The following is a 115,343-nucleotide window of genomic DNA, read 5'->3' on the forward strand; positions in this document are numbered from 1 at the left end:
CCCCCGCCCGCATCACGTTCTGGGCGAACAGCTCCACCGCTTTCTCTTCTTTGTGTCGATCGAAAGTCAGGCCGTTGATGATGGCGTCGTTCTGGTAGGTTTCAACGAAGTCTAGTGCAATCCGGAAATAGGTGGCCTTGATGGTGCGGAATTTTTCGCTTGAGAAGATTTCACCGTTGGTCGCCAGCTTCCGGAAAAGGGCCTTGGAGATGTCCATGCTCATTTTCGACAAGCCCCGGCTGGCATCCTCCGGTGACAGATCCTGATGCTTGTGATCGTAAACGTCGGCGATGTCCACCTGACACAGACGGTTGGTGGCGTAATTGCGCTTCATCTCCGACAGCACACCGATTTCCAGCCCCCAGTCACTGGGAATTCGCAGGTCGTTGATCACATCGGTGCGGAAGGAAAACTCCCCGGCCAGCGGGTACCGGTAGCTGTCCAGATAATCCAGAAAGTCATTGGCGCCACACACTTTCTTCAGGGCGCGGATCAGGGGTGTGACCAGCAAGCGGCTGACACGGCCATTCATTCGTTTATCGGCCACACGGGCGTAATAGCCCTTGCAGAACATGTAGTTGAAACCGGGGTTGGCCACCGGGTAGATCAATCTTGCCACCAGGTCCCGCGAGTAGGTCAGGATGTCGCAATCGTGCAGCGCCACCGACTTGCTCAGACCCGCAGCCAGCACATAGCCGAAGCAATACCAGACGTTCCGGCCCTTACCCATTTCCGTGGGTGCCAGGTTTTGCTCCCGCAGCGTCAGGTCAATGGACCGCAGGCGGGGGCCATCATTCCACAGTACCTTGACGTCGCTCTGCGGCAGCTCCGAGAAATATTCCAGGGCGTGGCGATACTGCTCCTCATTCGCCCGGTCGAGCCCGATCACAACCTGCTCCAGGTAGGGAACCTTGGTGAGCTCGTGCACAATGTTCTTGAGGGCAGGCCCTTCGAGTTCCGAATACAGCGAGGGAAGCACCAGCGACATGGGCCTTTCCTTGCGGAACTTCATCAGGTCACTTTCAAGGTCTTCCACCGGCCGATCGACCAGGTTATGCAGTGTTGTAATTATTCCGTTCTGGTAGAAATCGCCCACGGTGGCTCTCCTGTATCAATACCCGTACTCAAAGAGAAGATTCAGTACGCATTCATTCCAGCCCTCCGGGCCGGGCTTGATCGAGCGCATGGCGTGCCTGGATGATGGCAGCTGCACCTCGTCACTATGGACGCCCCGAATCACCACCGGGATATCGGCGGATTCCAGCATGTGCTGGTCGTTCGGGCTGTCGCCGAGGGCAATCGCCACCATCGGCTGATCGCCATACTGCTCCCGGTATTTTTCCAGCAAAAAGCGGGCCCCATCCGCTTTGTCGAAGATGCCCATGGCATGAAAGAAGCGACCGCCCTGCACCAGTCGCAGATTCTCGGCCCTCAGCGCAGTGCGGAACTCCTCCAGTTCGGCGTCGGTTCCATCCCATAACAGCGGCTCGGTTCCCAGCCGATCCTTGGCCCGTTCGGCAGACGCCACATCCAGCCCGGCAATGTCTCCGAGCGCCTCGGCGGACAGGTCATTAAAGCCCCGAAATTGGGCGCCGTCCTCTCGAAGAGTCCCCAGCACCTCCAGTACCCGCGCCCGGGATGCCCCAAAATTCACCACGTCCTCTTCCGGGTTCCCGAAGGTGTCTGCCGGGATAACCACAGCCGCGCCGTTTTCCACGATGAAGGGCGCCTGGTTACCCAGCTCCGCCCTCACCGCCCGGATCTCCGGCGCGGTCTTACTGGAATTGAGAACCAGAGGAATCTCTGCTGCCTCAAGCCGTTCAAGCGCTGACCTGGCGGCGTCCCAGCGGTAGTTATCGTGATTCAGCAACGTACCGTCGAGATCCGAAATCACTACGAGTCTGGGCTTGTTCATCAGGTCCTCCCTCACTTGTTCTTGAAATGGGGCAGGCTGAGGCTGTGATCCTCAGCCACATCAATCAGCACGTCTGCCCGTTCCGGCATCTCAGTGAGACAGAAACGGGTCACGCGCTCGTAGTGCATAATGAAGCGCTGCACCTCGTCATCGCTCATAATGTGCAGTGCCTGTGCGCTATGGGATTGACCGCCTTCTTTTGGTGCATTTTTCAGTTTTGCAGCCAGCTTGTGTTCCTGCAAAGTGCGCCATTCCAGAACACTTTCCATCGACGGCGCCTTTAGCATCACCAGCGCATCCAGCTGTGCGAAAAAGCGGTAGTAGGGGCCTTTCAGGCAGTCATTCACATACCTCCGCCAGATGCCCTCGGGGTCCTCGTGGGCCTCCAGTGCATTGATGGGATCGGCCAATGCCCCCTCCGGCTCTGGCCTGGCCCCGAGGCACCAGCCTTCCAGCAGAATCACGCTGGCCACACCCGCATGCCCCGGCCACTGGCTGGCCGGCAACCGATCATCAATGGACTTGTCAAAGCTGGGGATGGGCGTAACGCTGCCGGCATCGGCCAGCCGAAGCTGATCAATCACCGTCTGCCCCAGCGCCACATCGTGGGTGCCAGGCACGCCGCGGGTGATAAACAAAGGGTGTATTCGCTGTGAGAGCTCCTGGCGCTCGGCCCGGGTGAGGTAGATATCGTCCAGCGAGAAGCTGGCAGCGGGGCAATGACGGTGCCGGGTGAGAATTTCCCGCAGGAACAGCGTCAGTGTGGACTTTCCGGTACCCTGAGCACCATGAATGCCAATCACCACCGGGGACTGAGCCCTGGCTTGCAAGGCCACAACATAATCCACCAGCGGCATGATGGTCTGTTCAACGGTGGACTCGTAATCTTTAGGGAGCGCCTCCTGCTCGATCAGGCCGGCGACGGTTTGATTCAATGTAGGTTCTGACACGTGATTTTCACCAGATGAGTGGTCCCTATAAAACAGTAGCAGCAGATTTCGTACCAAAGGGAGTTCAGGCACTTTATGAGCAATGACGATTTCCGAGTAGAACATCGCTATCTGGGGCTACCGGAGCGTTTCTATACCCGCGTTCAGCCTACACCACTGATAAACACCAGGCTCGTGTGTTTCAACCATGCGTTGGCTGAAGACATGGGCTTTCGGACTGACCAGCCCGACGAGTGGGCAAAGGTGGGCGCCGGCGCCGAGCTGTTGGAAGGCATGGATCCGGTGGCCATGAAGTACACCGGTCACCAGTTCGGAGCCTACAACCCGGATCTGGGGGACGGACGGGGCCTGCTGCTCTGGGAAACGGTGGGGCCGGATGGCCGCCGCTGGGACTGGCACCTGAAAGGTGCCGGCCAGACGCCTTACTCCCGGTTCGGCGATGGCCGAGCGGTTCTGCGCTCAACCATCCGGGAGTATTTGTGCAGCGAAGCCATGGCAGGCCTCGGCATTCCCACCACCCGCGCGCTCTTCATGACCAGCTCCACCGAGCCGGTCCAGCGGGAAACCATCGAAACCGCCGCCACTCTCATGCGCGTCACCGCCAGCCATATCCGTTTCGGCCATTTCGAGTTTGCTTCTTATCACATGGGCAAGGCGGCGGTAAAAACACTGCTGGACCACGTCATTGACCTGCACTTTCCGGAATTTAACGAGCTTCCGGAAGAAGAGCGCTACCAGAGCTGGTTCGAATCCGTGGCTAAACGTACCGCCCGACTCATCGCCGACTGGCAGGCCGTGGGCTTCTGCCATGGCGTGATGAACAGCGACAACATGTCCATCCTTGGCGAAACCTTCGACTACGGCCCCTACGCCTTCCTGGACGACTTCAACGCTGGCTACATCTGTAACCGTACCGATCAGGGCGGGCGCTACGCCTACAACCGCCAACCCCAGATCGGCCATACCAACTGTCAGTATCTGGCCAACGCCCTGCTGCCACTCATGGATGAAGATGCACTGCGCCGGAGCCTTCGTCACTACGAAACCACCTACAACGAGCGTTTTGTGCAGAACATGCGTGACAAGCTCGGGCTGGCAGAGGCGCAGGACGGCGACCTGAAACTGGTGATGGATACGTTCAACCTGCTGCACCGGCACAGCGTCGACTACACCGCGTTCTTCCGGGCCCTGTCTCACCTCCACAGCCGCGGCCCATCGCCGGTACGGGACCTGTTCGTGGACCGGGAGGCAGCGGACGACTGGCTGGTAAGCTATAAAGAGCGGCTTGAGCAGGAAGAAAGAGCCGGCAAAGCACGGGAAAAAGCGATGCTTGCGGCCAATCCGAAATTCATTCTGAGGAACTACCTGGCGCAGCAGGTGATTGACGCAGCCAAAACCGGGGACTATTCCCCCATGCAGGATCTGCTCACCGTTCTGGCGAAGCCTTTCGATGAGTGGCCGGACTTCGAGCACTTCGCAGCCCTGCCACCGGATTCGGGTAAGGGCCTGGCACTCAGCTGCTCGTCCTGATTCAGCCACAGAAAAGGGGAAGCCGAAGCTTCCCCTTTTCCGAACATCACGCGATCACTCAGACGGCTTTGGCCGCGATGATCTTCTCGTGCCACTCGGCCGGGCCAGTCTGGTGTACGGAAGACCCACGGGAGTCCACCGCAACCGTCACCGGCATGTCTTCCACTTCAAACTCGTAAATGGCTTCCATACCCAGTTCCGGGAAGGCCACCACCTCGGCATCCTTGATCGCCTTGGACACCAGGTAAGCTGCGCCACCAACGGCCATCAGGTACACCGCACCAAACTCCCGGATAGCATCAATCGCCACCTGGCCACGCTCGGCCTTGCCGATCATGCCGGTCAGGCCGGTTTTCTCCAGCATGGTGTGGGTAAACTTGTCCATACGGGTTGCGGTGGTCGGGCCAGCCGGGCCAACCACTTCTTCACGCACCGGATCCACCGGGCCCACGTAATAGATGAAGCGGCCTTTCAGATCGACCGGCAGCTCTTCGCCTTTTTCGATCATGTCGACCATCTTCTTATGGGCGGCGTCCCGGCCAGTAAGCATCTTGCCGGACAGCAAAACGGTTTCACCCGGCTGCCACTCTCTCGCCTCTTCCGGAGTCACCGTATCCAGGTTCACCCGGCGCACGTTCTCGCCCACTTCCCAGGTAATTTCCGGCCAGTCGTCCAGGCTCGGCGGCGTCTGCAGCGAGGGGCCTGAGCCATCGAGGGTAAAGTGCGCGTGACGGGTGGCTGCGCAGTTCGGGATGATCGCCACCGGCTTGTTGGCCGCGTGGGTCGGGTAATCCTTCACCTTCACATCCAGAACAGTGGTCAGACCGCCCAGCCCCTGGGCACCGATACCCAGATCGTTCACCTTGTCGAACAGCTCAAGACGCAGCTCTTCGGCACGGCTGGAAGCACCACGCTCCTGCAGCTCATGAATATCGATCGGATCCAGTAAGGCTTCCTTCGCCAGTTCCATCGCCTTTTCAGCGGTACCGCCAATGCCGATACCCAGCATACCCGGCGGACACCAGCCGGCCCCCATCTGCGGGACCATCTTCAGAACCCAGTCAACAACGGAATCGGACGGGTTCAGCATGGCGAACTTGGACTTGGCTTCGGAGCCGCCGCCCTTGGCTGCCACGTGTACTTCAACTTTGTCACCCGGAACCATCTTGTAATGGATGATGGCAGGGGTGTTGTCTTTGGTGTTCTGGCGCTTACCGTCCGGATCTGCAAGTACTGATGCGCGCAGAACGTTGTCCGGGTGGGTGTAGGCGCGGCGAACGCCTTCGTTAATCACGTCATCCAGTGGCTTGTCAAAGTCCCACTGAACCTGCATGCCAATGTTGACAAACACCGTCACGATGCCGGTGTCCTGGCAGATCGGGCGATGCCCCTGGGCGCACATGCGGGAGTTGATCAGAATCTGGGCCATGGCGTCCTTGGCCGCCTGTGACTCTTCCTTTTTATACGCTTCGTAAACACCCTGGATAAAATCCTTCGGGTGATAGTAGGAAATGAACTGCAACGCGTCCGCGACGCTTTCAATCAGGTCGTCCTGGCGGATTACGGTGGTCATAGGCGCCTCATCAAGCTTGAATTCGATCTGAGCTTCACTAGTTCGAAAAATTAAGAGGCGAGAGTTTACCAGAAATTCCCCTGAACAAGGGAACCGCACAGTCACCCTTACCGGACATGGGAATTAGAGGAAGAATCACACTTTCGGCTGATCAACACTTTGTACTTGTCTCGCTATAGTCGACGATACAGAAATTGGATTTAGCGCTGGCTACATTCTTAACTTCCGACAACCAATTTGATCAGAACAGGCCGCTGGCAAAGGGCTTACCGGATAAGACCGGCCCCGCGAGCAGCCGACAATAACGACACAACAACAGGAAAAGGTTCCACACATGTTTAAGAAAACACTAATAAGCGTTGCCGTGGCATCTTCCCTTGGACTCACCGGCTGCTTTGATAGCGCTGACTCAGGGGCGAATGCGAATCCGGATTATCAGATAAACAACCCGGACATCGATGGTAAGACCTGGCCGGAGTTCAACCCAGTTACCGGCGAGCTCCCAGTCCCGAACGACCTGATTTTTGATTCCGAGCAGGGTGACGGAACCTTCGGCGTGGCCGACACCGCTCCCCCTGTCACAACTGCACTGAATGAACTGAGCGGTGCTTCAACCGTTGCACCGGCCGTTGTGCAGTTTAATGGCATGATTGATACCGACTCGGTAGATGCTCGTGCGTTTATTATCGTTGACGGAGCACCTGTTCCAAACCCGAACCAAAACGTATTCCTGATCGAACTGGACTACGCAAGTGGTGATCCGTTGCGCGGACTGAGCAACAGCGAGCCACCAACCATTCCTTTGGCTATCACAGCCCAGATGGCTGGTAGCGACGTTCCTGAAATTGCTGGTCCTGCAGGACTTGAACTGTTCAACCTTGCAACAACCCCTGCATACAAAGCAGAAGTTGTGGAACTGGACGGACAGTCTGCAATTCGCATCCTTCCCAATAAGCCGCTGGACCCACAAAAGCGTTACGTGGTTGTGGTAACCAACGAAGTTAAAGACATCAACGGCGACCCGATTTCTCAGTCTCCGTCCTACGCAAACATCACGGACGAAGGTCAGCCTCTGGGCACCTCCTCATTGGCGCCGGTCCGTGCCATTATGAACGGGCTGTGGGAAACGATCGCGACAAGCTACTTTGCGCTGAACAACTCGGTACGCGTGGCACAGGGCGGTGAAGCTCTGTCAGCTGACAACATTGCGCTGTCCTACAGTTTCACCACCTCCAACGACGAGAAGGTGCTGCAGTACATTGCTGAGCCTGCTGCATGGTTTGCAGACCAGCTGACTGCATCGGTCAAGGTAACAACTGCAAAGAAAACAGTTGGTGCTGCCAAGTTTGCCGCAAACCCTGAAGATGAGTCGCTGACAGTTAAAGCCGGCTACGACTTCAACGAAGATGGCGAGATCACTGCAGCTGACTTTGATGTAAATGGTGACACTGCATTCGACGCAAGTGACTTCGACTGGACCGGTGACGGAGAGTTCGACTACTTTGACGTTGCTGAAGCAACTGAGTTTGCGTTAGCGGCATTCCCGTTAGTCAACGCCGAAATAGACTCCAGTGGCACTTGCCCTACGGATTCAGGTGGTGAGGCCTTTATCAACTGTATTGCGATAGGCGCTGCATCGCAGCTCAATGACGCTCTGCCTACCCCAACGCCCGTTGGAGAATTTGCGCGCAGTGCGAATGACTTCAGCTTTGACGGTCAGACACCTCAGGCGGTTGCACTTATTTCCGCAGTTACTGCCCCGGTGATCGAGAGCGTTGCTGCAAACGCAGGTATTTCTCCTGCACCAACCGTTCTGGCTTTGCAAGGCACAGTTTCTCTGCCCTACTACCTCGGCACTTCCGGCAGCGACATTCTGACCAATTCTTGGCAGGCAGATAATGCTCTTGCAGCAGGTATCAACGCCGTATTGGGAGTCCAAATCCCACAAGCTGATCCTACGAACTCAACTGCCGTCAACTACATTTTCCCATTCCCGAAGAAACAAGCTGACGTTGATGTTCCGGTACTGTTCATCTACCCCCAGAGTACAACCACTCGCGGCGTTGTCATGTTCCAGCATGGCATTGGCACAGACCGAAGTGCTGCTCTGACCTTCGGAACTGCATTGGCGACACTGGGCTACACAGTCGTAGCTATTGATCATCCGCTGCACGGTATTGCTGCTTTTACAGCGGAAGAACAGGTTGGATTAGGCGTACGATTGCTTGAGGGGGCCGGACTTGATACAGCGACTGCCGAAAGCCTTGCGCCCGCTCTAGCCGAAGGTAAGGCAGCATTCGACGCGGCTCTTGCCGGCACGCCGCTTGACGGATTGTTTGATGAGCCGACTCGCCTATCTCTCGTTAACACCGTAGCCAACGCTGGAAGCACCATTCCCGGCCTCCCTCCCCTGGAAGGCGAGCGTCACTTTGGTGTCTATGCGCCTGCACCGGGTCAAATTTCTGCAATTGATTACGAGGCTGGCATAGGCGATTCTGGCAGTCTGTTCCTGAACTTGCAGAACTTCCTCAACACCCGTGACAACTTCCGGCAAAGTGTAGTGGATCAGATGAACCTGCGGGTCAGCCTGAGCAACCTTGACCTGAGCGGTGCCGGTGGCGCTAACCTGACCGGAGCTCCTGTTAACTTTGTTGGTCACTCTCTGGGCACAATCACTGGGGCACCTTTCGTTGCCAGCATGAATGCCAACCAGCTGCCGGTTGCACTTGCAAATGAAACAGGGCCTCTTTTTGGGGCGACCTTCAACGATATTTCGGCAGCGAACATGCTCACACCAGGGGGCGGCCTCATTCGTTTGTATGAAAACTCACCGGTATTTGCTCCAAGGGTACTGGCCGGCCTAGCGGCCAATGGCCTCACTCAGGGCGATGCCAACCTGGAGTCATACTTTAATGTGGCACAGGCAGCACTCGACTCGTTCGATCCAGTCAACTTTGCCGACAACCTGAATGAAACCCTGAGCGCAAACCCCTCCTTCCTCTACCTGCTGTCTGAAGTTGAAGGTGACACCTTCATTCCGAACGCTGCAGACGAAGACCTGTGGGGAATTGCGCCGTTGTCTGGGACTTTCAACACCGAAGGTCCTAACGGAACAACCATCCCAGTAACCGTGGATAGTTTCTCTGCACCCCTTGCAGGCTCTCGTCCGCTCAGCCGGACCTTTGACGAAGGCGTGGATAGCACCTTCTTCTTCACCTACCTCCAGGCAGAGCATGCTCCAGAGGATGGCGAGGGTTCACTGAGCCACCTGACGCCAATTACGGCTGCTCCAGCGTCCGCCTTTGGAGATATGGTGTTCCGAACTGACACTCTGTTCAATCCAGCACCGTAAAACACGGGCAACTGAGTGACAAAAGCCCCCGCCTTGGCGGGGGCTTTTTATTTCTTCCCCCTCGTCGCATCCGCTTCTTTTACGACCTGTAGAGTTTAGAAAGCCTAAAATGCCGCGAGACAGCACCAAAGCTGGGCAAACAACGATTCTCTCCAAGCCCAATCTCTTCGCCGCGCCAGACGCAAGAAGAAACGGGCAATGTTCTCCTCACTCATTCAAATCAAGGTAAGACAGCTGATCGCAATTAGAATCGGGGGGAATACCGAGAGTAGAGAGGGCTGGGTAAAGAAGCTAAAAAGGACGAAGCTCAACAAAAAAGGGCCCCGAAGGGCCCTAACATATCAACTGCAAGACGGAGACGGATTACTGAACTTCAGCACTAACCTGGAGCTCACTAATCACATTTGCTTCAATCTCAGACTGATCGAGATACAACTTCCGGTAGTCTTTGCGCGAATAGCGCTCAGATTGATCCGTGAAAAACTCAGATAGGCTATCCGTCGACTGGGAGTAGCTCACCAGACCATAGGCTTCAGGACCGTTATCCGTGAATTCCAGTCCAAAATGCCAACTGGTGCCACGAGCGATCAACCAACCTTCAATACCATCGCTTCCATCAGAAAGACGCGCCGTGTTTTCCAAAACTGTCGGGGCGATTCTGGGGAATACCGTATCTTCCATAACCGGAGACGTCACCACACCAATCGCGTTGAAAGCTCCATCAATGTTGCCATCGCCACCATGCCACGGAATGGGCTCACTCTGGAACAAGGGCGTTCCGCCAGGAGGCACATCACCGGATGGCCGATAATATTGAACACTTCCAAGCTCGGCTTCAGGCGCAATCCCCTGCCCGTCAAGGGCCTTTACACCCGCTGCCAACGCCCTCAGCATGGGATCCACGGCCGTTCCTCGGTCACCCTCCGAAGGACCTGTCGGCGTGTTAACCGGGTCAGCTGGGTCAAACTCTACGGTCAGGTCAGAATCGATAAAGTCGGCCTGATAGTTAGCAATGAATACCCTGAAAATGTGAGCACCCACACTATCGAGGTCATAAAGACTGTCCCAGGTCTGCAGCTGAGCGCACCACGGCGTAAGATCAACACCATCGACCACCGGATCTGTCGCTGTGATCAATGAACACCGCTCACGCAGTTCGGGAAGGAACTCTTCGGCATACCAAGCACGGTTATTCCAGATCACGTTGATCAGATCCACGGCACCAAATTTTCCGTCATCACCCGCCGGCGGCACTGCATCACCCAATCCCTGCTCCAAAGGATTTTGCAACATCTTAATACCGAGCCTGGTTCGGGGGTTCAACGGCGCATTCTCAGCTCCGAACAGGGGCGAATACCCGGTCAGGAATTCCGCAGGGTTGGTCGCCCAGTAACTGGAATTCGAGTTCTGAACCCAGTCAGTCCTCAGCAGCTTGGGCCGCTGATCATAAGTAACGAGCCCCCCACACTCCGTTTCAACCCAGTCATCTCTTGAGGTATTACCATCCAGCAGGGTCAAACCTGCGCTAAACAAGGCATCGTATTCCGGGCTCAGCTTGCGCTTAAACTCTATTAAACTCAGCGCTTCAGGAGACAGATTGGGAACAGAACTACTGTCAATATAAAAGGCATTGCCGTCAGCATCTGCATATGTTGAGTTGGTCCAGAGTGTTGAACCACAATTCCTGAAGACATCCTGAAACTCTTCCAGGTTAGTTGCCCTGCTCATTGCCAGCCAGGTATCCAGAAGTCCGCTCGTGTTAGCGTTTGCATCTCGGTATGTGTAGGCCGTGTTCGCCTCTCCCCACCTGGGCAACCCATCTATGTCCTCGTCAGGGTCAGCCGTGATGGCATTCCCCGAGAGCATGGGGCCGTATTCCGAGAAATAAAAGGTTCTTTCAACAACATCAGGCTCAGGACCGGTTGACATCACTTCAATCTGGAAGGTTTCCTGAGTGATCGGCACCTCTTCGCCATCCTTGATGTACGTGAGAGGATCCCCGTCCTTCAGGGTCAACTCATAAACGGTAAATCTTCGGCTGGTGGTTACGGTATGGGACCAGGCAAGATTCTCGTTGAAGTTGATCAGTGGAATTGCTGTGCCCAACAAACCAGCGCCGTTAATATTCAGATAGCCAGGCACGGTCATCTGGACCTGATAAAGACGCCTATGGCCAGTGTAGGGGAAATGGGGATTCGCCAGCAGCGCTCCGCGCCCCTGCTCTGTCATTTCACTGCCAATCCCCCACGCATTACTGGCCAGCCCCATATCTGCGAAGTTTGTGCGGGACGCCGCCAGCGCTCGAGCATCTGTAGCGATATCACGCAGGTAGTTCTCGTCGGTTTTGGCCATCAAGGGCTCGTTAAAAAGCGGATACTCTGGATCCGTCCCCTCACCTGGGACAGCGACAAAGACCGCCCCCGTGGCAAACAGCGCACCGCTGGCATATTGACCAACAATTCGGTAATGCGCCAGCAAGTCTGTCGGCTGAATTTCAGTTACCCAAGGCTGATTGCGACATTCCTGTGGAAAGTCAGCCGGATCGGTCTCTGCGATATACTTGTTGTAACCGGCAGTGAAGCCCTCAACCAGTGCTCGCGATTCGTCGCTGAGCGAGTCGAATTCCGCTTCTGCACCACTGAGAATCTTCTGAGCCTTGAAGCTGAAATCGTTGATGATATTGATGTTGTTAGGCCCTGGCCCGAAATACTTCGCTCGCTCACTACGGGCCTTCACAATGGCTTCCGCCAGCATGCACACGTTATCTTGCGCCTGAGCGTAGCCATTGCCGAACGCGGCTGACTGTAGGTTATCTGCAGTGATGTGGGGCACACCATCTGTGGTTCGGCGAATGTTAGCTTCGAGCTTCCCATCGCCTGGGAACAAAATGGCATCTTCAATGGCGTCCGGATTAGCGGTTATTTCGCCGTCTGAACACGCGGATAGAAAGGCAGCGCCAGACAGTACCAGCGCGTAGCCGAGCGTCCGCTGGCCCGCTGCGAGCACACGGGTTTTCATAGTGTCGTCCTTATTGTTGTTTACTTTGTAAAATCGCCGACGGCGACACTATGTAACCTAGCAGATGCTTGGGTAAGACACTACTTAAAAGGCCTTACCTTCCTTCAAAATTAAGCCTAAAGAAACCGAATGGGCTGACCCAACTGGCGCTGGAGCGTTCCATCCCCACGATCCACCTCAACCACCATATTCCTCGCCTTCAACTGGGGGTGCTCCGCTGCTTCCGAGATGCTAAGCACCGGCTCCACACAGGCGTCCTGATCCCTAAAGATGTCTTGCCATTGGGACAGAGTCTTCTGCGCAATTTTTTCTGCCAGAGCGGCTTTCAGGGCCTGCTGATGCTCGGCGTTTTGGCTCAACGCAAAGTTTTTCATCTCACTTAAGCCAAGCGTGTCCAGCAACCGGGCGGAAAACTGGGGCTCCAGGCTGCCTATGGAGAGCCAACGGCCATCGCTGGTCTGGTAGTAGTCGTAGAAAGAGCCACCGTTGAGCAGTGCTCCCTCCCGGACCTGTTCCTGCCCTCCGGCCAAACAGGCAGCTCCCGCCATGGCGTTCATAGCAAAGGCCGCATCGGTCATGCTGATATCCACAAAGCTGCCCTGACCGGTTTTCTGTCGCCGGATAACCGCAGCAAGAATGCCCATGACAGCGTGGTGCGAACCACCCGCCACATCCGCCACCTGAATGCCCAAAGGCGGAGGGCCGCTGTCGGCTCGGCCGCAATGACTGGCCACGCCGGAAAGCGCCAGATAGTTGATGTCATGGCCGGCCCTGTCCCGGTAGGGGCCGGTCTGGCCATAGCCCGTAATGGCGCAGTAGATCAGTCCTGGATTGAGCTCCCTGAGCACCTCGTATCCGATCCCCAGGCGATCCATCACCCCGGGCCGAAATTGTTCGACCACAATGTCGTAGTCCTGCACCAGCTCCTTGACGCAGGCCACCGCGTCGGGCTCCTTCAGGTTCAGCTGAATCGTCTGCTTGCCCCGGCTGAGGTATGAAAAACTGGTCGCGAATTTCCCATCAAATGGCGGCATAACCTTGGCCAGATCCACCCTGTCCGGCGCCTCTACCCGCAGCACCTCCGCGCCCATATCCGCCAGCATCATGGTGGCGTATGGGCCAGGTAACAGGGTACTGAAATCCAGCACTTTCAGTGAGCTTAACGGGCCAGCCATCGGTGTCTCCTTGTCTTTCAGGCTTGTATCTCTGTTGAATATTTCATGCTGCCCGCTTTCCCCTTTCGGGCCAACGACCAGAGCGTTCAACTCGGGTGGCCGAATCTTCCAATCCCCAGCCCGAATGGTCATTGCATTGTTTTTTCAGGGCCTTATGATGGGTTTCGTTTTCATACTTTGGCGCGTGGTATGTCCAACCTTACGGTATCAAAGCATTTCGTTCAGGCGGCTCTGGTCGGAGCGCAGTCGCGAGGTTTTGATACGAACCAGCTACTTCGGGATGCCGGTATTTCGCCCGACCTGCTCAAAATCGATATGGCGCGGGTGAGCAGCGACCAGTTCAGCAAACTGATGCGAGTGATCTGGAACCAGCTGGACGACGAGTGTATGGGCATGGGCCCCCGTAAAGCCCGGGTGGGCACGTTCGCTACCATGTGTGCCCTGGTGATCGACTGCCCCACCCTGGAAGCTGTCTACCACCGGGCGTACCAGTTCTCCCGCCTGTTCGAGCCGATGATCGCGATGGAACTCACCGTTGAGGGCGATCAGGCAAAACTCATGACGCGCATTGAGGGGGAGCTCGATGATCCCCACTATTTCCTTCGTGAAAGCCTGCTGGTGATATGGCACCGTCTTGGCAGCTGGCTGATCGGCCAGCCGGTTGAACTCACCCGTGCAGAGTTCAGCTACCCGAAACCGGAGCACGCCGACGAATACCGCCACATCTTTCATTGCCCCCTCAGGTTCGATTCGGAACACACCGCCCTCACCTTCGACACCCGTTTTTTGTCTGCTCCGGTCATTCGCGACAAATCGGAAATGAAGCAGTTTCTGAAAACATCCCCGGCGGACTTGCTGTCCCGGCCGGATGAAAGCAACACGTTCACCGGTCGCATCCGGGCATTGATCGGCCGGGATTTTTCCAGCCCCATGCCGGACTTTGAATGGATAGCCGCAGAGCTTCATACCAGCCCCCAGACATTGAGACGCCGACTGAAACAGGAAAATACCTCGTTTCAGGAGATCAAGGATTTGCTGAGGCGGGATATGGCGATTTACTATCTGGGCCGGCAGGAACTGCCGATTAACGAGATTGCCGGCATGGTGGGGTTCACCGAGCCATCAACCTTTCATCGGGCTTTCAAGAAATGGACCGGCGTCACCCCCGGTGCGTACCGGGAAGGTGAACGCGGCAATCTACCTGACTGACCGGCCGTCAGGAACCCGTTGGTGTTTGCAGGGTGCGGATCAGCTGGCCCAGGGTGCGGGCGATTTCGCGGGCCTGATCCCGGTCCGCAGACAGCTGGAGCAAGCGGGAACGATCGCGCGGATCGTAAACCCAGCAGGCACCGGCCATGGACTCACAGCCCCACTCAATCTGCGGGTTCACCCCGAACACGGGCAGTGACTCGGCTTTGCGAACCACCTGATCATCGCTGCTCCGGCGAATCTCCTGGATACTGACCGCGTCGGTACTGGCCCCCACCCGGTATTCCACATCGGCGGGCTGATCCAATTTCACAATGGTCTGATCTTCGCGCCAGCCGGCTACTTCCAGAAGGCTGTTCAAGTGCATGACGAGGGCTTCACGATCCGTATCCACGAGGTAAAGATCACGCAGAGAGTTGAGTGTCTGGCCGCCAGCTGGCTCGATAACGGCCACCTTGGCTCCGTCAGCTGCACCGGGAGCCCTTGGCGGGGTCTCTTTACGGGCTTTTTCCACGTCGGTGATCAGCTTCAGGGCTTCCTGATAGTGATCCCCCTCTGAGCCAGCGTTATCAACGTAGGTCTCAAGCGCGGATTGGGCTTCATTCAGGTGTGTAGCCTGGTACATCACCAGGCCACGAAAGTAAAAGTAGTCGGCAGGCTTGTTGCCTTCGAGCTGTTGCAGGCGGTTCAGGTACTCACCGGCCTCGCCCCAGTTCTCGGACGCGACCGCCTCCTCGGTTGCCAGCATCAGGCGGCGCACCTCATGCTCGGGCGCCAGCGCAAACGCCTGCCCTGCCATTAAAGCGGACACCAGAACCAGGCCCCGAAGCGGGTGACGATGTTTTCGATTCCCTACAGCCATGACATTCACTCCTGCTGATTATCTGCGCTGATTGCCTGCGCTTCTTGTTGTTCTTCCTCGGCGGAGTCTGCCTCCGGCTCACTGTCGCCGATATCCACATCGGAGCGCTCAGTGACCGACTTTGGCAACTCCTTTTTGACCCTGACCCCCAACTCGACAAACCGGTTGGCTTGCGAAATCAGATTCCCCTTGCCCCGGGTCAGAGTGTTCATTGCCGAATCGTAGGTACCCTGAGCCGTCTGTAACTGACTGCCAAGTTTTTCCATCGCTTCCACAAACACCCTTAGTTTGTCATAGACTGCGCCGGCCCGATCTGCAATAAGTCGAGCATTCTGGCTTTGCCGCTCATAGCGCCAGATGTTTTCGATGGTTCTGAGCGTGGCCAGCAATGTGGTCGGTGTTACCACGATAATCTTTCGCTCAAAGGCTTCCGCGAATAAGTTCTCGTCCTGCTGAAACGCAGCCACGAACGCCGGCTCGATGGGCATGAACAGCAACACGAAATCCGGTGAGCGAAGTCCGTTGAGCTGGCTGTAGTCCTTCTCGCTGAGGGTTCGGATGTGATTGCGCACGGCATCGACATGCTCCTTCAACGCGAGAGCGCGAATATCCTCCTCGGTTTCGTTCACCCACTTCTGGTACGCCAGCAGGGATACCTTGGAATCAATGATCAGGTTTCGATCATCCGGCAGATGGACCACCACATCCGGTCGAAGTAACTGATTGTCACCATCCCGGTAGCTGCCCTGGGTTTCGTATTCCTCGCCCTTGCGCAGACCGGATTTCTCCAGCACCCGCTCCAGAATCAACTCACCCCAGTTGCCCTGGATCTTCTTGTCGCCCTTGAGGGCTTTGGTGAGATTGGACGCTTCTTCGGTGATCTGCCGATTCAGTTCCTGCAGGGATTTGATTTCGCTTCTGAGGGCCTGCCGATCCCGGGTTTCAGTGGTGTATACATCCTCTACCCGCTTGCGGAAGTCCTGCAACTGGTCCCGGAATGGATTCAGCAGGGTATCCAGACTGGTCCGTGTCTGCTGGCTGAACCGCTCACTCTTCTGCTCGAAGATCTTGTTCGCCAGATTCTCGAATTCCTGCTTCAGGGCATCACGGTTGCGCTCAAGCAATTCAAGTTTCTCCGTCGTGGCACGGCGTTCCTTGTCGAGCGTAACCTCCTGCTCACGCAGTGCGACCCGGGCATCGTGCAATTCCTGCCCCAGCTGGTCAGTCCTCGCCTTCTGGCTGCCGTAATCGTTCTCCAGCTCCTCTGAGCGGCGTTTACGACTTTCCAGATCGGATTCCAGGCTGGCAATGCGGGTTTCAAGAGTGGTCGAACGCTGCCGCCATTGCTCAATGTCTCGCTCAAACCGGCTTATCCGTTCGTGCTGCTCATTCAGGGTCTGTTGGAGGTGCTCTGCGTGCTGCTGATCCAGCGCCCGCTGATGATGAGCATCCTGTAGTTCAACCTCGGCCTGCTTGAGCAGAGCGCGCTGCTCCGCCAGCTCAGTGGCCAGGTTTCGCCCGAGCGCCTTCGTCCGGAACAGCAGCACTGCCAGAACAATTACCAGAAACGCGGCAAGCAAGCTGAGCCCTGCCATCCACTGTGGGTTTGAGACAATCCATCCGGCGACCGCTTCTGGCACTTCATTTACTCCTGAAATCGGGAACTTTTGGCCTGTAAATCAGACCCTTTGATTAAACTATCAGTCTACCGCATCCGCTCCCCAGATTTCGCGCCCCGCGACCATAAACCGTTGCAGATCACGGCCCAGATCTCGACTAGGTGGCAAAACAACCAATCCACCGGATCCGGCCATGGACGCAGTACGTAAGATCGTCTAAAACGTTATTACGTCGTTCCCATCCGGTGACAGGCGCAGGTAGGCGGTCATCGGGCGACTGTGAACAATCAATAATGGACTGCGGAAAATGTTCAAAGAGCTTTGGAGAAAACTGGGAAACGACATCGCCAACCCTGAATGCGGCACCCCTGACTTTGAAAACTCCTGCAGCTTCGGCGATGGCGGTCAGTGTTCAGACGGTTTTAATATCTGGCCGCATATCACCCATACCGGTGAATTTCATCTTGAACGCCTGACCGCGTTGCTCAGAACCCGCTATGGCAAAACCTACGCCCCCGAGCGCAGGCAAGGCAGCAATCAGGCCATACGGGAACTCATTGGCTATGCGGCACGCATACAGGACCAGGATGTCCAGCGTGAACTCCTTCTCTTTTACCTGAACTGCTCCCCAGCTGTGCAGGAGTTTCTGCGCAGTGAAACAATGCTTGGAAAGGGCCCTCTTTTCCCACGCTAGCCGGTCTGGCCTTCCGATTACTTTGGCAAAATTTATTCCATTTAACCTTCCGTAAAGTAACGTCACACGTTGCTTGTTGTATACTTCAGCTCCACATACCTTCAGTTACACTCATTCTGATCGCCGCGCAGTTTTTGCCTTCGGCGTGACCGGCTGCCATCTCAGGGGTATTTGATGAGCTTACGACCGATGCGGGCTAACCTCCCGTTCCGTCAGGTTTTGCTGGCCTTGGGCATGGTTATCATGCTCGCAGGCTGCTCTTTTAACCGGTATCTGATGGTGCCGAAACAGGATATGAATGAGCTGAGCAGCTCCATTCAGACTCAGCGGGTCACTCTGGTGACCATGGAAAACAATGCCAGTATCCGACACGAAAAAACCGTTGAGCAGCATGAAGAGTCTACCCGCGCCATTCTCGAAGCCATCCAGACCCAGGTAGAGAAGCCACGGTGCCCACCGCTCAGACCAGAGAAAATCTGCCCGGCCACAGATGCATCCAGACAGCTGTCTGAGCGCCTTCAAGGCAAACTCATTGTTGGTGAACTTGAAAAAATTTATATCGCGGAGCCAAGGCAGGTGTACACCGCACGCATCGATAGCGGCGCGGAAACCTCGTCCCTTGATGCCCGCAACATCACCCGCTTCGAGCGGGACGGCAATAACTGGGTACGTTTTGATGTTCCCATCCCCGGCACCGACGAACTGGTCACCCTGGAAAAAGAAGTGGCGAGACGGGTGAAAGTCTTCCAGGCGAGTGCCGCGGATGCCGAGCGCCTTCTGGTGGTGGAACTGCAGTTCGCCATTGGCGATCACCAACAAGTGGCTGAGTTTACCTTGACGGACCGGGCAGACCTGACCTACGAAGTATTGATAGGCCGCAATATCCTTCGCGACGTCATGTTGATCGATATAGGCAGGGAGTTTGCCACCGAATTACCGGAATCTATTCTCAACAACAGGAACGACTCGTGACCTCTCGATCACGCCTGCCGTTTTTTATTGGCGTTTTTCTTCTTATCGCAGCCGGAATCGTACTGGCCGTATGGCGGCACCTTGAACTCGGCATCCCCTGGCTTGCCGGGGAACAGCGACCGGTATGGATGATCGAGGCCCGCATCGATTTCGATGGCAATGATGAACCCGTCGTTGCCAGCCTGCACGTTCCAGACCAGCCGCCAGGATTTCGCATACTGAGCGAGCAGGCGGCGTCACCCGGCTATGGTTTTTCCATTCTGGAAAAATCCGGTAGTCGACGAGCCGAATGGACCAAGCGGCTTGTCACGGGCCCGCAAACGCTGTACTTCAAGGCTCAGTTTATCCCAGACGATACCGCCCAAAGCCCAAGCCCAAAGCGGGAGCCGAAAGCGCGCCGCGTATTCTGGGAAGAGCCGGAGGCCACCGCCGTGCAGGAAATTCTGGCGCAGGCAGAAGAGCGTTCCAGCACACCGGAAAGCATGACTCGGGAACTGATCCGCCTGATGCAGCCGGACACCAGAACCCAGAACACCACACTCCTGGTAACGGATGAGGATTACCTCGACCTGCTGGTCGACATGCTCAACCATTCAGGCATTCCGGCAAGAACCGCAGACGGCCTCAAGCTCAGGGATGCCCGGCGCCGGCAATCGCTGATGCCGTTCCTGCAAATATACGACGGCGATCGATGGCTCACCTTTGACCCGGAAACCGCCGCTCAGGGAATTCCGGATAACCTTCTGCTCTGGCGCCAGGGCTCCGCTTCCCTTCTCGACGTCGTTGGCGGTGACAACTCGGAAGTCAGCTTTTCCATGCTCCGGCAAACCGTTCCGGCCCTGCAGCTAATGACCATGGAACTCAAGACCAACGGTCTCGGGCTCATCAGCTTCTACGAGCTGCCGATTGAAGAACAAAGCATGTTCCGCATGCTGCTGCTGTTGCCCCTTGGTGCGCTGATTGTTGCCTTCATGCGAATTGTGATCGGAATTCGAACCTCAGGCACCTTCATGCCCGTACTGATTGCGGTGGCCTTTGTGCAAACCACTCTGATTCCCGGACTGATCGCCTTTTTGTCGGTGGTCAGCATTGGCCTGGTGCTGCGGGGCTACCTCTCCAGCCTGAACCTGCTGCTTGTTTCGCGAATCTCTGCCCTCATTATACTGGTGATCTTTATTACCGCAGGGCTCAGCATCATTGGCTATCAAATGGGCTTCAATACCGGGATGACCGTGACCTTCTTCCCAATGGTGATCATTGCCTGGACCATTGAGCGCATGTCAATCCTTTGGGAAGAGGAAGGTGCCCGGGAGGTCATTGTCCAGGGTGCCGGGAGCTTGTTTGTCGCTATCTGCGCATACCTGGCCATGAGCGCTCCCCTGGCGGGCCACCTGACGTTCAACTTCCCGGAACTGCACCTGACCATTCTCGGACTCATTCTCCTGATGGGACAGTACACCGGTTACAAGCTCAGCGAGCTCTTGCGCTTCACCCCGATGAAGGCCTACGACTGACATGGGCTGGATATCCCCAAGGCGCCTGAACAGGCTTGGCATGCTCAATATGAACCGGCGCAATGTGGACTTCATTGCCCGATACAACGAGCGCTCGGCCTATCCGCTCGTCGACAACAAGCTGAAAACCAAATTGGCGGTGGCCGAATACGGCGTCAAAACCCCGAAGCTGCTGCAGGTGGTTCAGCAACAACATGAAATCTCCCATTTCCGCGAGATGGCAGAGGACCTGGGTGGCTTTGCGATTAAACCGGCCAAGGGCTCGGGTGGTAAAGGCATTACGGTCATTACCGGCCGTGACCAGGACAACTACGTCAAAGCCTCGGGCGCCCGGATTGGCAGCACCGAGCTTCAGCGCCACCTGACCAACATTCTGGCCGGCCTGTATTCTTTGGCCGGCACGCCCGATGTGGCCATCGTGGAAAGCCTCGTGGAATCCTCGCCCGCACTGGCCAAGTATTCCTACCAGGGTGTACCGGATATACGGATTGTTGTGTTCCGGGGGTACCCTGTAATGGCGATGCTGCGACTGGCCACAAAGGCGTCTGACGGCAAGGCCAATCTTCATCAGGGCGCTATCGGGGTTGGCCTGGACATCGGTACGGGCAGGAGCCTGAACGCGGTTCAGTTTAACCGACCCGTGACCCTGCACCCGGATACCGGCCTGGCCATTGAGAACATACGGATCGAGGCATGGGATCAGATGCTGGAAATGGCATCCCGCTGTTATGAAGCCACCGGGCTCGGTTACATGGGCGTAGACCTGGTGGTGGATGCCAACGAAGGACCTTTGCTTCTGGAGCTTAACGCTCGCCCCGGCCTGGCCATCCAGATGGCCAATGGACGCGGCCTGCTCCCCAGACTCAGAACCATCGAGGACCTTAAGCGCCCTCACTTCACCCCACAGGATCGGGCCGAGTACGCCATGGAAAGCTTCACCACTTCCTGATCAGGCAACAAAAAAGCCGGGACGAATCCCGGCTTTTTCTCTACAGCTCACCTTCTTTAAAGTTCGCCTTTGGCTATCAGCAGCTTACGCTCGTGAGCAAGCCCCTTCAAAAGCCCCCAGGTCATCACCAGCAGGATCGCCGTGAACGGCAGGCCTGCACTGATTGCCGTTGCCTGAATGGCTCCAAGAGCGTCTTCGCCACCACCGAAGATCAGGGCAGCGGCAATCGCGCCTTCCATAACAACCCAGAATACCCGCTGAGAAGTCGGCGCGTCGGTTTTGCCGCCGGCTGTAATGCTGTCAATCACCAAAGAGCCTGAATCCGACGAGGTTACGAAGAACACCAGCACCAGAATAATACCGACAAAGGAGATGATGCCCGTAAGCGGCAGGTTCTCGAACATCTGGAACATCGCCAGTGATACGTCGGTTAACCCGTTTTCTGCCAGCGCACCAACACCATCACGGATTTGCTCCAGAGCCGAGCCACCAAACCCGCTCATCCACAAAACGGTAATTAGCGTTGGGATAATCAGCACTGCCGTGACAAATTCACGCACGGTCCGGCCACGGGAGACCCGGGCGATAAACATTCCGACGAACGGTGACCAGGAAATCCACCATGCCCAGTAAAAGACAGTCCAGCCCTGGAACCAGGCTTCGTCTTCGCGGCCAAACGGGTTACTCAACGGAACGACATTCGCCACGTAGCTTGCAGAGGTGACGAACAGGGTTTCCAGAATCACCATTGTCTGACCCGCGAAGACAATGAAAAACAGAAGCAGGGCCGCCAGACCCATGTTGATGTTACTGAGCACCTTTACACCGCCGTCCAGGCCTCGCAAAACGGAGATCAGGGCAAGCGCGGTGACGCCAACGATAATAGCCATCTGGACATTCACGCCGGCTGAGACATCAAACAGATAATTCAGCCCGGATGCAGCCTGTTGGGCGCCAAACCCGAGAGACGTTGCCAAGCCGAAGATGGTGGCGACCACCGCAAGCACATCGATAATGTGCCCGGGCCAACCCCACACCCTGTCTTTCAGAAGCGGGAAAAACGCAGAGCGAATGGTCAATGGCATGTTCTTGTTATACGCAAAGAACGCCAGGGACAGCGCCACCACCGCATAGATCGCCCAAGGGTGCAGACCCCAGTGATACATGGTCGCGCCCATGGCCATATCAGCCGCTTCAGGCGTGTTCGCCTCCACGTTAAACGGGGTCTCATACCAGCCCGTGTAATAGGCCACTGGTTCCGCGACCGCCCAGAACATCAGGCCAATGCCCATGCCCGCTGCGAACAGCATGGCGAACCAGGACATCGTTGAAAACTCTGGTTTGGCGTCCATTCCACCGATTCGGATTTTTCCCACAGGCATGAAAATCAATGCCAGGCAGACCACCACAAAAATGTTGGCGCTGAGGAGGAAAAACCAGTCAAAGGTAGCAATGATGTCCCACTTGGCACCATCCAGCATGGATTTTGACTCAGCGGGGAACATCATCGTTCCTACCACGAAAAGAATCACCAGAATTGCCGTAATCGGAAACACCGGTGCATGAATGTCGAGACCGAGGGGATGGATGTTATCCTGGCCCGCGACGTAATCCGTTTGATATTCGTCTTTGACTACTTCGCCCACGTTCGAAGTCTCCTTGGTTGGATAAGTCCTGTTTTGTTTCGGCATTCAAACGTTACAAGCGCGTCATGATATTGCTTTGACATCTAAATATCAAAACGGCGCACATCGTCAAAACCTTGATATCAGCATAGACCATGGACACATTCTAGAAAGTCCGGATCTCACAATGACTTCCAGTCGTTTTAACGCCCTCTAAAAATAGCCCTCAACGCTCGTTCAAATCCCTGTTTATTTTTTCCCGAGCCTGGTGTAGACTTCGCTCCCGCTAAGCCAGTGAGGAAACCGTCCGGTTCTCCATGGCTCAGCGCGTGTCGGGGCGTAGCGCAGCCTGGTAGCGCACCTGTATGGGGTGCAGGTGGTCGCAGGTTCAAATCCTGCCGTCCCGACCATTTTTCTCCCTTTCTTTTTTACCCTGAATAACCGCCATCTCTATAAACGGGCTTGTCCTATTTTCCGCTGACTGCATTCAGCTCGCTGTACAGCCGCCTTCTTACGAACACTGACAAAATCCCAACAAAAGCCTGATTCGGCTGCGACCGGTCGTCTGCAATACTCTCCGTGCTTTTCATTCAAACTCAGTCCTTTAGAGCAGCTTCACCATGCAAATGTTGTATAGCCGGTCAATGTCGGCTTTATTTGCGGTATGCCTATTGCTCGGCTCCCATTCGCCCAGCGCGGCAGAATTGGTTAAAAAATCCGGCTCAGGCATCTGCCACCCACCTGAAAGCGCACACTACTCAAGAACCAAATCGTTCACCGGGTTTGAATCCCTGAATGCCTGTCTGGCGAGCGCAGGGAGACTGCCAAAGGGAATGAGCGGCCGAAATCCTGTCACGCTCGAAACGGGATACGAACGCAAGAAGTTCGGGCATGGCTGGGATGATACCGACGGGGACTGCCAGAACAGCCGCGCAGAAGCTCTCATCGCCTCTTCGACTAGCCGCGTCCGATTCTCGGATCCACGAAGATGCCGGGTGGCGTCCGGCCGCTGGATCAGCCCGTTTACCGGCCAGGTGATACAGAACGCTTCAGACATCGACATCGATCACGTGGTGCCACTGAAATGGGCATGGGAGCACGGAGCAAAAGACTGGAGCGAGGCGAAGCGGGAAACCTTCGCCAACGACATGAATAACCTGTGGAGCGTCGAGCTCTCACTGAACCGGCAGAAGGGTGCAAAGGGACCGGAACACTGGCTGCCACCTCAGGGCCAGTGCCAGTATGTGAGCCGGTTTGTGAGACTGATCAAAACCTACAACTTGCGACCCAGCTCGAATCAGTTACAGCACTACAAACGACTCCTGGCCCGACACTGCTGACAACGTCATCAAGCGCACCATCTGAACCTAACGCCGATTTTCAGATACAAAAAAGCCGAAGCGATTGACCTCGCTTCGGCTTTTTTGTGCTGGCGAAGTGTCAGCTCGCAGGCGCGTTAAGCACATCTAGGACCTCTTCCAGCTCGGCGATCATCTGCTTGATCAACTGCCTGTACTGGGAGGTATCTTCCTTGGCCTCGCTGCTACTGAGCTTCTGCTTCGCACCACCGATCGTGTAGCCCTGCTCGTAAAGCAGGCTCCGAATCTGGCGAATGGTAATCACATCCGCACGCTGATAATAGCGCCGGTTGCCTCTCCGTTTGACCGGCGATAGCTGCGGAAACTCCTGCTCCCAATAGCGCAACACATGGGCTTTTACCGCACACAAATCCGCTACTTCACCAATCGTGAAGTAGCGCTTTCCTGGGATCGCAGGGAGCTCGTTGTTATGACTCGGTTCCAGCATAGGCTTCCACTTTCTGCTTCAGTTTCTGTCCCGGCCGGAAGGTCACCACGCGACGTGCACTGATGGGAATCTCTTCCCCAGTTTTCGGGTTCCGTCCCGGTCTCTGTTTTTTATCGCGCAGGTCGAAGTTGCCGAACCCGGACAACTTCACCTGTTCGTTGTGGCTGAGTGCGTCTCTGATCTCGTCAAAAAAAGCTTCCACCATTTCTTTGGCTTCCCGCTTGTTGAGACCTAACTCCTCGTACAAACGCTCTGCCATGTCCGCTTTCGTTAACGCCGCCATGTCTCAGCTCCTTAGTGTTGCCCCCAGCTCTTCTTTCAGCGCATCAATAACGCCGTTGAAGAGCGAATGCACTTCATCCTCGTTAAGTGTGCGTTTGGGGTGCTGCCAGAACAGACTGAGCGCAAGGCTTCGATTTCCCTCACCGATACTCTCGCCCTCGTAGACATCAAACGCACGCAAATCCGTCAGGCATTCTCCGGCGTGTTTTCTGGCTACACGCTCTACGTCGGCAAATGCCACGTCACTTCCGATAATGATAGCCAAATCCCGACGAACTTCAGGGAATTTTGAAATTTCTTTGAAATTAGGCACATATCCAGTGGCGATTGAATCCAAGAATAGCTCAAACATCAGCACCGTGCCATTAAGTTCAAGTTTTTTCTGCACTTGCGGGTGCAGTGTGCCCAGCCAGCCAACATGCTCCCCGTCTCGCATCAGTTCGGCTGTCTGGCCCGGATGGAGAGCCGGATGGCTTCCGGATACAAACTGCACCTCAATGCCGAGCACACGGAACAGGCTTTCCAGCTCGCCTTTTACATCGAAGAAGTCCGCCGCTCTGCGACCGTTTACCCAGTTTTCCGGATACTGCCCCCCAACCACAACGCCGGCCAGCATTGGCTGCTGATCAATACGCTGATCATCCTTTTCAAAACGGAGACCTGTCTCGAACAGGCGAATACGGGATTGCTGGCGATTCTGGTTGTAAGCAACCGTCTTCAGAAGCCCGCTCCACAGAGTGGTCCGCATGACGGACAGGTCTGAGGAAATCGGGTTCGCGAGCGCTATACCATCGCGCTTCGGATCAACCAGCTCCTGTACTTTGGGATCCACAAAGCTGTAGGTAATTGCTTCCTGGTAACCCTGATCGACAAAGAAGTTTCGAATCAGCGATACCGGGCGCTTTGCCTCTTTCTCAGGGCGGAGCCCCAGCGAGCCTTCGGGCTCGGTCACCGGCAGGTTGTTGTAACCATAAATCCGGCCAACTTCTTCAATGAGATCTTCCTCAATGGAGATGTCCGGGCGGTAGCTCGGGACACTCACCCGCCAACCGTTTTTGAGCAGCTTGTCGATATGAAGGCCCAGGCGAGTCAGGATTTCCTCAACCGTCGTGCGGTCAATCTCCAAGCCAAGAACGCTCGCCAGGCGGTCGGATCGCAGGTCCACAACCACATCGTCAGGCAAGCAGTCGCTGCTCAGCACCTCGACGATCTCACCCGGCTCCCCCCCTACGATATCCATCAAAAGCCTGGTAGCACGCTCCATCGCATCCCGCGCCAGCTTGAAGTCGACGCCGCGTTCGAAACGGTGAGACGCATCTGTATGGAGGCCATAGTGACGAGCCTTACCCGCCAGGGTAATCGGATCAAAATAGGCGGACTCCAACACCAGGTCCCGGGTCTTTTCACTGACACCGGAATGTTCGCCGCCCATAACGCCAGCAATCGCAACGGGCTTCTCGTGATCAGCAATGACCAGCGTCTGGTCAGTAAGCTGTACTTCCTGACCGTCCAGCAGTACCAGCTTTTCGTCAGCCCGGGCCATGCGGACAACAATGCCGCCCTTGATCTCTTCGCGATCAAAGGCATGCATCGGCTGGCCAAGCTCCAGCATCACGTAGTTTGTTACGTCGACAGCTGGATCAATAGAACGAATACCACACCGCCTCAGCTTTTCACGCATCCACAGGGGCGTTTCGGCCTGAAGATTAACGTTACGGAGTACTCGCCCCAGATAACGCGGGCAACCAGCGGGGTCCTCAACACGAATATCCGGCACTTCGGAATGCTGGGCCTCAACGGCAGTGAATTCAGGCGCTTCGACGACCAGGCTATTCAATACGCCCACTTCCCGCGCGATACCCTTGATAGAGAGACAGTCGCTGCGGTTCGGAGTCAGATCCACATCAATCGTGACATCGTTAAGCTGCAGGTATTCGCGGAGATCCTGGCCAGTCGGCGCATCCGAAGGCAATTCCATCAGACCATCGCTGGCGTCCGACAAACCCAGCTCGGCCTCAGCGCACAACATACCCTGAGAAGGCTGACCACGAAGCTTGGCCTTCTTGATTTTGAAATCGCCTGGCAGGACCGCGCCTACCACGGCAAACGGGACTTTCAGACCATCGCGCACGTTGGGCGCGCCACATACAACCTGAATGGTCTGCAGGCCATCGGTCACCTGGCAGACACGCAGCTTGTCGGCATCCGGGTGCGACTCAACCTTCAGCACCTCCCCCACGATCACGCCGCTGAAGTCGCCTGCCACCGGCTCAAAGCCATCCACTTCCAGACCGGCCATGGTGACCTGGTCCATCAATTCCTGGGTACCGATTTCCGGGTTCACCCACTCGCGCAGCCACTGTTCACTGAATTTCATGCTTGTTGCCTTGTTCTGATGCGGTTTCGCCTGATGGTTTGAATTCCTGATAGCGCCGGATTAACGGAACTGACGCAGGAAACGCAGATCGTTCTCGAAGAACATCCGCAGGTCGTTGACGCCGTAACGCAGCATGGCCAGACGCTCAACGCCCAGACCAAATGCGAAGCCGCGGTACTCCTCGGCATCAATACCGCAATACTCGAATACTTTTGGATGCACCATGCCGCAGCCCATCACTTCCAGCCACTTGATGCTACCATCCGCCTCACGACCCCACTCGATATCGACTTCCGCAGAGGGTTCGGTGAACGGGAAGTAGGAAGGACGGAAACGGACTTTCAGGTCCCGCTCAAAGAAAACCCGCAGGAACTCTTCCACTGTGCTCTTCAGGTCGGCGAAGCTGACATTTTTCTCTACCAGCAAGCCCTCGACCTGATGGAACATGGGCGTGTGGGTCATGTCGGAGTCACAGCGATAGACGCGCCCCGGACAAATCATCCGGAATGGCGGCTTGCCCGCTTCCATGGTTCGAATCTGGACCGGAGAAGTATGGGTACGGAGCAACGTTCCCGGATTGAAATAGAAGGTATCGTGCATGGCACGGGCCGGATGATGCCCCGGAATGTTCAGTGCTTCGAAGTTGTGGTAGTCATCTTCAATTTCCGGCCCCTGCTCGACAGTATAGCCTGCGCGGGCAAAAAATTGCTCAATGCGCTGCAGGGTACGGGTTACCGGGTGTAAGCCACCCAGATCCTGGCCACGCCCCGGCAGAGTGACATCAATGGATTCACTCGCCAGCTTTTGCTCAATGGCAACGCGCTCCAGATCAGCACGACGGGCGTTAATGGCCTGCTCAACCTGGCCCTTGGCTTCATTGATTTTCTGGCCTGCAGCGGGACGCTCTTCGGCAGAAAGCTTGCCCAGCGTCTTGGCTTGCTGGGTGATAACACCTTTTTTACCCAGGTACTCAACACGAATTTGATCAAGCGCCTGCAGGCTGTCTGCGTTCTCTACCGCAGCCAAACCGTCCTGAACCAATTGTTCCAGGTTTTCCATTGACCCTGCTCCAAACCAGATATGGGAGTAGTAATACGAATTCTTAAAACAAAAATAGGGGAAGAGCATGCCCTTCCCCTATTGAGAGAGCGTCCCCATGATGCCATGAGACGCTCCGATCGATCAGCAATCGATGAAGAGCTTAAGCGATCACAGGGACGCTTTGGCTTTCTCGACAACAGCGGCGAACGCCTGCTGCTCGTTCATGGCCAGGTCAGCCAGAACCTTACGATCGATTTCAACGTTCGCCTTCTTCAGACCAGCGATCAGACGGCTGTAGGACAGACCGTTTGCACGGGCGCCAGCGTTGATACGGGCAATCCACAGGGCGCGGAAGGCACGCTTGCGGTTACGACGGTCACGGTAAGCGTACTGACCGGCCTTGATAACCGCTTGCTTGGCAACACGGAACACACGGCTGCGAGCACCGTAGTAACCTTTGGCCTGATTGAGAATCTTTTTGTGACGACGGCGTGCGATCACACCACGTTTTACACGAGCCATAACTTAATCCTTCTACCTTAAAAACCTAAACAAGAATGGACGCGGTGCCTTAGCACGCGGTCATACGCTTGATGGACGCCACGTCAGACTTGGCGATCATCTTGGTACCACGCAGCTGACGCTTACGCTTTGGGCTCTTCTTGGTCAGGATGTGACTGGTGAAGGACTGCTTGTGCTTGAAGCCGTTCGCGGTTTTCTTGAACCGTTTAGTGGCTCCGCTCTTGGTTTTCATCTTGGGCATTTTTTAAAACTCCGCATTCTATTATGGAAAAAACAATGTGTTCCTGAACGACGAATCCCCCGCATGCGCGGGGGATCCATCACCCGATCAGGTTCACTTCTTCTTGCGGGGTGCCACCAACATGGTCATTTGACGGCCCTCCATTTTGGGCCTCATCTCAACCGTTGCCAGCTCTTCAATATCCGCTTCAATCCGGTTCATCAGCTTCATACCAATTTCCTGGTGTGCCATCTCACGCCCCCGGAATCGGATAGTGATTTTGCCGCGGTCCCCGTTTTCAAGGAAACGTATCAGGTTGCGTAGTTTGACCTGATAATCCCCTTCTTCAGTTCCTGGACGGAACTTAAGCTCTTTGACCTGCGTCTGCTTCTGCTTTTTCTTCGCAGCCGCTTTGGCCTTCTTCTCGTCGAAGATCTTCTTGCCGTAGTCCATTATCTTGCAGACGATCGGATCGGAATCCGTAACCTGGACCAGGTCAAGGGACGCTTCTTCGGCCATTTTCAAGGCGTCCGCAATAGGAACTACCCCTACCTGATTGCCTTCTGCGTCAATCAGCCGGACTTCTGTTGCGTCAATATTCTCATTGATCGGCGCCTTAGGGGCGCGACCCCGATTCGCTCGCTGTTTGATAATTAGATCTCCGTCTTGGTTCTGCCCTTACGTTCAACCTCTTCAGCCAGAAGCTGTTCGAACGCATCAAGCGAAAGGGTTCCCAAATCTTCACCTTTACGGGTACGTACCGCAACGGCGTTATTTTCGACCTCTTTGTCGCCTACGACGACCAGATAGGGAACCTTGTTTAAAGTATGCTCGCGGATTTTAAAGCCGATCTTCTCGTTTCTCAAGTCAGCATTTACCCGATACCCGGAAGATTCCAGTTTTCTGGCCAGATTCTCACAATATTCACGCTGATTATCGGTGATATTGAGGATCGCCACCTGGGTTGGCGCCAGCCAGGTCGGGAACGCGCCTTCGTATTCCTCGATCAGAATACCGATGAACCGCTCGAACGAACCCAGCACCGCACGGTGCAGCATCACAGGTGTTTTGCGTTCGGAATCGGCGGCCACGTACTGAGCACCCAGACGGCCCGGCATGGAGAAGTCCACCTGAATGGTGCCGCACTGCCACACCCGGCCGATGCAGTCCTTCAGTGAGAATTCGATTTTCGGCCCGTAGAAGGCACCCTCACCCGGCAGCAGTTCCCAGTCAACCCCCTCACGGTTCAGAGCTTCTTCCAACGCCGCCTCGGACTTGTCCCAGACCTCATCGGAGCCTACACGCTTCTCCGGACGGGTGGACAGCTTGTAGAGGATCTCGGTAAAGCCAAAGTCCTGATACACCTCGTGCAGCAGGTCAATAAAACGAGACACTTCCGCCTGAATCGCATCCTCCTCACAGAAGATGTGCGCATCGTCCTGGGTAAAGCCGCGCACCCGCATGATCCCGTGCAGGGCACCGGATGCCTCATTGCGGTGACAGGAGCCAAACTCCGCCAGACGCAGAGGCAGGTCCTTGTAACTCTTCAGACCCTGGTTGAACACCTGGATGTGACACGGACAGTTCATCGGCTTGATGGCGAAATCGTGCTTTTCCGATTCCGTGGTGAACATGTCATCGTGGAACTTGTCCCAGTGGCCGGACTTCTCCCACAGGGTGCGCGAAACCACCTGTGGAGTCTTGATTTCCTGGTAGCCGTGCTTGCGCAGCTTGTCGCGCATGTACTGTTCGATGCTCTGATACACTTCCCAACCAGCGGGATGCCAGAACACCATGCCCGGCGCTTCTTCCTGCATGTGAAACAGGTCCAGCTTCTTGCCGATCTTACGGTGGTCCCGCTTTTCGGCTTCTTCCAGACGGTGGAGGTAAGCCTTGAGGTCTTTCTTGTTGCCCCACGCAGTCCCATATACACGCTGCAGCTGCTCATTGGAGGTATCACCACGCCAGTAGGCACCGGCCACCTTGGTCAGCTTGAACGCCTTGAGCTTACCGGTACTCGGCACATGAGGACCACGACACAGGTCGATAAAGTCGCCCTGACGGTAAAAGGAAAGGTCCTCTTCGCCCGGAATATCCTCAATGATCCGAACCTTGTACTCCTCGCCCATCTCGTCAAACAGCTTGACGGCCTCGTCACGAGAGAGCACTGAGCGGGAAACCTGAATATCCTGCTTTGCCAGCTCTTCCATGCGCTTTTCGATACGGGCCAGGTCTTCATTGGTGAAGGGCCGCTCGAATTTAAAGTCGTAGTAAAAGCCGTTATCGATAACCGGGCCAATCGTCACCTGAGCAGACGGGAACAGTTCCTTGACGGCCATGGCCAGCAAGTGCGCGGTGGAGTGGCGAATGATATCCACACCCTCTTCATCCCGCTCGGTCACAATGGCCAACTCGATGTCTTCTTCGATGCGGTAGCTGGTGTCCACCAGCTTGCCGTTTACCTTGCCGGCCAGAGCGGCTTTGGCCAGGCCCGCGCCAATATCAGCGGCGACATCATGAACGGTAACGGCTTCTGCAAAACTACGGTGACTGCCATCTGGCAGGGTTACGACGGGCATAAACATACTCCGGTTGGTTACTCAGCGGTGATCTATACCAGAGATCACTTGTGGCGGCGCGTCACGACACAAACCGTGGGCCTGTTGGAGCGGGAGTCTACCAGAAAAAAACCCGGCAGGTTAATGCCGGGTTTCCTCAGGTGGATCAATGGTTCAGGCTGGCTGGGCACCACCGATTTCACGGGCTCGTCGACGGTACTGACCAAAACCAAGCAGTCCAAGCAACGCCAGTGCGGGAATAAACATCAATTCCTTCGGTGGGCGTTCCGCATCTATCTGAACCCCGTCGATCGTCCAGCCGAAACTGATGCCTGCCTGCTCCGCAGCACTGCCAAAGTTCACGAAGTCCACCACCATCTGATCGCCCTGGGCGGATACTTCAAGTCCGGCCTGCGCCAAACGCTGTTGTGGCGACTCCCCTTCAGGCAATGCCAATTGCAGGTACTTGGATACCTCATCACCATCAAGGGACATCCCCGACGCCTGGATGACAATAGGATCACCGGCCGGAATATCATCAACATACTGGAACAACTCGGAACCTGGGCGATCCTGAGTCGCGGGGTACACCATGTCCCACCAGAAACCCGGCCGGAAAAGGGTGAACGAAATCAGCAGAAGCGCGACAGTTTCCCACCAGCGCGTCCGGGTCATCCAGTAGCCCTGGGTGGCTGCCGAAAACACCAGCATGGCCATCACCGCACTGAATATGGTCACCAGGAGGTCAAACCACCCCGTCAGCCCGATCAGCAACAACTGAGTATTAAAAATAAACATGAACGGCAAGATCGCGGTCCGAATATCGTAGGTGAAACCCTGAATACCGGTCCGGATCGGGTCGGCACCCGATATCGCCGCGGCGGCGTAGGCGGCCAGCCCCACCGGAGGCGTGTCGTCCGCCAGAATACCGAAGTAAAACACGAACAGGTGAACCGCAATCAGCGGCACCAGCAGGCCATTCTCGGCCCCGAGGGTCACAATCACCGGCGCCATCAATGTGGAAACCACAATGTAATTGGCCGTGGTCGGAAGCCCCATACCCAGAATCAGACTGATCAGGGCGGTGAAAATAAGCATCAACAGCAGGTTACCGCCAGAGATGAACTCAACAAATTGAGTCATGACCAACCCGATGCCGGTCAGGGTGACCGTGCCGACCACAATACCAGCAGTGGCAGTGGCCACGCCGATGCCAACCATGTTGCGAGCACCGGTAACCAGGGAATGAGCGAGATCTACCACACCCTGCTTCAACTTCGCACCGTAATGCCCCTGTTCATGGAAAAAGGCTTTCAGCGGACCCTGGGTAATCACGATAAATATCATGAATACGGTCGCCCAGAAGGCCGATAATTGTGGCGAGAACCGCTCGACGGTCAGGCACCACACCAACACAACCACCGGCAGAAGGAAGTAAAGGCCGGCTTTCACCGTGGGCCCAACCGGGGGCAATTCATCCATGGATCGCTCCGGACTGTCCTCCTCAAGAGCCGGGAAACGGGTGGCATAACCGACCAGACCGATATAAACCAGCAGCAGGAGGGGGCCCAGCACCCAGATAGCACCTGCACCCAGCCAGTCCTTCATCCAGCCAATGCCGTAGTAGACAACCAGCGTCAGCACACACAGCCCCAGCAGAATGACTACCCAGTTGAGCATTCGCTGAGCCAAGGTCGGACGATCCAGACGTTCGATGCCCTTCATGTTGAGTTTGCAGGCTTCGAGATGAACGATGTAAATCAACGCCACATAGGAAATCATGGCAGGCAGGATGGCGTGCTTGATGACCTCCAGATAGGAGATTCCCACGTATTCCACCATCAAAAAGGCAGCCGCACCCATAATGGGCGGGGTCAACTGGCCGTTGGTTGATGCAGCCACTTCCACCGCCCCGGCCTTGGTGGCCGGGAAACCAACGCGCTTCATGAGCGGTATGGTAAAGGTCCCGGTGGTCACCACATTGGCGATGGAAGAGCCGGAAATCACGCCACTCAGTCCGCTGGACACCACGGCCGCTTTGGCGGGACCGCCGCGCATGTGACCGAGCATGGCATAGGCCACCTGGATGAAATAATTGCCAGCCCCTGCCCGTTCAAGCAATGCTCCGAAAAGTACGAACAGGAATACGAAGCTGGTGGAAACCCCCAGCGCTACCCCGAACACACCCTCCGTGCCAAGCCACTGGTGGGACGCCAGCTTACTCAAGCTCGCCCCTTTGTGGGAAATCACGTCGGGCATGTAGGGCCCGGCGAGGGAATAAATAATGAAAACGCCCGCAACAATGGTCAGCGGAAGGCCGAGAGCCCGCCGCGTCGCTTCCAGCAGCAGTACAAGACCACCCAACGCAACGATCATATCCTGGGCATTCGGGGCACCCGGGCGCGTGGCCAGCTGGTCATAGAAAACAAACAGGTAGGACGCCGAAAAGGCGGCTGCCAGGGCCAACACCCAGTCAAAAATCGGCACATGATTCATGTGCTTGCCTTTGATCATCGGGAACGCGGAAAACGCCAGAAAAGTCGCAAAGGCCAGATGTATCGACCGAGACTCGGTGGAGTTGAAAACTCCGAAATCAAACACGTAGGGAAGTGGCGACGCTATCCATAGCTGAAAAAGAGACCAGAGCAGTGGCACGACAAACAGAATAACCGCAGCGGCGCCCGTGGTGGCCCTTCCACCAGATTCTGTCTGCAAAAACTCCTCGACCTTGCCACGGTCGACACTGTCCCCTGCCCGAGGGTCGCTGTCGCTCATAATCCAGTCCTTTAAGAAAACCAGGGGTAAGGCAGATATAACCAAAGAGATGCCGCGGGCCTAACCAGCCCGCGGCGTTCAATGACCGGCGAGATCAGTCGATCAGGCCAGCTTCCTTGTAGTACTTCGCCGCGCCCGGGTGCAGAGGGGCACTCAGGGCATCGGAGACCATCTCTTCTTTCTTCAGATTGGCGAAAGCGGGATGCAGACGCTTGAAGCTGTCAAAGTTCTCAAATACCGCCTTGACCACTTCGTACACCACTTCGTCCGCCACATCGGTGGATGACACAAAGGTGGCTGCAACACCGAAGGTCGTTACATCCTGGTCAGAGCCCCGGTACATGCCACCTGGGATGGTTGCCTCCCGGTAATACGGATTGTCGGAAATAAGCTTTTGAGTGGCTTCGTTATCGACGTTCACGATCAGGCTGTCGCACGAGGTGGTCGCTTCCTTGATGGCACCGGACGGGTGGCCAACGGTGTAGAAGAACGCATCGATATTGCCGTCACAGAGCGCCTGGGACTGCTCAGCGGCTTTCAGCTCAGCCGCCAGGGAGAACTTGTCCATTCCCCAGCCCATTTCCTCCATCAGCACCTCTGCCGTGGCACGCTGGCCCGACCCCGGGTTGCCGACGGACACTCGCTTGCCTTCGAGATCCTCGAACGAGTTGATACCGGAACCCTTACTGGCCACCACGGTGAATGGCTCAGGGTGCAGTGAGAACACCGCCCGCAAGTCTTTGTTGGCGCCATCGCTTTCGAACTGGCTGGAACCATTGTAGGCATGGTACTGCCAGTCCGACTGGGCCACAGCCAGATCCAGCTCGCCCTGGCGAATCGCATTCAGGTTGTATACGGAACCGCCGGTGCTCTCGACCGAACAACGGATGCCATGCTCCTTACGATCCATGTTCACCAGACGACAAATAGCGCCACCGGCCGGGTAGTAAACACCGGTCACACCACCAGTACCAATTGTCACGAAACGCTGTTCCTGAGCAGATACCGACGTGGAAGCAGCACCTACGCTGACTGCCGCAGCAACAGCGAGAGCAGATACCTTGGATTTAAGTGTCATGTGTTCTATTCCTTTTTTTGACCGTTGGATTTGAAGCCCGCCTACTCCCGAGGGCTTGCTTTTGGCACGTCTATGAACATAGACCAGAATACGCCATAAATAAAGCTGGACCCGACCAGCTAAACACTTGACCTTAAAACAAAAAAGCCCGCTTAGCGGGCTTTTTTGCAAAACCTTGAAAGGTTTACTTGGCAGCGCGGGCTTTCGCCAGCATGCGGTCAGGCCGCAGCAGGAAGCGAGCCAGGGCCGGCAGCAGCCAGATGGCGCCCACCATGTTCCACAGGAACATGAAGAACAGCAGGAAGCCCATGTCCGCCTGGAACTTGATTGGCGAGAAGATCCAGGTCACAACACCAAGACCCAGGGTAACACCGGTAAACACAACCGCCTTACCAGTGGACTTCAGAGTCTCGAAGTAAGCATCCTGAAGCGTCTTGCCTTCCAGCAGGAACTTCTCAAGCTTGCTGTAGATGTAGATACCGTAGTCCACACCGATTCCCACACCCAATGCAATTACCGGCAGGGTCGCTACTTTGATACCGATGCCGGACACCGCCATGATGGCCTCACACAGGATCGAGGTCAGGCCCAGCGGAACCACGATACACAGTACCGCTCGGATGGAGCGGAAGGTCAGCAGACACAGCAAGCTCACCACGCCGTAGACCATGATCAGCATCTTGTCCTTGGCACTGGAGATAACTTCATTGGTAGCCGCTTCCACACCGGCGTTACCGGCGGCCAGCAGGAAAGTGTGCTGCTCATTGCTGGTGTTGCCAGAAAACTCTGCCACTCTCTCAACAACGGTTTCCAGTGTCTCCGCCTTGTGGTCTTCCAGGAAGACCAGTACCGGCGTCAGGCTACAGTCGGTATTGATCAGGCCAGACGGCGCGTTACGAATAGAGGCGTTGATGATGGTTTGGTTGCGGGAAATCTCGAACCACTTCCAGTTACCTTCGTTCAGGGCCTTGGTCACGATTTTGGAGACATCCGCCAGGGACGCGGAGGACTGAACGCCCGGTGTGTTCTGCAACTCCCACTGGAGGCTGTCCATGGCGCGCAGAACGTCGTACTGGGTACATTCTTCCTTCGGCGTCTTCACCATAACCACAAGCACGTCGGCACTGGTGGAGTAGTTATCGATGATGAAGGCGTTGTCCTGGTTATAGCGGGAATCTGGGCGAAGCTCGGGTGCACCGCGGTCCAGGTCACCGATTTTCAGGTCCTGCTTGTAGTACAGACCCAGGCCAAGACCGATCACCGCGATCAGCAGTGAGATCGGGGCAACACTTGGATGGGAGAAGTAAGACAGGGTTCGCCACTTGCGGTCCTGCTTCTCACCACGATTCTGGACGTGGCGCACACCGCCCTTGGAAATACCCAGGTAGGACATGATCAGAACGTGCATCACCAGATTGGTAATGATGACGAACGCCACACCGATACCGGCGGCAATGGCCAGGTCACGGATAACATCGATTTCAATAAAGAACAGGGTCAGGAAGCCGAACGCGTCCGATATCAGCGCCAGCATGCCGGGAATGTAGAGGGCACGGAAGGCCAGACGCGCGGCAGTGACCGAGTCAAACCCTTTGGCAGCTTCGACCGCCATGGCGTTCACGATCTGTACGCCGTGACTGATGCCGATTGCAAAGACCAGGAACGGAACCAATACCGAGTATGGGTCCAGGCCATAGCCCAGCAAACGCAGGGTACCCAACTGCCAGAACACCGCCACGATAGACGTCAAGATCGGCACAAGGGTGCCGGTCAGGCAACGGGAGTACCAGAACAACAGCAGAGTGGTCAGGCCAATGGTGATGGCCGCGAAGTATGCAATGGAGCCAATACCTTCGATCAGGTCACCCACTTTCTTGGCGAAGCCGACGATGTGGATGTCGATATTCGGGTTCTGACCCTCGTATTTTTCACGGATTTTCTCTTCCAGCTCGCGGGAAAAGGTTCCGTAATCCAGAGGCTCACCGGTTTCCGGATTGGTCTCGTACAGCGGGGCGTAGACGATGGTGGACTGGAAGTTATCCGCGATCAGGCGGCCAACTTCATTAGAACGAAGGACGTTCTGGCGCAGCTGCTCGAGGCTGGCCTCGGAACCATCGTAGCTGTCCGGGATAACGGTGCCGCCCTGGAAGCCCTGCTCGGTCACTTCCACCCAGCGAACGTTGGAAGTCCACAGGGATTTCAGGCCGGAGCGGTCCACCCCGTTCAGGTAGAACACCTCATCGGTGATCTGCTTGAGGGTTTCCATGTACTCGGCGGTGAAAATATCACCTTCTTTGGCTTCTACCGCAATACGGACGAAGTTACCAAGGTTCTGCAAATCGTCCCGGTGTTCCAGCATATTGACGATGTACGGATGCTCCAGCGGAATCATCCGCTCGAAGCTGGCATCGGGCTGGATCTTGACTGCGTTGTAACCAAGGAAGGCGGTCACAAACAAGAAGAAAATCAGGATGCCGGCACGATTGTTGAAAATCAGGCGTTCCAGAAACGGTTCCGCCTTGGGCGTGGTTATGTAGTGCTCGCCCTTGTCATGCTTAGGGTTGGACATTCAAAAAGCCCCTCTATCTACTCTGTTCCGTTGATGCCGCGTCAGGGCGTTATTTAAGATTCTTGCCTTTGGCGTCGGTCAGCTCTGCGCCGCCCTCGCCAACCAGCAGAAGATCCATACCTGAAGCCGGCATCGCACTCATCACACCCAGACGGTCGCCACGAATGTAGGAACGGAAGGTTTCCCCGCCGTTACCACTGACCAGAACAGCACCATTAGTGCCGACAAGCACAATGCGATCGTCCTCAGAAAAGCCATCCGTCAGTGTCGCGGTCGTGCCACTGGTGATCACTGACCAAGAGCGCCCCAGATCCGTGGACAGCATCAGGGTGCCACGCAGGCCAAAGGCCAGGATTTCGTTGATGCGGCCAGTGCCAATGACGCCAAACAGAGAGCCGGGGTAAGGGCCTTCGCGACGCTCCCAGCTTTGACCACCATCAACAGACACATGAATCTGACCCGCTTCACCAACGATCGCCAGTGCGCCGCCGGTGATTTCAGTGATCGCGTTCAAGTGGAAATTCTGAGAGTTATCGAGTTTCGGCGACCAGTCGCTCCATGTCTCACCACCGTCACTGGTGTGGAACAGCATGCCGTATGCGCCAATGACGAAGCCGTTCTGCTCGCTGAGGAACAACACGTCAAGGAAGGGGTTTACCGGACCGATGTCCAGATCAGCCTGCATATTCTCGAGCGCGAAATACAGGTCGTCCAGAGCCCACTCGAGGTCTGCTTTCTCGTCACCGGTGGCCGCCTCGACTTTCTCTTCCATCTCGGCGATGGCTTCTTCCTGGCTCTCGATGGCCAGTTCCGCTGCCTCAATACCGGTGATCTGGACTTCCCAGCTTTCACCTGCATCGTCGGAATGAAGAACGACGCCACTGTGACCCACTGCCCAGCCGTGTGTCTCAGAGGCGAAATCAAGGCTGGTCAGTGTGACGGATACCGGCACCTCGGCCTGGGTCCAGCTCTGGCCCTGATCATCAGAGAAAATGATATGGCCACGCTCGCCTATGGCCACCATTCGGTCGCCAGCCCGGTCAACATCGGTCAGAAGATTCTCGGGCGCCAGGTCGGTTGCGCGCGCCGGTGTTTCAATAACGTCCGCAAGCGCCAATGCAACGGGGGACGCACAGGCCATGGAAAGCCCAAGGCATGCGGCGCCCAGGGATTTACACATTAAGCTTGTAGCCATTCGAATTGCCTATAAGTTGTAATTACGTTGTGACTCTGTCCAGCGAAGCTGGCTCTAACTGTAAACATACCGGCAGCCTCTCGGATGCCGGTATGCGGAGCGCCAACTCCGTCTGGCGCGGAATAATGCCTGAAAAATTACGTATTAGCGAACACTACGACGACGCAGGGATGCCGGCGAGAAGTAACGCTTATTGGGCACGTCGTCGGTGAAGACCCGGGTACGGGGCTCTTCGTTATCGAGACCGAGGATGTGGTAACGGCGGGCCTGCAGGTCATGGAATGCTTCCAGACCAGCCCATACACCCGGCATGTCGTAGAAGTTCTTCAGAATTGCCTGAGTAACACGCCACAGCTCACCGCGACCGTCGTACTGGTCTACCAAGGCCACGTTCCAGCTATCCGCATCAACGTAGAAGCGACGCTTACCGTAAATGTGACGCTCACCGTCTTTCAGGGTTGCGGTTACCACGTGCACCCGATGCAGTTCCCAACGCATATGGTCGGGATTCAGGTGCGCCAGGCCCAGCACCTCATCATAGGACAACTTGTCGCTGCTAATCTCGTAGTTGTTATACGGGATGTAGATTTCCCGCATACCCTCGTAAGTCCAGTTAAACCGGTCCAGGGCACCGTTAAAGATATCGGTGTCATCGGCAGTACGCAGGTTGTCGGCCGCTGCGATCGGGCTGTCGTAACCCAGGTTCGGTGCGCGGCGCACACGACGCTGACCGGCGTTATAACCCCAGCCGTTCCGCGGGTTCTTGATCTGGTTCAGGGTTTCGTGAACCAGGATCGCGCCGCCGGCCAGACGGGGTGGGGACTGGGTGAACGACAGGTAGTAGAAAATTACGTTGTCGAGGGTGCTCTCATCGCCTTCCGGATTGTAGTAGGGGAAGAAGGCTTCTTGCTGAGACGTCACCAGCGTGTACTCTCCGTTCTGCTGGACAGCCACTTCACTGGCACGACGAGTAATGGAAATGCCCCGCCAGCGAGTCAGGTGGTTCCACATGACCTGCCAGGCTTTTTCTTCGTCGTCACCATGCAGGATCGGGAACGGATAGCCGCCGAAGGCGCCGTCCAGACCCGCACCTTCTCCAACGATTTCAGCGCTGACGGCGTTCTTGGCGACATTTTTTTGAACCCACTCGGGCACCGTATGGGTACGACGAGACTGGTAGACCGGAATACGGAAGGTCGTCGGGTAGGCCTCCAGCATTGCTTTCAGGCCATCGGTCAGGTGCTCGGAATACTGATCCGCGTTCGACGAATTAATGGTGAACAGAACTTCGTCATCCGGAAACGGATTGATGTGGTGGTCACCAGAGCCCTCGTAGCCAGCAGGCGCGTCGTCTTCGTCGAGGCCGCCAGTCCAGGCAGGAATTGTGCCGGAGGCGTTGCCAGCCTTGACCGAACCGAATGGAGTCAGCTCATTACCGAGGCGCGCTGCTTCACTTTGGGAAACTGCTGCGTACAAGGGCGTAGCAGCAACAGAGAGGGCCATAAGCCCGCCGAGAATAGCGTTCTTGTTGTATCTCATATCCAACCTTAATCCGTCTGGAAGCCTCTGATGGACTCTTTATTGTTGCCTGATGGGAGCACAGACTTGCAGACAGATTAACGTCTCGCACTGTCATGTCCATCGACCGAAAGTGCGATTTTGTATCCGGCTGTCACGCAAGATTACAAAGACAGCCGGGTACTCAGGGACTTACCTCAATCGACCAGGCTTTTGTGGACGACCTCATACACATCTTTGGACAAGCCTGACTTGTCGCGCACCGTCTCCAACGCAGCCTTCATTTTGCCTCGATAAGCCGGCGCAAACTTTCTCCAGCGAGCCAGGGGCGTCACCAGCCTTGCGGCGATCTGCGGATTGATGTCATCCAGACGGCATACCTGATCGGCAAGGAACTCATAGCCGGAACCATCTTCGGCATGGAAACCGGAAAGGTTCTGCCCGGCAAAGGCGCCGACCACAGAACGCACCTTGTTGGGGTTGCGCCAGTCGAACGCGTCATGGGCCAGCAAGTCGTGGATCTTGCCCAATCGACCGGCGACCGAACTGGCAGCCTGCACCGAGAACCACTGCTCCACGACCTGGGGATCCGCCTGGAAACGCTGGTAGAAGTCGCCGAGGACCTGATCGCGATCCGCCTCATACTCTGAATTCACCAGAGCCCGGAGCGCTCCCATACGGTCGGTCATGTTGTCCGCCTCACGGAACTGTCGCAGGGCCAGCTCCCGACCTTCCTCGTCATTGATCATCAACAGCCAGGCGAGCGCGGTGTTCCGAAGACTCCGGCGCGCAACCTGCTCGGGTGTGACCGCGTAGTCTCCATCACCGGCGTTGCGACGATAACAAGCCACCAGGTCATCACGCAGCGCAATCGCCAGGTGTTTGAGCACCCGCTCCCGGGCGGCATGGATCGCCGGCACATCGGCGTCGCTGGCCAGCTCCACCAGATAAGCCTCGGAAGGCAACTGCAGCATCTTGTCGACCAGCGCCTGATCCAGGGCAGAGTCGGAAATCAAATGGCGGTAAGCCGTCACCAGACGAGGATCCACCGGCGTATCCTTGGGCTGGCCCACCAGCGACTGAATAATATCCACCGCCAGCCGCTGACCGGCGTCCCAGCGATTGAAGCCATCCGGGTCGTGACTTATCAGGAACAGCAACTGCTCCCGGGTCCACGGGTAATGGACGCGCACCGGCGCTGAGAAGTGGCGCAGCAGGGACGGCACCGGTTTTTCTGTCAGACCGTGAAATTCGAATACGTGCTCGGCGTCGGTCAGTTCGAGCACACGCTCAGTTGGTGCGTCCTGCTCGTCAACGGACAGGCGCAACGGCAGTGCCTTGCCATGCTCGTCCAGCAGCCCCAGTGCGAACGGGATGTGCTGGGGCTTCTTGTCGGCCTGCCCCGGGGTATCTGGGATGCTCTGGCGAATGGTCAGGCGATACACGCCCTGCCCCTGGTCGAACTGGTCGGTTACCTCCAGCACCGGCGTACCGGCCTGCTCGTACCACAAACGAAACTGGGACAGGTCACGACCGGAGGCGTCTTCCATAGCCTTGACGAAATCATCGGTGGTAACTGCCTGGCCGTCATGGCGCTCAAAGTAGAGGTCACTGCCCTTGCGGAACAGTTCCGGCCCCAGCAGGGTCCGGATCATCCGCACCACTTCCGCCCCCTTCTCGTAGATGGTCAGGGTGTAAAAATTGGAAATTTCGATGTACGAGGATGGCCGGATGGGGTGCGACATGGGGCCTGCGTCCTCGGCAAACTGAGCCGTGCGCATCAGGGTCGCATCCTCGATGCGCTTGACCGTGTCCGAGCCCATATCGGCCGAGAACTGGGAATCGCGCAGTACGGTAAAGCCTTCCTTCAGGCTGAGCTGGAACCAGTCACGGCAGGTCACGCGATTGCCGGACCAGTTATGGAAATACTCGTGCGCCACGATCGCCTCGATGCGCTGGAAAGCGGCATCGGTGGCGGTTTCCTTGCTGGCCAGCACACAGGAGGAGTTGAAGATGTTCAGCCCCTTGTTTTCCATGGCCCCCATGTTGAAGTCATCCACCGCCACGATCATGAAGATATCCAGATCGTACTCGCGGCCATAGACATCCTCATCCCAGCGCATGGAGCGCTTGAGGGAGTCCATGGCGTGGTCGCACTTCTCCGCGTTACGGGGCTCCACATACATCCGCAGATCGATGTCGCGACCGGAACAGGTGGTGAAGGTATCCCGCTTTTCGACCAAGTCACCGGCGACCAGTGCGAACAGGTAGCAGGGTTTGGGGAAAGGATCTTCCCAGGTCACGAAATGGCGGCCATCGTCGAGGTCACCGGATTCGATCGGGTTACCATTGGAAAGCAGCACAGGATAAGCGCTCTTGTCGGCCTCGACACGGGTTTTGTAACGGGCCATGACATCCGGACGATCCGGGAAGAAGGTAATGCAGCGGAAGCCCTCAGCCTCACACTGGGTACAGAACATCCCGGACGATTTGTACAGACCTTCCAGGCGCGTGTTGTTCTGGGGCTCAATCCAGGTGACCACGGATAACTCGAACTTCTCGGGCACCGAAGCCACGATCAGCTTGTCACCACGGTCCTCAAACTCGCCTGCGGCCAGATCCTGGCCGTTCAGGGCAACAGACTCCAGCACCAGGCTGTCGCCGTCGAGCTCCAGAGGCACCGCCCCTTCCTCAGATTCCGGGTTACGACGGATCGCCAGCGTGCTGTGAACACGGGCCCCGTCCTCAAACAGTTCAAACCGAAGATCGACGGTATCGACCAGATAGGCCGGAACGCGGTATTCACTCAGGTAAATGGTCTGCGGCTGGTTGGTGCGCATAACGTTCTCCAAATCGCACTGCCGCAGCGAGTATTCAGCTGCGGCAGTTTGGTAATTCAATCACTCAGGATAACGGGTGCTCAGTTATCCATGACTCTGAAACGGACTTCGTAGCCGGTGAACTTGCGGATATTGATCACGCCGGTATCGAGAATCAGGTACTGACCCTTGACGCCTTCCAGGACACCTTCGACCTCGGGGTTCTTGTCCAGGTTATGGGTCTTCACCTTGGACGGCCACACCTCGACCGGATAACTCAAGCCAAGGCCCTGTTCATCCACTTCCCGAATAGAATCCTCACCGTGGGTGGCTCTCAGGGATTCAAGATCGCCGGCAATCAGCGACAGCATCCGGCTGCGCTCTGCGTGGAGATCCAGTTCCGGCACATCGCCTTTGAGCATGGCCCGCCAGTTAGTACGGTCGGCCACATGGCTCTTGCAAGCGACCTCCGCGAGTCCGGCGAGATATCGACTGGACACTCGCAGCATGGGAATGGCGTCTACCGCGCCCTGGTCAATCCAGCGCGTCGGAACCTGGGAACCGCGGGTAATACCCACCTTCAATCCGGAGGAATTCGCCAGGTAAACCACGTGCTCTACCATGCAGTGGGTTTCACCCCACTCCGGCTCGCGGCAGGTGCCCAGATGGAAATGGCATTTCTCGGGGCTCATGATGCAGCTGTCACAGGCGGCCAGCTTCCGAAAGCAGGGGTAACAGTAGCCCTGGTTGAAACTTTTCTTGGTGGTGCGATCGCAGTGGATACAGCGGATTACGCCCTCGAAATCAAACCGGATGCGTTTTCCCACCAGCTCATTCAGGGGAACGCGATCATCGCCAATGGCCAACTGGTAGGCAACCGGCTCCGCGGCTTCGACGGGCATTTTTCTCAGCCGGCCGGTCAGATCAATGGAGTTGCTCAAGACTTGACCTCAAAGAACTGATCTGAATCCACCTCGGGCGTTTCGCCCTCGGCCTTTTGCCCGCCCATCATGCCAACCGTCGGATCGCAGGCGGTGCCGGCTTTACTGCCCCGGTCGATATAGCCAGTGCGCTCCTCGACGGGAACGCCATGAAGGTCTTCGTAATGAATGATCGCCTGCAGGCTGATTTCCCGCTGCTCCCGGGTCAGCGGGCGACCGTCCGGCCACTTTCCGAGCTCTACGGACTGGCGCAAACTCCGGTAAACATTGGGATCCAGCCGCTCAATCAGCTCATCGTAGGTCATTCGACTCCCCCAGTGGTAAATCCATCATAAAACCGTTTGACAAACGCAAACGATAATAATTATCATTTACTCACCAAATGACACCGGTCGTATCATTTGGTCTCTCTCATCAGAAGCCACAAGCTTCTTTTACGCCCCGCCCCGGCGGGGTCTTTTTTATCGCCTTTATCGTTTTACGGGCAGGATCAGAGCGGCGACCACCCCGGCGACAAATCCCCCCAGGTGCGCTTCATTGGCCATACGCCCCAGACCAACCATTTCAGTCAGCGGCGTGAAGCCGATCAACATCCAGACCACCGCAAACGTAACCAGTGCAGGAGGAAAGTGGAACCGGGGCGCCTTTCGCTGGCTCAACCAGCAATAGCCCAGAATACCGTAGACCGCGCCGGACAATCCTCCAAACAAGGGTCCGGAAACCAAATACTGAAGTCCATTCGAGAAAATACTGGTAGCAAGAAAGACAGCAATCAGCCGTCCTCGACCATCAAACCACTCAACCTGGCTGCCGAGAAACCACATCATCACCCCGTTAAAGATGATATGGGTCCAACTGAAGTGCAGGAAATCCGGTGTAACCAGACGCCAGATCTGCCCCTGGGCGAGTGTTTCGCCCAGGGCATGCAGCCTGTCGGTCATGGTCATCCAGTCAAACGCGCGGGGATCCACCACCATCATGGCGAGGGACAGCTCGTTGCGCCCCATGGAGGTCAGCCAAACCATGATCACTGCCAACACCACGATACCCAGCACCAGTGGGGCATGCTTGGGCGAGGGCTGCCAGCGCCCGGCAACATACACCGGCGAACGATCCATGCGATTCACCGCCTCGCGCAGCTCGGGTTCGCTCAGAAACCGGTCCAACGCCGCCAGCACGGGCTCGGTGTGTTCGGGATTTTCCAGCCACAGGACCTGATAACCCCCCTCTTCCGTGATTCGGTGCCCCACGCCCTGCCCGGTCAGCCAGCGACTGAACCCCGCGAGATCTTCGGAGGCTTCCAGTTGTTTAACGCGGTACACAGGCATCCTCGCTGCTGAAGACATTCAACTTGATCCATTTAACGGGCAAGGCTGTCCTCCAGGCCCGGATAGCTGGATGCTTCCGGGCGATCCACATCCACCCAGACAAACTTGTCCGGCGATAACACCTTTTCACCGTCCATACGGTAGGCCACCAGCTTGCCGTACTTCACCGCGCTGAAATCAATGCACGCCACGTTGTGTTTCAGGGGCGCAGGTGCCCCCTCCATCCAGTAATGGCCAACAAACACCGGTGGGGCGTCCAACGGGTAACTGATCAACTGCTTCCTTTCATGAGCCTGAAGCGGGCGCCTGGCCACCTCTTTGGGCAGTGGATCTGGTTGAAATACAACGTCGGCATAGGTCTGGGGGTCATCGGCCCAGAACTTGGTGCGGAAAAACTCGCGCACGTAACCGTCCCGCCCGGTAATGGACATCCCCTCGGGCAAGCGCAGATCCGTCCCGCGTAGCAAAGTATCCATCACCTGGCCGGCAAACGATTCCAGTGCCGACGAAGCGTGCAGAAAATCCTCATCAATGCAGGCACCACCCTGGCTTTGCTTGAACTTCTCGATCAGCTCGCCATCCCAGCAGGCATGAACCACCCGGAACCCGTCTTCCTCGATAAACAAAGGAATGGTGTAGAACCACTCGAGGAACTCGTTCCACTCATGGGGGTAGGCGTCGAACTGCTCGAGGGTTTCCCGAATCAGTCGATCGTGGCGGGCGTTGTGCTCCCGAAGCCATTTCCTGCCACTGCCGGGCCGGGCGCGGGTACAGTAGCCAAGGGCGTTGTACTCATGGTTGCCCATGACAATACGCGCGGAACCATGCTCCACCATATCCCGGACCAGATGCAGGGCCTCTCGGATTCGTGGCCCCCGATCGATGATATCGCCGATAAAGACGGCCTGACGGCGATCGTGCTGGTACACCCCATTTACCTTCCGGTAGCCCAACTGCTCCAGCAGCCGCACCAGCGTTTTGGCGCACCCGTGGATATCTCCAATGATGTCGTAACCGCGATTCGCGGCCTGCGTAGCTACTGCCATGATCAACCCGCCGAAATCTCGCTTGCCCAGCCCAGTTTGTCACGACAGGTAGCGTAGAAGTTGTGATCCGTTGGATGAATCAGACGAATCTTGAAAGGCTTTTTGGTGATTCGGATGATGTCGCCCGGCGCGCAAGCAATGTTCATCTGTCCATCGAAAGAAATCTGTGGATAGGTTTCGTTGGTCTCGCCGATCACCAGCTTGATTTCACTCTTGCCGTCCACCACGATCGGGCGGCTACTGAGGGTATGCGGGAACATGGGCACCAGTACGATCGCATCGAGCTTCGGATGCATGATCGGGCCGCCTGCTGACAGCGAGTACGCGGTTGAACCCGTTGGCGTGGCAACGATCAGACCGTCAGACCGCTGGCTGTAGACAAAGTGCCCGTCAATGAAGAGGTCAAAGCCGATCATTCGGGTGGATTTACCCGGGTGCAACACCACATCGTTCAGCGCTGTGCCAAATCCCAGGGGCTGGCCGTTGCGCTCGACGTTCCCATCCAGCAGAAAGCGGGACTCTTCAACGTAATCGCCTTCCAGAACCCGGCCAAGCCGTTCCTCCAGATCCGTGGGGGATATATCGGTCAGAAAGCCCAACCGACCACGGTTCACACCCAACAAGGGAATCTTCGACTTGGCCAGTTCTCTGGCGGCACCCAGCAGGCTGCCATCGCCGCCCACCACAATAACGAGGTCACAGATCTCGCCCAGCAGTTTTTTGCTGGCTACCTGGAGACCATGACCAGGCAGCATGCCGGCGGTGTCTTCCTCGAGAATCACATGATAATTGTTGGTTAGGAGGTATTGCTTGAGCTGTCGCAGCGACTCGACCACCTTGACGCTGCCCAATCGGCCGATGACGCCGATATTCCTGAACTGATCCATGAGGCTTCCTGTGGTGTCTGGGTGCCAGAGGGCAGGTATTGTCCATTGCCCCCTTGGAGTTTGGCACTCAGTTTAACGAAAATCGGGCTGTTTCTGAAAAAAGTTCACTTTTTCAGACTTGATGCTGCTCGCAGCGGTCATCAACTCCGGCCCGGAAATCCCCCGGCTGGCTCACCCTCATGATCGGTTCACCGCAGGCATCGCCGGATTCGTTGCCATGCTGACAGACCGGATTTTCGTAATGCCCCAGCCACTCTAGGTAGGCCGGCTCATTCAGGCCACAACGGTCGGCTGCGTAGGCGACCGGGTTTTCGAAATACCCCTCGATGTCATCGAATGGCAGGGTGACGTGACCAATACCGGCATGGTAAGCCACCAAGAACACCGACTGCTTCCTCAGCTCTTCCATCAAGGTATCTTCGGTGGGTTCACGGTGCCTGAGCTCGTAATTTTCCTGCTCCAGGGCAATGATTTTCTCATCCCTGCTCTCAAGCTCTCGCTGCCGGCGTTCAAGCTGTTCTTGCAAGAGAACCAGCTCCGCGCCGGATTTCGCGTCATCACGCTCCAGGGCTTCGCCTTCGGAAGCCACCTGTTCCTGCAGGGCGAGGTATTGCTCATTGCGCTCTGACAACCGTTTCTTGAGCTGCTCGTTGTTCAGCCGTATGCGCTCGTATTTCTGTTCCAGTTCCGTAAGTTCGTTGCGAACGGTCTGGAGCTCAACACGATGCTCGCGCTGTATATCGGCCAGGGAATCACGATGGACGCTCTGAAGCGTTTTGATACGCAGCCGCTGTTCACGGATCAGCTGCGCAAGGCGAGTCCGCTCTTTTGAGCTGGCGTCTTCCTTGGGTTCCGGCTTGGGTTCAGTCGCAGCCGCCAGCACCGGAATATCTTCGCTCTCGGCCGGTTCGATTTTGCGGAATTTCAGGGTATTGGCGTCAACGGCCTTGCGAATGGACTGAAACTGATTGTTGCCCGGCGTCATATCCGGGTCCCAGAGCTCCTCGGAAAAACGGGAATCCGGGCACTGGCTTCGACACACCAGACGTATTGAGCCATTACCAAGATCCGGACCTTTCGCCCCGCGCCTGGCCAAATCCTCGATGGGAACGTTCCAGCTGGAGTCTGCCCTGCCCTCCTCATCGAACCAGATGCGAAAGAATACCAGCGCCTGAATGCTGAGGTCGCCGCTGAGATCAACCAGAACGGCTTTGACGTCCGTCTCAGCCAGATCGGACAACCCCACATATCCATCCAGAAAAGCTCCGAACTCGGTGGCTCGCATCTGACGCGCCACCCGGCTTCCATCCATGAAAAATACCGCCGAATACCCCTCAGTTGCCTGGTCGGCAGACATCATCTAAAACTCCCCTAACACTTAAACCCAGGACACTCACACGACGAAACCCCTGCCAGGTTCCGTCCAATTAAAGCGCCAGCGGGCCACCCCGGATCATTGCCCGGGGCGGCCCGCCATGTGGCTAGTTCTTTGATTACCAGTCTAGCCAGTCAGTTTTCCGTGCACAGGAGAAAACTGCAACGTTTTGTGTCACGGGGAACCCTGTCTCAAAGCTCGGCGGCCAGGCGCGTGCCCTGATCGATCGCCCGCTTGGCGTCCAGCTCTGCCGCCACATCCGCACCACCAATCAGGTGCACGGCCAGACCGGCCGATTCCAACCCAGACTGAAGCTCGCGCAGCGGCTCCTGACCGGCACAAATGATGACCGTATCGACCGGCAGTACACGATCTTCACCTTGCTCCGCACCTTTCGGCGTGATGGTCACGTGCAGACCTTCATCGTCGATCTTCCGGTAGGTCACGCCCGGCACCATCTGCACATTACGGTGTTTCAGGGAGGTGCGGTGAATCCAGCCTGTGGTCTTACCGAGGTTCTTACCGACCTTGGAGGCCTTGCGCTGCAGCAGGTAAACCTCACGGGCCGGCTCTGGCAGCTCAGGCTGCACACCTTTGATACCACCGCGGTGCTCGACACTCAGGTCCACACCCCACTCACGCATGAAGTGGCCGGTATCCAGGGACGGGGAATCGCCCTTGTGAACAATAAACTCGGACACATCAAAGCCGATACCACCGGCACCGATCACAGCAACCTTCTGCCCCACCGGCTTGCGTCCAAGAATCGCATCCAGATAGCCAATGACTTTCGGATGGTCGATACCCTCGATTTCCGGCGTGCGAGGCTCAACACCGGTGGCCAAGACCACCTCATCAAAGCCACCAGCTTTCAGGTCATCCACGTCAACGCGGGTGTTCAGGCGAACGTCTACCCCGTGCTTGTCGAGCATCACCCGGAAGTACCGCAGGGTTTCGTAGAACTCTTCCTTGCCCGGAATGCGCTTGGCTATGTTGAACTGACCACCGATTTCACTACCGGCATCGAACAGGGTGACCTTGTGGCCACGCTCTGCTGCAACCGAGGCAAACGCCAGGCCTGCAGGGCCGGCGCCCACGACGGCAAAGGATTTCGGGCTCGCGGTCTTCACCCAGGTCAGCTCGGTTTCGTGACAAGCGCGTGGGTTCACCAGGCAAGAGGTCAGTTTGCCACTGAAGGTATGATCCAGGCAGGCCTGGTTACACCCGATACAGGTGTTGATCTCATCAGCGCGGTCTTCCGCCGCCTTCAGAACCAGATCGGCATCCGCCAGGAACGGACGGGCCATAGACACCATGTCCGCATCGCCTTCAGCCAGAATCTTCTCCGCCACGTCCGGCATATTGATACGGTTGGTGGTCACCAGCGGAATGCTCACTTCGCCCTTCAGGCGTGCGGTCACCTTGGTGAACGCACCACGAGGTACGGACGTGGCAATGGTCGGTACCCGCGCTTCGTGCCAGCCAATACCCGTATTGATGATGGTGGCACCGGCTTTTTCGATTTCCTTGGCCAGGTGAACCACTTCTTCCCAGGTGCTGCCGTCTTCAATCAGATCCAGCATGGACAATCGATACACCAGGATAAAATTCTCGCCCACTTCCTCGCGGACACGGCGAACGATCTCCAGCGGCAGGCGAATGCGGTTCTCGTAGCTTCCACCCCAGCGGTCAGTACGCTGGTTGGTGTGGGAGACGATGAACTGGTTAATGAAGTAGCCTTCAGATCCCATGATTTCGACGCCATCGTAGCCCGCCTTCTGGGCCAGGGCCGCACAGGTCACATAGTCCTGGATCTGCTTCTCGATACCCTCCTCGTCCAGCTCTTTCGGCTTGAACGGGTTGATCGGAGCCTGGATGGCGGACGGAGCCACCAGCTCCGGCGAGTAGGCATAGCGGCCAGCGTGAAGGATCTGCATACAGATCTTGCCATCGGCCTCGTGGACCGCCTGGGTGATGATCTTGTGCTTTTGCACCTCATCGTCGGTCGTCATCTTGGCGGCGTGCTGAAACACCCCACCCTCAACATTCGGAGCAATACCACCTGTAACGATCAGGCCTGCACCGCCGCGGGCACGCTCGGCATAGAAAGTCGCAAGGCGCTCGAAACCATTCCTGGCCTCTTCCAGACCTGTGTGCATGGAGCCCATCAGGGTACGGTTGCGCAGCGTGGTGAACCCCAGGTCCAGCGGCTTCAGCAGGTTCGGGTACTTGGCAACACCCGGTGCGGTGGTATCGGTCATGATTGATCTCCTTGTTGTCAGGCTTCCGGACCCAAAACGAGATCCGGGAATACGGAATGCGGACTAACTTACTCACCATCCGACCAGCCAACAATATCCCCAAACTACAATTTGCTATCTTTGAACAACCTGTCCGACAATAACCAGATGACAACAAGCCACCTCATTCCACCCAAATCCAGCAACGTACTTGGCGACATCAGCGTGCTGTACGCTGCCGTGCTGCTTCGGGCAGCCGCTGCCGAGGGGGCAGATGCGGAATCCCTGATGAACGAATTCAGCCTGAGTGAGGAAACGCTGAATTCTGCGGCCGCAAGAATCAGCATTCCCCGCTTTATGCGCCTGGGTCATGCGGCCATTGGCCACACCGGGAACCCGGCACTGGGCATCCGTATGGGGGCCCTCACCCGCCCCGTGGATGCCGGTATTGCAGGACTCGCAGGCCAATCCGCCAACACGGTCGGAGAGGCCCTGAACACCCTCATCCGTTACTCGTTGCTGACCAGCCAGAACAGCCGCGGTAAACCTTCCGTTCGCGCCGCGACCCGGCAAGCAGCGTTCTACTCCATCCGTCCCTACAACAGCTTCAACTTTTTTGTGGTGGATTCGGTGCTGTCAGGCTGGACCCAGTTTGTCCGAACGGTGACCGGTCGATACGAAGTACTGGAGCGGGTAGAGATCGAATACCCCTCGATTGGACAGGACGAGCTGTTTGAAAGCTGGTTCCGCTGCCCTGTTCACTTCGGCGCGAGCGAGAATGCCATCACATTGAAGCAGGACGTATGGACAGCGCCGTCGCTGGAAGCGCAGCCGGCCATGCACGCCAGCCTGATCGACCTCTGTGAACAGGAAATGACTTTGATTGAACGGGGATGGAGCACCTCAGACCGCGTGCAGCATTTACTGACACCACTGATGCAGGGGGAAACACCGGACCTGGATACCATTGCCACCAAACTGGGCCTGACGCCCTGGACACTGCAGCGCCAGTTAACAGCCGAGGGCACGGGATTCAGAACACTGGTAGATCAAACGCGAAAACAACTGGCAGCCGACTACATCCGGGAAACCACCACGTCACTGTCAGAAATCGCGTGGTTGCTGGGCTTTGCCAACCCACCGGCCTTCCATAAGGCCTATCGCCGTTGGTATGACATCAGCCCCGGTGAACACCGGAAACGGCTGGAACGGAAAAAAAAATAAATCGCTGAATGAGCTTTTTCTTCGAGGGACCGAAACGATTATTCCGGGGCACCCCAGATTTCAACGGCGTCGTCATAACCGTCGTCGTCATCAAACTCTTCGAACTGGCTCTCAAGCAGCTCCTCAATGTAGTCAGACATGTCGCTCTCCTAGCTTTTGATTCACAGGAAAGTTTAGCCAACATTCATGACGATGGAGTTACGACTTCAGAAACTGCGTGAGAAAATGGTGGTGAAATGATCTGAGACAACAAAAAGGAAAAGAAGTAAGCGAGGGGAGAAAAAATGGCGGAGCGGACGGGACTCGAACCCGCGACCCCCGGCGTGACAGGCCGGTATTCTAACCAACTGAACTACCGCTCCGCGTTGTTCACCACCGATAACCCCTGTCCGGGCCTGCATTCTCGAGCGAGAGTGCTCGGTGACAACGAGGGCGCATTATATAGACGCCCTTGATTATGTCAACGCTTTTTCAGAAAAAAATTCCCAGGGCTTCTGCGCCCCGGTTTTCCTACATGGCGTCAACCAGCGCGTCCTTGCCCTGCGCCGTTTTCCGGTACTCGATTGGCGTCATATTCGACCAGCGTTTGAACGCCCGATAGAAGGTGCTCGGCTCCGAGAATCCGGTCAGATAAACGATTTCGTCAATGGACTCATCGGTGGTCGCCAGCAGCTGACGAGCAAGCCGGTAGCGGAAATCCGCCAGCACCTGATTAAAGCTGGTTTCCGCCTCGGTCAGACGGGTACGAAGCGTGCGCGCCTTGATCCCCAGACGCTCGGCAACCGCATCCAGAGTCACCTCACCGCTATCCAGCAGCTCCGCCACGATGCGTTCCACCTGGCCAACGATGTCTTTTTTCTCCAGACGAGCCACCTGCTCACTGGCGAAACGCTCATGAAGATCCAGCAGCTCGGGCTCGGCGTGAGGCGACGGATGGGCCAGCGCACTGGCCGGGAAATACAGGCGGTTTTCCGTGGCGCCAAAAACCACCTCGCAGCCCAACACTTCCGCCACATGGTCCTGACGCTCTTCACGCTCATGCTCGAACTCCACACGGGTCGGCTGGAAGGAACCATCGGTAATCGAGCGGAAGAAGGTAATCAGCCCCAGCACGAAGCATTCGTTGAAGTGCTTCAGGCGCCGGACATCCTCGGAGGCGGTATCCAGAACCATGCAGGCGTTATCGCCCTCGATGAAAAAATCGGTTTTGGCGGCGTCACTCAGCAGGCGCTGGTAGTTCTGGGCACGGCGAAGGCCCTCACCAAAATTGGGACTGCTCAGAAAAAGGTACTCGAGCACCTGGCCTTTGTAAGCCGGCAAGCGCTGGCCGAGGTGCAGACCGATGTCAGGATCTCCGGAGACGTCCTCAACAACCTGCCAGAAATAGAGCTGCGCGCTGTGGGGGGTACGCAGATGCTCGGTGTAAACGTAATTTTCATCCACGCCCAGGCGGGTGAAAATAGCATCGGTGTCTATGCCGTGCTTTTTCATCGCCTCGTAAATCAGGCGCAACATCACTCCTGCGTCACGAAGTTCCTGCATAACATCCCGCTTTTTTTTGTTTAATTCCACTTTGACCCGACAGACCTATGCCGGGGCACGCCAAGTCAATGCTCAGACTGGCCGCGTTTGCCAGACTGAAGGTCACCTACTCTGAAGTTTTCAGGACTTATGCCCGATATTAGAGCATATCAGGCCACAGACGCACAGTTGTACCAAAACATGCCCATGACCGGTACTCACTGATCCGGATAGACTGCACAGATTTGGAACAAATACCGCCCTGGAGAACACGGATATGTCTGACGCCCCAACCTATTACTCGACCACTCCCAACCTGCTGCCTCTGTATGCCAGAGCACTGCGGCCCGGCCGCGGCTCACCGACCAGGGACATTGAATTACCGGCTCTTTCCGCCAGCCTGCTTGGCGCCCACACAGCAACGCGAAACTTGCACCGCTACTCCCAACTGTGCGGTTTTCCCGACAGCCGCTATCTCCCGATAACCTGGCCCCACATCATGGCGTTTAGCCTGCAGATGAGAGTCCTGACGGAACGGGATTTCCCACTTCCCCTTCTGGGGCTCGTGCATCTGGAGAACACGATTATGCAGCATCGGCAAATTGGTGCTGGAGAGCCTCTGGACACTCACGTCCACCTTGGTGGACAGACGCGCACACACCGTGGAATCGAGTTTGAGCTGCGCACGGACGCCATCGCCTCTGGCGACAAAGTATGGGAAGAAACCAGCGTGATTCTCTACCGACTGCCCGCGGAAAAAGGATGCAAACCGTCCGGCGATAAGACGAGGCCAGCACTGCCGAACTATCCGCATCAACAGCGGATCGTCGCCCCGGCGGATACGGGCCGCCAGTATGCACGCGTCTCCGGCGACAGCAATCCGATACACCTGTACGCCCTGACGGCCAAAGCGTTTGGCTTTCCGAAAGCCATCGCCCATGGGATGTGGAGCAAGGCCCGGGCGCTGGCCACCCTGCAGGCACAGGCTGAATGGCAAGATGGCCCGATGCGGGTGAACTGTAAATTCAGGAAACCGGTGTTGTTGCCGGGCCAGGCAATACTGAACTGGCAAACGGGGCCTGACGAGTGGCCATTCCAGTTACTGAACGAGAAAGGGGATGCTCCACATCTGACGGGCAGCATCGAATGGCTGTAAACGAACGTTAATTCGTCAAGCCGGGGCGGTTACTCCGCCCCATTCGCCGCAGAGAGGGCTCTTTCCTCACCAGCTACGGGCAGTGTGAAATAAAAGCAGGCCCCGCCGTCCTCGGGACGATCAAACCCTATGTCCCCACCTTGCGCCTGAATCAGCGAACGGCATGTGGCCAGGCCAATGCCCATTCCGTCGGATTTGGTGGTGTAGAACGGCAAGAACAGCTTTTCTTCCGCATCTTCCGGCAGACCAACGCCATGATCCCGAACCTGAACACGGACACAGCCGGCTCCATCCAGTTCCGCACTGACCTTGACCGGCTCGACCACGTCCGCACTTCGGCTGGCTTCCAGCGCATTGCGAATCAGATTCAGGGCCACCTGCTGAACCTGAATCGGGTCGGCCAACACGTCCGGCAGAGCGTCCGGAACCATCAGCTCAATGCCACCTTCGTTGTTGCGCATGTCTACCTCGGCAAACTGGCGCGTGTCCTCAAGCAAGGCGGGCACAGAGAGAATTTCCTTGCCGGTCGCCGGTTTCTTCACAAACCGACGAATACGGCGAATGATTTCGCTCGCCCGGTGTGACTGAGCTTCGATCTTGTCCATGGTTTCGGCCAGCAGCGACATGTCAGGGGCTTCCTGCTTCGACATGATGCGTTTGGCGACGCGGGCATAATTGGTAATGGCCGTTAGCGGCTGATTCACCTCATGGGCAAAGCCGGCCGCCATTTCACCCATGGTGGTCAGGCGCGAGGTATGGGCCAACTGGTCCCGCTGCTCCTGAACCAGAGCCTGCGCCTCTTCCAGTGCGGCTTCGTTTTCCAGGTCCGTGGTGATGTCACGGAAGACAACGACCGCACCATGCAACTCTTCGTTGTCCAATTTGGGCGTGGCCCGATACTCTGCCGGGAACCGGCTGCCATCGACCCGGGCCATGGGAATGTTGCGCTGGTTTTCGGCCACGCCCTGGCGACAGGTGGCCTGCACCGGAAGTGTGTCGGCTTCCTGCGAGTCTGGGAAATGCAGCTCAAAAAAATTGCGGCCAACCAGTTCATCCACGGTACTGCGGGCGATCAGTGCCGCGGCAGGGTTCACGAATTCGATGTTGCCGTGCTCATCCAGACCATAAATGCCCTCGCTGATGGAGTTCAGAATCCGAGTCTGGTCACTCTGAAGTTCACGGTTGCGAGCCTGCAACTGGCGCTCAAGGCGAATGACCTGCGCGTGGGTCTTCACCCGGGCAATCACTTCCAGGGACTGGAACGGCTTGGAGATATAATCAGCCCCCCCCAGGGAGAAGCCTTTTACTTTGGCTTGCAGATCATCAAGAGCAGATAAGAACACCACCGCACAGTCGGCGGTGGCGGGATCGGCTTTCAGGCGCTGACACACCTCATAACCGTCCATTTCCGGCATCATGATATCGAGCAGAATCACTTCCGGCTGATGCCGGTGGGCAAGATCCAACGCTTTTTCGCCTTCATTGGCGATCAGCAGGCGGTAGCCTTTGTCTTTCAGGGTCTCGTAGAGGACTTTGAGGTTCTGCGGATTGTCGTCCACCAACAGAACCGTCACCTCCGAGTTCGCACTGACAGATTCAGTCATATTAACGGGGCCGGTTTAGAAACGTCTCCGTATCATGACGGCAACATCACCTCGCGTCGATAAGGTCCTTTACGGACAATACCATACGAACCAGATGGGCCAGTGAATGGGTACCCATTTTGTGCATGACGCGGGAACGATGGATCTCAACCGTTCGCTGGCTAATCTCCAGTTCAATGGCGATCACCTTGTTGGCCTGCCCGGCAATCATTCGATCCATGATTTCATGCTCGCGTGGGGTGAGGGTCTTGATGCGACGGATGATTTCCTGCTTTTCGTCGAGGGATTTACGCTGCTCGCGGTCCTGGGCCAGCGCCGCCTCAATTTTTTCCAGCAGGGCCTCTTCCCGGTAGGGCTTCTGGATGAAATCCACGGCACCTTCTTTCATGGCATCAACCGCCATGGGCACATCGCCATGGCCGGTTACGAAGATAATGGGCAGAATGGAATGCTTTTCGTTCAGCTTCTTCTGCAACTCCATCCCATCCATACCCGGCATGCGGATATCCAGCACAATGCATCCGGCCATCTGGTCGGAATAGTCCTTCAGGAAAGCCATGGCGTTCTCGTAGGGCTTAACCGATTTACCGTCGGATTTCAGCAGCAGCTCCAATGAATCACGAACTGCTTCATCGTCTTCTACTACGTATACGGTCTGCTGGATATCAGTCATGTGAGTGTTCTCTCCTGTCCTTTTTTTATCCGGTCCCTCAGTGGATCGAGGGATCCTTGTGTTCGTCCCGGGCACTTTCCTGCCGTTCGTGTTCGCGCAACGCTTCAAGTCGTTGCTGAATGATGCCAAACACACTCTGCTTCGGATACCGTCCGTTCTCGTCCGCCTTGCCTGCCGGCTTGCCGAGCATCAGGCTGACAGCCTCTTCAAGATGGCTGACAGCGTACACTGCGAACTTACCGTCTCTCACGGCCTGCACCACCTCGCTGTCCAGCATCAGGTTCTGCACATTACTCTGCGGAACAATCACGCCTTGTGTACCGGTAAGACCACCTTTGAGTTGGCAGGTGGCAAAGAACCCTTCCACCTTCTCATTGACGCCTCCAATCGGCTGAACGTCGCCGAACTGGTTCACCGACCCCGTCATCGCCAGATCCTGTCGCGCCGGCAGATCGGCCAGCGAAGAGATCAGTGCGCACAATTCCGCCATCGAGGCGCTGTCGCCGTCCACCTCGCCGTAGTTCTGCTCAAACGTGATGCTCGCGGAAAGATGCATGGGGTCTCTAACAGCAAAATGCGCAGCCAGCCATGAGGTAAGAATCATTACCCCCTTGGAATGGATATTACCGCCCAGCTTGGCATCCCGCTCAATATCCATCACTGCCCCATCTCCATAGTAGCAGGTTGCAGTGATTCGGTTTGGCAGCCCGAATTCGAAGCCACCAGTAGACAGCACCGAGAGCGCGTTCAACTGACCAATCCGGGTACCGGTGGTATCCACCAGCGTCGACCCGTCGCGGATGGAATCATAAAGCTGATCACGAATCCGGCTGCTCCGGTACCGGGCACTCTCCAGCGCCCGCTCCACATGCTCATCACTGATCAGCTTGGCGCCGGCCTGGCGCGCCCAGAAATCCGACTCCCGCAGCAGGTTGGCGATGTCGGCCGCGTGCAGCGAGAGCCGGTCCTGATGCTCAGCCACCCGGGCGCTGTATTCGATTACCCGCGCCACCGCCTTGTTGCTGCAATGGAGCAGCTTCTTCTCGCTGACCAGGCTGGCAATAAACTTGGAGTACAGCAGCTGGCTTTCATCCGTGCGGTACATTTCATTCTCAAAGTCCGCCGTGACCCGGAACAATTCCGAGAACTCCGCGTCGTATTCCTGCAGCAGCATCCAGGTTTCCCGATCGCCAAACAGGACGATTTTCACATCCAGTGGCACGGCTTCCGGCTCAATGGAGATGGTGCCCGACAGGGTCAGCTCCCGCTCAAGGGAATTGATCTGGATAGAGCGGGACCGCATGGCTCGCTTGAGACCGTCCCACACGTAGGGCTGCTCCAGCACCTTGATGGCATCCATCAGCAGATAACCACCGTTGGCCCGGTGCAGGCTGCCCGGCCGGATCAGTGAATAATCGGTAAATACGGTGCCTTTGTAGGTGACATTTTCCACGTAGCCGAACAGGTTGTGGTAGGTGGGATTGTCCTCGACCACCACCGGCACCTCGTTGGTTTTCTGGTGTACCAGAAGATTGATCAGATAACGCCGCGGCATTTTCTTGTCGAGCGAGGCATAGGCGATGGCGGCATGCTCTTCGTTTTCATCCAGAAAAACATCGAGATTTTCTGCCATATCCTCACGAACAGACTCGAAAAAGGCGACAACATCCGGGAGATCGCTGTACTTCTCGATTAACTCGTCGATCTGGTGTCCGGAAACCCCTTCAAGGGTTTCCTTGTTCAGGGCCTGATGCTTGTCGGCATATTCCTGTTCCCAGTCCGCCAGCTTGCGCAGAACCTGACGAAGCCTTTTCTCAAGCTTGTTGATGTCCTCTTCAAACTTCGCGCGCTGTTCGTCTGTCAAGGCCTGGAACGTTTCGGCGGTGTGGGGTTCGTCACCGTTCATGGCCACCAGCCGATAACCGCCCGGCGTGGTGACGGTCAGGCTTACTTTCTTTCGCTTTGCCTGAGCCGCGATTTTTTCCAGTTCGTCTTCCTGCTTCTGGGCAAGTTCGTTTTTCAATTGCTCGGAACGTTCCAGGAAACTGTCGTTGTCAAAGGTTTGCGGAACCACTTTGACCAGGCGGGTCATCAGTTTTTCCACATCCTGCTTGAGCTGCGCGCCTTTCCCGGCAGGCAGTTTCAGCAACCGGGGTTCCCGCGGATCATCAAAGTTAGCCACGTAGCACCAGTCATGAGCCAGCTGATCGGTGTCCACGTGATGTTCCAGATAACGAAGCATCATGGTCCGCTTACCCAGCCCATTGCGACCTACCGCATACACGTTGTAGCCACCATGGGGCATGGCCAGGGCAAAACGCACGGCTTCCTGGGCCCGGTTCTGGCCAACAATTTCAGACAGCGGCTCCAGCTGCCGGGTAGTCTTGAAGGGCAGGTCTTTGAGAACACAGGCTTTATACAACTGGTGCAGGGGCAATGACTTCAAGGTTTGATCCTGTAACGTTTGTCGCTTTGGGCGGACATTGTAGAGTCTGCAACGATCTGTGTCGCGTGTGACCGGCTAATTGGAGTCAGGACCAATTTATTAGCCTGCTCAACAAAAGTGCCACCTGGCTCACAAAATCATCCTGTGGCGTTTTCAGACAATTGTTCCAGATCTACACTTTATTTCCGGTTCCCGTTTCAAGTCCGGGAAGGACAACACCGGCAAGAACAACAATGAGCCATGGACGCGCGGCGATGACCACGGAATTGAAAGATCGCAGAATCAAGCAACGATACCCGGCATCCTGCCTAAAAGTGCAGATGCGTGAACGGGGATTTTTTCGACGCAGCAAGTCGCCTACCACGGTAACCTGCCTCGACCTCAACCGCTATGGTATGGCGGTTCTCTGCCCCCGCCCCATCGAGACCGGCTCGCGGATAAGCCTGGACTTTGATGGCAAGTACATCAGTGAATCCCGGGTAAGCGCCAAGGTGGTCCGATGCCAGCGCTTTCAAACCGGCTACCGGCTAAGCCTGCAGTTCAGCTACTGCCTGGAAAAGAAATGCTACTCACGGGAGGTGGATAACGCCCTGTCCCGCATTGAAGCTTTCTACAACCGCTACGCCAGCTAGGCATTTCTTTTCAGATCAAGCCGGCATCCAGACTGGCCGCCACGTACATTCCAAGCTCCCGGCACTGATGCTCAAACTCGATCCGATATCCACCGCGGCAGATCAGGGGATCCTGGACCCGTTTCCAGCGCAACCCTGTGGTGATGCTTTCAATCGCTCGATGCGTACCCGTGCCATCGTGCCCCGCCCGGATGTAATAGGCAAACGGGAGGCCCTGGGTTTTCTCAAGACAGGGATAGTAGCTGCGATCGAAGAAGTCCTTGAGCGCACCACTCATGTACCCAAGATTTTCTGTAGTGCCCAGGATAATCGCATCACAGGCCAGCACATTTTCCGGCCCGGCATCAAAAGGGGCCAGAACGGTCACATCCACATTCTCAATGTCTTCGTGGCGGGCACCCTGTTCTGCCGCTTCCCTCAGCTTCAAGGTGTTCGGTGAAGGGGCATGGGCAACAATCAAAAGTTTTCGGCGCGCACTCATACTGGCTCCAGAATATCTTGACTACCAGTAGCCTACGCACAGGCCTGTGGCCATACAACAGTCATAACCAATGCCGTCTGCCACACCAAGGGAGATCAACTGGAGAACACATTCCTTTTTTCTTTAGAGGGTCAACTGCCGCCCTACTCACCCAGAACTTCCGACAACGCCCTGCCAACGGCACCGGATGGCTGCCGGGCGCCGAGCAATGTAGAAAGCGTGGGTGCAATGTCGTAAGGGGTGACATCGCGACTTACAGTTTTCGATCCAAGGCCATACCCAGCAAAGATCACCGGCACGTGAGTATCGTACCGCCAGGGCGAACCATGGGTGGATGCCACCTGCAATCCGTCGAAATCGTTGATGAAAACGTTGGGAGCAAACACTACATAAATGTCCCCTGACCTGCGGGGACTGTAGTTATTCAGCACCAGATCCAACGCTGCAGCCCGGGGTAACTGACCAGAACGCAACGCACCACTGGGTATGGCAACAGCAATCCCTCCAAACGTCATCAACGTCTCTGCCAGGGTTCGTTCGACCTGCGCCTTATCCAACCCATGATCGCTAATGACCTTATCGTTCAGATAGAGATAGGGTGGAAAGAACGCCTCCACCAGCTCCTCACCGATACCGAACTCCTTTTTCAGGGTCGCAATCGCCGGAGCTTTATCCAGCCCTTCGATATCAAAGTAATGGGCCGTGGTAATACCCAGCGTCTCCATGTGCCCGGGCACTTCTGGCTGGCCATGGTCCGCCGAGAGCACGACGAGGGTGTGCTCCAACCCGACCCGTTCATCCACGAACTGCAGAAGATCAGCCAGAGTTCGATCCAGCCTTGCAAGGTTATCTTCTTGCTCCAGACTGGATGCACCAAAGATATGGCCCACGTAGTCCGTGGAGGAGAAACTGACAGCGAGGTAGTCGGTCACGTCATCCTGACCAAGGCTCTCGGCATCCAGCAACGCCTTGGCGAAGTCGAGCGTAAGTTCGTCGCCGGCCGGACTGAGGGTGAGCCGGGTAGTCAGATATTTATCATCGGCAGCGCCCCAGGCGTGGGGAAAGGTCCGTCCAAAGCCCGGAAAATCGGTTTCAAAATCCTGATTGTCGGATGTTCCGAACTGGTAGGAATCCGCCTCAAGAAGTAATTCCCAGGCCTTGCCAACGTACGCGTCGAGCGGCTTACTGGCATTCCAGTCGATCACCCACTGCGGGTACTCATCATAGTAATAAGTACTGGTCACAAACTCGCCACTGGCTTTGGAAAACCAGAACGCCTTACCGGCCTGCCCTGCCAATGAGACGGCACCGCGATCCTTGACTGAGACACCAAAGATTTTGGCCCGCCCGTTCGAGTGCAGTGCCAGTTCGTCACTGAACGTAGAGGTCAGTATCGCTCTGGGCGACCGGCCGTCCACTTTTGCCGCCTTCTGCGTGGGGTCTATTTCCGCCTGATCATCCACATCGGCCCCGACCGTCAGCAGCTGATAGCCGGCATCCTCAATGTTGTAAACCAGACGTTCCTGCTCCCGATCGAACCAGACGTTACCGATCATCCCGTGACGGGAAGGCGGCGCACCGGTAGCAAGAGACACGTGTCCAACGATGGTTTCTGTGTTGGCGTGGCGATAATTAGCGTTGGTGTAGGTAACCCCATTGTCCCAAAGCCACTGAAATCCGCTTTCCCCCAATACGCTGCGGTAACGCGCTGGCAAGTCTGCCCTAAGCGCATCGACCGTGATTTGCAGGATCAGCTTTGGCGGATCGGGCCGATCCGCATAAACGGGACCGGCCTGCCCCCATAACCAAACCATCGCCAGAACCCATGGCAGGCGACGATACGTCGCCTGAATCCATGTTTTTTTCATACACCTCTCGTGTAACGTAGCAGTCAAGTGAAGTGGCAATCAGCCACCATTATTCTGCTGCAGCACTTCCAGTACATTCTCCAGATTAAAGCTGCCGGGCTTCTGGCGAGGCGGAAATTCCTTGTAGGTTTCCAAGTGCTTGGACACGTAGGCGGTGCCAGGCAAAAGCGCAAAGGCCCGGTCAAACCGCCACATGGCGTAGTTTTCGGAATCGTGGTCTGCCCGCTCAAACGGGTCGCCGCGCAAGTCAAACAACTTGGGCACTCGCAAGGTCACGAGCGGCTCCTGCCAGACTTCGAAGCCGTGGGCCCGTTGCTCCATAAACACCAGTTTCCAACGGCCGAAGCGCAGGCACGCCAGGTCGCCATCGTCGGTCCAGTAGAAGAATTCCTTCCTGGGCCCTTCTTCCACCTCCCCGCTGAAATAGGGGAGCAGGTTATAACCATCCAGGTGGACCTTGTAATCCCGGCCCATGGCTTCGTGGCCTTCGAGCAGCTTTTCCTTGATGTCCGTATCACCGACCGCTGCCAGCAAGGTGGGCAACATATCCTCGTGTGAGAAGACATCGTTGTAGACGGATCCCGGCTCGATCACGCCCGGCCATTTGATGAGCGTGGGCACACGGTAGCCACCATCCCAGTTGGAGTTCTTCTCGTTCCGGAACGGTGTCATGCCGCCGTCTGGCCAGGCAAAAATTTCCGCACCGTTGTCGGAGGAGTACATGATGATGGTGTTATCAGCCAGCCCCAGCTCATCCAATTTGTCGAGTAACTGCCCCACATGTCCATCATGTTCGACCATGCCATCGGCATACACCCCCAGGCCGGTCACACCCTCGGACTCAGGCTTGAGATGGGTATTCACATGCATACGCGTGGAATTCCACCACAGGAAAAAAGGTTTATCTTCTGCATGGGCTCGTTCCATGAAGTCCAGTGCAACTTCCGTGACCTCATCATCAATGGTTTCCATGCGCTTTTTGGTCAGCGGGCCGGTATCCTCGATATCGCCACCCGCAGTACTCTTGATAACGCCCCGGGGCCAAAGCGGGCCTTGAACTCCGGGTCCTTGGGATAGTCGGGATGCTCCGGTTCTTCCTCGGCATTGAGGTGGTAAAGGTTGCCCATGAACTCATCGAACCCGTGATTGGTGGGCAACATCTCATCCAGATCACCCAGGTGATTCTTGCCAAACTGTCCCGTCATGTAGCCGTGTTCCTTGAGCAACACGGCGATGGTCGGGTCCTTCTCCGACAGTCCTTCTTTGGCACCTGGCAACCCGACTTTCAAAAGCCCTGTCCGGTAGGGGCTTTGGCCGGTAATAAATGCCGCCCGGCCTGCAGTACAGCTTTGCTGGCCATACCAGTCAGTGAACAGGGCGCCCTCGTTGGCGATGCGGTCGATGTTGGGCGTCTTGTACCCCATCATGCCCCGGTGGTAAGCACTGGGATTCTGCCAGCCGATGTCATCACCCCAGATCACCAGGATGTTGGGTTTGTCCGACTGAGCGTGGGCGAGGGAACATGCGAGGGCGAAGCAGCTGATCAGAGCCACTCTAATGGCGGTGGGGCGCAACCTTTTCATAACGATGTCCTGTCTGGTGGAAATTCATTTAGCGTGCAATCGCCACCACGACTCCCCTCACCGAAGCAGAGACACCTCCGAGATTGCGTCTATTCAGTAAATCAGAGAATGAACGGCATGCAAGTTCGATCGCAGCATTCGAGATGCTCACTGGGCACCGGGAAGGTGCGCTTCCTCCAGCAACCATTCCCGGAACATCGTCGCGATTGAGCGCTCTTTACCGGGCCCGGCACTGACCGCGAAGTAGGCCAGACCGCAGTCAAGCGGACGATCAAAGGCAACCACCAGTTTTCCGGCCGCCAGCTCACCATGATGAAGCGCCCGGCTGCCGAGCATCACCCCCTGGCCAGCCATGGCCGCCTCCAGTGTCAGCAATCCGTTACCGAACCGAAGCTCACGCACAGGACCGACATCAACGCCCTGCTGATGAAACCACTGGCGCCAGCCACAGGGCTTGTCCAGTCGTGAGAGCGTACCGTCGCAGAGCAACGGGCATTCTGCCAGTGTGCCAACATCGCTGACCGTGCTGGCAAGTTCCGGGGTACTCAGGGGCACCAGCTCAACGCCCATAAGACGCTGCACCTCGATGCCGGTATAGCGACCGTAACCGAGCCGAACGGAGACATCGATACCCGCACGCTTGAGATCATTGATGCCAATGGCCGTGTCCGGGCTGCGATCGACAGTGTGCAGGCTGGCCTGCAAACGGACTTCGGCTTTCGGGCAACGGGCGTAAAACCGGTGCAGGCGAGGCACAATCCACTTCGTCGCAAACAATGGCTCGGAGCACACGGTGACGATCAGGCTGGCCTCATCGTGGGAGCGAATCCGGTCCACTGCCCGGCCCAACGCCTGAAATCCCTCCTGCAATTCGGGCAGGGCCACTCGAGCAGCAGGCGTCAGACTGACCCGCCGGTGATGGCGGACAAACAGTTCAACACCGAGATAATCTTCCAGCGCCTTGATCTGGTGACTGATGGCCGCGGGAGTCACGTGGAGTTCCTTGGCAGCCGCTGCGAAACTGCCGGTTCGCGCAGCGACCTCAAAGTAAGACAGCGCAATCAGCGGAGGCAGTCGGGACACAACCAGTCAGGCCGAGAGGCCGTCATCAAGCTGCTTTCGCAGCAGGAACTTCTGGATTTTTCCCGTCGACGTGGTGGGCAGCGTGCCAAAAATGACTGTCTTGGGCACTTTAAAACCACTGATTTTGTCCCTGCAAAACGCGATCAGCGCCTCTTCGGTCAACGCACTGTCCGAGCGCAACTGAACAAAAGCGGCAGGGACCTCCCCCCATTTTTCATCCTTCATTGCCACGACGGCGGCCAACTCGACCTCCGGGTGCCGCTGAACCACCTCCTCCACTTCCAAAGAAGAGATGTTCTCCCCGCCCGAAATGATCACATCCTTTGAGCGATCCCGGATCTTGATATAGCCATCCGGCTCGACCACCGCGAGGTCGCCGGAATGGAACCAGCCGCCGGCAAAGGCCTTCTCGGTGGCTTCGGGATTCCGGAGGTAGCCCTTCATGACTATGTTGCCCCGGAACATGATCTCGCCCATGGTCTGGCCGTCGGCAGGCACCGGTTCCATGGTGTCCGGGTCCAGCACGGTTACGTCCTCCTCCAGCGGATAGGTAACCCCCTGACGACCATTGAGCCGGACGCGCTCTTCAAGCGATTGATCCACCCAATCGTATTGCTTCGGACATACGGTCGCGGGGCCGTAGGTCTCTGTCAGCCCGTACACATGGGTGAGTTCTACGCCGATTTTTTCCATGCGCTCGAACACCGAGGCCGGCGGCGGCGCACCCGCGATCAGCCCGGCCACCGGATGTTCGAAAGTCTCGCCCGCTGCAAGGGCCGCATCGGCAATCATGGCGTGAACAATGGGAGCGCCGCAGTAATGACTGACCCGGTGCTGCCGGATCAGCTGGAGGATGAGGGACGGATCGACTCGCCGCAGGCAGACACTGGTGCCCCCGATGGCTGCCAGCGTCCACGGAAAGCACCAGCCATTGCAGTGGAACATGGGCAGCGTCCACAGGTAGGTCACCCTGGCAGGCAGACTCCAGGACAGAACATTGCTGACGGCATTCAGGTAGGCACCACGATGGTGAGTCACCACACCCTTGGGGTTGCCGGTGGTACCGGAAGTGTAGCCAAGGGCGATCGCGTCCCATTCGTCGCCGGGCAGCGCCCAGGCCGGGGTCTCTGGCTGTTGGGCCAGTAAGGTTTCATAGTCCAGTTCGCTGATCGGTGGTTGCCGGCCCTGCGTGGCATCCGGCACATTAATAATGATCGGAGGAGCCCCTTCCATTTGACCAAGAGCTTTCTCAACCACATCCGCAAATTCCGGGTCGGCCAACAAGAGCCGTGCCCGACTGTGATCCAGGATAAAGGCCACGGTTGCCGGATCGAGACGGATATTGATGGCGTTGAGCACCGCGCCGACCATTGGCACACCGAAGTGGGCTTCATACATCGTGGGCACATTGGGCAACAGGGCTGCTACCGTATCGCCCCGGGCGATGTCGAAACTTTTCAGAACAGAGGCCAGCTGACAGCAACGGGCGTACGTCTGCTGCCAGGTGAACTGTGTATCGCCTGAGATCACCGCCGTCCTGTCGGAATAAACGGCCGCAGCTCGCCTGATAAAGCTCAGTGGCGACAGAGGTACGTGATTGGCCTCGTTCTTATCCAGGCCTTCATCGAACTGGCTGACATCCTTCATCGCTCATTCTCTCGGCTGGACCGAACCACGCCGTTGTCAGTGGCCCGGTTGCTCCCATGTTGGCTTGCGCTTCTCGAGAAACGCATCTATGCCCTCTTGCGCATCGGCATTCATCATGTTGTCCGCCATGACCTCACCGGCCAACTCATAGGCCTCCGCCAGCGACATCTGCCGTTGGCGATGGAACATGGCCTTGCCAAATCTGATCGCCGCCGGGCTTTTGGAGAGAATCTTAGCCACCTTGGCAGCGACGGTCGCATCCAGGTCGGCATCGTCAGCGACACCACTCAACAGCCCCCAGTCCAGAGCCGTGTCTGCGTCGATGAAATCAGCGGTCACCAGCATGTCGAACGCACGCTTGGCGTTGATGTTTCGGGACAGGGCCACAGCGGGGGTGGAACAGAACAAGCCGACGTTGATGCCGGATACGCCAAACGTCGCGGATCTGGCGGCAATGGCCAGATCACAGCTTGCCACCAGCTGGCACCCGGCCGCCGTCGCCATGCCCTGAACCCTGGCAATCACCGGCACCGGCAGGTTGACCAGGCCCTGCATCACCCCACTGCAGCTCCGGAAAAGCGACTGGTAGTAACCATGATCCGGATGGGCACGCATTTGACGAAGGTCGTGCCCCGCACAGAAACCTTTCCCCGTGGCCGCAATAACCACGCAACGCACCGCCGGGTCGGAGGCGATGTTATCCAATTCGCGCTGTAAGGAAGCCAGCAAGGATTCGGACAGGGTGTTGAATTTATCCGGACGATTTAACGTCAGATAGACAGCCCCATCCTTGTCTTCCCTGAGAAGCTCGTCCTCCACCAGCTGAACGTCATTCATAAATCGTCTCCGTCAGGAATCCCCGTTCACAAATCCTGATTAAGGATAGCTGTTCTAAAGATAGTTGATTGTCACGTCTGCCTTGATCGAGTTGCGAATAAAACAGTTGCTGTGGGCGCTGGTGTGCATTCTCTCCAGCGCCTTCTGGTCAGGCATCTTGTCGCCGCCGAAGGTGATTCGCGGCGACAGCTCGATACGGGTCACCGCCTTGCCCTTCGTTTCCAGGTTTTCCAGGTAGCCTTTTGGATCGTCCTCATAGGACTCCACCTGATAGCCCTGAAAGTCGGCGATGGCCAGGAAGAACAACATGTGACAACTGGATACAGCGCTGATCAGCATTTGCTCAGGATCGGCACATTCAGGGTCTCCCTTGAATTCAGGAGAGGCCGAAACATTGAGCTGCTGGCCGCCACTCAAGGTGACACTGTGATTCCGGGAGTATGTGCCGGACTCGGATTCGTGGTCAGCACGTTGCCAGTGGATAGCAGCTTGATGGACGGACATAACATTGACTCCCCTGGGTTCTGAACCTTCAGCATAGAAACGGTTCAGCCGGGCGTAAAACGACGATTATTAGGCCGTTGCATTAGATAAACTAATGCACTCATTACTCAGAGGATAAGAGGGGGAGGTCAACACAAGCGGGGGATAGGGTTTGAACCCTGCGCAATCGCCCCAAAGGACAGGAGAAAGGCGCAGGGTTCGAAACAGGACTTACAGCAGTTCGCCGTTCGCTTCAGCCGGTTCAGCCGTTTCAGCCGCGTTTTTCTTGCTCTCAGGCTTCGGCATCAACTTGTCGCGCACCTTGGCTTCAATCTCGGTAGCCAGGTCCATGTTCTCTTCCAGGAACTTGCAGGCGTTCGCCTTGCCCTGGCCGATCTTGTCACCGTTGTAGGAGTACCAGGCACCGGATTTGTCCACAAACCCTTCCTTCACGCCCATGTCCAGAACCTCGGCCATGTGGTAGATGCCCTTGCCGTACATGATCTGGAACTCGGCCTGACGGAAAGGCGGAGACACCTTGTTCTTAACGACTTTCACACGGGTTTCGTTACCCACCACTTCGTCGCCATCCTTGACCGCACCAATGCGACGGATGTCCAGACGGACGGAGGAGTAGAACTTCAGCGCGTTACCACCGGTGGTGGTTTCGGGTGAGCCGAACATCACACCAATCTTCATGCGGATCTGGTTGATGAAGACCATCAGGCAGTTGGCGTTCTTCACGTTGCTGGTCAGCTTACGCAGCGCCTGGGACATCAAACGGGCCTGCAGACCCACGTGGCTGTCGCCCATTTCGCCTTCAATTTCCGCCTTCGGCGTCAGGGCCGCCACGGAGTCAACGATGATCACGTCTACCGCATTGGAGCGAACCAGCATATCGGCGATTTCCAGCGCCTGTTCACCGGTGTCCGGCTGGGAAACCAGCAGGTCGTCCACATTCACGCCCAGCTTTTCAGCGTAGACCGGATCCAGAGCGTGCTCGGCGTCTACGAAGGCACAGGTCTTGCCCTGCTTCTGGGCTTCAGCGATCACCTGCAGGGTCAGTGTGGTTTTACCGGAACTCTCCGGACCATAGATCTCGACGATACGACCGTATGGCAGGCCACCAATACCCAGTGCAACGTCCAGCCCGAGGGACCCGGTGGAAACCGCAGGAATGGCTTCACGGGGCTGATCACCCATTTTCATCACGGCGCCCTTACCGAACTGACGCTCGATCTGGCCCAGTGCTGCGCTAAGTGCTTTCTTGCGGTTATCTTCCATCAGTGCAAAACCCTCTGTTGGCGTTGCTACCCGTTACCTGGCCCAACCGGTAGCTCAATCGAATGATTGGGAAGCTGTACAGCAGATACAGCGCTTTCCTGTATATTTGCACAGTATTAAAACACAACCCGAAAAAGAGACCAACCCCCTTTGCGTGTCTTCCTGTGAACGTCTTTTTCAAGCGCGGTATTCAGGCTTCCTGCAGATAGTCATGCACCTGCCGCAGCGCAAAGAGCACCGCCTGCCGGCGCACCTGATCGCGGTCGCCCTGGAACTGTTTCAACACGGCCTGTGTGGAATCCGCATTAGACCCCCAGGCGAACCATACTGTCCCTACGGGCTTGTCCGGACTTCCTCCGCCGGGCCCTGCCACACCACTGATGGCCACCGCCACATTGGCACCGGATGCCGCCAGCGCCCCGGCCACCATTTCCCGAACCACGGCTTCACTGACAGCACCATGCTTGTTCAACGATTCGCTGGTGACCTTCAGCCAGTCGTGCTTGGCCTCATTGCTGTAGGTGACCAGCCCACCCAGTACGTAGGCGGATGAGCCGGCCCGGTCAGTCAGGGCCTTTGCCACCCAGCCGCCGGTGCAGCTTTCAGCGGTAACGATGGTTTGAGCTTGCGACTCCAGCAGCTCCCCCAGCCTTGCGGCCGCCTGACTCAATTCCTGATCGCTGGCCACCATGACACTCTCCTCATTTCATCCCGGCGGTTATTTTCTTACAATTGCCCACCTCATCCAAAGCAGTCAATCCGGAAGCCTCCATGTCAGCAGCTCAAACCGACCTGTCCCAGCACACGCCGATGATGCGGCAATACCTCAAAATCAAGGGCGAACACCCAAACGAAATGGTGTTCTACCGCATGGGGGACTTCTACGAGCTGTTCTATGACGATGCCAAGAAAGCCGCGGAGCTATTGGATATTACGCTGACGGCGCGGGGCCAGTCAGGAGGCAATCCGGTACCCATGGCCGGCATTCCGTTCCATGCCGCCGAGGGCTACATCGCCCGCCTGGTGCGCGCCGGCGTATCCATTGCCGTCGCAGAACAGATTGGTGACCCGGCCACCAGCAAAGGGCCTGTCGAGCGCCAGGTCGTGCGCGTCGTGACACCGGGCACCCTGAGTGACGACGCCTTCCTGGAAGACCGGCGTGACAACCTTCTGGTGGCGATTTACAGCCACCGGGAACAGTTTGGCTTTGCCTCACTGGATATCTCCAGCGGCCGTTTTTCCGTTTCCGAGCTGGAAAACCTGGAGGCCCTGCAAGGTGAATTGCAGCGCCTGCGCCCGGCCGAAATCCTGATCAGCGAAGACTTCCCTTACGAGGAAATCCTCGAGGGCTTCACCGGCATCCGTCGCCAGGGCCCGTGGCTGTTCGAAGCCGACACCGCTCGACGGGTGATTACCTCGCAACTGCAGGTTCGAGACCTGACCGGGTTCGGCTGCGAGGATCTCAACCTCGCCATTTCCGCGGCCGGCTGCCTGCTTCAATACGCCAAGGAAACCCAGCGCACCGCCCTGCCCCACATCCGGAAACTGACCCGGGAACGCCGGGATGAAGCCGTCATCCTCGATGCCGCCAGCCGTCGTAATCTGGAAATCGATACCAACCTGATGGGCGGGCACCAGTACACCCTGGCCTGGGTTATGGACCGCACGGCCACGGCCATGGGCGGCCGGGAACTCAAGCGCTGGCTGAACCGCCCGCTGCGGGATGTGGACACCGTAAAGCAAAGGCAGCAGGCCGTTTCTGCCCTACTGGATGGTTTCCATTACGAGCCCGTGCACGATCACCTGAAAGCCGTTGGCGACATCGAGCGAGTTCTCTCCCGTGTGGCCCTGCGCTCCGCCCGTCCGCGGGACCTGGCCCGTCTGCGCGACGCGTTCCAGGTGCTTCCGGACCTGCAGGAAACCCTCAAGCCGGTGAACTCCCACCACATCGTCAAGCTGGCGACAATCATCAGCGAATACCCGCAATTGGCGGATTTGCTGGAGCGGGCGGTGATCGACAATCCGCCGGTGGTGATCCGGGACGGCGGTGTCATCCGCGAAGGCTTCGACGAAGAGCTGGATGAACTCCGCAACATCAGCGAAAACGCGGGCCAGTATCTGCTGGACGTGGAAACCCGTGAGCGGGAGCGTACCGGTATCAGCACCCTGAAGGTGGGCTACAACCGGGTGCACGGTTACTACATCGAGATCAGCCGGGCGCAGTCCGATCAGGCGCCAGCTGATTACATCCGCCGGCAGACCCTCAAGAATGCCGAACGCTTCATCACCCCGGAACTGAAAGAATTCGAAGATAAGGCCCTGAGCGCCAAGAGCCGGGCGCTGGCACGGGAAAAAGCGCTTTACGGCGAAGTGTTGGAAACCGTGGCCGCCGAACTGGCGCCCCTGCAGGACGCCGCCCAGGCTCTGTCCGAGCTGGACGTGCTGGCCAACTTTGCCGAGCGGGCCACCAGCCTGCGCTTCACCGCGCCGGAGTTCAGCGAATCCCCCGGTTTCGATATTGAAGAAGGTCGTCACCCGGTGGTTGAGCAACTGCTGGACGAGCCGTTTGTGCCCAACAACCTGCTGATGGACACCAAACGCCGCATGCTGGTGATCACCGGCCCGAACATGGGCGGTAAGTCTACCTACATGCGTCAGGCCGCGTTGATTGCCCTGCTGGCGTATACCGGCAGTTTCGTACCCGCTAACCGGGCCGTGCTGGGCCCGGTGGATCGCATTTTCACCCGCATGGGCTCTTCAGATGACATCGCGGGCGGCCGCTCCACCTTCATGGTGGAGATGACCGAAACCGCCAACATCCTGCACAACGCCACCGAGCACAGCCTTGTGCTGATGGACGAGGTGGGCCGGGGAACCAGCACCTTCGATGGCCTGTCACTGGCGTGGGCAACCGCCGAGCACCTGGCGAAGAACATCCGCTGCTATACCCTGTTCGCCACCCATTACTTTGAACTGACCCAGTTGGCCGAGGATCTGGAGCACGCGGTGAACGTACACCTGACCGCCACCGAGCATGACGACAACATCGTCTTCCTGCACAACGTGCACGATGGCCCTGCCAGCCAGAGCTACGGGCTTCAGGTAGCCAAACTGGCCGGTGTGCCCCAGGACGTGATCCGCAACGCCAAGAATCAGCTAACGCACCTTGAGAGCAGCACCGTTCCGGCCGGTGGCGAGGCACCAGTGGCGCAGCCGGCGCCCAAGGCAGAGGCCAAGCAGCCCACAGCGTCCGAGCCCTCCTTCCAGGGCGATATGTTCGCCTCGCTGGAGCCGAGCGCCGTTGAGGAAGCACTGAAGAGCGTGGATGTGGATGGACTGACACCCAGGGAAGCGCTCAACCGGCTCTACGAGCTGAAAGAACTGCTGGGCAAATAGAGGGACGCCACACAGTTTTCAGGTCTGGCATAAACATATGCCGGCCGGGCGCTTGCGGCCCTCGAAGCCGCTCCCTACAATGTCGCGCAGAAAAACATAACCTTGGAGCCTGTTTTCAAGCTCCCGATGAGATAGACCACTGGACCAGGGATCTGATTATGGCGTTTATCGTTACTGATAACTGCATCAAGTGTAAGTACACCGACTGTGTAGAAGTGTGCCCTGTAGACTGTTTCTACGAAGGCCCGAACTTTCTGGTGATTGACCCGGACGAGTGCATCGACTGCGCCCTTTGTGAGCCCGAGTGCCCGGCAGAAGCCATTTTCTCTGAAGACGAACTGCCCGCCGATCAGGTCCAGTTCGTGGAGATCAACGCCGATCTCGCCGGCAAGTGGCCGAACATCACCGAGAAGAAAGACCCTCTGCCCGACGCTGAAGAGTGGGACGGCAAGCCGAACAAGCTTCAGCATCTGGAGCGATGAGTTCGCACCAGATGCGGCACATGAAAAAGGGAAGCTTCTGCTTCCCTTTTTTATTGCAGGCGCTTCGAAGGCATTTTGTACGAACCAACCGGTTATCCCTCCGTATTATTCGTTGGTAACGCTCGAACCCGGTTTGGGGATCGGCGGCGACGGATAACGGTGAGAACCGTATCGTACCGCGAGATTGGCCAATGCCAGCAACAGGATGGAACCGGTGATGTACAGGAGCTCTATGCCGGGGTCGTGGTGGTGAGCCTGTATGTCGCCAATCAGCATTCGGGTCAAGGCGGTAATGCCTACGTAAATCAGAAAGCGGGTCGGCATGTGGTTCGTTTTAAAGTAAATGCCGACCATGGCGCCCAGTTCGAGGTAGATAAACAGCAGCAGAATATCGGAGATCGAGGCTCCGCCCTTGGAGGCCATGTCAATAAAGGCCATCACGGCAGACCAGAAAATGGCGCCGCCAATGGCAAACAAAGCGATGTAATGAAACAGATCCACCATCAGATTACCGAACGGATCGGTTACACGCCGGAGCTTGTTGTCTATCTCCTCGGACTTTTGCTCGTAATTCATAGAAATCGCTCGGTATCGTTAGCAGACTTGAAATCCGGCCCGGAGCATCGGCCATGGTTAATCGCAGTATAGGCAAAGGGGAAAATCCCGGTATGATTCGGCCAGGCATTGGGAGAGAACCATGGGAAAATCGGTAGCACTGGCAACACTCATCGTGCTGTTGCTCGCTGGCATTGGCTTCCAGCACTACATAACCTCACTGCCTGATCTGGAAGCGCCTATGTCTCTCAGCTCCGCGCGGTTCGGCCCGGACGGGAGCTCGATATCAGCCTCGTTTCAGCGCAATGATGGTCAAGGCTTTCATTTTGGCATTCGGGGCAATGCAGACAAGGATTGGGCAACCGCCCCTCTTTATTTCATTCGAAATCCCGAACTGGTTCCCTACGTCCACTGGCCCAGCATGGGGGGGCCGGATGAGAGAGCCCTGTTAAAGGCTCTGGAAAACTGGGTACACAGTCATGTAACGGCGGAACAAATGAGCAGATTCGAGCAAGTCGACAGGGAGGATTTTGGCCCCGCGGAGATGGAACTGGCCGCAGTGTACAAAATCTATGAGACTCTGCGGAGTAGAAACCCTGGCCAATAACAGGAAGCTGTTGCCCTATGGATTCTGATCAAGCCAACCTGGGACCACCCGAGCTTAAAATACCGCCCGTCGTGCTGGTGATCATCGTCGCCGTCGGGATGTGGGCCATTGCCCGAGTCAGCCCAAGCCTGGCTTTCTCCCTACCCGGCACGGCAGGGTGGGCAATTGGCATTGCCGTCGCAGGGGTTGGTGTTGCCCTGCTGGGCGTCCTTGAGTTCAGAGCCGCGGGGACGACCGTCGATCCGCGAGTCCCGGAGCAATCCGCAAGCCTGGTGGTGGGCGGCGTGTACCGACACTCACGGAACCCGATGTACCTTGGTTTTCTTCTTGTACTGATTGCCTGGGGACTGTACCTGGGCAGCGTCCTTGCGCTGCTGCTGCTTCCTGCGTTCATTGTCTACATGAACCGCTTTCAGATTGCGCCCGAGGAGCGGTTTATGCACGAAAACTTTGGCGCTTCCTACGACCAGTACCGGTCCGAAGTGCGCCGCTGGATTTAACGTTCGCCAGGGATCAACGCTTCCAGATCGCCATAGAGGTCGGCGGCACCCGTAACCCGTGACAACCAGCTCAGCGGTATGCCCCGCTCGCCCCCGACTCCGTGGATGGCCGCCATGGCAGGCCCGATGAGCCAAGCCCGTCCGCACGAATCGCCACCGCAGTGAATGTTGGCACGGACGGCCTCGGCAAAGGATTGAGCCTGGCTGATGATGTGAAAGCTGACCGGCATGGCCTCGTCCAGATAACAAGTGCGACCGAAAGTATCTCCGGCGTTTATCGCATCGAGCGGTGCGCTGGTTCGTGCATGTGCCAAACTCGCTGCATCCGGAGCCAGTTCTGCCGCGGCGTCCATGGCTTCCGCCAGAGCCTGCCCCAGAAACAGCCCTTCCAGAAGGCGGGCCGTGCAGTGCGCCCAGGCAACGGCCTCATCGCTGTTGTTGGTGACCCGCACTGCCGCGTCCACCTGCGCCATCAAATCTTGTTTTCCGGCATAGCAAGCAACCAGCGGTGGAAGCTTGGAAACGGCGGGCAGCTGAGTATCGTCCGCACCACTCTCCGGCGACAGTTTTCGGTCAATGGTTTGAGCGAGGAACACGCCGGCATCCTGAATCCCGGATTCCTTGTAGGTCAGGTTGATTGCCTCCCGAACAGGGGCCGCCAGTGCAACGCCGCTGAGCCGCCGGACGTAGGGCATCACCTTCTGCACCAGCACGCGCTTTTGTTTGTCCGTCAGGTCGGTGTCGATAGACGCGAAAGCCTCCTCAATGGCTTTCTGTTCATTGGCGGCAAGGTTGATGAGTGTCCACCGGGTGGGGTTATCGATAAAGCCCTGCCACCCGCCGCCCGGGCCGAAATAGTTCACAAAACGTCGCTGGTAATCCCGGACATTGAGCTGGCCGTCGTTGGCCAGAAGACTGTCGGTGAGTACTTTTGTGGCAGCACCATAGTGGCTCATATCACCCGGCTTCTTGCCTTCATGAGCGAAGAAGCCAAACACCCCATCGAAATAGTCCACTCGAGGTGAAAGGAACTCCGGGCGCTGACCGGCCACGTCCAGGATACGCTCGCTGCTGTAGAGCCAGTGCAACCCCAGGCCGGCAGCATCCGCCACCCATCCGCCGCTCAGGGCTGCCAGCATTCGCGTCCGTCTCTCCTCCGGCGGTTTCTTTGTCATGCTATTGAGACCTGTGGGGATGTGGGATTTTAGGAGTTAAAAGCAAGATGCAGCCAGTTTACTGCAAATCCGATCGGCCAACCCGCATCCGGACCTGCTTCTCAATCTCCAGCAATAACAGCAGCGCCACGCCCACCAGCAATACCAGCGCCAGATCCATGACCGACATTGCCCGTGTACTGAACACTGCCTGCGCCCCCGGCCAGTAGGTAATCACACACTGGCCGATCAAAACACCGAACACCGCCAGCCACACCACCGGTGTCCCCTGCAGCATAGTCCAGCTCGGGGAGCGGACATCCATGGTTCGAATGAAAAACAGATAGAAAATTTCCATCGCCACCAGCGTGTTCATGGCCATGGTTCGCGCCAGCTCCAGCGTGTAACCGGATTCGATGGCAAAGGTGAAAATACCGAACACGCCGCACAGGAAAAGCAAAGAGACAAGAATGATGTGCCACAGCACACTGGCATCGATCAGAGGGTCGGTGCGGGGGCGCGGTTTGCGTTGCATGGTGTTATTACTGGTGGGTTCAAAGGCCAGTGCCAACCCGAGGGACACGGTAGTGATGAAGTTGATCCACAGAATCTGCACCGGTGTTACCGGCAGCGCCACGCCAACCAGCAGCGCCACGATAATGGCAAAGGCCTCGCCGCTGCTGGTTGGCAGAGTCCAGGCGATCACCTTGCGGATATTGTCGCGCACCGTCCGCCCTTCCCGGACTGCCGCCACGATGGAGGCAAAGTTGTCGTCCGCCAACACCAGATCCGACACTTCCTTGGCCGCCTCTGTACCCTTGCACCCCATAGCGATGCCAATATCCGCGCGCCGAAGCGCCGGGGCATCGTTAACGCCGTCGCCGGTCATAGCCACGGTCATACCCTCTGACTGCAGGGCCTTCACCAGCCGTAATTTGTGCTCGGGACTGGTGCGTGCAAAAACACTGACTTGCCGGGCAGCCACCGCCAGCTCATCGTCGTTCAGCTTATCCAGCTCAGCCCCGGTCAGGGTGCCGTCGTGATTGGCCAGGCCGATCAGGGCACCGATAGCTGAGGCCGTACTGGCGTGGTCACCGGTGATCATTTTGACGCGGATACCGGCAGCCTGGCACTCGGCAACGGCGTTGATCGCCTCTTCCCTCGGCGGATCCATCAGGCCGACAATACCGACAAACAGCAATTCGTGCCGGACATCCTCAAGATTCACCACGGTTTTGTTGTCCGGAACTTCGCGACACGCAAACGCCAGCACCCGCTGCCCCCGGGAGGCGATCTCTTCTGCGCGCCGCTGCCAGAATGCCGTGTCCAACGGAACCGGGCGGCCATCCTTCCCCTGGTGGTTCGCGCAGAGAGCCAGAACCGTCTCGGGAGCCCCTTTAACAAAAATCATGCCATGCCCCTGATGGTCATGATTCAGTGTGGCCATGAAACGATTGGCGGTATCAAAGGGGATTACGTCAGTCCGGGGCCACGCGCGCCGGAGCTCTGCGGGTGTTTCATCTAATTTACCGGCCAGCGCCAGCAACGCGCCCTCCATCGGATCCCCCTGCACCTCCCACGCTTGGCCCTGCCTGGACAGTTCGGCGTCGTTGCAGAGGACAGCACTGCGCACCAGGGTTTTAAGTGGCAGAGGCACCTGTTCAGGGTCGAGCGTTTCACCGTCCAGCCAAACGCAGCCGAAGGGGGCGTAGCCTGAATCTTCCACAGTGTATGACCGGGCACCAGCCACCACACTGATAACGCTCATTTCATTGCGTGTGAGGGTGCCGGTTTTGTCGGTGCAGATCACCGAGACCGATCCCACGGTTTCAATGGCAGGCAGCCGACGCACGATGGCGTGTCGGCGCGCCATGGTTTGAACCCCTACTGCCAGGGTAATGGTGAGCACCGCGGGCAAGCCCTCGGGAATCGCCGCCACCGACAACCCCACCACGGCCATGAACACGTCGGCAAAAGGCTGCTGCAGCACAAAATACCCATACAGCAGGATCAGGCCGGCCACGACACCGATCAGCAGGGTCAGCCAGCGAGCGAGCACGGACATCTGCTCTATCAGGGGGGTACGGAGGGTATCTACCTCGGTCAGCATGCCACTGATGCGCCCGACTTCGGTCTGTTGGCCCGTGGCAACCACCACCCCCGCACCCTGTCCGCCGGTCACCGTGGTTCCGCTGAACGCCATGCAGTCCCGCTCGGCCACCAGGGTTTCAGCTGAGACCGGACTGGTCTGTTTGCTGACCGCCACCGATTCACCGGTCAGGATGGCCTCCTGAATCTGCAGGCCGTGTACCTTGAACAGGCGAAGGTCCGCCGGCACACGGTCCCCGGCATCAAGCAACACCACGTCTCCGGGCACCACATCGTCGCCGGCAATGGACAACCGCTTGCCGTCCCGCAAAACTGACGCCTGGGGCGCCAGCATATGCCGGATAGCCGCAATCGCTCGCGCAGCCTTGCCCTCCTGGACGTAGCCAACCACGGCGTTCAACAGGACTACCGCCAGAATGACCGCGGTATCGAGCCCGTGCCCGAGTAACAGGGTGATAGAGGCCGCCGCCAGCAGCACGTAGATAAGTATGTTATGAAACTGGCGCAGGAAACGAATGAGGGGGCTTTGGCGGCGCGCTTCAGGCAGACGATTCGACCCGAAACGCGCAAGGCGCTCCCTGGCCTCAGCCTGACTCAGCCCGGCCCGGCCCGTTGTCAGTGCGCGAAAGACCGTATCCGTGTCTTGCTGATGGAAACCGGTTCCCTGTTCCATGCGGGAGATCTCCAAAGCTCCTGTCATCTGGCCGTTTTGCGTTTGCTCAGGCCTGGGTCATAGCCACTTTGGCGCCAATGCCGACAAAGATACCACCGGTAATTCCGTGCATCATCCGGCCAACCCAGGGTGGTATTGCCCAGCGCCGCGACCGGGACACCGCAACGGCCACAGCACACTGCCAGAGCATGGCGAGGACGAAATGGACCCCGGCCAATAGCAGCGACTGGAACAGCACCGGCCCTTCAGGATCTACAAACTGAGGCAACAGCGCCATATAAAAAAGCGCGGCTTTCGGGTTAAACAGGTTGGAAAGCAAGCCCTCCCGGAAATCCCGCCAACGGTCGGGCGCTTCCCGGGTTTTATCGCCCCTGGGCTCATGGGGTCGTCCTCGGCGGCTCGCCTGACGCAGACTCGCTATCCCGAGCCAGATCAGATAGCAAGCACCGGCCCATTTCAACAGAGTGAACGCCCAGGCGGTCTGAACCAGAATCAGGGAAATGCCGACCGCCGAGAGGGCCGCATGCAGAAACAGGCCACTGCAGATACCCAGACTGGTCACCATCCCGGCCTTCAAATCGGTCCGACCGGTGTTGCGAATCACCAGCAACGTGTCGACGCCGGGGGTGATGGTTAGCAGTGTGATAGCGACAAGAAAGGCCCAGAAAAGCTCGCCGGATGGCATGACACACCTGAAAAGTCAGTGAAAGCCTCTTGCGTTCTCAGCTCAGGCTTCCGGTTCGAGGATTTTTTTCACCGCCGCCGACCGATAGAAAGACGACAGCCGGCGCCGCACCGCTTCCTCAAGATAACCTTCCTCCCGGAGCACGTCCACAAAGGGAATAACCAGAGCCTCTACTTCGGCCATAACCATGGTTTCCGACACACCAACATCCCGCAGGAGCTCGCTGACTGGTCGGTCGCCATATTGCTCGAACAGGCGGTTCACAACAGCCTCGCAGCACGCCTCAAAATAGGGAGTCTCACGGAAACTGAGCCAGAATTCGTAACCCAGCACGACGAACTCCTGCAACTGGATGTCACCAAGTCCTTCGTTCAATTCCTGGATACTCAGGTCTTCAACGCCAATCCATGCCGCCATCACCGTATCCCTCAGCTCCTCATCGGTCAGCGCCCGATTAAGGAAGGCTTCACTCCGGTTGATCAGCCCCGGCAGGCTATCGGATAGCCAGGCCTTGATACGGCGCTCGAAGCTTTCGTCCAGCCCCGGTACCGCCTTGTTGGCCATCTTTTTACCCAACTTCATCATCGAGCCGACGCCGGGAACCGACTTGGTGATCAGGTTGTCCTCGTAGAGGTAACTCACCAGCCCCTGATACACGACGTTGGCCACCAACTCCTGGTAGACCGGATGTGACATAATGCCACTGATCATGCGTTTACGATGATGCTTGAGCTCCAGAGCCTCCTCCACGAACTCTGCCACCTGATCGCGGCTGAGGATTTCCCGCAGAGGTGTCTGTGACTGCACCGGAGCGTTCAGCACTTCCGTCGCCATGTCCCCGGCTATCTCAGGAATACCGCCATCCAGCTCCATTTCGACCACCAGACGACGAATCACGCTCAGAATCTGGTCCGGTGAACTGAGACGGTTCAGTGTTACCCGGTCCGTGTAGGCATAGAGTGCCGCCACCTCGCGCTCCAGGAATTTGTGAAGCTTTGCACCTTTGAACTGAGCCAGTTCGTGTTTTACGTGCTGCTCAAGGAGGGCATTCGCCAGATCGGTGACAACAGTCGTCATAATTCGATGTCCTGAACGATAGTAGGGCTTGATGAGATACCGGACAGGCTAACACGAAGCCACAACGCACCGATTTGCCTCAGGAGCTGATTCCGGTTGCGGTGCGGCCAAGTTGTGAACGGCAGACCCTGCCGCCTTGCTACTCCTAACGCCCGTGCATCAAAAGCCAGTCAAGTTCAGCGATTCAAGGCGATCTTCCAGCTCCAACATGAAGGCATTCCGTTCAAGGGACTCAGTGTTCCTCGCCAGTTCGCCATGGCCACCGTTGCGAGAAGCAATGCGCTTGTTGGTCTGATTGCCTGTCACCCTGACCTGACGGGTCTCGGGAAACCGATACTCAATCGCCCGGGGATAGCGGTGCTCCAAATAAATCCAGTTATCCTTGATGAGGGTGTAAGGGCTATCTTCCAGAATGATTCCGGCGTCTGAAAACGGATTCCCGCGGTCAGTATGATAGATAAGGTTGTTAACAATCTTGCCCCCGAAGTTGCTGTAAATGATATTGGGGTGCCGGTTTTTCATGCGCATGCCAAAACCAATGGCTCGATCATTATCGATGAAGACGTTGTTCTCAACAGTATTGTTCGAAGTGTTATTCCAGATATGAACGGCATGTTCCGCAATTCGATCCGCGGGGCTGGCAATATTCTGAAAAACATTATGTCGAATAACCCATCCCCGGATGCCGTGGGCATCAATACCGCCAATGTAGTAATTGGGCCCGATGCCTGCGGTATATCGAAATACGCAATATTCCACCAGGCCATTATCTGAGAGGGTTCTCGGGTGATTTTTTTTATCGAAGCTCACCTTTAAAAGCTGTTCGTAGCCGTCTTCGATGATGCAGTTTCTGAACGTTGGAACGTCGGCGTTTTTCTCTGCTGCAAGCTGAACCAGGTGGTTGCCCGCCTGTTGCAGCGTAATTCCTTCGAGAACAAAGCCAGAACTGTTGATTTGCAAGAGGTTTTTCACCCGATTGCCAGGTTGCATGCCACTTCCACGGATGATGACCTTTTCCGGATCGTTGGATTTTGAAAGAAGCATGACGTTTGGATGGTTTATGTAGACCGTCGTCTCCAGACGATACTGACCATCCTCCAGGATGATGGCCCCATGTCCTCCGTTGTCAGCAACTTGCCTGAACGCGTTCTTCAGTCCCTTGCTGTCGGACACATGGATAACCGCATGCCCATCCGGAATGTTTACGCGCTCATAACGGCCCAAGGTCATATTGGCATTTTCAGGAATACCCGTTTCCTGAATCGGGCTTACGCCTTCTGGCTGGTCCGGGCTAAGGGCCATTTGAGCGTAACTGACTCCGCTGCTAAACCATCCGCAGGTAGACATTATGGAGGTGAGTGACAGCCCTAAGCTGATGCCTAGCGCCAACGTGATATTACGAAGTAACCGATGCCCACGAAAGCCCGTCATTTGCCCCCACTCGCCTTTTCCATTCACATACATCCTGCCCAACTTTGCAGTAATTTTTATCATAGGGCGTCACACCATGAGCAGCCAGATTTGGAGGCCCGGGCGCGCTGGAAGAGCTCCGCGGCAATCGAGGGTTACTGAAAGTCGTTAAACGAGTGGAATTCCGCGCCCAGTGCGAGGCAGAGGCTGCCAGGGCCAATATAGACACTACTGGTGATCCCCATCTGGGGAAGCAGGAGCTCAACGCCATTCTTCTCGCAGGTTTCACGGAGACGATCCAGTCCCGGCAGATCTTCAATTTCGGCCCAGGACAGGCCACAGGAAAGGCAGACGTAAGGAGTCAAGAGTCCGGCCTCAATACGGCCAATGGCGTAATTCATCACCTTCTCGACGGCCACATCGAAACGTCGGGGTTTGGTCGCGGGTTTCGCCTCGGCGCCCTGGCCGGTCGCACTGTTATCGTTATTTTAAGTTCCAACCAATAGCCAAAAGTGCAACTTTTGACAACGCTCGTAAAACACAAATGCCAACTGATGCAAAATTAACCAGCTGTCGTTATCGACGCCTGAGGCACCTCAAGTTCAGCCAGATTCTCGCTCAGAAGATCGCGGTTATCCTGTTGCCAGGGATGAAAGTCCTTGCGCAAATAGGCGAGAAAATCCGGCAGGCACCTGCGCATTACTCCAGGCCACCCCCAAAGGAAGTTGAGCCCGCCCAGCCAGGTTCTGAGGCTCCAGAGCTTGCCGTCGGTTTTTAGCAGGCTGCAGGTATTGATAAGGGTGTATTTGAAGAAGTGATAGGTGACGAACAAAAAGACGATGCGCCGCAGCCGCTCGTCGCCGACACAATGCCGGTACACATCAAAGGCCACGGATTTGTGTTCTGTCTCCTCGATCGCGTGCCAGCGCCAGAGCTGTTGCATCTGTGGTGTCGCGTCGGCCATCCACTCACGGTTGCGCAGGATGGCGTTAGCCATTACTGCGGTGTAGTGCTCAGCGGCGCAAGTGCCGGCCAGTTGGCGGTCCCTGGGCAGACTTCTCACCCACTGCATATGCTTGTGAAACCGCGCGTCCAGAGCATCAATTTTATAGCCACGGGCTTTCAGTGCTTCGTTATAGTGGCGGTGCTCGCGGCTGTGCAGCCCCTCCTGCCCGATGAACCCCCGGATTTCTTCTTTCAGTTTCGGATCGTCAACCTGATCACGGTACTGACGCACCGCGTTGATGAACTGCTGCTCGCCGTCCGGAAACTGTAATGAAAGGGCGTTAAAGAACGCGGTGCGAAAGGCATCGTTACCGTGCCACCAGGTTTTCAGGTCCTGGGACACATCAAAGTGCATGTGCCGTGGCTGTACAGACACATCCTCGGGGGTGTAGCTGACGGTCATGATTCTCTCCTGTCCTTGTTCTGGTTATTCACAGAAGTCCATGTGCAGCTGCTCAAGTTAGAGCAGCCACACCCAGCTGTATACAAGTTAACCAGTGAACGGCCCAAATTGACAGTGAGTTGGCCCGGGCGTGGGTGCACTCCAAGTCTGCGGCTATGAATCCGCCAGCAGTTCGTTCGCTATAGCACCCAGGCGGCGGACGGCGAACTCCACCCGTTCCGACCAGGGGTTGGCGGCATTCAAACGCAGGTAGTTCTCGTACTTGTCGCTGATTGAGAACATCCGACCGGGTGCGATATTGATGCCCTCGTCCAGGGCCTTGTGATACAGGCGCGTACCGGACACATTTCCGGGTAACTGGACCCAGAGTACAAAGCCACCCTGCGGTCGGCTGACCGCCGTACCCTCCGGGAAGGCATGGCCAACCGCCACCCGCATGCGTTCTACGGCGTCCCGATACTGTTGGCGGGCAACCCGCAGATAGCGCTCGTAACCGCCCTGTTCCAGGAAGCGTGACACCGCCAGTTGCGGCAGGCTCGCGGTCGCCAGATTACTGAAGTACTTCTGTTGCTTCGCCTGCGGGTAATGTCGCCCCGGGAGCATCCAGCCCAGACGCAGCCCCGGCGAGATGGTCTTGGAAAACGAACTGCAGTAAATCACGTTACCGGTGCGATCGAAGGCCTTGGCGGGCTTCGGTCGCTGGTCACCAAAATACAGGTCGCCGTATATGTCATCTTCGATCAGCGGAGCGCCCGCCGCATCCAGCAGGGAGACCAGTGCCTGCTTGCGTTCGTCACTCAATTTCGCCCCCATCGGGTTACTGTGGTTGGTGACCACGATACAGGCCCTGACCGGCCACTGCTCCAGCGCCAGCTGCAGGCCTTCGAGACTCAGGCCATCGGTGGGATGGGAGGGAATTTCGATCACCTGCAGGCCAACCACCTCAAGTGCCTGCAGAATGCCGGGGAAAGACGGTGACTCGATCGCCACGATATCCCCCGGCGACGTCACCGAGCGCAGGCCAAGGATCATGGCTTCCTGGGCGCCGTTGGTGGTCAGCACGTCTTCGGCGGTGCACAAACAGCCCAGACCATTCATGCGCTGGGCGATCTGGCGGCGGAACTCGGCTTTGCCGGGAAAGGCATAGTCCAGAACTTCGGTGCCGGGCCGCGCAGCCCAAAGGGTCGCCTGCTGGATCTGCCTGACCGGGAGAAAATCGGAATGGGGAATTGCGGCCGCCAGGGGCACGGTCTGGGTCCTCTCGTCCGAACAAAGCTCCAGCGCCATTTCTCGGGCGGTGGCGGGTACCGGTTCGGCCCGTGTCAGCTCCATCGTCGGCTCTGGCGTATCCAGCCGCGGTAGACGCACAAAGTAGCCGCTGCGTTCACGGGCCTCCAGATAGCCTCTCCCTTCCAGCGTCTGATGAGCCTGCAAAATGGTAGACACACTGACACTGAACTGACGGCTCAGAACCCGAACACCGGGCAGCCGCTCGCCTTCACGATAAACGCCCTCGTGAATCAGAGTCTGAAGCTGGTCGGCAACGTGGTTGTATAGCATTCCCATAACGACATCCTGCCAGAAGCCCGGCCCAACCATGCAGTACAGTTACCCGGGATTCACTGCAGCACAGATACAAAATACAACCATCTGTACCGGTTCAATTTCATACTAGCTGAATCTGTACTGGTTTGCCCGGCGGCGAGACAATGGTGTCACCCTACACGGAGAAGGAATCCCGACCATGAGCACCAACAATCTATTCGCAAGCAGCCCGGGTACCGGTCAGACCGGATCCCGCAAGGACATTCTTGGCCTGACCTCGGGCAAGCTGTCCGACGAGCAGACTCACGGAAGCTGGGCGGCCATCACCGGTAACCTCGAACAGCTGGAACGCTTTGGCTTTGAGGTGCTGATGGCCGACCCCTTCCACTGGATTTTGCGATACAGGGGTGCACTGCCGGAGTACCATCTCTACAGTACTCTGGAACTCGCCCTTTTTACCGAACGCAACGTCTCGGCGGCATCTCAGTCAATGGCCCCGCAACTCATCCGCCAGCAAGGAACAACGGAGGAACACCCATGAGCACTTACCCTATCTATCAGGTGGATGCGTTCACCAGTGAGGTCTTCGGTGGCAACCCTGCAGCGGTCATGCCGCTGACCGAATGGTTGCCGGATGAGGTGATGCAGAAGCTGGCGCAGGAAAACAACCTGGCGGAAACCGCGTTCATTGTTCCGGAGCCAGAAGGCGCCGAGCAGGATTTTCACATCCGCTGGTTTACCCCGGGTGCCGAGGTGCTGCTCTGTGGCCATGCCACCCTGGCCACCGCCTGGGTACTGTTCAACAAGCTGGACTTCCCCCGTCAGCAGGTCAGCTTTCGGTCCAAAAGTGGCCCGCTGGGTGTGAGTCTTCAGGACGATGGCTGGCTCGAACTGGACTTTCCCAACCTGGCCTTCGAAGAACGCCCGACGCCGGCCCTGCTGCGCGATGCCATGCCCGAAGCCGGCGACAAAGTGCTGTTCGTACCCAACGACACCAACTATCTGGTGGTGGTGGAAAACGAAGCCGCCGTGCGCAATGCCAATCCGGACCTGCGTCTCCTGAAGCGGCTAGGCAATCAGGGCGTCATCATCAGCGCGCCAGGCGACGTTTCTGACTTCGTCTCCCGTTACTTTGTGCCCGCCGTTGGCATCGACGAAGATCCGGTCACCGGCTCCATCCACAGTGTGCTCACCCCCTTCTGGGCGGAGAAGCTGGGACGCAGCAAGCTGCTGGCTCATCAGTTGTCGGCCCGGGGCGGTGTGCTGAAATGCGAATTAAGAGGCGAACGTGTGGGCATTGCCGGACAAGCCGCGTTCTACATGGAAGGACAGGTAACACTGTCGGTCTAGCAGCGCTGAAAATTAATGGCCCGGGCTGTATACTGCCCGGCCAATCCAAGCACGCCAGCCTCTATGACCGACTCAGCCAAAACCATTCCCTCAAGTCACTTTGATGTCATCATCATCGGCGCAGGTGCGGCGGGTCTCATGTGTGCAGCTACCGCCGGTTACCGTGGCCGTCGGGTGCTGGTGATCGACCACGCCAACAAGCCCGGCAAGAAAATCCTGATGTCCGGCGGCGGCCGGTGTAACTTCACCAACCTGAACAGCACCCCAGCCAACTTCCTGTCCGACAACCCGCACTTCTGCATTTCGGCGCTCAAGCGCTACACACCACAGCATTTCGTGGAACTGGTCGATCGTCACGGCGTGGAGTATGTGGAGAAGGCACCCGGGCAACTGTTCTGCAAGGACAGCGCGAAAGACATCCTGAATGTACTGAAAACCGAATGCGATTGGGCGGGTGCCGAAATCCGAATGCGAACCACGGTATCGGCTGTTGCAGAAACCGACGGTGGCTACCGGCTGTCCACCAGTTCCGGCACCCTTTCCTGCGAGTCACTGGTCATTGCCTCCGGCGGGCTTTCCATTCCCACCATGGGCGCCACCGGTTTTGGATATCGCATTGCCGAGCAGTTTGGATTGAGGGTATTGGCCACCCGGGCGGGCCTTGTGCCCTTTACATTACACCCCGAGCTCAAAGAACAACTCTCGCCCCTGTCCGGCATCAGTTGCCCGGTGGAAGCCAGCTGCAATCACCAGCATTTCCGTGAACCCATGCTGGTCACCCACCGTGGCCTGAGTGGCCCATCTATGTTGCAGATTTCCAGTTTCTGGCAGCCCGGCGATGAACTGGCCATTAATCTGTTGCCAGCGCAGAATGTATTTGACGACCTGATCGGCCTGCGGCGAGACAAGCCGCGAAGTACCCTCGCCAACTATCTCTCCCAGTACCTGCCCAAGCGATTTGCCCAAGCCTACAACGATCTTCAGGGTTGGAGCGGCCCACTGCAAGGCTACAAAAACAGCGACCTCGAACAAATCGCTGATACCCTCAGGCACTGGACTATCAAGCCCGCTGGCACCGAAGGCTATCGCACCGCAGAAGTCACCCTCGGAGGCATCGACACCCGCCAGCTCTCATCAAAGACCATGGCGACGCTTGAGCGCCCCAACCTCTACTTCATTGGTGAAGTATTAGACGTCACCGGCCATCTGGGCGGACACAACTTCCAGTGGGCCTGGGCATCGGGCGTGGCGGCGGGGAACGATGTGTAAAGCGGGTCCTCAGTGCCTTTTGCCAGGGCGGTCTTTAGAAGCTCCAAACCATCGGGACCAGAAACAAGACCACCGAAGCGGTTAATGCTGCGAGAGGCAAGCCGACCCGGATGTAATCCCCGAACCGATACCGCCCTGGCCCGTAAACCATCAAATTGGTCTGATAACCCAGCGGTGTGAGGAAGGACGCGGACGCCGCAAACATCACGGCAATTGCGTAGGGTAGAAAATTCACTCCAAGCTGCTCAGAAACGGCATGCGCTATCGGAAACATCAGGACAGCCGCAGCGTTATTGGTAATGACCTCGGTGAATACCACCGTCATAAAGTACACCAGAGCCAAGGCTATCCACGGTGTCAAAACGCCTAAACCTAACAGGCTGCTGGCAATCACCTGTGCAGCTCCTGTTTGGGACATCGCATTCCCAAGCGCAAACGAAGACGCAATGACGACCAACACCGGCAGATCCACACTTCGCCTGGCCCGACTGGCAGTGATGCACCCAGACGCGATCATCAGACCAGCGGCCACAAACGCGGCCTCCATGATCGTAAGAAGACCAGATGCACTGGCTGCAACCATTATTCCAAGGATGCCAATCGCACGCGGCGCCTTATGAAAATCCGGGGGCGTTGAGTCATTCAATGCGCTGACCAGCAGGAAGTCCCGGCGAAACCGGTACTGTTCCACGAACTGATGACTGGCTTCCAGCAGCAAGGTATCCCCCATGCGGAAAGTAATGTCACCCAACTTACCCGAGACGCGCTTTCCCTCTCGGGATACCGAGAGAATGACGGCATTGAAACGAGTCCGGAACCGACTATCGCGAATGGTCCTGTTAAGTGCCGGGAATTCGGGCCCCAGAACCACTTCCACCAGGCAACGCTGGTGATTGGCTACATCGAGCTTGTGGACATTGCCACTGGCGGGCTTCAACCCCTGAATCCGGCGCAATTCGCTGGCGCATTCCGGTGCCCCGACAAAGTAGAGCCGGTCGCCGGCCTGGAGCATCCGGTCCGGTTCCACCGCCGTAATCAAGCGCCCGTCGCGGTCAATTTCGGTCAGATAACCGTAATTCAGCGCTCGCAGACCAGCCTCGGCGATGGTCTTGCCAACCAGCGGCCCCGGGCTCATGACTTCGACCTCTACCCCGTATTCCCGAACCTGATCCAGTTCTTCGGAAACACCACCACGATCGGGCAATAAGCGGGAGGCAAAGAAAACCAGAAAGGCGCCTCCCACCAGCAGGAGCGGAACGCCCACCCAGGCCAGTTCAAACAGCCCCAGATGGATACCGATCTGACTCTGCAACATGCCATCGACAACCAGATTCGTACTGGTCCCTATAAGCGTACAGGTACCGCCCAATATGGCCGCATAGCTCAGGGGAAGCAGCAATTTAGAGGCAGGAATCCCGAGGCGCTGAGCCCAGTCCTGGATGGCAGGAATGAACATGGCCACCACGGCAGTGTTATTCATAAAACCGCTTAGCAGTCCGGTCGGGGCGACCATTCGCAATTGGGCCCCCCTTTCGGTTTTCGGGTGCCCCAGCATCAGCCGTGCGATCCATTGCACTGCCCCGGTTTCCTTTAGCCCGGCGGCAACGATGTACAGCGTGGCAATGGTTATCACTCCCGGATTACCAAAGCCGGCCAACGCATCGGCGGGCCCGAGAATCCCGGTGATCAGCAGGAAGGCCAGCGCTACCATCAGAATCAAATCGGCCGAAACACGCGTCACTGCAAGCGCCGATAACACCGAGAACAGGGTGATCAGCGTGAGTATGCCCTGCCACTCCATGGAGTCAGTCCTTAGGGGAGATCAGTCCGCGTCCCAGTAGGTATTCGATCAGTGTCTCGACACAGTCATCAACCGACATGGTCGAGGAATCCAACCGGATATCAGGTCGGGCTGGAGCTTCGTAAGGGGAGTCTATCCCGGTGAAACTTTTGATCTCGCCAGAGCGGGCCTTCCGGTAAAGCCCCTTCGGATCCCGTTCTTCACATGTTTCCAGCGGCGTATCCATGAACACCTCAATGAACTCACCGGCCGGAAACAGGTTTCGAACCAGGCGACGGTCACTGGCGAAAGGCGAGATAAAGGCGCTGAGTACAATCAGCCCTGCATCTGCAAAGAGCTTGCTGACCTCTCCGATACGACGAATGTTTTCCACCCGATCCGTGTCGGAAAAACCCAGATCCTTACAAAGACCATGCCGGACGTTATCCCCGTCCAGCAAAAAGGTATGGTAGCCCCGCTCATGCAGCGCCACATCCAGAGCGTTGGCAACCGTCGATTTACCCGATCCACTCAGGCCCGTGAACCAGAGTAAGCAAGGTTTTTGGCTTTTGTTTAAAGACCGATCCGCGCGACCGACTTTATGATGGTGCCAAACAACATTTTTTCCAGCCAACGTCTACCTCCTTATACCAACTGACTTGCATCCCAATTTACGGAAACGTCGCTTCGATAAGCGATCATAACCCATCCTGCCCTTTTACGTTTTCACAAATCAGCGCAAAATCACCAGTGGCGTCGTCGCCGTCTTGAGCATCTGGGTGGTGGTACTACCCACCAGGAACTGGCGGATTCTGGAGTGTCCATAGGCACCCATGACCAGCACATCAATATCATGCTCCTGCTGATACTCATGCAGGGCCGGTTCTACATCTCCAGCCCGGATAGCCATGGTGATGTCTGAGCCCAGCGGATCAAGCATTTTCCTGGCTTTTTTCAGCTGTTCCCACTGGTCGTTGGTGTCGGCGCCAATCATCACCAGATGCAAAGGCATGCCCTTGAGGACGGGGCTGTTGGCGAGGATTTCCACGCCCTTCAGTGCCGTCACGCTGCCATCGAACGCCAGCATTGCGCTCTTGGGTGCGTTGAATTCATCGGGCACCAGCAGGATCGGACGGTGGACACTGCGAATCACGGTTTCCAGCTGACTGCCGATGTGAATGTCACGATCCGAACTGCTCTCGCCATGCAGCCCCATCACCAGCAGGCGCGTCTCGCTCTCAAGCGCCAGCAGCGACGCCGTGAGGTCGTCGTGGCGCTGGCGCTTGCTGATGTCTTCGACGCCTGAATCGCGAACCCGGCGCTCCGCCTCATCCAGCATGTTATGGCCGTGCTCAAGAGCGAGCTTGGCGCGCTTGCGGTCCAGCTCTGCCAGTTCCTCCAGCAATTGTTCCCGGCTTCCCAGGCCAATATTGCCGGCCAGGTCGGGCTCTGCAGGGAAGCGCTCTTCGTCCAGTACGTGCAGGAGCGTCATGGGTGCCTGCATGTGGCGGCAGGCCCAGGATGCATAATCACAGACGGCCGGTGCAGCGCGAGAACCGTCGATACAAGCCACAACTCGTTGCATGTTCACCTCACCTTGCTGATCGTTCTGATTATTATTCTGGCTGCGATCGTCTCCGGATGCCTTGGCCTGGGTCATCTCAATGGCCCATGAGCTGGTCAACGGCGTCCGGCTTGTCGTGCACTCCAAAGCGGTCGACGATGGTGGCGCTGGCTTCGTTCAGACCAATCACCTCAACGTCCGCCCCTTCCCGGCGGAACTTGATGACCGCCTTGTCCAGCGACCCCACCGCCGTGATATCCCAGAAATGGGCGCGACTCAGATCAATCACTACCTTATCGACTGCTTCCTTGAAATCAAAGGATTGCAGGAATTTTTCCGACGAGCTGAAGAATACCTGGCCAATCACCTTGTAGGTGCGGGTATTGGTCTGATCGTCCAGTTCGGAACGGACGATCATGTAGTGACCAATCTTGTTGGCGAAAAACAGGGCCGCAAGCAGTACCCCGGCCAGCACACCGTACGCCAGGTTGTGTGTGGCGACCACCACGATCACCGTCACCAGCATCACCAGGTTGGTGGAGACCGGGTGCTCTTTGAGGTTGCGAATGGATTCCCAGGAGAAGGTACCGATGGAGACCATGATCATGACCGCCACCAGTGCCGCCATGGGAATCTGTACCAGCAGGTTATCCAGCACCAGCACCATAATCAGCAGGAAGACACCGGCAATCAGGGTCGAAAGACGGGTACGGCCACCGGATTTCACGTTAATCACAGACTGGCCGATCATGGCGCAGCCGGCCATACCACCGATCAGGCCGGAGCCAATGTTGGCGATGCCCTGCCCTTTGCACTCCCGGTTCTTGTCACTCTCGGTGTCGGTCAGGTCATCCACGATGGTGGCCGTCATCATCGATTCCAGCAGGCCCACGATGGCCAGAGGAATCGAGTAGGGAAGGATGATCATCAGGGTTTCCATGTTCAGGGGCACATCCGGCCACAGGAAGATCGGTAGCGTATCCGGCAGCTCACCCATGTCGCCCACGGTACGGATATCCAGCCCCATCAAAACGGACACCACGGTCAGGACCACAATACACACCAGCGGTGAAGGAATCGTCTTGCCTACTTTGGGCAGCAGCGGGAACAGGTAGATAATGCCCAGCCCGGCCGCCGTCATGGCGTACACATGCCAGGTCACATTGGTCAGCTCTGGTAACTGAGCCATGAAAATCAGTATGGCCAGCGCGTTCACGAAGCCGGTGACCACCGATCGGGAGACAAACCGCATCAGGCTGCCGAGTTTTAGGTAGCCGGCAACAATCTGGATGACACCGGTCAGGATAGTGGCTGCCAGCAGATACTGCAGCCCATGCTCCTTGACCAGCGTGACCATCAGTACCGCCATAGCGGCAGTGGCCGCAGAAATCATGCCCGGGCGACCACCCACAAAGGCAATGATCACCGCGATACAGAAAGAGGCGTACAGGCCGACCTTGGGATCCACGCCCGCAATGATGGAGAAGGCAATGGCCTCCGGGATCAGCGCCAAGGCCACCACGATGCCAGAGAGAATGTCGCCTCGAATGTTGGATAACCATTCGTTTTTCAGTGTATTAACCATGTCGGGTTCCGTTTTTGGTAAAGCGGGTCAAAAGACGCTCACAGAGCGGGCCGGAAGATCACAACGAAGGTCCGAATAGATAGAATGCGGCAAAAGGTTGGACGCCGGGACAACGGGAGCTTCGGGATGCCGGTGGGCTTTGACCTTACAGGGTAGTAAACAAGGGCCGCGAAGCTTATCAGATTCGCCCATGGCACGTAAGGTAAGGGATGACCGCTGGGTTTATGCTCTTTGCCCCTGGCAGCTACAATAACAACTGCCTTTTCCGCAACTTATGGAAGCCAAACACCTATGGACGAGGTCAGCAGCCAGTTCATCGCCACTAACCAGACCACCATTAACCTGGCGGTCGCCTTGCTGCTGGGGGCCATCATTGGCTTGGAAAGGGGCTGGGATGCCAGGGACCAGAAATCGGGCGAACGCATTGCCGGTATCCGGACCTTTGCGCTGGTAGGCTTGCTGGGCGGCGTTTCCGCGGTTCTTTCGGAGGCTATCACCGCCTGGGCATTTCCGGTATTACTGGCCAGCGTGGTCGCCATGAACGTGGTTGGCTACAGTCAGCGCCTTGCCCATATCCGCAATTTCAGTATCACCAGCATGGTGGGCATGGTGCTCACCTTCTGTTTCGGCGCGATTGCCGTGGCCGTGGACCCCGTGATGGCGACGGCGGCAGCGGTGGTAACGGCGGTGATTCTGGATAACAAGCAAGACATTCATGGCTGGGTGAGCAAACTGAAGGAACATGAGCTGGACGCGGCCCTGAAGCTGCTGTTGATTTCCGTCGTCCTGCTTCCCCTCCTGCCCGATGAAAAGATGGGGCCGGGCGGCGCGCTCAACCCGCGGGAAATCTGGTGGATGGTGGTGTTGATTGCGTCTGTGTCGTTCGTGGGATACTTCGCCATGCGCGTTGCCGGCACCCGAAAGGGCATCCTGTTTACCAGTCTGTTTGCCGGCCTGAGTTCCTCCACCGCGCTGACTTTGAACTATGCCCGCCAGTCTGCCGACAACCCCCAGATCGCCCCTCAGCTTGCCTCGGGCATACTGATCGCCTGCGGCACTATGTTCCCCAGGATTCTGGTGTATGGATTCGTGATTAATCGCGATTTGCTGCCCTTCCTGGTGGCACCCGTCATCACCATGGCAGCCCTGCTGTACATTCCGGCCTGGCTGATCTGGCGACAGCACTCCCACAAGCCAGCCCTCAGCACTATGGAACTGAAGCAAAACCCCCTGGACCTGCCCTCTGCAGTGGTGTTCGGCGTGCTGCTCACAGCCATTCTGCTTCTGGGTGAACTGCTCAAGGAATGGCTGGGCACGGCGGGTATCTACATGCTGGCGTTTACCTCGGGCATTGCCGACGTAGACGCCATCACGCTGTCACTAACCCGTATGTCCCACGACCGCCTGGCGCTGGATGTGGCAGCACTGGCCGTGGTGATCGCTGCAGCTACCAATAATCTGGTGAAGTCCGCCATGGCCTGGGGCATCGGCGATCGGCAAGCTGGCAAGCTGGTGGCCGTCCCGATGATGCTATCCATGGCCGCGGGACTCTCGGTGGCCTGGCTGCAATAATCAGCCTGCCTTTCGAAAGGTCAGGTTATAGCGGTAACGGCCAGTCAGTGGGTGTTCACCCTCTTTCAAGCGCAGAACACCATGATAGAAGCGTCGGGAAGGCCCTCCCCAGACCACTACATCGCCATGACCAAGGGGAATGTTTTCAGGTCGCTGATTCCGCTTTGCGCCGCCAAACTGGAATACCTGGGGTAAGCCAAGCGATACAGACACAATGGGCTGACTGAAATCCTGCTCGTCCTTGTCCTGGTGCAGGCCCATCCTGGCCCCGGGCTCGTAACGGTTGATAAGACAGGCATCTGGCATGAAATCCGGATAGCCCGCCTCTCGGGCAGCTTGATTTGCCAATTTGAACAGCGGAGGGGGCATGTCGGGCCATGCCCTGCCAGTAAGCGGGTCTTCACTCTGGTATCGATACCCCCGTTCATCGGTAACCCAGCCCAGTTGCCCACAGCAGGTCATGGCGGCGGACATGGTATGGCCACTCGGGGTCAGCATGTGCCGAAATGGGGCCGTCCGCGCTACCATCGCAATGGCATCCAGCAAATCCCGATCCGAATCACAGGCCCGTCCCCGAAGCACCACCGCGCCTTCAACGATCCTTTCGCTGTATTGCTCCGCCGGCTGATCCTGAAACAGATCCATGGTCATGATTGTTCACTCTGCCCTATGCCAGAAAAATAACCGCTCCGGGTCTAACCTTCATAAGGTAATACCAATCTCCTTCACGCCCAAACTCCGGCCTGGTTTTAAAGGATCCCCCGATGCCCCGACGCCACCCTGCCCCACGAGTTTCGCTGGCGATGCTTATTGCTGCGGCGGTCAGCTTGGGCATGTTGCTACTGACCCTGATCATGGTCGGCCAAAGTTTTCTTGGCCTGGAACGAGCCAAAGTGACCGCCGCGAGCGACGCAGCCCACCAACTGGTGATGAACGCAGACGACCGGCTTCGCTCCGTGACGCGGCCACCGGCCATTACCCTGGCTCTGTTAAGCCACGACCCTCTGGGCCAGGCCAAAAACCTGGAGGAGCGCCTGGAACGCCTGCCAGCCATCGTCGACATTCTGAAGGCCAGCGAAGTTGTCAGCGCGGTTTACGTGGGCTATCCAAACGGCGAATTCTTCCAGCTACGTAAAGTCGTGAGCTCTGGTTTGGTTCAATTCCATGACGCTCCCAGAGGCGCGGCCTACCTTGTCCAGGCCTCGGCACCCGATGGAAGCAAGGGCCAGCGCCTGCGGCACTTCTACGATGCAGCACTGAACCCCATAGGCGAGCCAACGATTCAGGAAAGCGACTACGACCCCAGAAACCGCGACTGGTTCCGGACTGCTACCCGTTCGGCCCAGGCCGAACTCTCTCCGCCCTATGTCTTTTTTTCCACCGGAGAAACCGGAATCACTCTCTCGCACCGGGCCAGCGAAGGCGATGCTGTATTCGGAATGGATGCCACGGTGTCCGATATCAAGAGCCAGTTGTCCGAACTCAAACCCACCGCGAATACCCGTGTCGCTATCCTGAATGGTGAGCAGGAGATCCTGGTTGACACCGGCGGTGGTGCCGAGAATGAGCCAGTGCTTCTGGCAGCTGCCCAACACAAAGGCACCACGATTGGTAGCAGTTCTGTCCGGCGTTTCAGGATGAATGGCCAGTACTGGTATGGCACCACCGAGACTTCCAATGTTTTCGAGGAAGAACCGCTGACCGTTGCGGTCGTCATCCCATCGAAAGAACTTCTGGCGCAGGTCTGGAAGCTGTTGACTCAACAGGCTCTGATTGCCGGCCTGATCGGGCTCTCTATGGCCATCATTGGCTGGTTCCTGGGCCGGCGGGTGGCCCGCCCGCTGGAAACTCTCACCAACCGGGTGGGCCAATTGTCACAGTTTCGCTTTGATAACTGGGAGGCGCCCACCTCACGAGTCAGGGAAGCCCATCAACTGGGCTCCGCCCTGGATGACATGGCCGGCTCCATCAGCAGCTTTCAGCGCATTTCCAATGTTCTTAACCTTGGCCAGAACCTGAACGAGTTATTACACGACATTCTGACCCAGATCCTGAGCATCGTCGGGGAAAAGCGTGGCGGCATTTACCTATTCAGCAAACAAGCCGGAGCCCTGAATCTCGCCGTCGACAAAGATCCTGGCCTGCCAAAACACATCAAGGGAGTGTCGTCGGCACAACCAAACGAGGAGATGATCCGAAGCCTGGGCCAGCAGCTTGCCGGGCATCCACTGGTCACCATACTGCGCAACAGGAACGGCAAGCTGGTCGGAGCTCTGGTGATTGAGATGGAGCGCGGCGATCACGCACATCTGAGCGACGAGATGGTTGCGTTCGTGCATCAGATTTCCGGCTCGGCGGCCGTGGCCATCGAGACGCGGGAACTGATCGAAAGCCAGCAGGCCCTGCTGGACGGCACGATCCAGCTGGTTGCAAACGCCATCGACTCCAAGTCCCATTACACGGCAGCCCACTGCACCCGGGTTCCCCAGTTAGCGGAGATGCTGGTGGCCGAGGCCATTGCCAGCGACCAGGAGGCCTTTGCCGGCTTCACCCTGAGTGATGAAGAGCACTATGAATTCAGACTGGCCGCCTGGCTGCACGACTGCGGCAAGATCACCAGCCCCGAGCATGTCGTTGATAAAGCCGTCAAACTGGAAACCATTCACAACCGAATCCATGAAATACGCACCCGCTTTGAAGTGCTGCACCGGGACGCAGACATCCGCTATCTCAAACGGCAATTAAGCGGCGACGACGAAGCCGAAGCCCATCAGGAGCGAGACGCCACGCAGAAACGACTCCAGCAGGAGTTCGCCTTTATTGCCAGCGTCAACCACGGCGGCGAAGCCCTCTCTGACTCCGACATCGAGCGTATCCACACCATTGGCCGGCAAACCTGGCAACGTCACTTCAGCGACCGACTCGGACTGTCGTGGGACGAAGCGCAAGCCACCGCCGAGCATCCGGAGCCGATCCTGCCCACAACGGAAGCCCTGCTCAGCGACAAACCGGAACACACACGCCCGTGGGGTGAACACCGGCCTCCGGTCCAGCGAGATGACCCCGGCAATCACTGGGGCTTTGACATGGCTCTTCCGGATTTTGCCGCCAACAAGGGAGAACTGCACAACCTCACCATTACCCGTGGCACACTGACCCCCGAGGAACGGTTCCGGGTCAACGAACACATTGTGCAAACCATCTGCATGCTGGAAACCCTTCCGCTGCCTGACCGGCTGGCGAACGTTCCGCGATTGGCAGGCACCCACCATGAGCGAATGGATGGCCAGGGCTACCCTCGCCGTTTAACCAGCGACCAGCTCAGCATTCCGGAACGCATCATGGTATTGGCCGACGTATTCGAAGCCCTCACCGCTTCCGATCGCCCCTACAAAGACGCGAAATCACTCACTGAATCCTTGAGCATCGTGGCCCGGATGGTGGACGACGGTCACATAGATCGGGATATTTTCACGCTGTTTATTCGCTCTGGCATTTACCGGCGCTACGCTGAATGCTTCCTTGCCCCGGAACAGATCGACCACGTGGATGAACGGCTGTTCATGACCCCGGACTGAAAACCCCGTATATTGAACAGACACTTAACCAAAAAAATGCAGAGGAATTCTTGATGCTCGTTGCGCTGTTTCTGGGCGGCATGATTGGCTACGCGTTCGGCCGGTTTACTGGTTTCCTGATTGGTGCGGCTCTTGGTGCAGTCGCCTTTAACATTCTGAAAGATCGCCTGCTCGGTAAAATTCAGAATATCCAGTCTGGCTTCGTAGAGTCGGTGTTCGCGGTGATGGGCGCCCTGTGTAAGGCCGATGGGCAGGTTACCCGTGATGAGATTCAGGTGGCGGAAGCCATGTTCGTGCGGTTTCGTCTGAATGAAGCCACCAAAGCCAAGGCGAAAGCGGCGTTTGGCCGCGGTAAATCCCCCGACTTTGATCTGGACGCGGAACTGGCGCATTTCCTGAAAATCAGCGGCCGCCAGCCGGCCCTGTTGCAGATGTTCCTGCAGGTACAGGTCTCGGCGGTGGCAGCCGACGGCGTCATCCACCCGGCGGAACACGCCATGCTCGTGCGCATCGCCCGCGGACTGGGGCTGCCGGAAAGCCAGGTGGACCAACTGGAAGCCATGTTGCGGGGTTCCTTCGGCGGGCGCGCAGGCGCTGGTGGCGGATCCGCCCAGCGGTCAAGCTCACAGCAATTGGAAGACGCCTACAAGGTTCTGGGCGTCTCGCCCTCTGCCTCCGACGATGAGATTAAAAAGGCCTATCGCAAGCTGATGAGCGAAAACCACCCGGACAAACTGGCTGGGAGAGGCTTACCGGAAACCATGCGGGAAATGGCGGAAGAACGGACGCGGGAAATCAGCCACGCCTACGACATCATCAAAGATGCCCGCAAAAAAAGCGGCTGAACGGGAACCTGACTAAACCCTATCAGAACCAGCGGGGCACGCGGGCACGGTAATGCTCGTAGGCCTCGCCAAATTTTTGCAGTAGGTCTTTTTCCTCTTCCCGGGCCTGACGCGTAACCACCCATACCCCCACTATCAGGCACACCAGTGAAAACACGCTGGGCAGCGCCAGAAAAAAGCCCAACTGCCCGGTCATGACGGCAATAAACAACGGATTCCGGGATTTGCCGAAAGGCCCGCAGGTAATCAGCGTTCGTTCGTCATTTCGCGGATCAATACCGGAACGCCACTCCTCGTGCATGAAGGCCTGCAGGTAATTCACCGCAGTGTAGGAAACCAGCAAGAATACCAGCCCCGAAAGAAGCACCGGCCATTGGTAGAGGCTGTCAAAAACACCCAGCACACCGTCAATATCGGCAAAAATCCGAATCAGGCAGACACCAAGAATCAAGGCACGAAACACATTGAACGTCTGCCGATGCCACCAGGGCGCAGCGCCCCTGGCACCGTAATTGATGTGGGAAAACCCCATCCGTCGGTAGAGCCCCAGACTCCGGCTGGAAAACTGCAAGCCGATCATCAGGAAAAAGATGCCCAAAAAGTGGCGTACCAGAGGTTCTATCAAATCCATCGAAATCTTGTCCGTTTTCGGTCTTGTTTAAAGCTTATTCCCAGTTTCCCCAAGTGCAAAGCGTCCGGGAAAGAGGCACATCCGAATTTCTTGGAAGTCTGTGCGCTCGTTCCCCTAATGACATACCCCTTGGAAGGACCAATGCACTAAAGTACGAAAACACACCTTCCCCTGCCACGACGCTTTCAGGAGCTAGCATGTCCGAACCGGTTCACGCCTTCGCAGACGATGCCTTGGGTACCGATGACGCAACCGCACTGGCACAACGTGTTCGACGCGGTGACGTCTCTGCCGCCGAACTGACGGACGCCGCTATAAAAAGGGCTTGGGCAGTAGACCACCTGCTTGGCACATTCGCAAGCACGGCCTTTGACATGGCCAGAGCCTACGCCCTGCGCATCGATGCCGGCTCTGACAGTAAGGGACAAGCATTCTTCCGTGGGGTTCCCACTGCCATCAAGGACAACACGGACGTTAGAGGCATGCCTACCCGTCATGGGTCCGACGCCGTGCCAGGTTCCATTGCCTCCCGCACCAGTCCGGTTGCCAGGCAACTGATGGCCCAGGGGCTCGTCTGTCTTGGCAAAAGCAGCATGCCGGAGTTCGGCTTCAATGCGACAACCGAACCGCCCGGCAAGCCTGCCGCCCGGAACCCGTGGAATCCGGACTACTCGACCGGCGCTTCCTCCGGCGGGGCGGCAGCACTGGTCGCAGCAGGCGTCGTACCCATCGCCCACGCCAATGACGGTGGTGGTTCGATCCGTATTCCAGCCGCCTGCTGCGGGCTGGTCGGACTGAAACCCTCGCGCGGGCGCCTGGTTCATAATGACGCCGCCGCAGCCCTTCCCCTCAACATTCTGAGCGATGGCATCGTCAGCCGCAGCGTTCGGGACTCCGCCAACTTTCTGGCCCAGGCGGAACAGTATTTCCATCGCCGAGGCCTACCGCCAATAGGCAACGTCCAGGGCCCGTCCGGCAAATCATTAAGGATTGGCGTTGTGGTGGACTCCATCACCGGCCACCGGACTGATCCTGAAATCCGGGAAGTGGTAGAGACCACCGCGCGCCTGCTGGAAAAACTGGGGCACACACTGGTTCCCGTTGAGGTGCCGGTGGCCTCCACCTTTAGCGAAGACTTCGCGTTGTACTGGGCGTTCCTGGCGTTTGGCGCGACCACCAACGGCCGCCTGATGTTTCATCGGGAATTCGACAAGCGCAAAGTTGATGGACTGACCCGGGGGCTTTCCAAAAAATTCAGGAAACAGTTCTACCATTTGCCTCAGGCACTGTGGCGCCTTCGTCGCTCAGCCCAGGAGTACGAGGCAGCTCTGGACGAACTGGATGCGGTGTTGACACCCGTGCTTGGTCACCCTACCCCTGAACTGGGGCATTTGAGCCCCGAGGTTCCTTTCGAGGAGCTCTTTGATCGACTCGTCCGCTATGTGGGCTTCACCCCTCTGGCCAACACAACGGGGGCGCCGGCCATCGCGCTGCCAGCCGGATTACGCAAGAACGGACTGCCGTTGTCCGTGCATTTCATGTCTCGCCATGGCGACGAGCGCACTTTGCTCGACATTGCCTATACGCTGGAAGCGGAGCGGCCATGGGCACACTGCCCGGGCCGCTCCGCAGAAAATCAGGCTGGCACCAGGGAAGGATCAACCGGGTAACCGGAATCGTTACTGCAGACACAAATCACGCAAGCATCACATTCGTTGGGGAGCTGAAAACGCATACGGTGTTTTCTTTTTTTCCATTGCGCCTGTTCCAACGGACCGTCAGAGCATCCCTGCCTTCGCACCGCGCCAATAAAAGAATACCATTTTATAACAAAGGCATACACCTAATCACCCATTGACGGAGGTACCAGGCTTGCTTGAAATTCGATTGGACAGCCCGCCAACAAATTGCCATCATTAGCCAACCATTTTCGAGCAGTAACAAGCACCTACCGTGCCAACTGAAAACAGAAAAGGACCAGGCCCGGTGCAGCTCGCACAGACCCGAGAGTGATGTCAGAGAACCGACTGTTTACGGACTTCCATGAGCGCTTGATGAAGCTCAGCCACAGCCCCGACTTCATTCAGGACGAGCGGGAGAAGAAGCTGGCTGCGCTAACCGAACTCTGTGCCTCGGCACTGAACGTGGAACGGGTCAGCATATGGGAGCTCAGTCACGGTCACGATAAGCTCACGTGCGAGTACCTCCACGACGCCAAAGCCCATGAATCCGGAGCCCCTGGTTACGACTCCAAAAATCCCCTTGTCTTGTTGGGTAAAGAGCATCCCCGCTATTTCGACGCCTTGACCAACGCCCGCGTGATTGACGCATCGGATGCGCAGACCGACGAACGCACCAATACCTTTACCGAAGGCTACCTGAAGGTGCTCGGCATCTATTCCATGCTCGACGCCCCCATCTTCGATGGGGCGCGCCCAAGTGGCGTTATCTGCCTCGAGGCCATGCACAGCCGGACCTGGACTCTCCCCGAACTGTCCCTGGTTGCCGCCCTGGCCGACACAGTGAGCCTGATCAACACCCACGAAGCGTGGATGGAGTCCAAGCGCAAGCTGGATTACGTCACCCACTTCGACACTCTGACGGGCCTGGCCAACCTGAACACCCTGCGGGAGCGAATGGGTTACCTGATCAGCAAGGCCCGCCGCCAGGGCCGCGACAACTTCCTGCTGATTTGGGCCGATCTTGATCGCCTGAAAACCATTAATGATGGTCTTGGACCACAGACTGGCGATGCGGTGATTGCCGAAATCGGGCGTCGCCTGGGTGCCTTGCGAATCCCCGGAAAAGACGTTCTGGCAAGAATCGGCGGCGATGAGTTTTCAATACTGCTGACGTCTCCCCCGGAGGGCGAGGAAGCAGACAGGCTCAACCAGCGCATTCTCGCTACCATCAGACAGCCGATCGAGGTCCAGGGTCACAGTCTGGATGTGACCGCCAGCCTGGGGACCTGCCGCTTCCCAGGCGATGGCGAAGACGTGGACGCATTGCTCCGGAGTGCCGAGGCGGCCATGTATCACGCCAAGAGTCAGGGCTCGAACCGAGCCTGCCAGTTCGACAACTCCATCCAGGCGACTGCCCGTTCTCGCTTTGTGCTCGAACGTGAGCTCAGGCTGACCATCCACGAGCAGAAGCTGGACGTGTTCTACCAGCCCATTTTCGACCACTCCGGCAAGCAACTGGTTGGCGCAGAAGCACTGGTGCGCTGGAACCACCCCGAACGCGGAATGCTGCTGCCCATTGAATTCCTGGAAGTCGCGCGCGGGGCAGGCCTGATGCGCGAACTCGGCGAGTGCGTTCTCCATCGCGTGTGCCAGGACATCAAGTGGGCGGACAAGCAGAATCTTGAGGTGCCGACAATCAGCGTTAACCTTGCTTCGGAGCAGGTATTGGCATCCCAGCTATCCGAGGATATTCAGGCGATCTGTGCCGACTACGGCGTATCCCCCGGTCGCCTGCACTTTGAAGTGACGGAGGACGCCATTCAGGGTGACTCCCAGACCCTTCGTAACACCCTCACAAAATTGGTAGAAGCCGGTTCGGCGCTGTCGATCGACGACTTCGGAACGGGCTACTCGTCACTCTCAAGACTCAAATCACTGCCCTTCAGCCGCATCAAGGTGGATCGCTCTTTCATCCGCGATATCCCCGGAGACGAAGACGACTGCGCCATTACCCTGTCGATTATCGGCCTGGCTCGCGGTCTGGGGTTGGCCATCGTCGCCGAAGGCGTAGAATCCGAAGAGCACGAGCACTGGCTTCAGGCCCATCAATGCCAGTTCCTGCAGGGCTACAAATACAGCAAACCCGTTCCGTTCGACGAATTGATGGAACGCTTTCTCGCCCGAAAGGACCTTCCCGCCCATCAGTAAGTCAGGTAGTTGGCCCTTCCAGCGCAGAAAGGTCAGGAAAGATCGACAGCACCCGCCGGAAAGACTCCTCCAGGGGCGCGGAAATAACGAGAGCCTCCCCGGTTTCAGGATGGGGCAGTTTGATACGTGTCGCCGCCAGCATCAGCCGCCCTTCCCCGAAGCGTTCCGCAAAATAACGATTGTGGCGACCACGTCCGTGGTTGGCATCACCAATAATGGGGTGACTGACGTGTTTCATGTGCCGGCGCAACTGATGCTTGCGACCGGTTTTCGGTTCGAGCTCCACCAGAGCGTAGCGGCTGGTTGGGTATTTCTCGATGGCCACGTCCAGCGTCGTTGTTGCCAGCGTCCGGTAATGGGTTAACGCATCCCGGACTGCCTGCTCTTCATGTTTGCGCCGCCGATCCTCTGGCTCGTCCCTCAGAGGGTAATCAATCACGCCGCTTGCAGCAGGCCATCCACGAACCACCGCCAGGTATTGTTTCTCCACCTCGCCCGCCATCATGTTCAGGCCGAGCGTCCGCGCCACCTCCGGATCCCGTGCAAATACCAGAACCCCCGATGTGGGACGGTCAAGCCGGTGTAGTGGATAAACATGCTGTCCACCGTTCAGAGAGCGGGCGTACTGCAACGCAAACTCGGTTTCGTGCTTGTCGATGGGGCTGCGATGCACCAGAAGACCGGCCGGTTTGTGGACAGCCAGTAACGCCTCATCTCGGTAGAGCTCCATCAGGGGATTGGTCATAAGACAGGTAAAAGCATCAATTAGTGTAGTGGGAACACAGTTCAGGGCGCAGTCCACGAATAGCGCTGAAGAAATATACAACAAACAGGACCCCGGCAACGAAATCGAATGGCCCAGCCAGAAACTTCCCCGAAACACTTGCGCCCTGTCTTAGTCGTGGGTTAGATTTTGCCCATACGAATTTTTGAATGCAGAGCAGATTGTTTATCCAATGAATTTCAACGCTGTTGTCGTCCTAGTGAAGCTTGTCCTGGTGGTCGTGGTGCCATCCGGGGGCTTCTGCGTGGACAGGCGGGTGAAATAAAACAACCTGACAAGACACCAAAAACCCCCGGCACCGAAAGGTCCCGGGGGTTTTTCTTTATTGGGCAACACAAAAGGACAACACGACCATGAACGGCGCACAACACATTCTGGAAGCGTTCCATCAGCACAGCATCAACACGGTGTTTGGCTATCCCGGCGGCTGCATCATGCCGCTATACGATGCTCTGGTGGACGATGTGGATGTGGAACATGTGCTATGCCGCCATGAACAGGCTTGCGCTCTCGCGGCGGACGGCTACGCCCGAGCCAGCGGAGAATTGGGCGTGTGTATTGCCACCTCCGGCCCTGGCGCGACCAATCTGATTACCGGTGTTGCCAACGCCCATCGCGACTCCATCCCCATGCTGGTCATCACCGGCCAGGTGCCTTCCGGTTTGATTGGCACCGATGCGTTTCAGGAAACCGACGTTCTGGGCATGACCCTCGGCATCGTCAAGCACTCTTACCTCGTTGAATCCGCCGACGAACTGCCGTCCATCATGGAAGAAGCTATCGAATTGGCCCAAAGCGGTCGCCCCGGTCCGGTCTGGATTGATATCCCCAAGGATGTCTTGCTGACCGAAGCCAAGGCACTGCCCTCCAAGCCGACGACGTCCATCGAAACGTCGGCGCCGGACCTGCTCACCGCAATCGACATGCTGCGGGCCGCCCGCAAGCCACTGCTGTACAGCGGCGGCGGTATCAGCCTGGCCCACGCCGAAGAGGCGTTTCGACAGTTCGCGGCCGCCTCTAGCCTGCCCAGCGTTGTAACCCTCAAAGGCATTGGAAACGGCGGCAAACACGACCCGAATCATCTGGGGATGCTGGGCATGCACGGTTCCCGGGCGGCCAACCGCGCTGTCGATGAATGCGACCTGTTACTGGTGATCGGCGCCCGCCTGGACGACCGGGCCACGGGCAAGCTGGATACCTTCGCCCCCAACGCCCGGATAATTCACATTGACGCCGATGCCGGGGAAATCAACAAACTCAAAGCTGCTGACCTGTCCTTGCGGGGTGACCTGACCAGCATCCTTTACGGATTTACGGGAGAACTGAAGAAACAGCCCCTGGCCATTGGGGAATGGCGCAAGCAATGCCGAACCTGGCACGCCACCGGCGGCTTCAACACGGCCGATAACGAAGAGCCCCTGGCCCCCATTACCGGCCCAGCCTTCGTCCGCCAACTGTCCCGCATTGCGCCGGACGACACCATCATTGCCTGTGATGTAGGCCAGCACCAGATGTGGGTGGCCCAGTACTATCAGTTCGACCACCCGCGCCATCACCTGTCCAGCGGTGGATTGGGCACCATGGGCTTTGGATTACCGGCAGCCATTGGCGCCCAGTTTGCCAACCCCGCAAGCACCGTGATTAATGTGGCCGGCGACGGCTCATTCATGATGAATGCTCAGGAACTGGCCACCATCCGCCGCTACAACCTGCCACTGAAACTGATCATCCTGGATAACCAGTGCCTGGGCATGGTTCGCCAGCAGCAGGAACTGTTCTATAACAACCGCGAAAGCCACATTGACCTGAACGACAACCCCGACTTCGTGGCCATGGCCCGCGCCTTCGACATTCCGGCCCTGCACATCGAGCGCACCGACCAGATCCGTCGCGGGATCGAAACCATCCTGGCCTACGATGGCCCGATGCTGTTGCACGTTGCCATCGCCCGGGAAGAGAACGTCTGGCCAATCGTCAAACCCGGTGCCAGCAACCGCGAGATGATTGATGAATCCCAGCGCACCCGAAAAGCCAACAAGGAGCACGTTGCATGAATCCGACCACCCACCCAAATAACGAGGGCATCTACGCCATTGCCTGCACCATGACCCACGAAGCCGCCGCCATGGAGCGCCTTTGTCAGGTTATTCGTATTCGCGGATTCAGAATTGTTCAGATGGCGGTGGATGCAGCGGGCGAGAATCTGAACATCGCCCTGACACTGGAAGGCACTCGGCCGATTGCCATGCTCAAAACCCAGTTGGAAAAACTGCACACGGTAATAGAAGTGGTGCTTAAAGAGCCGATGGCGAAGACCAAAACGGCCTGATGATTTACAGGAGGACACCTTCCTTTGGATTGCCAGAGATAGCAAACCTCAGTGGTCTGCCGGGTGCGGGGAGGTAGGTCTTTTCTTCTGGGAAAAGCTGTCTGAGCGCAGCGAGTTTCTTTTCCCAGAAGAAAAGACCTACCTCCCCGCGCCCAGACTGAGCTCGGCTAAATCCAAAAGGAATCTAACCCATCACCAGGATTTGTAAGGCAAGAACTTCCCATTCATGGTCACCACCACCCGGTCACCTTTCGGGTTCTCCTCCTTATCTACCTCCATCGAGAAGTCAATTGCACTCATGATGCCGTCGCCAAACTTCTCGTGAATGATTTCCTTAAGGGTGTCGCCATAAACACCCACAATCTCGTAAAGACGATAAATCAGCGGGTCTTGCGGAACAGCACTTTCCCAGGCCTTCTTCGGGCATACCTGCAGGGCTTCCGCCACCTGCTTGTCGAGGCCAAGGGTTTCACACAGGGCGAACGCCTTATCCTCGGCCATGCTGTTCATACCAAGGCAGGCTGAGGTGGTGAACACCGGCGACATGCCCAGTGCCTCGGCAATGGCCTCCCAGGTCATTCCCTTGGTGACTTTTGCTTCCAGAATTTTCGCTGTCATCAATTCCTTGTTCATCATGGTCGTTTCCTCTTGTTAAGACAGAGATCAGGCATTGACCGCGTGGGCGGGCGATGCGGATTGAGAGTCATCATCCGGCGTGGGAGCCGAATCCCCGCCAGCGGGCGAAATCACCTTGGGTGTTCCGTCTTTTTCCGGCAGCGCGGTGCTGCTTCGGTTCACCAGGAAATCCACCAGGTAATCCCGGACTTTGTGATAGGACGGATTCTGAAAGATGGTCGCCCGGGCCCGAGGGTGCGGCATATCGACGCTCACACTTTCGGCAATGCGCGCGTTGGGACCGTTGGACATCAGGAAAATGCGGTCCGACAGCAGAATGGCTTCGTCCACATCGTGGGTAATCATGAACACCGTCTGGCGGGTCTCTTCCCAGATCTTCACCAGCTCGTCCTGAATGACGCCCCGGGTCAGCGCATCCAGCGCGCCAAAGGGCTCATCCAGCAACAGCAGTTCAGGCCGGGTAGCGAAGGCACGGGCAATACTCACCCGTTGACGCATACCACCCGAAAGCTGCGAGGGTTTACGATGCATGGCGTGGTCCAGTCCGACCATTTTCAGGTAGCGCTCGCTGTGCTCCCGCACCTGCTCCTTCGACCAAGATGGCCAGCGGGCCTGCACTGCGAAGGTGATGTTCTTCAGCGCCGATTTCCAGGGAAACAGGCTGTAATTCTGGAACACCACACCACGCTCCAGACTGGGGCCTTTGACTTCCTTGCCATTCATCACGAGGTTACCCTCGGTAGCCTCATCCAGGCCGGCCAGCACATTCAGAATGGTGGACTTACCGCACCCTGAATGCCCGATAATGCAGACAAACTCGCCCTTCTCCAGGCTGAAGCGAATGTCCTCAAATACCGTCAGGTCGCCGCCCTGCCCGTCCGGGTAAACCTTGGACAAACCGTCGACTTCCAGAAAGGACTTACTCATAACCAGTCTCCCTTGGGAGGTTCAGGGCCGACACCCATGTGCCGCACCCGCTCATTCCTTGTACTCCACCAGGCGCTGAGCCCGGCCCAGAATCAGATCCAGCACCATGCCCACCACCCCGATCATCAGGATGGAGAAAATCACACTGGCCAGATCCAGGTTGTTCCACTCGTTCCACACGTAGTAACCAATACCGGTTCCCCCCACGAGCATTTCGGCAGCCACGATCACCAGCCAGGCAATACCGATAGAGATGCGCATGCCGGTCAGAATTGTGGGTGCGGCGGCCGGCAGGATCACGGTCAGCGCGGTGCGCAGTGGCCCCAGTTCATGAGTTCGCGCCACGTTGATCCAGTCCTCCCGCACGTTGGCGACACCGAAGGCGGTGTTCAGCAACATGGGCCAGATGGAGCAGATAAAAATCACAAAGATGGCCGAGGCGTCGGAATCCTGGATGATGAACAACGCCAGCGGCATCCAGGCCAGCGGCGAGATCGGCCGCAGAACCTGAATGTAGGGATTCAGCGCCTTGTACATCAGCGGCGACATACCAATCAGGAACCCGACCGGCAGCGCAATGGCCATGGCCGCCAGATAGCCAGTCAGCACCCGATAGATGGAGTAGGCGAGCTGAATACCAATGCCCTTGTCATTGGCACCGGCGTCATAGAAGGGGTTGGACAACTCCTCCCACGCCAGTGCAATGACCTTCGAAGGCGGTGGAACCCGGGATTCCTGGTCGGCCCCACCCATGAGACGCTCGTACTCGGTCATTGCCGTTTCCGCTTCCGGTGCCTGGGCAGACATCTCCCACATACCCAGCACCAGAATAAGGAACGTGATCGACACCACGGCAGCCCGAACGTTCAGGGAGGCCATGGTCACACCCTCCCGATGGCGAAGCTGCGGGCATACTCTTCCGGCTTGGTCGGATCGAACGTCTTACCCATGATGGTGTGATTCTTGTAGGTTTCGCTCGGTGCGGAATAGCCCATTTCCTGCATCAGCTTGCCGGTTTCACCCGCCAGGTAGACCTGTTCGGCAATGGCCTTGTAGTCCACATCACCCTCGATATAGCCCCAGCGTTTCATCTGGGTCAGTATCCAGACGCCCATGGAATGCCACGGGAACGGATCAAAATCGATACGGTCCGGAACGTTCTGCACCTCGCCCAGCCCGTCCGCGTAGTAACCGGTAAGCACTTGCTGTATCACCGGCACCGGCTGGTTCAGGTAGTTCTTGGGCGCAATGGCCTCGGCAATTTCCTTGCGGTTGTCGGTGTTCTGGGAGTATTGGGTCGCGTCGATGATCGAACGAAGCAGTGCGCCGTAGGTATTCGGGTTCTCGGTCGCAAACTTCTGGCTGCAGGCGAAGGCACAGCAGGGGTGGCCTTCCCAGATGTCCTTGGTGAGGATGTGGATGAAGCCCACTTTCTCCCATACCGCACGCTGGTTGAATGGGTCTGGTGACAGGTAACCATCCAGGTTTCCGGCACGCAGGTTGGCGACCATTTCGGGTGGCGGAACCACACGGATCTGCACGTCTTTATCGGGATCCACCCCGTTCTCGGCCAGGTAATAGCGCAACAGGAAATTGTGCATGGAGTACTCGAACGGCACACCGAACTTGAAGCCTTTCCAGTCCTTCGGGTCGCGCTTGTCCTTGTGGTCTACATGTAACACGATGGCCTGACCATTGATGTTCTCAACTGCTGGCATGATGTAAGGCTCGGGAGTGGACCCGGCGCCCATGGTCATCGCCAGGGGCATCGGCGTGAGCATGTGTGAGGCATCGTATTCGCCGGCCAGGGATTTGTCCCGGGCTACCGCCCAGCCAGCGGTTTTGGTCACCGTGACATCCAGCCCGTAACGCTCATAGAAGCCCATGGGGTGGGCCATGATGATGGGAGTCGCACAGGTGATGGGTACAAACCCAACGTTGAGCTTGGTTTTCTCCAGCTTGCCCATGGACTCTTTGACCGCCGCCTTGGCCTTATCCATCGGAAAGACGCTGCCCAGCAGCGCAGCGGCCGAACCCGCCCCCATCATCTTCATGAAGCTGCGGCGATTAAAGTCGTTGTGGCCAAACACCGAGCGAACTACCGCACTCTCAATGGCCCGATCCAGCATGGCCTCCGAATCGTCGGGTGCATCGGACGACTTCGCTTCCTGAACTTTCTGGACGGCAGGGCTCAACAGGCTTGAACTGGTTCCCGGCTGGCAGGTCGGGCATTCGCAGGCTTTTGAATGAATCAGGGACTGATCACCGTCGAACGGGTTTCCAAGGCTTTTCATGGTCATGGGCACGCTCCTTTGTCATTTCGGTCATGTTTTGCGCTGTCTTGGTGCAACTGGCGATGTTTGCCCCAAAACCTGATTCAGGGCTCGCCCGCCAAAACCTTTCGGCGTTCCTTCTGAATCCCACTAACGCAGAGTTCGTGCCACCACCCGATAAATTCTACAACCATATGTTTTTTATTGACTTTATCCATACCACCCTATTGCGACCGAACTACGACATTTCGTAGAAAACGAAATCTCGTCAATCCAGAAACGAAATCTCATAGTTGGCACAGCCTTTGTTTCATTTACTGCAGCCAATAATGATCAGGGAAGAAATGGAATGGATCCTACGCTGCCGAGCCAACGCATCAGTAACCCCGAACCCGCCGCCCAATCCGCCGAATGGATTGAACAACTGCCAGAAGCCGCTCTGCTGGTAGACGCAGGCGCTGACCGGATTCTCGCTGCCAACAATCCGGCGGCCCGACTCGCCGGAGTGGACCGACAGTCGTTGATCGGAAGCGCCTGTACCCGGCTATTTCCGGGGCAACGTCCGGCGCTGATCGCATTCACCGAAGAAACCCTGTTCCGCAACCTAAGCTGGAGCCGAGACTTCAGCCTTCGCCACCGGGACGGGCACTCCGTGGACCTGGAGATCTCCGCCTCAAGGACCGGAGACGCCGAGGCCCTGACCGTTCTGCTCCTGCTGCGGGATTGCCAGCAGCTTCGGAACCTCAGGGAACGCCACGAGGTCAATCGCTACCATCAGGGCGGACTGCTGGAATGGCGTCGGGTGGAAGAACTTTTCCGGGACATGGAGCGGGAAAACCAGCTCATACTCCATGCGGTGGGTGAAGGCATTTACGGTGTCGACGCGGAAGGCCGGACCACGTTCGTGAATCCGGCCGCTGAACGTATGCTCGGATGGCGTGCCGACGAACTGATGGGACGGGTGATGCACAGGGTCGCTCACCACTCGCACGAGGACGGTTCTCTGTACCCACTCAAAGATTGCCCAATCTACGGGGCCTTCCGTGAAGCCGCCGTCCGGCGTGTGGATGAGGACTATTTCTGGCGCAAGGATGGCACGGGGTTCCCCGTGGAATACACCAGTACCCCTATTCTGGACAGCGGTCACCCCATCGGCGCAGTGGTGGTGTTCCGGGACATCTCTGCTCGCCTGCAGGCCCGGGACGAGCTGAAGCAGGCGCTGGAGGAAGTGGAGAGCCTCAAGCGCCGGCTGGAGATGGAAAATGCCTATCTGCAGGAAGAACTGAGTGCCGAGCATCATTTCCACGAACTGGTGGGTCAGAGCGAGGCCATCAAGGGCATTGTCCGGCGCATTGGTCTGGTGGCGCCCACCGATGCCAACGTGCTGATTACCGGCGAGTCCGGCACCGGCAAGGAACTGATCGCCCGCGCTATCCATCAGGCCAGCGAACGGCGGGACCGCCCGCTGATCCGGGTGAACTGTGCCGCCATTCCCAAGGACCTGTTTGAAAGCGAATTCTTCGGCCACATCAAGGGTGCCTTTACCGGGGCTGTCAGCGACCGGATCGGCCGGTTCGAACTGGCGGATGGCGGCACCCTGTTCCTGGACGAGGTTGGCGAGATTCCCATCGAACTTCAGGGCAAGTTGCTCCGGGTTTTGCAGGATCAGCAGTTCGAACGAGTGGGCGAAAACCGCACCCGGGCCGTGGATGTTCGGGTAATCGCCGCCACCAACCGGGACCTCAAAGCCGAAATTCGGGAGCGTACCTTCCGGGAAGACCTGTATTTCCGCCTGAACGTCTTCCCCATCGAATCCGTACCGCTGCGCCGGCGGGTGGAGGACATCCCGCTGCTCGCCCAGGAATTCGTCAACCGCGCCAGCCAGAAGTTCAACCGCCCCTACTTCCAACTCCGCCAGCGGGATGTCGAGTTGCTGTCCACCTACAGCTGGCCGGGCAACGTGCGGGAACTGGAAAACGTGATCGAACGACAGGTGATCACCGGTGACACCAAACTGGATGTCGAGCTTTCCGGCACAGGGGGGGATTCTGCATCCAGAGGCTCGACCACGCCCATCCCTGCCAGACATTTCAGTGGCGAATTGATGACGGAAGAGGAACTGCGAGAGCTGGAAAAAAGCAACCTGATCCGGGCGCTTCAAATGACGGGGGGCCGGATTTTCGGGGGCGATGGTGCTGCGGTATTGCTGGGTCTCAAACCCACCACGCTGACCTCGAGGCTGAAAAAACTCAAAGTCGACTGCCGGGCCTTCCGTGATCCGGCTGGCTGATCATGTAGATTAACCGCTGGGCCAGAGAGGCCCGGCGTACAGCTCCCAACAAAGGCCATGGAAACAGCCGAAGAATTCCTCCACACCGGCCCCGATGCTGGTTGGCTCCCGTCCAGTTGCTATGCTTCAGTCTCAGTGGGAAACACTGGATACCGTGACTGGTGTTGAAGTGGCATCAGACGCCGTGGCACGGTTTCGGACAGCATGAACGGACCATGAGGAGCTGACCATGACGACGGACAAGCGGCGCCGGTATTCCGCACCGGTGGTAGATGGCATCAACAAGTCCGCCAGCCGGGCTATGTTACGGGCGGTCGGGTTTTCCGATGAAGATTTCCGCAAACCCCAAGTCGGCATCGCCTCGACCTGGAGCAACCTCACGCCGTGCAATATGCACATCGACGGGCTCGCCCGCGAAGCGGCCAAAGGCGCGGATGAGGCTGGTGGCAAGAGCTTGATTTTCAACACCATCACCATCTCGGACGGTATTGCTAACGGCACCGAGGGGATGAAATATTCCCTGGTTTCCCGTGAAGTGATCGCCGATTCCATTGAAACCGTGGCCGGCTGCGAAGGCTTTGACGGGCTGGTGGCCATCGGTGGCTGCGACAAGAACATGCCGGGTTGCATGATGGGGCTCGCCCGGCTGAACCGCCCTGCGGTGTTTGTCTACGGCGGCACCATTATGCCCGGTGACAACCACACCGACATCATTTCGGTCTTTGAGGCTGTCGGTGCTCACGCCCGGGGCAACATGGACCTGATTGAAGTCAAACAGATCGAGGAAACCGCGATCCCCGGACCGGGTTCCTGTGGAGGCATGTACACCGCCAACACCATGGCCTCAGCCATTGAAGCCATGGGTATGAGCCTGCCGGGCAGCTCGGCCCAGAATGCCGTCTCTGACAGCAAACTGGCCGACTGCGAAGCCGCCGGCGCGGCCGTTCTCAAGCTTCTAGAGGCGGATATCAAACCCTCGGACATCATGACCCGCGACGCCTTCGAGAACGCCATTACCGTGGTCATTGCCCTCGGGGGCTCAACCAATGCGGTGCTGCATCTGTTAGGGATGGCCAGCACCATGGGCGTGGAGCTGTCACTGGACGATTTCGTACGCATCGGCAAACAGGTGCCTGTCCTTGCAGACCTTCGCCCGTCCGGCCATTACATGATGTCGGAACTGGTGGCCATCGGGGGGATCCAGCCATTAATGAAAATGCTTCTCGACAGGGGCCTGCTGCACGACGACTGCCTGACGGTCACTGGCAAAACACTGGCTGAGAATCTCGCAGACGTTACTCCCTACCCTGAGGACCAGCAAATCATCCATGCCTTCGATAACCCCATCAAGGCCGACAGCCATCTGCGCATCCTGTACGGCAACCTCGCCCCCGAAGGTTCCGTCGCCAAGATCACAGGCAAGGAAGGCACCCACTTCGCTGGCCGGGCGCGTGTATTTCATTCTGAAGAGGAAGCACAGGAACGAATCCTGGACGGAACGGTGGTCGCCGGTGACGTGCTGGTTATTCGTTACGAGGGCCCAAAGGGCGGTCCGGGCATGCGTGAAATGCTGAGTCCCACCTCCGCCATCATGGGCAAGGGGCTGGGCAGCGATGTAGCCCTGATTACCGATGGTCGGTTCTCCGGCGGCAGTCATGGTTTCGTGGTTGGTCATATCACGCCGGAAGCCGCGGTGGGTGGGCCGATTGCGCTGGTGGAAGATGGCGACAGCATCACCATTGATGCCGTGAACAACACCATCTCCGTGGACGTTCCCGAGTCGGAAATGGAGCAGCGGCGAAAAGCGTGGCAGCAACCAGAACCCCGGTTTACCCGAGGTGTGCTGGCGAAATACGCCCGCACCGTGAGTTCTGCCTCCACCGGGGCCGTGACGGATCTGCCCTGAACTGGGCCAGGCGCCAGAATGTTCTGGTGTCTGCGCTCCGTGGCGCTAACAAAGGGGGAAGTGAGGAGGTAGACCTTTTCTTCTGGGAAAAGAAACTCGCTGCGCTCAGACAGCTTTTCCCGCCAGAAAAGGCCTACCTCCCCACGTCAAACAACCTGATTGCGGCTACTACAGCAACTCGATAGCCACCGCAGTCCCTTCACCACCACCTATACACAGGGATGCAATACCCCGCTTCAGGCCACGCTGTTTAAGCGCATTAATCAGGGTAACGATGATCCGGGAGCCGGACGAACCAATCGGGTGCCCGAGCGCACAAGCGCCACCGTAAACATTGACCTTCTCTTCCGGCAGATCCAGCGCCTGCATGGCCGCCAGGGTAACCACCGCAAAGGCTTCGTTGATCTCGAACAGGTCAACGTCGTTCACCGACCAGTTGGCCTTTTCCAGCACCTTCTCTATCGCCCCAATGGGCGC

General features: G+C 57.3%; 90 protein-coding genes, 2 tRNA genes and 1 pseudogene (2 of these 93 running past the window's edge). 28 read left to right on the forward strand and 65 right to left on the reverse strand.

The features are described from left to right. The 3 genes in view from QVZ43_RS13325 to QVZ43_RS13335 are tightly spaced (at most 15 nt apart) and all read right to left on the reverse strand, a layout consistent with a single transcriptional unit that may run on beyond the window. On the reverse strand, nucleotides 1-1,096 hold the 5' portion of the coding sequence (locus QVZ43_RS13325; RefSeq protein WP_223793084.1) for a glycosyltransferase family protein. It extends 131 nt beyond the left edge of the window; 1,096 of the gene's 1,227 nt are visible here — the first part of the coding sequence; its start codon is at nucleotides 1,094-1,096; the stop codon falls past the left edge of the window. A 15-nt stretch (nucleotides 1,097-1,111) separates the two neighbouring features. Continuing rightward, a complete protein-coding gene (locus tag QVZ43_RS13330; protein WP_302910322.1) occupies nucleotides 1,112-1,915 on the reverse strand; it encodes an HAD-IIB family hydrolase in 804 nt (267 codons plus the stop codon). 11 nt (nucleotides 1,916-1,926) lie between these two features. Continuing rightward, nucleotides 1,927-2,865, reverse strand: coding sequence for a hypothetical protein (locus QVZ43_RS13335; protein WP_302910323.1), 939 nt, complete (start codon nucleotides 2,863-2,865; stop codon nucleotides 1,927-1,929). Nucleotides 2,866-2,940: 75 nt separating this feature from the next. Here QVZ43_RS13335 and QVZ43_RS13340 point away from each other — a divergent pair, with 75 nt between their 5' ends. Further along, nucleotides 2,941-4,395: a protein adenylyltransferase SelO gene (locus QVZ43_RS13340; protein WP_302910324.1), complete on the forward strand. Its 1,455-nt coding sequence runs from the start codon at nucleotides 2,941-2,943 to the stop codon at nucleotides 4,393-4,395. 58 nt (nucleotides 4,396-4,453) lie between these two features. Here the strand turns inward: QVZ43_RS13340 and QVZ43_RS13345 are convergent, their stop codons facing one another. Next, nucleotides 4,454-5,968, reverse strand: coding sequence for a fumarate hydratase (locus tag QVZ43_RS13345; RefSeq protein ID WP_302910325.1), 1,515 nt, complete (start codon nucleotides 5,966-5,968; stop codon nucleotides 4,454-4,456). Nucleotides 5,969-6,302: 334 nt separating this feature from the next. On the opposite strand from QVZ43_RS13345, the gene QVZ43_RS13350 reads away from it, so the two are divergent. After that, nucleotides 6,303-9,320 (forward strand): hypothetical protein, encoded by a 3,018-nt coding sequence (locus tag QVZ43_RS13350; RefSeq protein ID WP_302910326.1) that lies wholly within the window; start codon nucleotides 6,303-6,305, stop codon nucleotides 9,318-9,320. A 363-nt stretch (nucleotides 9,321-9,683) separates the two neighbouring features. Here the strand turns inward: QVZ43_RS13350 and QVZ43_RS13355 are convergent, their stop codons facing one another. Further along, nucleotides 9,684-12,338, reverse strand: a complete 2,655-nt coding sequence (locus QVZ43_RS13355) for a penicillin acylase family protein (RefSeq protein WP_302910327.1) — start codon at nucleotides 12,336-12,338, stop codon at nucleotides 9,684-9,686. A 116-nt stretch (nucleotides 12,339-12,454) separates the two neighbouring features. After that, entirely contained in the window at nucleotides 12,455-13,513 is a 1,059-nt protein-coding gene (locus tag QVZ43_RS13360; RefSeq protein ID WP_302910328.1) for a CaiB/BaiF CoA transferase family protein, read from the reverse strand. A 189-nt stretch (nucleotides 13,514-13,702) separates the two neighbouring features. Between QVZ43_RS13360 and QVZ43_RS13365 the strand changes: the two genes are divergently transcribed. Next, on the forward strand, nucleotides 13,703-14,722 hold the full coding sequence (locus QVZ43_RS13365) for an AraC family transcriptional regulator (RefSeq protein ID WP_302910329.1): 1,020 nt from the start codon (nucleotides 13,703-13,705) through the stop codon (nucleotides 14,720-14,722). 7 nt (nucleotides 14,723-14,729) lie between these two features. Here the strand turns inward: QVZ43_RS13365 and QVZ43_RS13370 are convergent, their stop codons facing one another. Continuing rightward, nucleotides 14,730-15,584, reverse strand: coding sequence for a hypothetical protein (locus QVZ43_RS13370; protein WP_302910330.1), 855 nt, complete (start codon nucleotides 15,582-15,584; stop codon nucleotides 14,730-14,732). Nucleotides 15,585-15,589: 5 nt separating this feature from the next. Next, nucleotides 15,590-17,224, reverse strand: coding sequence for a DNA recombination protein RmuC (locus QVZ43_RS13375; RefSeq protein ID WP_420890918.1), 1,635 nt, complete (start codon nucleotides 17,222-17,224; stop codon nucleotides 15,590-15,592). A 286-nt stretch (nucleotides 17,225-17,510) separates the two neighbouring features. Here QVZ43_RS13375 and QVZ43_RS13380 point away from each other — a divergent pair, with 286 nt between their 5' ends. From QVZ43_RS13380 to QVZ43_RS13395, 4 genes are all read left to right on the forward strand, one after another. Beyond that, nucleotides 17,511-17,897 (forward strand): hypothetical protein, encoded by a 387-nt coding sequence (locus QVZ43_RS13380; RefSeq protein WP_302910331.1) that lies wholly within the window; start codon nucleotides 17,511-17,513, stop codon nucleotides 17,895-17,897. A gap of 174 nt (nucleotides 17,898-18,071) precedes the next feature. Next, nucleotides 18,072-18,869: an ATP-dependent zinc protease family protein gene (locus QVZ43_RS13385; RefSeq protein WP_302910332.1), complete on the forward strand. Its 798-nt coding sequence runs from the start codon at nucleotides 18,072-18,074 to the stop codon at nucleotides 18,867-18,869. Then, a complete protein-coding gene (locus tag QVZ43_RS13390) occupies nucleotides 18,866-20,383 on the forward strand; it encodes an inactive transglutaminase family protein (protein ID WP_302910333.1) in 1,518 nt (505 codons plus the stop codon). The genes QVZ43_RS13385 and QVZ43_RS13390 overlap by 4 nt, the downstream gene beginning before the upstream one ends. A 1-nt stretch (nucleotide 20,384) precedes the next feature. Further along, nucleotides 20,385-21,332, forward strand: coding sequence for an alpha-L-glutamate ligase-like protein (locus tag QVZ43_RS13395; protein ID WP_302910334.1), 948 nt, complete (start codon nucleotides 20,385-20,387; stop codon nucleotides 21,330-21,332). A 56-nt stretch (nucleotides 21,333-21,388) separates the two neighbouring features. On the opposite strand, the gene QVZ43_RS13400 is transcribed toward QVZ43_RS13395, so the two are convergent. Continuing rightward, the gene (locus QVZ43_RS13400) at nucleotides 21,389-22,978 is read right to left on the reverse strand and encodes a BCCT family transporter (protein ID WP_223793070.1); all 1,590 of its coding nucleotides are present in this window, start codon (nucleotides 22,976-22,978) and stop codon (nucleotides 21,389-21,391) included. 312 nt (nucleotides 22,979-23,290) lie between these two features. Here QVZ43_RS13400 and QVZ43_RS13405 point away from each other — a divergent pair. Further along, a tRNA-Pro gene (locus tag QVZ43_RS13405) sits at nucleotides 23,291-23,367 on the forward strand. 423 nt (nucleotides 23,368-23,790) lie between these two features. Next, nucleotides 23,791-24,297, forward strand: a complete 507-nt coding sequence (locus tag QVZ43_RS13410) for an HNH endonuclease family protein (protein WP_302910335.1) — start codon at nucleotides 23,791-23,793, stop codon at nucleotides 24,295-24,297. 100 nt (nucleotides 24,298-24,397) lie between these two features. Here QVZ43_RS13410 and QVZ43_RS13415 read toward each other — a convergent pair whose 3' ends face one another. The 21 genes from QVZ43_RS13415 to QVZ43_RS13515 form a co-directional block, all read right to left on the reverse strand. Continuing rightward, the gene (locus QVZ43_RS13415; protein ID WP_223793068.1) at nucleotides 24,398-24,763 is read right to left on the reverse strand and encodes a MerR family transcriptional regulator; all 366 of its coding nucleotides are present in this window, start codon (nucleotides 24,761-24,763) and stop codon (nucleotides 24,398-24,400) included. Then, nucleotides 24,744-25,046 (reverse strand): integration host factor subunit alpha, encoded by a 303-nt coding sequence (gene ihfA / locus QVZ43_RS13420; RefSeq protein ID WP_206642633.1) that lies wholly within the window; start codon nucleotides 25,044-25,046, stop codon nucleotides 24,744-24,746. Before ihfA ends, QVZ43_RS13415 begins: the two co-directional genes overlap by 20 nt. 3 nt (nucleotides 25,047-25,049) lie before the next feature. Beyond that, nucleotides 25,050-27,422, reverse strand: coding sequence for a phenylalanine--tRNA ligase subunit beta (gene pheT, locus QVZ43_RS13425; protein WP_302910336.1), 2,373 nt, complete (start codon nucleotides 27,420-27,422; stop codon nucleotides 25,050-25,052). A gap of 60 nt (nucleotides 27,423-27,482) precedes the next feature. Further along, nucleotides 27,483-28,481, reverse strand: coding sequence for a phenylalanine--tRNA ligase subunit alpha (gene pheS, locus QVZ43_RS13430; RefSeq protein WP_223793066.1), 999 nt, complete (start codon nucleotides 28,479-28,481; stop codon nucleotides 27,483-27,485). 150 nt (nucleotides 28,482-28,631) lie between these two features. After that, complete coding sequence (gene rplT, locus QVZ43_RS13435) at nucleotides 28,632-28,985, reverse strand: 50S ribosomal protein L20 (protein ID WP_223793065.1); 354 nt, start codon at nucleotides 28,983-28,985, stop codon at nucleotides 28,632-28,634. A 49-nt stretch (nucleotides 28,986-29,034) separates the two neighbouring features. Continuing rightward, nucleotides 29,035-29,226, reverse strand: coding sequence for a 50S ribosomal protein L35 (rpmI, locus tag QVZ43_RS13440; RefSeq protein WP_223793064.1), 192 nt, complete (start codon nucleotides 29,224-29,226; stop codon nucleotides 29,035-29,037). A 93-nt stretch (nucleotides 29,227-29,319) separates the two neighbouring features. Then, on the reverse strand, nucleotides 29,320-29,856 hold the full coding sequence (infC, locus tag QVZ43_RS13445; RefSeq protein ID WP_223793711.1) for a translation initiation factor IF-3: 537 nt from the start codon (nucleotides 29,854-29,856) through the stop codon (nucleotides 29,320-29,322). Nucleotides 29,857-29,858: 2 nt separating this feature from the next. Continuing rightward, nucleotides 29,859-31,784, reverse strand: a complete 1,926-nt coding sequence (thrS, locus tag QVZ43_RS13450) for a threonine--tRNA ligase (protein WP_223793063.1) — start codon at nucleotides 31,782-31,784, stop codon at nucleotides 29,859-29,861. Between the two features lie 153 nt (nucleotides 31,785-31,937). Beyond that, nucleotides 31,938-34,538, reverse strand: a complete 2,601-nt coding sequence (locus QVZ43_RS13455) for a TRAP transporter permease (RefSeq protein ID WP_302910337.1) — start codon at nucleotides 34,536-34,538, stop codon at nucleotides 31,938-31,940. Nucleotides 34,539-34,632: 94 nt separating this feature from the next. Beyond that, entirely contained in the window at nucleotides 34,633-35,616 is a 984-nt protein-coding gene (locus tag QVZ43_RS13460) for a TAXI family TRAP transporter solute-binding subunit (RefSeq protein ID WP_302910338.1), read from the reverse strand. A gap of 184 nt (nucleotides 35,617-35,800) precedes the next feature. Further along, a complete protein-coding gene (locus QVZ43_RS13465; RefSeq protein ID WP_302910339.1) occupies nucleotides 35,801-38,185 on the reverse strand; it encodes an efflux RND transporter permease subunit in 2,385 nt (794 codons plus the stop codon). 49 nt (nucleotides 38,186-38,234) lie between these two features. After that, nucleotides 38,235-39,380 (reverse strand): WD40/YVTN/BNR-like repeat-containing protein, encoded by a 1,146-nt coding sequence (locus tag QVZ43_RS13470; RefSeq protein ID WP_302910340.1) that lies wholly within the window; start codon nucleotides 39,378-39,380, stop codon nucleotides 38,235-38,237. 144 nt (nucleotides 39,381-39,524) lie between these two features. Next, a complete protein-coding gene (locus tag QVZ43_RS13475; RefSeq protein WP_302910341.1) occupies nucleotides 39,525-40,919 on the reverse strand; it encodes a DUF1329 domain-containing protein in 1,395 nt (464 codons plus the stop codon). Between the two features lie 176 nt (nucleotides 40,920-41,095). Further along, nucleotides 41,096-43,738 (reverse strand): aminopeptidase N, encoded by a 2,643-nt coding sequence (gene pepN / locus QVZ43_RS13480; RefSeq protein WP_302910342.1) that lies wholly within the window; start codon nucleotides 43,736-43,738, stop codon nucleotides 41,096-41,098. Nucleotides 43,739-43,818: 80 nt separating this feature from the next. After that, nucleotides 43,819-44,658, reverse strand: coding sequence for a DUF2797 domain-containing protein (locus QVZ43_RS13485; RefSeq protein ID WP_223793056.1), 840 nt, complete (start codon nucleotides 44,656-44,658; stop codon nucleotides 43,819-43,821). Then, nucleotides 44,655-44,963 carry a YeaC family protein gene (locus QVZ43_RS13490; protein WP_302910343.1) on the reverse strand — a complete coding sequence of 103 codons (309 nt, stop codon included), beginning with the start codon at nucleotides 44,961-44,963 and terminating at the stop codon, nucleotides 44,655-44,657. The genes QVZ43_RS13485 and QVZ43_RS13490 overlap by 4 nt, the downstream gene beginning before the upstream one ends. Before the next feature lie 165 nt (nucleotides 44,964-45,128). Then, entirely contained in the window at nucleotides 45,129-45,986 is an 858-nt protein-coding gene (locus QVZ43_RS13495) for a rhomboid family intramembrane serine protease (RefSeq protein WP_420890931.1), read from the reverse strand. Nucleotides 45,987-46,018: 32 nt separating this feature from the next. Further along, entirely contained in the window at nucleotides 46,019-47,032 is a 1,014-nt protein-coding gene (locus QVZ43_RS13500; RefSeq protein WP_302910345.1) for a metallophosphoesterase, read from the reverse strand. Between the two features lie 2 nt (nucleotides 47,033-47,034). Then, nucleotides 47,035-47,919 carry an NAD(+) kinase gene (locus QVZ43_RS13505; protein WP_223793052.1) on the reverse strand — a complete coding sequence of 295 codons (885 nt, stop codon included), beginning with the start codon at nucleotides 47,917-47,919 and terminating at the stop codon, nucleotides 47,035-47,037. Between the two features lie 112 nt (nucleotides 47,920-48,031). Beyond that, nucleotides 48,032-49,279, reverse strand: a complete 1,248-nt coding sequence (locus QVZ43_RS13510) for a DNA repair protein (protein ID WP_302910346.1) — start codon at nucleotides 49,277-49,279, stop codon at nucleotides 48,032-48,034. A gap of 206 nt (nucleotides 49,280-49,485) precedes the next feature. Then, on the reverse strand, nucleotides 49,486-51,555 hold the full coding sequence (locus QVZ43_RS13515) for an oxidoreductase (protein ID WP_302910347.1): 2,070 nt from the start codon (nucleotides 51,553-51,555) through the stop codon (nucleotides 49,486-49,488). A 147-nt stretch (nucleotides 51,556-51,702) separates the two neighbouring features. Here QVZ43_RS13515 and QVZ43_RS13520 point away from each other — a divergent pair, with 147 nt between their 5' ends. Next, the gene (locus QVZ43_RS13520; protein ID WP_302910348.1) at nucleotides 51,703-52,758 is read left to right on the forward strand and encodes an AraC family transcriptional regulator; all 1,056 of its coding nucleotides are present in this window, start codon (nucleotides 51,703-51,705) and stop codon (nucleotides 52,756-52,758) included. A 285-nt stretch (nucleotides 52,759-53,043) separates the two neighbouring features. On the opposite strand, the gene QVZ43_RS13525 is transcribed toward QVZ43_RS13520, so the two are convergent. Together QVZ43_RS13525 and QVZ43_RS13530 are read right to left on the reverse strand one after the other, a co-directional pair. Continuing rightward, nucleotides 53,044-53,120, reverse strand: a tRNA-Asp gene (locus QVZ43_RS13525). Nucleotides 53,121-53,268: 148 nt separating this feature from the next. Beyond that, nucleotides 53,269-54,300, reverse strand: a complete 1,032-nt coding sequence (locus QVZ43_RS13530; RefSeq protein WP_223793048.1) for an AraC family transcriptional regulator — start codon at nucleotides 54,298-54,300, stop codon at nucleotides 53,269-53,271. 256 nt (nucleotides 54,301-54,556) lie between these two features. On the opposite strand from QVZ43_RS13530, the gene QVZ43_RS13535 reads away from it, so the two are divergent. Continuing rightward, nucleotides 54,557-55,435: a MaoC family dehydratase gene (locus QVZ43_RS13535; RefSeq protein WP_302910349.1), complete on the forward strand. Its 879-nt coding sequence runs from the start codon at nucleotides 54,557-54,559 to the stop codon at nucleotides 55,433-55,435. Nucleotides 55,436-55,464: 29 nt separating this feature from the next. Here the strand turns inward: QVZ43_RS13535 and QVZ43_RS13540 are convergent, their stop codons facing one another. The 3 genes from QVZ43_RS13540 to QVZ43_RS13550 are packed head-to-tail and all read right to left on the reverse strand — an operon-like array spanning nucleotide 55,465 to nucleotide 60,158. Next, nucleotides 55,465-57,039, reverse strand: a complete 1,575-nt coding sequence (locus QVZ43_RS13540; protein ID WP_302910350.1) for an ATP-binding response regulator — start codon at nucleotides 57,037-57,039, stop codon at nucleotides 55,465-55,467. 46 nt (nucleotides 57,040-57,085) lie between these two features. Beyond that, nucleotides 57,086-57,712 (reverse strand): response regulator FixJ, encoded by a 627-nt coding sequence (gene fixJ, locus QVZ43_RS13545; protein WP_302910351.1) that lies wholly within the window; start codon nucleotides 57,710-57,712, stop codon nucleotides 57,086-57,088. A 37-nt stretch (nucleotides 57,713-57,749) separates the two neighbouring features. After that, nucleotides 57,750-60,158 carry a Lon protease family protein gene (locus QVZ43_RS13550; protein WP_302910352.1) on the reverse strand — a complete coding sequence of 803 codons (2,409 nt, stop codon included), beginning with the start codon at nucleotides 60,156-60,158 and terminating at the stop codon, nucleotides 57,750-57,752. Between the two features lie 233 nt (nucleotides 60,159-60,391). Here QVZ43_RS13550 and QVZ43_RS13555 point away from each other — a divergent pair, with 233 nt between their 5' ends. Then, a complete protein-coding gene (locus QVZ43_RS13555) occupies nucleotides 60,392-60,790 on the forward strand; it encodes a PilZ domain-containing protein (RefSeq protein WP_223793043.1) in 399 nt (132 codons plus the stop codon). A gap of 10 nt (nucleotides 60,791-60,800) precedes the next feature. Here QVZ43_RS13555 and QVZ43_RS13560 read toward each other — a convergent pair whose 3' ends face one another. The 9 genes and pseudogenes from QVZ43_RS13560 to pncC form a co-directional block, all read right to left on the reverse strand. After that, nucleotides 60,801-61,271, reverse strand: a complete 471-nt coding sequence (locus QVZ43_RS13560) for a flavodoxin family protein (RefSeq protein ID WP_302910353.1) — start codon at nucleotides 61,269-61,271, stop codon at nucleotides 60,801-60,803. Between the two features lie 143 nt (nucleotides 61,272-61,414). After that, entirely contained in the window at nucleotides 61,415-63,139 is a 1,725-nt protein-coding gene (locus tag QVZ43_RS13565; protein WP_302910354.1) for an alkaline phosphatase family protein, read from the reverse strand. 39 nt (nucleotides 63,140-63,178) lie between these two features. Continuing rightward, a pseudogene (locus QVZ43_RS13570) lies at nucleotides 63,179-64,722 on the reverse strand (arylsulfatase). 147 nt (nucleotides 64,723-64,869) lie between these two features. Then, on the reverse strand, nucleotides 64,870-65,805 hold the full coding sequence (locus QVZ43_RS13575) for a LysR family transcriptional regulator (RefSeq protein ID WP_302910355.1): 936 nt from the start codon (nucleotides 65,803-65,805) through the stop codon (nucleotides 64,870-64,872). 6 nt (nucleotides 65,806-65,811) lie between these two features. Further along, entirely contained in the window at nucleotides 65,812-67,452 is a 1,641-nt protein-coding gene (locus tag QVZ43_RS13580; protein ID WP_302910356.1) for an acyl-CoA synthetase, read from the reverse strand. A 36-nt stretch (nucleotides 67,453-67,488) separates the two neighbouring features. Next, on the reverse strand, nucleotides 67,489-68,289 hold the full coding sequence (locus QVZ43_RS13585) for an enoyl-CoA hydratase (RefSeq protein ID WP_302910357.1): 801 nt from the start codon (nucleotides 68,287-68,289) through the stop codon (nucleotides 67,489-67,491). 54 nt (nucleotides 68,290-68,343) lie between these two features. Then, a complete protein-coding gene (locus QVZ43_RS13590; protein WP_223793036.1) occupies nucleotides 68,344-68,793 on the reverse strand; it encodes an OsmC family protein in 450 nt (149 codons plus the stop codon). A gap of 210 nt (nucleotides 68,794-69,003) precedes the next feature. After that, nucleotides 69,004-70,056, reverse strand: coding sequence for a recombinase RecA (recA, locus tag QVZ43_RS13595; protein WP_223793035.1), 1,053 nt, complete (start codon nucleotides 70,054-70,056; stop codon nucleotides 69,004-69,006). Between the two features lie 190 nt (nucleotides 70,057-70,246). Continuing rightward, nucleotides 70,247-70,747: a nicotinamide-nucleotide amidase gene (gene pncC / locus QVZ43_RS13600; RefSeq protein ID WP_302910358.1), complete on the reverse strand. Its 501-nt coding sequence runs from the start codon at nucleotides 70,745-70,747 to the stop codon at nucleotides 70,247-70,249. Between the two features lie 80 nt (nucleotides 70,748-70,827). Between pncC and mutS the strand changes: the two genes are divergently transcribed. Both mutS and fdxA read left to right on the forward strand, forming a co-directional pair. After that, nucleotides 70,828-73,452 carry a DNA mismatch repair protein MutS gene (mutS, locus tag QVZ43_RS13605; protein ID WP_302910359.1) on the forward strand — a complete coding sequence of 875 codons (2,625 nt, stop codon included), beginning with the start codon at nucleotides 70,828-70,830 and terminating at the stop codon, nucleotides 73,450-73,452. Nucleotides 73,453-73,610: 158 nt separating this feature from the next. Then, the gene (gene fdxA / locus QVZ43_RS13610) at nucleotides 73,611-73,934 is read left to right on the forward strand and encodes a ferredoxin FdxA (RefSeq protein ID WP_223793032.1); all 324 of its coding nucleotides are present in this window, start codon (nucleotides 73,611-73,613) and stop codon (nucleotides 73,932-73,934) included. 105 nt (nucleotides 73,935-74,039) lie between these two features. Here fdxA and QVZ43_RS13615 read toward each other — a convergent pair whose 3' ends face one another. After that, nucleotides 74,040-74,510: a phosphate-starvation-inducible protein PsiE gene (locus QVZ43_RS13615; protein WP_302910360.1), complete on the reverse strand. Its 471-nt coding sequence runs from the start codon at nucleotides 74,508-74,510 to the stop codon at nucleotides 74,040-74,042. A gap of 121 nt (nucleotides 74,511-74,631) precedes the next feature. On the opposite strand from QVZ43_RS13615, the gene QVZ43_RS13620 reads away from it, so the two are divergent. Next, a complete protein-coding gene (locus QVZ43_RS13620) occupies nucleotides 74,632-75,096 on the forward strand; it encodes a hypothetical protein (RefSeq protein WP_302910361.1) in 465 nt (154 codons plus the stop codon). 17 nt (nucleotides 75,097-75,113) lie between these two features. Then, nucleotides 75,114-75,596, forward strand: coding sequence for a methyltransferase family protein (locus QVZ43_RS13625; RefSeq protein WP_302910362.1), 483 nt, complete (start codon nucleotides 75,114-75,116; stop codon nucleotides 75,594-75,596). On the opposite strand, the gene QVZ43_RS13630 is transcribed toward QVZ43_RS13625, so the two are convergent. The 8 genes from QVZ43_RS13630 to QVZ43_RS13665 all read right to left on the reverse strand — a co-directional run bounded on the left by QVZ43_RS13630 (nucleotide 75,593) and on the right by QVZ43_RS13665 (nucleotide 85,678). Next, nucleotides 75,593-76,771 carry an ADP-ribosylglycohydrolase family protein gene (locus tag QVZ43_RS13630; RefSeq protein WP_302910363.1) on the reverse strand — a complete coding sequence of 393 codons (1,179 nt, stop codon included), beginning with the start codon at nucleotides 76,769-76,771 and terminating at the stop codon, nucleotides 75,593-75,595. The two genes, QVZ43_RS13625 and QVZ43_RS13630, sit on opposite strands and share 4 nt — an antisense overlap. 58 nt (nucleotides 76,772-76,829) lie before the next feature. Then, entirely contained in the window at nucleotides 76,830-79,532 is a 2,703-nt protein-coding gene (locus QVZ43_RS13635) for an HAD-IC family P-type ATPase (RefSeq protein WP_302910364.1), read from the reverse strand. Nucleotides 79,533-79,578: 46 nt separating this feature from the next. Beyond that, entirely contained in the window at nucleotides 79,579-80,217 is a 639-nt protein-coding gene (locus QVZ43_RS13640; protein WP_302910365.1) for a LysE family translocator, read from the reverse strand. Nucleotides 80,218-80,259: 42 nt separating this feature from the next. Continuing rightward, nucleotides 80,260-81,294, reverse strand: a complete 1,035-nt coding sequence (locus QVZ43_RS13645; protein ID WP_302910366.1) for a hypothetical protein — start codon at nucleotides 81,292-81,294, stop codon at nucleotides 80,260-80,262. A gap of 159 nt (nucleotides 81,295-81,453) precedes the next feature. Next, entirely contained in the window at nucleotides 81,454-82,788 is a 1,335-nt protein-coding gene (locus tag QVZ43_RS13650) for a right-handed parallel beta-helix repeat-containing protein (protein WP_302910367.1), read from the reverse strand. 71 nt (nucleotides 82,789-82,859) lie between these two features. Then, complete coding sequence (locus QVZ43_RS13655) at nucleotides 82,860-83,105, reverse strand: hypothetical protein (protein ID WP_223793024.1); 246 nt, start codon at nucleotides 83,103-83,105, stop codon at nucleotides 82,860-82,862. 161 nt (nucleotides 83,106-83,266) lie between these two features. Continuing rightward, nucleotides 83,267-84,112 carry a metal-dependent hydrolase gene (locus QVZ43_RS13660; protein ID WP_302910368.1) on the reverse strand — a complete coding sequence of 282 codons (846 nt, stop codon included), beginning with the start codon at nucleotides 84,110-84,112 and terminating at the stop codon, nucleotides 83,267-83,269. Between the two features lie 153 nt (nucleotides 84,113-84,265). Further along, on the reverse strand, nucleotides 84,266-85,678 hold the full coding sequence (locus tag QVZ43_RS13665; RefSeq protein WP_302910369.1) for an aminotransferase-like domain-containing protein: 1,413 nt from the start codon (nucleotides 85,676-85,678) through the stop codon (nucleotides 84,266-84,268). A 178-nt stretch (nucleotides 85,679-85,856) separates the two neighbouring features. Here QVZ43_RS13665 and QVZ43_RS13670 point away from each other — a divergent pair, with 178 nt between their 5' ends. The 3 genes from QVZ43_RS13670 to QVZ43_RS13680 all read left to right on the forward strand — a co-directional run bounded on the left by QVZ43_RS13670 (nucleotide 85,857) and on the right by QVZ43_RS13680 (nucleotide 88,276). Then, nucleotides 85,857-86,198 (forward strand): hypothetical protein, encoded by a 342-nt coding sequence (locus tag QVZ43_RS13670; RefSeq protein ID WP_302910370.1) that lies wholly within the window; start codon nucleotides 85,857-85,859, stop codon nucleotides 86,196-86,198. Beyond that, the gene (locus QVZ43_RS13675; RefSeq protein ID WP_302910371.1) at nucleotides 86,195-87,007 is read left to right on the forward strand and encodes a PhzF family phenazine biosynthesis protein; all 813 of its coding nucleotides are present in this window, start codon (nucleotides 86,195-86,197) and stop codon (nucleotides 87,005-87,007) included. Before QVZ43_RS13670 ends, QVZ43_RS13675 begins: the two co-directional genes overlap by 4 nt. A gap of 63 nt (nucleotides 87,008-87,070) precedes the next feature. Continuing rightward, on the forward strand, nucleotides 87,071-88,276 hold the full coding sequence (locus QVZ43_RS13680) for a BaiN/RdsA family NAD(P)/FAD-dependent oxidoreductase (RefSeq protein WP_302910372.1): 1,206 nt from the start codon (nucleotides 87,071-87,073) through the stop codon (nucleotides 88,274-88,276). A 34-nt stretch (nucleotides 88,277-88,310) separates the two neighbouring features. On the opposite strand, the gene QVZ43_RS13685 is transcribed toward QVZ43_RS13680, so the two are convergent. The 4 genes from QVZ43_RS13685 to QVZ43_RS13700 form a co-directional block, all read right to left on the reverse strand. Beyond that, nucleotides 88,311-90,077, reverse strand: a complete 1,767-nt coding sequence (locus QVZ43_RS13685) for an SLC13 family permease (RefSeq protein ID WP_302910373.1) — start codon at nucleotides 90,075-90,077, stop codon at nucleotides 88,311-88,313. A gap of 4 nt (nucleotides 90,078-90,081) precedes the next feature. Continuing rightward, a complete protein-coding gene (cysC, locus tag QVZ43_RS13690; RefSeq protein WP_223793017.1) occupies nucleotides 90,082-90,690 on the reverse strand; it encodes an adenylyl-sulfate kinase in 609 nt (202 codons plus the stop codon). A 99-nt stretch (nucleotides 90,691-90,789) separates the two neighbouring features. After that, nucleotides 90,790-91,641, reverse strand: a complete 852-nt coding sequence (locus QVZ43_RS13695; protein WP_302910661.1) for a universal stress protein — start codon at nucleotides 91,639-91,641, stop codon at nucleotides 90,790-90,792. 76 nt (nucleotides 91,642-91,717) lie between these two features. Beyond that, nucleotides 91,718-93,205 carry a SulP family inorganic anion transporter gene (locus QVZ43_RS13700; RefSeq protein ID WP_302910374.1) on the reverse strand — a complete coding sequence of 496 codons (1,488 nt, stop codon included), beginning with the start codon at nucleotides 93,203-93,205 and terminating at the stop codon, nucleotides 91,718-91,720. 291 nt (nucleotides 93,206-93,496) lie between these two features. Between QVZ43_RS13700 and QVZ43_RS13705 the strand changes: the two genes are divergently transcribed. Then, entirely contained in the window at nucleotides 93,497-94,777 is a 1,281-nt protein-coding gene (locus tag QVZ43_RS13705) for an MgtC/SapB family protein (RefSeq protein WP_302910375.1), read from the forward strand. On the opposite strand, the gene alkB is transcribed toward QVZ43_RS13705, so the two are convergent. Then, the gene (gene alkB / locus QVZ43_RS13710; protein WP_302910376.1) at nucleotides 94,778-95,428 is read right to left on the reverse strand and encodes a DNA oxidative demethylase AlkB; all 651 of its coding nucleotides are present in this window, start codon (nucleotides 95,426-95,428) and stop codon (nucleotides 94,778-94,780) included. A 113-nt stretch (nucleotides 95,429-95,541) separates the two neighbouring features. Between alkB and QVZ43_RS13715 the strand changes: the two genes are divergently transcribed. Next, nucleotides 95,542-98,355: an HD domain-containing phosphohydrolase gene (locus QVZ43_RS13715; protein ID WP_302910377.1), complete on the forward strand. Its 2,814-nt coding sequence runs from the start codon at nucleotides 95,542-95,544 to the stop codon at nucleotides 98,353-98,355. A 53-nt stretch (nucleotides 98,356-98,408) separates the two neighbouring features. Then, nucleotides 98,409-99,200, forward strand: coding sequence for a co-chaperone DjlA (gene djlA, locus QVZ43_RS13720; protein ID WP_223793012.1), 792 nt, complete (start codon nucleotides 98,409-98,411; stop codon nucleotides 99,198-99,200). A 22-nt stretch (nucleotides 99,201-99,222) separates the two neighbouring features. On the opposite strand, the gene QVZ43_RS13725 is transcribed toward djlA, so the two are convergent. Continuing rightward, a complete protein-coding gene (locus tag QVZ43_RS13725) occupies nucleotides 99,223-99,831 on the reverse strand; it encodes a methyltransferase family protein (RefSeq protein ID WP_302910378.1) in 609 nt (202 codons plus the stop codon). Between the two features lie 197 nt (nucleotides 99,832-100,028). On the opposite strand from QVZ43_RS13725, the gene QVZ43_RS13730 reads away from it, so the two are divergent. Both QVZ43_RS13730 and QVZ43_RS13735 read left to right on the forward strand, forming a co-directional pair. Further along, nucleotides 100,029-101,501 (forward strand): amidase, encoded by a 1,473-nt coding sequence (locus QVZ43_RS13730; RefSeq protein WP_302910379.1) that lies wholly within the window; start codon nucleotides 100,029-100,031, stop codon nucleotides 101,499-101,501. A 342-nt stretch (nucleotides 101,502-101,843) separates the two neighbouring features. Continuing rightward, nucleotides 101,844-103,721: a sensor domain-containing phosphodiesterase gene (locus QVZ43_RS13735; RefSeq protein ID WP_302910380.1), complete on the forward strand. Its 1,878-nt coding sequence runs from the start codon at nucleotides 101,844-101,846 to the stop codon at nucleotides 103,719-103,721. A 1-nt stretch (nucleotide 103,722) separates the two neighbouring features. Here the strand turns inward: QVZ43_RS13735 and QVZ43_RS13740 are convergent, their stop codons facing one another. Further along, nucleotides 103,723-104,451, reverse strand: a complete 729-nt coding sequence (locus QVZ43_RS13740; RefSeq protein ID WP_302910381.1) for a pseudouridine synthase — start codon at nucleotides 104,449-104,451, stop codon at nucleotides 103,723-103,725. A gap of 407 nt (nucleotides 104,452-104,858) precedes the next feature. Here QVZ43_RS13740 and ilvG point away from each other — a divergent pair, with 407 nt between their 5' ends. Together ilvG and QVZ43_RS13750 are read left to right on the forward strand one after the other, a co-directional pair. Continuing rightward, the gene (ilvG, locus tag QVZ43_RS13745; RefSeq protein ID WP_302910382.1) at nucleotides 104,859-106,559 is read left to right on the forward strand and encodes an acetolactate synthase 2 catalytic subunit; all 1,701 of its coding nucleotides are present in this window, start codon (nucleotides 104,859-104,861) and stop codon (nucleotides 106,557-106,559) included. After that, nucleotides 106,556-106,834, forward strand: coding sequence for an ACT domain-containing protein (locus tag QVZ43_RS13750; protein ID WP_302910383.1), 279 nt, complete (start codon nucleotides 106,556-106,558; stop codon nucleotides 106,832-106,834). Before ilvG ends, QVZ43_RS13750 begins: the two co-directional genes overlap by 4 nt. Before the next feature lie 192 nt (nucleotides 106,835-107,026). Here the strand turns inward: QVZ43_RS13750 and cynS are convergent, their stop codons facing one another. From cynS to QVZ43_RS13770, 4 genes are read right to left on the reverse strand one after another with little or no spacing between them, the layout of a single operon-like run. Continuing rightward, on the reverse strand, nucleotides 107,027-107,470 hold the full coding sequence (gene cynS, locus QVZ43_RS13755; RefSeq protein ID WP_302910384.1) for a cyanase: 444 nt from the start codon (nucleotides 107,468-107,470) through the stop codon (nucleotides 107,027-107,029). 27 nt (nucleotides 107,471-107,497) lie between these two features. Then, nucleotides 107,498-108,397 carry an ABC transporter ATP-binding protein gene (locus QVZ43_RS13760; protein WP_302910385.1) on the reverse strand — a complete coding sequence of 300 codons (900 nt, stop codon included), beginning with the start codon at nucleotides 108,395-108,397 and terminating at the stop codon, nucleotides 107,498-107,500. Between the two features lie 51 nt (nucleotides 108,398-108,448). Then, on the reverse strand, nucleotides 108,449-109,276 hold the full coding sequence (gene ntrB / locus QVZ43_RS13765; RefSeq protein WP_223793003.1) for a nitrate ABC transporter permease: 828 nt from the start codon (nucleotides 109,274-109,276) through the stop codon (nucleotides 108,449-108,451). A 2-nt stretch (nucleotides 109,277-109,278) separates the two neighbouring features. After that, nucleotides 109,279-110,697: an ABC transporter substrate-binding protein gene (locus tag QVZ43_RS13770; protein ID WP_302910386.1), complete on the reverse strand. Its 1,419-nt coding sequence runs from the start codon at nucleotides 110,695-110,697 to the stop codon at nucleotides 109,279-109,281. 322 nt (nucleotides 110,698-111,019) lie between these two features. Here QVZ43_RS13770 and QVZ43_RS13775 point away from each other — a divergent pair, with 322 nt between their 5' ends. Both QVZ43_RS13775 and ilvD read left to right on the forward strand, forming a co-directional pair. Further along, nucleotides 111,020-112,960 (forward strand): sigma 54-interacting transcriptional regulator, encoded by a 1,941-nt coding sequence (locus QVZ43_RS13775; protein WP_302910387.1) that lies wholly within the window; start codon nucleotides 111,020-111,022, stop codon nucleotides 112,958-112,960. Between the two features lie 229 nt (nucleotides 112,961-113,189). Further along, complete coding sequence (gene ilvD / locus QVZ43_RS13780) at nucleotides 113,190-114,866, forward strand: dihydroxy-acid dehydratase (RefSeq protein ID WP_302910388.1); 1,677 nt, start codon at nucleotides 113,190-113,192, stop codon at nucleotides 114,864-114,866. 168 nt (nucleotides 114,867-115,034) lie between these two features. Here the strand turns inward: ilvD and QVZ43_RS13785 are convergent, their stop codons facing one another. Continuing rightward, nucleotides 115,035-115,343, reverse strand: partial view of an acetyl-CoA C-acyltransferase gene (locus QVZ43_RS13785; protein WP_302910389.1) — the 3' end only. 873 nt of this gene lie beyond the right edge of the window; 309 of the gene's 1,182 nt are visible here — the last part of the coding sequence; the start codon falls outside the window, past its right edge; the stop codon is at nucleotides 115,035-115,037.

The sequence above is a fragment of the Marinobacter suaedae genome (assembly GCF_030519635.1).
Classification (GTDB): Bacteria; Pseudomonadota; Gammaproteobacteria; order Pseudomonadales; family Oleiphilaceae; genus Marinobacter; species Marinobacter suaedae.

Bases quoted from the DNA above. Each gene is read 5' to 3' on its own strand.
- QVZ43_RS13330 (WP_302910322.1), bottom strand. From the start codon at position 1,915: ATGAACAAGCCCAGACTCGTAGTGATTTCGGATCTCGACGGTACGTTG.
- QVZ43_RS13340 (WP_302910324.1), top strand. From the start codon at position 2,941: ATGAGCAATGACGATTTCCGAGTAGAACATCGCTATCTGGGGCTACCG.
- QVZ43_RS13345 (WP_302910325.1), bottom strand. From the start codon at position 5,968: ATGACCACCGTAATCCGCCAGGACGACCTGATTGAAAGCGTCGCGGAC.
- QVZ43_RS13350 (WP_302910326.1), top strand. From the start codon at position 6,303: ATGTTTAAGAAAACACTAATAAGCGTTGCCGTGGCATCTTCCCTTGGA.
- QVZ43_RS13355 (WP_302910327.1), bottom strand. From the start codon at position 12,338: ATGAAAACCCGTGTGCTCGCAGCGGGCCAGCGGACGCTCGGCTACGCG.
- QVZ43_RS13360 (WP_302910328.1), bottom strand. From the start codon at position 13,513: ATGGCTGGCCCGTTAAGCTCACTGAAAGTGCTGGATTTCAGTACCCTG.
- QVZ43_RS13365 (WP_302910329.1), top strand. From the start codon at position 13,703: ATGTCCAACCTTACGGTATCAAAGCATTTCGTTCAGGCGGCTCTGGTC.
- QVZ43_RS13370 (WP_302910330.1), bottom strand. From the start codon at position 15,584: ATGGCTGTAGGGAATCGAAAACATCGTCACCCGCTTCGGGGCCTGGTT.
- QVZ43_RS13380 (WP_302910331.1), top strand. From the start codon at position 17,511: ATGTTCAAAGAGCTTTGGAGAAAACTGGGAAACGACATCGCCAACCCT.
- QVZ43_RS13385 (WP_302910332.1), top strand. From the start codon at position 18,072: ATGAGCTTACGACCGATGCGGGCTAACCTCCCGTTCCGTCAGGTTTTG.
- QVZ43_RS13395 (WP_302910334.1), top strand. From the start codon at position 20,385: ATGGGCTGGATATCCCCAAGGCGCCTGAACAGGCTTGGCATGCTCAAT.
- QVZ43_RS13410 (WP_302910335.1), top strand. From the start codon at position 23,791: ATGAGCGGCCGAAATCCTGTCACGCTCGAAACGGGATACGAACGCAAG.
- QVZ43_RS13415 (WP_223793068.1), bottom strand. From the start codon at position 24,763: ATGCTGGAACCGAGTCATAACAACGAGCTCCCTGCGATCCCAGGAAAG.
- ihfA (WP_206642633.1), bottom strand. From the start codon at position 25,046: ATGGCGGCGTTAACGAAAGCGGACATGGCAGAGCGTTTGTACGAGGAG.
- pheT (WP_302910336.1), bottom strand. From the start codon at position 27,422: ATGAAATTCAGTGAACAGTGGCTGCGCGAGTGGGTGAACCCGGAAATC.
- pheS (WP_223793066.1), bottom strand. From the start codon at position 28,481: ATGGAAAACCTGGAACAATTGGTTCAGGACGGTTTGGCTGCGGTAGAG.
- rplT (WP_223793065.1), bottom strand. From the start codon at position 28,985: ATGGCTCGTGTAAAACGTGGTGTGATCGCACGCCGTCGTCACAAAAAG.
- rpmI (WP_223793064.1), bottom strand. From the start codon at position 29,226: ATGCCCAAGATGAAAACCAAGAGCGGAGCCACTAAACGGTTCAAGAAA.
- thrS (WP_223793063.1), bottom strand. From the start codon at position 31,784: ATGCCCGTCGTAACCCTGCCAGATGGCAGTCACCGTAGTTTTGCAGAA.
- QVZ43_RS13455 (WP_302910337.1), bottom strand. From the start codon at position 34,538: ATGAGCGACAGCGACCCTCGGGCAGGGGACAGTGTCGACCGTGGCAAG.
- QVZ43_RS13460 (WP_302910338.1), bottom strand. From the start codon at position 35,616: ATGACACTTAAATCCAAGGTATCTGCTCTCGCTGTTGCTGCGGCAGTC.
- QVZ43_RS13465 (WP_302910339.1), bottom strand. From the start codon at position 38,185: ATGTCCAACCCTAAGCATGACAAGGGCGAGCACTACATAACCACGCCC.
- QVZ43_RS13470 (WP_302910340.1), bottom strand. From the start codon at position 39,380: ATGGCTACAAGCTTAATGTGTAAATCCCTGGGCGCCGCATGCCTTGGG.
- QVZ43_RS13475 (WP_302910341.1), bottom strand. From the start codon at position 40,919: ATGAGATACAACAAGAACGCTATTCTCGGCGGGCTTATGGCCCTCTCT.
- pepN (WP_302910342.1), bottom strand. From the start codon at position 43,738: ATGCGCACCAACCAGCCGCAGACCATTTACCTGAGTGAATACCGCGTT.
- QVZ43_RS13490 (WP_302910343.1), bottom strand. From the start codon at position 44,963: ATGACCTACGATGAGCTGATTGAGCGGCTGGATCCCAATGTTTACCGG.
- QVZ43_RS13495 (WP_420890931.1), bottom strand. From the start codon at position 45,986: ATGCCTGTGTACCGCGTTAAACAACTGGAAGCCTCCGAAGATCTCGCG.
- QVZ43_RS13500 (WP_302910345.1), bottom strand. From the start codon at position 47,032: ATGGCAGTAGCTACGCAGGCCGCGAATCGCGGTTACGACATCATTGGA.
- QVZ43_RS13505 (WP_223793052.1), bottom strand. From the start codon at position 47,919: ATGGATCAGTTCAGGAATATCGGCGTCATCGGCCGATTGGGCAGCGTC.
- QVZ43_RS13510 (WP_302910346.1), bottom strand. From the start codon at position 49,279: ATGATGTCTGCCGACCAGGCAACTGAGGGGTATTCGGCGGTATTTTTC.
- QVZ43_RS13515 (WP_302910347.1), bottom strand. From the start codon at position 51,555: ATGACCGATACCACCGCACCGGGTGTTGCCAAGTACCCGAACCTGCTG.
- QVZ43_RS13520 (WP_302910348.1), top strand. From the start codon at position 51,703: ATGACAACAAGCCACCTCATTCCACCCAAATCCAGCAACGTACTTGGC.
- QVZ43_RS13530 (WP_223793048.1), bottom strand. From the start codon at position 54,300: ATGCAGGAACTTCGTGACGCAGGAGTGATGTTGCGCCTGATTTACGAG.
- QVZ43_RS13535 (WP_302910349.1), top strand. From the start codon at position 54,557: ATGTCTGACGCCCCAACCTATTACTCGACCACTCCCAACCTGCTGCCT.
- QVZ43_RS13540 (WP_302910350.1), bottom strand. From the start codon at position 57,039: ATGACTGAATCTGTCAGTGCGAACTCGGAGGTGACGGTTCTGTTGGTG.
- fixJ (WP_302910351.1), bottom strand. From the start codon at position 57,712: ATGACTGATATCCAGCAGACCGTATACGTAGTAGAAGACGATGAAGCA.
- QVZ43_RS13555 (WP_223793043.1), top strand. From the start codon at position 60,392: ATGAGCCATGGACGCGCGGCGATGACCACGGAATTGAAAGATCGCAGA.
- QVZ43_RS13560 (WP_302910353.1), bottom strand. From the start codon at position 61,271: ATGAGTGCGCGCCGAAAACTTTTGATTGTTGCCCATGCCCCTTCACCG.
- QVZ43_RS13565 (WP_302910354.1), bottom strand. From the start codon at position 63,139: ATGAAAAAAACATGGATTCAGGCGACGTATCGTCGCCTGCCATGGGTT.
- QVZ43_RS13580 (WP_302910356.1), bottom strand. From the start codon at position 67,452: ATGAAGGATGTCAGCCAGTTCGATGAAGGCCTGGATAAGAACGAGGCC.
- QVZ43_RS13585 (WP_302910357.1), bottom strand. From the start codon at position 68,289: ATGAATGACGTTCAGCTGGTGGAGGACGAGCTTCTCAGGGAAGACAAG.
- QVZ43_RS13590 (WP_223793036.1), bottom strand. From the start codon at position 68,793: ATGTCCGTCCATCAAGCTGCTATCCACTGGCAACGTGCTGACCACGAA.
- recA (WP_223793035.1), bottom strand. From the start codon at position 70,056: ATGGAAGATAACCGCAAGAAAGCACTTAGCGCAGCACTGGGCCAGATC.
- pncC (WP_302910358.1), bottom strand. From the start codon at position 70,747: ATGGTGGCCAGCGATCAGGAATTGAGTCAGGCGGCCGCAAGGCTGGGG.
- mutS (WP_302910359.1), top strand. From the start codon at position 70,828: ATGTCAGCAGCTCAAACCGACCTGTCCCAGCACACGCCGATGATGCGG.
- fdxA (WP_223793032.1), top strand. From the start codon at position 73,611: ATGGCGTTTATCGTTACTGATAACTGCATCAAGTGTAAGTACACCGAC.
- QVZ43_RS13615 (WP_302910360.1), bottom strand. From the start codon at position 74,510: ATGAATTACGAGCAAAAGTCCGAGGAGATAGACAACAAGCTCCGGCGT.
- QVZ43_RS13620 (WP_302910361.1), top strand. From the start codon at position 74,632: ATGGGAAAATCGGTAGCACTGGCAACACTCATCGTGCTGTTGCTCGCT.
- QVZ43_RS13625 (WP_302910362.1), top strand. From the start codon at position 75,114: ATGGATTCTGATCAAGCCAACCTGGGACCACCCGAGCTTAAAATACCG.
- QVZ43_RS13630 (WP_302910363.1), bottom strand. From the start codon at position 76,771: ATGACAAAGAAACCGCCGGAGGAGAGACGGACGCGAATGCTGGCAGCC.
- QVZ43_RS13635 (WP_302910364.1), bottom strand. From the start codon at position 79,532: ATGGAACAGGGAACCGGTTTCCATCAGCAAGACACGGATACGGTCTTT.
- QVZ43_RS13640 (WP_302910365.1), bottom strand. From the start codon at position 80,217: ATGCCATCCGGCGAGCTTTTCTGGGCCTTTCTTGTCGCTATCACACTG.
- QVZ43_RS13645 (WP_302910366.1), bottom strand. From the start codon at position 81,294: ATGACGACTGTTGTCACCGATCTGGCGAATGCCCTCCTTGAGCAGCAC.
- QVZ43_RS13650 (WP_302910367.1), bottom strand. From the start codon at position 82,788: ATGATAAAAATTACTGCAAAGTTGGGCAGGATGTATGTGAATGGAAAA.
- QVZ43_RS13655 (WP_223793024.1), bottom strand. From the start codon at position 83,105: ATGAATTACGCCATTGGCCGTATTGAGGCCGGACTCTTGACTCCTTAC.
- QVZ43_RS13660 (WP_302910368.1), bottom strand. From the start codon at position 84,112: ATGACCGTCAGCTACACCCCCGAGGATGTGTCTGTACAGCCACGGCAC.
- QVZ43_RS13665 (WP_302910369.1), bottom strand. From the start codon at position 85,678: ATGGGAATGCTATACAACCACGTTGCCGACCAGCTTCAGACTCTGATT.
- QVZ43_RS13670 (WP_302910370.1), top strand. From the start codon at position 85,857: ATGAGCACCAACAATCTATTCGCAAGCAGCCCGGGTACCGGTCAGACC.
- QVZ43_RS13675 (WP_302910371.1), top strand. From the start codon at position 86,195: ATGAGCACTTACCCTATCTATCAGGTGGATGCGTTCACCAGTGAGGTC.
- QVZ43_RS13680 (WP_302910372.1), top strand. From the start codon at position 87,071: ATGACCGACTCAGCCAAAACCATTCCCTCAAGTCACTTTGATGTCATC.
- QVZ43_RS13685 (WP_302910373.1), bottom strand. From the start codon at position 90,077: ATGGAGTGGCAGGGCATACTCACGCTGATCACCCTGTTCTCGGTGTTA.
- QVZ43_RS13695 (WP_302910661.1), bottom strand. From the start codon at position 91,641: ATGCAACGAGTTGTGGCTTGTATCGACGGTTCTCGCGCTGCACCGGCC.
- QVZ43_RS13700 (WP_302910374.1), bottom strand. From the start codon at position 93,205: ATGGTTAATACACTGAAAAACGAATGGTTATCCAACATTCGAGGCGAC.
- QVZ43_RS13705 (WP_302910375.1), top strand. From the start codon at position 93,497: ATGGACGAGGTCAGCAGCCAGTTCATCGCCACTAACCAGACCACCATT.
- alkB (WP_302910376.1), bottom strand. From the start codon at position 95,428: ATGACCATGGATCTGTTTCAGGATCAGCCGGCGGAGCAATACAGCGAA.
- QVZ43_RS13715 (WP_302910377.1), top strand. From the start codon at position 95,542: ATGCCCCGACGCCACCCTGCCCCACGAGTTTCGCTGGCGATGCTTATT.
- djlA (WP_223793012.1), top strand. From the start codon at position 98,409: ATGCTCGTTGCGCTGTTTCTGGGCGGCATGATTGGCTACGCGTTCGGC.
- QVZ43_RS13725 (WP_302910378.1), bottom strand. From the start codon at position 99,831: ATGGATTTGATAGAACCTCTGGTACGCCACTTTTTGGGCATCTTTTTC.
- QVZ43_RS13730 (WP_302910379.1), top strand. From the start codon at position 100,029: ATGTCCGAACCGGTTCACGCCTTCGCAGACGATGCCTTGGGTACCGAT.
- QVZ43_RS13735 (WP_302910380.1), top strand. From the start codon at position 101,844: ATGTCAGAGAACCGACTGTTTACGGACTTCCATGAGCGCTTGATGAAG.
- QVZ43_RS13740 (WP_302910381.1), bottom strand. From the start codon at position 104,451: ATGGAGCTCTACCGAGATGAGGCGTTACTGGCTGTCCACAAACCGGCC.
- ilvG (WP_302910382.1), top strand. From the start codon at position 104,859: ATGAACGGCGCACAACACATTCTGGAAGCGTTCCATCAGCACAGCATC.
- QVZ43_RS13750 (WP_302910383.1), top strand. From the start codon at position 106,556: ATGAATCCGACCACCCACCCAAATAACGAGGGCATCTACGCCATTGCC.
- cynS (WP_302910384.1), bottom strand. From the start codon at position 107,470: ATGATGAACAAGGAATTGATGACAGCGAAAATTCTGGAAGCAAAAGTC.
- QVZ43_RS13760 (WP_302910385.1), bottom strand. From the start codon at position 108,397: ATGAGTAAGTCCTTTCTGGAAGTCGACGGTTTGTCCAAGGTTTACCCG.
- ntrB (WP_223793003.1), bottom strand. From the start codon at position 109,276: ATGGCCTCCCTGAACGTTCGGGCTGCCGTGGTGTCGATCACGTTCCTT.
- QVZ43_RS13770 (WP_302910386.1), bottom strand. From the start codon at position 110,697: ATGACCATGAAAAGCCTTGGAAACCCGTTCGACGGTGATCAGTCCCTG.
- QVZ43_RS13775 (WP_302910387.1), top strand. From the start codon at position 111,020: ATGGATCCTACGCTGCCGAGCCAACGCATCAGTAACCCCGAACCCGCC.
- ilvD (WP_302910388.1), top strand. From the start codon at position 113,190: ATGACGACGGACAAGCGGCGCCGGTATTCCGCACCGGTGGTAGATGGC.